Origin of the sequence: Thermomonas brevis (assembly GCF_014395425.1) — a bacterium.
GTDB classification, from domain to species: Bacteria; Pseudomonadota; Gammaproteobacteria; order Xanthomonadales; family Xanthomonadaceae; genus Thermomonas; species Thermomonas brevis.
In genome coordinates this window covers 2714743-2826448 of record NZ_CP060711.1, presented here as the reverse complement: position 1 = coordinate 2826448, position 111706 = coordinate 2714743, and the positions used below count along the sequence as shown (strand labels likewise).

The following is a 111706-nucleotide window of genomic DNA, read 5'->3' as shown; positions in this document are numbered from 1 at the left end:
GAGTTCCAGCATCACGTACTGGGTGACGTCGACCAGGAAGCTGACCGGGCGCACGCCGCTGCGGCGCAGGCGCTCGGCCATCCAGACCGGCGTCGCCACGTTCGCGTCCACACCCTCGATCACGCGGCAGGCATAGCGCGGCGCTTCCGCGCCTGCGCCCAGCTCCACCGGCAGGGTCGCCGCGCTGGCGACGGACACCGGCGCGGCGGACAGCGGTTCGACCTCGCAGCCGGTGGCGGCGGCCACGTCGAAGGCGATGCCGCGCACGCCGAAGCAGTCGGCGCGGTTCGGCGTCAGCTTCAGCTCGATGCTCGCATCCGGCAGGCCTAGATAGTCGGCCAGCGGCGCGCCCACCGGCGCATCGGCCTGCAGTTCCAACAGGCCGGACGCATCGGCGTCGAGGCCGAGCTCCTTCGCCGAGCACAGCATGCCGTTCGATTCGACGCCGCGCAGCTTGGCCGCCTTGATGGTGATCTCGCCGATCTTCGTGCCGATGGTCGCCAGCGGCGCGACCAGCCCCGGCCGTGCGTTCGGCGCGCCACAGACGATCTGCAGCATCGCGCCGTTGCCGGCATCGACCTGGCAGACCTGCAGGCGGTCGGCTTCGGGATGCTTCGCGCATTCGACGATGCGCGCGACGACCACGCCGTCGAGCCCGTCGCCCAATGGCGCCAGTTCCTCGACCTCCAGGCCGATCGCGGTCAGCGTGGCCGCCAGCTGTTCGCGGGTGGCGCCCGTCTTGACGTGCTGGCGGAGCCAGTTTTCGGAGAACTTCATCGCGGCACCTCAGGCGAACTGGCGCAGGAAGCGCACGTCGTTGTCGAAGAAACTGCGCAGGTCGTTGACGCCGTAGCGCAGCATGGCGAAGCGTTCCACGCCCAGGCCGAAGGCGAAGCCGGTGTACTTCTCCGGGTCGATGCCGACATTCTTCAGCACGTTCGGATGCACCATCCCGCAGCCCAGCACTTCCAGCCAGCGCGTGCCGCCATCGGCCTGCTGCCAGGCGATGTCCACTTCCGCCGAAGGCTCGGTGAACGGGAAATAGCTGGGGCGGAAGCGCATCTCGAAATCGCGCTCGAAGAACGCGCGCACGAATTCGGCCAGCGTGCCCTTGAGGTCGGCGAAGCTGGCGTGCTCGTCCACCAGCAGGCCCTCCACCTGGTGGAACATCGGCGTATGGGTCTGGTCGCTGTCGCTGCGGTACACCTTGCCGGCGGCGATCATGCGCAACGGCGGCCTGTTCTCGCCCATGTAGCGCACCTGCACGCCCGAGGTGTGGGTGCGCAGCAGGCGGGCCACGCCGCTGCCGTCGGGCGGGAAGTAGAACGTGTCGTGCATCGCCCGCGCCGGGTGGTGCGGCGGAAAGTTCAGCGCTTCGAAGTTGTGCCAGTCGTCCTCGATCTCCGGGCCATCGGCGAGCGCGTAGCCCAGCTTGCCGAAGATCTCGACGATGCGCTCCAGCGTGCGGCTGACCGGATGCACGCCGCCGCGCCCGGCGTTGCGGCCCGGCAGAGTGACGTCGATGGTCTCGCCGGCCAGGCGCGCGTCCAGCGCGGCATCGTCCAGCGCGGTCTTGCACGCGGACAGCGCTTCGGAGATCGCGTCGCGCGCGCGGTTGATCGCCTCGCCCGCCGCCTTGCGCTGGTCGCCGGGCAGCGCGCCGAGCGCCTTCAGCTGCGCGGTGATGCTGCCGCTCTTGCCGAGCAGAGCCACGCGCAGGGCTTCCAGCGCGTCGGGCGTGTTTGCTCCGGCGATGTCGGCCAGCGCCTGGGTGGACAAGGATTCGATGTCGCTCATCTGGTTTCCGATCCCCATAAACCAAACCCTATAAACAGACGTGGGGAAGGACTTGCGCCCTTCCCCACGTGATGGCGGCCGAGGCCGCCGCTACAACTGCTGTGGAGTGACGGCTTACGCCGCCAAAGCGCCCTTGGCCTTTTCGGTCAGGGCCGCAAAACCCGCCGCGTCGTGCACGGCGATGTCCGCCAGCACCTTGCGGTCCAGGGTGATGCCGGCCTTCAGCAGGCCGTTCATGAAGCGGCTGTAGCTCATGCCGTTGGCGCGCGCGGCAGCGTTGATGCGCGCGATCCACAGGGTGCGGAAATGGCGCTTCTTCTGCTTGCGACCGATGTACGCGTACTGCAGGGCCTTGGTGACGGCCTGCTTGGCGACGCGGAAGACCTTGCGGCGGGCGTTGTAGTAGCCCTTCGCCTGGGTCAGGATTTTCTTGTGACGGCGGCGCGCCGTAACACCACGCTTGACTCGTGCCATGTCTTATCTCCTCACAAATACGGAAGCATGCGGTCCAGACGGCCCGCGTCCTCGGCACGAACGTGGTTCGTCTGCCGCAGGTTGCGCTTCCGCTTGGTCGCCTTCTTGGTGAGGATGTGGCTCTTGTTGGCGTGGCCGCACTTGTACTTGCCGGAAGCGGTCTTCCGGAAGCGCTTGGCCGCCGCCCGATTGGTCTTGATCTTGGGCATTGGGGATCCTTGCGAAATCAACTGACTGGCCGAGGCGGCGGCTCCTGCCTTGCGGCTTCGCCACGCTTTCCATCCTGCCTTGCCGGTGGGTAAGCCCTTGATTCCGAAGGAATCCGGGCGGGTCCTGATGTTGCCATACAACAAACCCGGCGAACCGGGCCGGCAATTATGGCCGGCTGCCGTCGGGTTTGCAATCTTTGCCTTGCAAATCAGCGGGTTCATCCCCCGCGCATCCCGAGTGGCGACTGCCGGGCGTCCCGGTCAGTCGCTCCCCGATACTCGCTTGGTGACCGAGACGCCCGGCAGTCGCCTGCGGGGTCCGGCCGCGAACATCACTTCTTCTTCGGCGCGATCATCATCACCATCTGCCGCCCTTCCAGGCGCGGACGGGACTCGATGACGATGTCCTCGCCAAGATCCGCCTCGATCCGGGCCGCCATTTCGCGCCCCAGCTCCTGGTGGCTCATCTCGCGGCCACGGAAACGGATGTTGACCTTGATCTTGTCGCCCTCGACCAGGAATTCGCGCATCTTGCGCAGCTTGATCTGGTAGTCGCCCTCGTCCGTGACCGGACGGAACTTCACTTCCTTGATCTCGACCTGCTTGGTCTTCTTCTTGGCTTCGTTGGCCTTCTTCTGCAGTTCGAACTTGAACTTGCCGAAGTCCATGATCTTGCAGACCGGCGGATCCGCGTTGGGCTGGATCTCGACGAGGTCGAGCTCCTCGTCCTCGGCCATGCGCAGCGCCTCGTCGCGCGACAGGACGCCGATCATCTCGCCGTCGCTGCCGATGACGCGCACGCGCGGGACGCGAATCTCGTTGTTCCTGCGGTTCTGCTTGTTGTCGGGGGTACTGATTGTGGCTGTCTCCAAGGGTTGGCCCGGACGGGCCGGTTCGAACGCCGGTTCCGGAACCGGCGTTCGGGCTTCGCGAAGCGGTGGTGCCGTCAGCCGGCTCCTTCTTCGCGCAGGCGCGCGGCGAAGGCGTCAACGGACATGCTGCCAAGGTCTTCCCCACCCCGCGTGCGCACGGAGAGCTGGCCGTTTTCCTTCTCGCGGTCCCCGACCACCAGCAGGTACGGCACGCGCTGCAGCGTGTGCTCGCGGATTTTATAGCCGATTTTTTCGTTCCGCAAATCGGAAACAACCCGGAATCCTTGATTCGCAAGGGTTTTTCTGGCGGCCTCGACGGCGTCGGCCTGCGCATCGGTGATGTTCATCAAAACCGCCTGCACCGGAGCCAGCCAGGCCGGGAACTGGCCGGCATGGTGTTCGATCAGGATGCCGATGAAGCGCTCCATCGAGCCGACGATGGCCCTGTGCAGCATCACCGGATGCTTGCGCTGGCTGTTTTCATCGACGTATTCCGCGCCCAGCCGGCCCGGCATCATGAAATCGACCTGCATGGTGCCGAGCTGCCAGGTGCGGCCGATGGCATCCTTGAGGTGGTATTCGATCTTCGGCCCGTAGAACGCGCCCTCGCCCGGCAATTCCTGCCATTCCACGCCGGAAGCGCGCAAGGCGGAGCGCAGCGCGTCCTCGGCCTTGTCCCAGGTGGCGTCGTCGCCAAGGCGGGACTCGGGGCGCAGCGCGATCTTGATCTGGATGTCCTCGAAGCCGAAGTCCGCATACACCTTCAGCGCCTGTTCGTGAAAGGCACGCACCTCGGATTCGATCTGCGCTTCCGTACAGAACACGTGGCCGTCGTCCTGGGTGAAGCCGCGCACGCGCAGGATGCCGTGCAGCGCGCCGGACGGTTCGTTGCGGTGGCAGCTGCCGAACTCGCCGTAGCGGATCGGCAGGTCGCGGTAGCTGTGCAGGCCCTGGTTGAAGACCTGGATGTGGCCGGGGCAGTTCATCGGCTTCACCGCATACGTCCGCTTCTCGGACTCGGTGAAGAACATGTTGTCCTTGTAGTTGTCCCAGTGGCCGGACTTCTTCCACAGCTCGACATCGAGGATCTGTGGGCAGCGCACCTCGCCGTAGCCGGTGTTGCGATAGACCTTGCGCATGTACTGCTCAACCACCTGCCACAGCGACCAGCCCTTCGGGTGCCAGAACACCAGCCCCGGCGCTTCTTCCTGAAGGTGGAACAGGTCCTGCTGCTTGCCGATCTTGCGGTGGTCGCGCTTCTCGGCCTCCTCGATGCGCTGGATGTAGGCCTTGAGCTGCTTGTCGTCCGCCCACGCCGTACCGTAGATGCGCTGCAACTGCTCGTTCTTGGAGTCGCCGCGCCAGTACGCACCGGAGATGCGCGTGAGCCTGAACGCTTTGAGGAAGCGCGTGTTCGGCACGTGCGGGCCGCGGCACATGTCCACGTATTCCTGATGATGGTACAGGCCCATCGCCGTGACTTCGGGCCCCATGTCCTCGATCAGGCGCAGCTTGTACTCCTCGCCGCGGGCCTTGAACGTCTCGACCACTTCCGCACGCGGCGTCATCCGCTTGACCACGTCGTAGTCCTGCGCGATCAGTTCCTTCATGCGCTGCTCGATCGCCGCCAGGTCTTCCGGCGTGAACGGGCGCTCGTTGTAGATGTCGTAATAGAAGCCTTCGTCGATGACCGGGCCGATCACCATCTTGGCGTCCGGATAGAGCTGCTTCACCGCGTGGCCGACGAGGTGGGCGCAGGAGTGGCGGATGATCTCCACGCCTTCGGCGTCCTTGGGCGTGATGATGCGCAGCCTGGCGTCGTGGTCGATGACCTCGCACGCATCGACCAGCCGGCCATCCACCTCGCCGGCGACGGTGGCCTTGGCCAAGCCGGCGCCGATGGATTGGGCGACTTCAAGGACGGAAACGGGGGCGTCGAACTGGCGCTGGGAGCCGTCGGGAAGCGTGATCGAGATCATGGGCTGTGCTCTTTTGGAAAGTCCGGCCAGGGATGGCCGGGCTTTTGTTCAGGGACGGACAAACAAAACAAAAACGAAAAAAGACGCCGAAGCGCCTTTCGATTGTCCACACTGAAGGGAGAGCGAATGCGTCGGCAGGGATCAGCAGTGGGCGCCGGTAGTGTTCATGTCGCACGCTCGGCCGGCGTTGCCGCGGGCCACCTGTCTCCAATTCGTTTGCCACGCCTGAGTGAAGCGTGGTGGGCGGTACAGGGTTCGAACCTGTGACCCCTACCATGTCAAGGTAGTGCTCTACCGCTGAGCTAACCGCCCGAAGGGGCGCGAATTGTAGCTTGATAAATCCCGCGGCGACAAGCGGGCATCCCGCTTTTGCCTGGTCCCTCCCCGAAAAGCCGGATCGCCCGCCTCCGGGGCCGTTCCGGCATCGGGAACCGTCAGAGGCTGGCTTCGCGCAGCCTGCGGATCTGATCGCGCATCCGCGCCGCGTCCTCGAACTCCAGATCGCGGGCGTGCTGGTGCATTTTCTGCTCCAGCTCCTTGAGCTTCGCCGCCTGCTGCGACGGCGACAACCGCAGATATTCCTGCTCCGGCTCGGCCACGCGACGCGCCTTGCCGCGCCCCTTCAATTCGCCCGGCTCGGCGCGCGCGCCTTCCATCACGTCGCGCACGGCGCGCTGCACCGACTGCGGCGTGATGCCGTGTTCGGCGTTGTATTCCAGCTGCCGGTTGCGGCGGCGGTCGGTTTCGTCCAGCGCCGCCTGCATCGAACGGGTGATGCGATCCGCATACAGGATCGCCTTGCCGCGCAGGTTGCGGGCGGCGCGGCCGATGGTCTGGATCAGCGAGCCGGTGCTGCGCAGGAAGCCTTCCTTGTCGGCGTCGAGGATGGCGACCAGCGATACCTCCGGCATGTCCAGCCCCTCGCGCAGCAGGTTGATGCCGACCAGCACGTCGAACACGCCCAGCCGCAGGTCGCGGATGATCTCCACGCGCTCCACCGTGTCCACGTCGGAATGCAGGTAGCGCACCTTCACGCCGTGCTCGGACAGGTATTCGGTGAGGTTCTCGGCCATGCGCTTGGTCAGCGTCGTCACCAGCACGCGGTCGCCCAGCGCCACGCGCTCGTGGATTTCGCCCAGCAGGTCGTCCACCTGCGTGCCGACCGGGCGGATTTCCACCTGCGGATCGACCAGCCCGGTCGGGCGCACCACCAGCTCGACGATCTCGTCGCCGGCCTCGCGCAGTTCGTACGGCCCCGGCGTCGCGGACACATAGACGCTGCGCGGCACGCGCTCCTCCCATTCCTCGAAGCGCAGCGGCCGGTTGTCCAGCGCCGACGGCAGGCGGAAGCCGAACTCCACCAGCGTTTCCTTGCGCGAGCGGTCGCCCTTGTACATCGCGCCGATCTGCGGAATGGTCACGTGCGACTCGTCGATCACCAGCAGCGCATCGGCCGGCAGGTAGTCGAACAGGGTCGGCGGCGGCTCGCCGGGCGCGCGCCCGGTCAGGTGGCGCGAATAGTTTTCGATGCCGTTGCAGTAGCCCACCTCGGCCATCATTTCCAGATCGAACTGGGTGCGCTGCGACAAGCGCTGCACCTCGACCAGCTTGTTCGCCGCGTACAGCTGCTCCTGCCGCTCGCGCAGCTCGGCCTTGATCGTGTCCACCGCGCTCAGCGTGCGCTCGCGCGGGGTGGCGTAGTGGGTCTTGGGATAGACCACGTAGCGCGGCAGGCGGCGCAGGATTTCGCCGGTGAGCGGATCGAACATCGAGAGCTGCTCGATCTCGCCGTCGAACAGTTCGATGCGCAGCGCTTCCAGATCGGATTCGGCGGGGAACACATCGACGGTCTCGCCGCGCACGCGGAAAGTGCCGCGATCCAGCGCCATCTCGTTGCGCGAATACTGCAAGGTGGTCAGGTGGCGCAGCAGCTCGCGCTGGTCGATGCGCTCGCCGCGCGACAGGATCAGCCGCATCGCCAGATAGTCCTCCGGTGCGCCGAGGCCGTAGATCGCCGACACCGAGGCAACGACAATCGTGTCCCGCCGCGACAGCAGCGCCTTGGTCGCCGCCAAGCGCATCTGCTCGATGTGGTCGTTGATCGAGCTGTCTTTCTCGATATAGGTGTCGCTGGATGGGACGTAGGCTTCCGGCTGGTAGTAGTCGTAATAGCTGACGAAATACTCCACCGAGTTGTGCGGGAAGAACGCCTTGAACTCACCATACAACTGCGCCGCCAGCGTCTTGTTGGGCGCCATCACCAGCGTCGGCTTCTGCACCCGCTGGATCATGTTGGCGATGGTGTAGGTCTTGCCCGAACCGGTCACGCCCAGCAGCACCTGCTTCGCCAGCCCGCTGTCGAAGCCGGCGACCAGCTTCTCGATGGCCCGAGGCTGATCGCCTGCCGGCGAATACGGCGAGACCAGCTCGAAGCCGGCGGAGGCGGTGGTCAGGTCGAGATCGGACGGAACGGACTGGCTCATCGGGCGGCGCGCGGGAAGGCAACCATCGAGTTTACGCCGCTGCCGTGACCGGAATCGTCACGAAATCCGACCCGTCCCGAGGCGTTTTCCGATGCCCGCGCCAGCCAGTCGCCGATCCCGTTCCCGGCAGCCGCCGCGCAGCCTGTTCCCACGCCACGGGAGCTTCGCCATGCCGCACCGCCACGCCGGCTTCACTCTGATCGAACTGGCCGCCGCCACCGCCGTCATGGCGATCCTCGCCGGCCTTGCCCTGCCATCGATGGACGCCCTCGTCGAGCGCCAGCGCGCCTCCGCGGCCATTTCTTCGCTGACGGCACATATGCAGCTGGCGCGCCTGGCCGCGGTCACCCGCAACCGCCGGACGGTGCTGTGCCCGACGCCGGACGGCAATGCCTGCGAAGCCGGCACCGACTGGAGCCGGGGCTGGATGCTGTTCGTCGACGAAGACGGCAACCGCAGGCCCGACCGCGGCGACGACGTGCTGCGGGTGGAAACGGAGCCGACCAGCCGCCACCTGCGCATCGCCAGCAGCGCCGGCCGCCAGCAGTTGCGCTACCTGCCGGACGGCACCAGCGCCGGCGCCAACCTGACCCTGTCCATCTGCAACGCGCGCGGCGAACTGCTGGGCCGGGTGATCGTCAACAACGTCGGCCGCCCGCGCAGCGAACGCCCCGCGCAAGCGCTGCCGTGTCCGTCCTGAACGTCGGCGCAAACACTTTGCCCGCGCACGCTTGCCCAACCGCAACGACCCGCATACAATGCGCGACCTCGCCCGAATAGCTCAGCCGGTTAGAGCACTTGACTGTTAATCAGGGGGTCGTTGGTTCGAGTCCAACTTCGGGCGCCAGACAGCAAAAAACGAAGAAGCCCGCGAGCGCATCGCGGGCTTCTTCGTTTCCGGCGCCGGGATCTCCGGCGCAACGGAAGCGCAGGCTTTCTCGACCATTCCGCGCCCATGGCCGCCGCGCCGGGCCGATCCCGTACATCAAAACGGGATCGATGCCTCAGTGCGCCGGCTTATCACAAGCCCCATTCACGCCCATACTTGGGCCCACGGGATTCAATCCACGGCGCGATGCGAACGGAACTTGAAACCACCCTGCTGCATTGCCGCAACCTGCCTTCGCCGCCGGGGGTGGCGCTGCAGATCATCGCCCTGGCGCAGGACCCCAACGCCACCCTGGGCGCAGCCGCGCAGGTCATCGGCCTGGATCCGGCGCTGAGCGCGCGCCTGCTGCGGGTCGCCAATTCGCCGCTGTACGCCACCCGGCGCCGCACCGAGACGCTGGCGCAGGCCATGGCGATGCTCGGTCTCAACGCCACGCTCAGCCTGGCGCTGGGCTTTTCCCTCGTCCACGGCCTGCGCGGCCACAACGGCACCGCGGAGCTGCAGGAACGCATCTGGCGGCGCAGCGTGCTGGGCGCGATGGCGGCACGCCTGCTGGGCCAGCAGGCCAACCTGAAGCGCGCCGAGACCCTGATGCTGGCCGGCCTGTTGCAGGACATCGGCCGGCTGGCCCTGCTGCAGGCGATGCCGGAGGACTATTCCGCGCTGTGCGCCAAGGCGGACGGCAACGCCGCCCTGCTGGGGCTGGAACGCGAGGCCTTCGACGCCGACCACGCCGAAGTCGGCGCCTGGCTGGCGCGCCGCTGGCACCTGCCGGACTACCTGGTGGACACCATCGCGGGCAGCGAATCGGGCGCCGCCGAAGATGCCTTCCTGCGCTGCGTGCAGGCCTCCGGCCCGATCGCCGACCTGTGGCTGGCCGATGGCGACGAAAGCGGCGCCCTGCGCGAATCCGCGCTGGCCCGCATCGAGGCCTGCACCGGCAACGGGCTCGACGCGCTGGACGAAGTGCTGTCGCTGATGGCGGCCTCGCTGCCGGAAATCAGCGCCATCTTCGAAGTGCGGATCGAGCACCCCGCCCACCTGCAGGCCATTTCCGACGAGGCCAAGGAACTGCTGGTGCTGCGCAACCTGCGCCAGATCCAGGACGCCTCGCAGGCGCACCAGGACGTCAAAGTGACCGAGGAACGCATGCGCCAGCTGACCGAGCAGGCGCGGCGCGACCCGCTGACCGGCGTCTACAACCGCCTGCACATGGAAGAGGTGCTGGAGCGCGAATTCGCCGCCGCCACCATGCACCCGATGACGGTCGCGCTGATCGACCTGGACGACTTCAAGCAGATCAACGACCGCTACGGCCACCTGGTCGGCGACCAGGTCCTGCGCCAGTTCGCCCAGACCGTGCAGCGCGTCCTGCGCAGCACCGACTTCGTGGCCCGCTACGGCGGCGAGGAGTTCCTGCTGGTCCTCAACTACTCCAACGAAAGCGCCGCCGAGCAGGTCCTGCAGCGGTTGCTGAACGAAGTCTCCCGTACCCCGATGGCGGTGGTCGACGGCCACCCGGTGCACACCACGTTCTCCGCCGGCATCGCCACCCACAACAACGCGCCCGGCTGCCAGTTCGACAACGTCCGCGACCTGCTGCAGGCCGCCGACAACGTGCTTTACGGCGCCAAGCGCGACGGCCGCAACCGCGTCCGCCAGCACGGCACGCAGCCCGGCGAAGACGACTGAGCCGCCGCGTCCCGGGCGCTTTCCGCTAGAATCCGCGGGTTTCCATCGCCCGGAGTCTCCATGTCCAATCTCGCCTATCGCCGCGTCCTGCTGAAGCTGTCCGGCGAGGCGCTGATGGGGGACGAGGACTACGGCATCGACCCGAAGGTGCTGAACCGGCTGGCGCGCGAAGTGATCGAGGCGCGCGACGCCGGCGCGGAAGTCGCGCTGGTGATCGGCGGCGGCAACATCTTCCGCGGCGCCGGCTTGGCCGCCGGCGGCATGGACCGGGTCACCGGCGACCAGATGGGCATGCTGGCCACCGTCATCAACGCGCTGGCGATGCAGGACGCGCTGGAGAAGCTCGGCGCCAAGTGCCGGGTGATGAGCGCGATCAAGATCAACGACGTGTGCGAGGACTACATCCGCCGCCGCGCCGTGCGCCACCTGGAAAAAGGCCGGATCTGCATCTTCGCCGCCGGCGTCGGCAGCCCCTTCTTCACCACCGACTCCGGCGCCGCGCTGCGCGCCATCGAGGTCGGCGCCGACCTGCTGCTGAAGGCGACCAAGGTCGACGGCGTCTACGACAAGGACCCGAAGAAGCACGCCGACGCGGTCAAGCTGGACACCCTGACCTACGACGAAGTCATCGCCCGCAACCTGCAGGTGATGGACACCGCCGCGTTCGCTCTGTGCCGCGACGCCAGCCTGTCGCTGCGCGTGTTCGACATGGCCCAGCCCGGCGTGCTGCTGAAGATCCTGCGCGGCGAACCGATCGGCACGCTGGTCCGCGCCCGCGACTGAACCGCGCCCGGCGGCGCCCGCGCCGCTTATAATCGCGCGTTTGCAGATTCCTCCGGAGCGCCGCCGCCATGTTGAACGAGATCAAGAAAGACGCCCAGGCCCGCATGGCCAAGAGCATCGAGGCGCTGCGCCACAACCTGGTGAAGGTCCGCACCGGCCGCGCCAACGCCGGCCTGGTGGACAGCATCAAGGTGAACTACTACGGCTCCGACATGCCGCTGTCGCAGGTCGCCAGCGTGTCGGTGGCCGACGCCCGCTCCATCGTCATCACCCCGTGGGAAAAGCAGATGGTGGGCGCGGTGGAGAAGGCGATCCTGGCCTCGGACCTCGGCCTGACCCCGAACACCGCCGGCACCACCATCCGCCTCAACATCCCGGCGCTGACCGAGGAACGCCGCAAGGACCTGACCAAGGTCGTGCACGGCGAGGGCGAGGACGCCAAGGTGGCGATCCGCAACATCCGCCGCGACGCCAACCACCAGGTGAAGGAACTGCTGAAGGACAAGCAGATCACCGAGGACGACAGCGCGCGCACGGAAGGCGAGATCCAGAAGATCACCGACAGCGCCATCAAGGACGTGGACGACGTGGTGAAGGCGAAGGAAGCCGAACTGATGTCGGTCTGAGGGCGGCCGCCCTTGTCGGCCATGCCGCAACCGCCCTGCCCGCACTGCGACGCCGCGCCATGACCAGCGCCGCCGCGGTTCCGCGCCACCTCGCCATCATCATGGACGGCAACGGCCGCTGGGCGCAGCAGCGCCACCGGCCGCGCCTGATCGGCCACCGCGCCGGCGCGCGCGCGGTCAAGCGCTGCGTGGAGTTCTGCCTGGACCGCGGCATCGGCGCGCTGACCCTGTTCGCCTTTTCCAGCGAGAACTGGAACCGGCCCGCCGAGGAAGTGGGCGGGCTGATGAAGCTGTTCCTCGGTGCGCTGGAGCGCGAGGTGGACGAGCTTCACCGGCTGGGCGCGCGGTTGCGCTTCATCGGCGAGCGCGGCCGCTTCGACGCCGCCATCCTCGCCCGCATGCAGGCCGCCGAGGCGCTGACCGCCGGCAACGACCGCCTGCACCTGAACATCGCCGCCAGCTACGGCGGACGCCAAGAAATCGCCGCCGCCGCGCGCGCCCTCGCCGAGGACGTGGCCGCCGGTCGGCTGCGCCCGGACCAGATCGACGAGGCTGCGCTGGACGCGCGGATGGCGCTGGCCGACCTGCCGCCGCCCGACCTGTTCATCCGCACCGGCGGCGAGCTGCGGATCAGCAATTTCCTGCTCTGGCAGCTCGCCTACACCGAACTGTGGTTCACCGATGCGCTGTGGCCGGACGTCGACGCCGCGCTGCTGCAATCCGCGCTGGACGACTACGCCGGGCGCGAACGCCGCTTCGGCCTGACCAGCGCGCAGGTGAAGCGCCACGCCCCTGGAGGTACGACGTGACCAAGACCCGCATCCTGGCCGCCCTGGTCATGGCCCCGGCCGTCATCGCCGCCGTCCTGCTGCTGCCCACCGGCTGGCTGATGCTGCTGAGCGCGGTGGTGTTCCTGGCCGCGCTGTGGGAATGGCTGCGGCTGGCCGACGTCGAGGACGCCCTGTCCCGCACGATCCTGCTGGCCTGCAACCTGGCGCTGATGGTGGCGCTGGTGTGGGGTTCGCGCTCGCCGCACGCCGGCGCGCTGCCGCTGTTCCAGCTCGCAGTGGTGCTGGGCGTGGTCTGGTGGCTGCTGGCCCTGCTGTGGCTGCGCCATTACGACTTCGCCTCCCGCCACGACGGCAACGCGCGCGTGTTCAAGCTGGCCGCCGGCACCGCCGCGGTGGTGCCGGCCTGGTGCGCGCTGGCGGTGATCCACTCCAGCGAACCGCACGGCCACCGCTGGCTGCTGCTGGCGCTGCTGCTGGTGTGGGCGGCGGACAGCGGCGCGTATTTCGCCGGCCGCAAGTTCGGCGGCCGGTGGTTCGCGGGGCGCAAGCTGGCGCCCCGGATCAGCCCGAACAAAACGCTGGAAGGCCTGATCGGCGGCGTCGCGCTGGCGATGCTGGTGGCGGTCGTCGGCGCGCTGGTCATCGGCACGCCTGCGGCGCAGCTGCCGGCGGTCATCCTCGTCGCGATCTTCACCGTGCTGTTCTCGGTGGCCGGCGACCTGTTCGAAAGCCTGCTCAAGCGCCACGTCGGCATGAAGGACTCGGGGCATCTGATCCCCGGCCACGGCGGCGTGCTGGACCGCATCGACAGCGTACTGGCGGCGCTGCCGGTGTTCGCGCTGGGCAAGATCTGGCTGGGGTTCTGACGATGCAGCGAGTCGCGGTGCTGGGAGCCACGGGATCGATCGGCGCGTCCGCGCTGGACGTGATCGCGCGCCATCCGCAGACCATGCGCGCCAGCGTGCTGGCCGCCGGCAGCAAGGTGGACGCGCTGCTGGCGCTGTGCCGCACGCACCGGCCCGAGCACGCCGTCATCGCCGATGACGCCGGCTACGTCGCGCTGCGCGACGGCCTGCGCGACGCCGGCCTGCCCACGCAGGCGCACGCGGGCGGCGAGGCGATGGACGCGCTGGTGGCGGGCGACGCCTGCGACACCGTGGTCGCCGCGATCGTGGGCGCCGCCGGCCTGCCCTCCACGCTCGCCGCCGCGCGCGCCGGCAAGCGCCTGCTGCTGGCCAACAAGGAATCGCTGGTGCTGGCCGGCGAACTGCTGATGCGCGAGGCGCGCGCGCACGGCGCCGCCATCGTCCCCATCGACAGCGAGCACAACGCGATCTTCCAGTGCCTGGCCGACGGCAACCCGGCCGCGCGGATCACCCTGACCGCCTCCGGCGGCCCATTCCGCGGCTGGAGCCGAGAGGCGCTCGCCTCGGTCACCCCGGCGCAGGCGGTGGCGCATCCCAAGTGGTCGATGGGCCCGAAGATTTCCGTCGATTCCGCCAGCCTGATGAACAAGGGGCTGGAAGTGATCGAGGCGCACCATCTGTTCGGCGTGCCCGGCGAGCGCATCCGCGTGCTGGTGCACCCGCAGTCGCTGGTGCATTCGTTCGTCGATTTCGTCGACGGCAGCACGCTGGCGCAGCTCGGCCTGCCGGACATGCGCACCGCGCTGGCAGTCGGGCTGGGCTGGCCGCGCCGCATCGCCTCCGGCGTCGGCGCGCTGGATCTGCTGGCGCAGGGCGGCCGGCTGGAGTTCGAGGCGCCCGATCTGGACGCTTTCCCCTGCCTGGCGCTGGCGTTCGACGCGCTGGCCGCCGGCGGCACCTCGCCCGCCGCGCTCAACGCGGCCAACGAAGAGGCGGTTTCAGCCTTCCTTCAGGGCCGGATCGGTTTTCTGGACATCCCCGACACCGTCGCCGCCGTCCTGGACGCCATGCCGTCGCAGCCCGCCGATTCGATTGATGCGCTGCTGGCTGCCGACGCCCGCGCCCGCGAAGCCGCGCGCGCGCGCATCGAAGCCCTGCCCGCCCGCGGAGCCGCCGCATGAGCACGTTCTTCGGCTCGCTGTGGTGGCTGCTGGTGGCGCTGGGGGTGCTGGTCACCTTCCACGAGTTCGGCCATTTCTGGGTCGCCCGACGCTGCGGAGTGAAGGTGCTGCGCTTCTCGGTGGGCTTCGGCAAGCCGCTGTGGTCGCGGCTCGGCAAGGACGGCACCGAATACGTGGTCGCGGCCATCCCGCTGGGCGGCTACGTGCGCATGCTGGACGAGCGCGAGGGCGACGTGCCCGCCCACGAGCTGCATCGCGCCTTCAACCGCAAGCCGGTGCTGCAGCGGATGGCGGTCGTGGCCGCCGGCCCGCTGGCCAACCTGCTGCTGGCGTTCGGCCTGCTGTGGGCGATGCTGGTGATCGGCCGCCCCGACTACGCGCCGGTGGTCGGCAGCGCCGGCGGCCTCGCCGCGCAGGCCGGGCTGCATCCGGGCGACCGCATCCTGGCGGTGGGCGACCGCGAGACGCCGACCTGGAGCGAGCTGGGCATGGCGCTCTCCGTCGCCGCGCTGGATCGCCAGCCGGTGCCGCTGCAGGTCCGTCGCGAAGACGGCGGCACCGCCACCCGCACGCTGCCGCTGCAGAAGCTGCCGGCGCAGGCGGACGAACTGCGCCTGCTGGGCAACATCGGGCTGGTGCCGCGCCACCTGCTGCTGCCGGCGCTGGTCGGCAGCGTGCGCGAAGGCACCCCCGCCTGGGGCGTACTGGCCGAAGGCGACCGCATCACCGCGATCGACGCCCATCCGGTGGCGAGCTTCGAGGACATCGCCCCGCTGGTGGCCCGGCTGGGCGAGCGCGGCGGCCCGGGCATGGTCGAGGTGGAGCGCGACGGCGAGCGGCTGGCGCTGGAGCTGGCGCCGCAGCGCATCGCCGGCGACGACGGCAAGCCGCACTGGATCCTCGGCATCGCCAACGCGGCGCCCGGCGTCCCGCCGCACGACGCGGTGCTGCGGCTGGGTCCGCTGGCCGCCATTCCCGCCGCCGTGCGCGAAACCGGCTTCCAGGCCAAGCAGCTGGTCGACATGATCGGCCGCGCCTTCGCCGGCCGGGTGTCGGTGCAGAACACCGTCTCCGGCCCGCTCACCATCGCCCGTGCCGCCAACGACTTCGCCACCCGCGGCCCGGCCTGGTTCCTGAACTTCCTGGCCCTGCTGTCGGTCAGTCTGGCGTTGATCAACCTGCTGCCCATCCCCGTCTTGGACGGGGGTCATCTGCTGTATTACCTTATCGAGCTGGTCATCCGCCGCCCATTGGGCGAGCGGGCCATGGCCGTGGGCCAGTACGTCGGCCTCGCGCTGGTCGCGGGGCTGATGGGACTGGCCTTCTACAACGACATCCTGCACCTGGTGTCGTGACGCATCACAAGCGCCGCGACGACGCGCCCCGCGTCCCGGCATCGACCGCAACCGGACGCCCCGGACAGGGCTCGCCCGCACCCGCAACACCCACAGGATGTTCCGCATGACCCGACCCCTGCACCGCCGCCTGCTCACCCTTGCCCTGGCCTCGGCGCTTTCGCTGCCGGCCCTGGCGCAGACGGCATTCGCGCCCTTCACGGTCAGCGACATCCGCATCGACGGCCTCCAGCGCATCGGCGCCGGCACCGTGTTCACCTACCTGCCGGTGGAGCGCGGCGACACCCTGGATGCCGGCAAGGCGGCGGAGGCGATGCGCGCGCTGTACAAGACCGGCTTCTTCCAGGACGTGCGGCTGGACCGCCAGGACGGCATCCTGGTGATCACCGTCGTCGAACGCCCGGCGATCAACAAGCTGACCCTGTCCGGCAACAAGGACCTCAAGACCGAGGACCTGACCAAAGGCCTGAAGGACATCGGCCTGGCCGAAGGCGAGACCTACAATCCGCTCAACCTGGACCGCGTCACCCAGGAACTGACCCGCCAGTACAACAACCGCGGCAAGTACAGCGTGCAGATCACGCCGTCGGTGGAGCGGCTGGACCGCAACCGCGTCAACCTGACCATTACCGTGAAGGAAGGCAAGGCGGCCAAGATCCGCCACCTCAACCTGATCGGCAACGAGAAATACGCGGAAGAAGACATCACCAAGGGCTGGGAATCGCACACCAGCAACTGGCTGAGCTGGTACAAGCGCGACGACCAGTACTCGCGCGAGAAGCTCTCCGGCGACATCGAGAAGCTCAACTCCTGGTACCTCGACCGCGGCTTCGTCGATTTCAGCCTGGATTCCACCCAGGTGTCGATCAGCGGCGATCGCAAGGACATGTTCATCACCGCCGGCATGACCGAGGGCGAGGTGTACAACTTCGCCGACGTCACCGTCTCCGGCGACACCGTGCTGCCGAAGTCCGAGATCGAAACCATCGTCGGCTTCATCAGGCCCGGCAACGTGTTCTCGCGCGGCCTGCTGGAACTGGCGACCAACGCGATCACCGCGCGCCTGTCCAACATCGGCTACGCCTTCGCGCGGGTCAACCCGATCCCCAGCATCGACCGCGACAAGCGCACCGTCGGCGTGGACTTCCAAGTGCAACCGGGTCCGCGCGTGAACGTGCGCCGGATCGTGTTCAAGGGCAACACCCGCACCGCCGATCCGGTGCTGCGCCGCGAGATGCGCCAGTTCGAGGGCAGCTGGTACTCGCAGGCGGCGATCGACCGCGGCAAGGTGCGCCTGGACCGGCTGGGCTACTTCGAGACCGTCGAGGTGGAGAGCGAGCCGGTGGCCGGCGCCGACGATCAGGTCGACGTGGTCTATACGGTCAAGGAGACCACCTCCGGCAGCATCTCGGCCGGCGTCGGTTATTCGCAGCTGTCCGGCCTCAACCTGTCGCTGCAGCTGTCCGAGAACAACTTCCTCGGCACCGGCAACCGCGTCTCGACCGCGGTCACCCGCAGCGACTACCAGAAGCGCTACGACTTCTCGTTCGTGAATCCGTACTTCACCGACGGCGGCCTGTCGCTGGGCTACAACGTGTGGTGGCGCGAGTTCGACTACTCCAGCTTCAACGTCGCCCAGTATTCGACCAACAGCGGCGCCTTCCAGGTCTTCATGGGCATTCCGCTGAGCGAGAGCGACTCGATTTCGGTGATGCTCGGCGCCGACACCAACGAGATCCTCGCCTACGAAGGCTCCACCCCGACGCCGCTGGTGGATTACATCAAGGCGGTCGGCCAGCGCACCTTCCACACCTGGAAGGCGCAGGTGGGCTGGGGCCGCGATACCCGCAACAACTACTTCACCCCGGTGGTCGGCAGCACTCAGAACATTTCGGCGGAAATCGCCCTGCCGGGTTCGACGGTGGAATACTTCAAGCTGTCCTACGACGTGTCCAAGTACTGGCCGCTCAGCCAGGCGCTGGTGTTGAAGACCGCGCTGAACCTGGGTTACGGCGACTCCTACGGCAAGACGTTCACCCGCAACATCTGCTACACCGCGCCGACGCTGGTGGACACCAACAACGACGGCGTCGCCGACACCTCGGTCCCCGGACCGGCCGGCACCGATCCCTGCCTGACCACCTCGCCCGACTTCAAGAAGACGGTGACCGCCCAGGGCCTGCCGTTCTTCGAGAATTTCTACGCCGGCGGCATCTCCTCCAACGGCCGGGTCCGCGGCTTCACCGACAACACGCTCGGCCCGTCCTGGTCCTCCAGCTACGGCTACAAGCAGCCGCTGGGCGGTTCGATGCTGCTGGCCGGCTCGGTGGAGGCGATCTTCCCGAAGCTGTTCGACAGCCCGTCGGCGCGCGTCTCCGCGTTCCTGGACTTCGGCAACGTCTACGACGGCTACGACAACTTCAGCGCCAACGAGCTGCGCGCTTCGGCCGGCATCGCGCTGCTGTGGCGCTCGCCGATGGGGCCGTTGTCGATCAGCTACGCGCTGCCGCTCCGCCAGAAGGACGGCGACCAGGTCGAACGGTTGCAGTTCAACTTCGGCGGCCAGCTCTGACGTGAGCGGCGGCACGGGCATGCCGGCCTTCGCTGCATCCGAGCTTGCCGCACGCTTCGGGCTGGAACTGCGCGGCGAGGACCGCAAGGTTTCCGGCGTCGGCACGTTGGCCGACGCCGCGCCCGCGCAGCTGAGCTTCCTCGCCAATCCGCGCTACCGCGCCCAGCTCGCGCAGACGCGGGCCGGCGTGGTGGTGGTGCGCGAAGCGGATGCGGACGCGCGCGACGGCACCGCGCTGGTCGCGCGCGATCCCTACGTGGCGTTCGCGCGCATCTCCGCGCTGTTCGAGCGCAAACCGGCGCGTCCTGCCGGCATCCACCCGACCGCCGCCGTCGATCCCGAAGCGCACGTCGATCCCGCCGCCAGCGTCGGCCCGCACGTCTCCATCGGCGCGCGCAGCCGGATCCACGCCGGCGCCGTCGTCGGCCCCGGCTGCGTGATCGGCGAGGACTGCGAGGTCGGCGAGGATTGCGAGCTGCAGGCCCGCGTGACGCTGCTGACCCGGGTGCGCCTGGGCAAACGCGTGCGCATCCTGCCGGGCGCCGTGCTCGGCGGCGCCGGCTTCGGCCTGGCGATGGAATCCGGACGCTGGATCAACGTGCCGCAGCTGGGCGGCGTGGTGGTCGGCGACGACTGCGAGATCGGCGCCAACACCACCATCGACCGCGGCGCGCTGGAAGACACCGTGCTCGAAGAGGACGTGCGCCTCGACAACCAGATCCAGATCGGCCACAACGTCCGCATCGGCGCGCACACCGCGATGGCCGGCTGCTCGGCGGTGGCCGGCAGCGCGCGGATCGGCAGGCACTGCCTGATCGGCGGCGCGGCCGGCATCCTCGGCCATCTCGAAATCTGCGACCGCGTGGTGATCACCGCGATGTCGCTGGTGACGCACTCGATCCGCGAGCCGGGCGAGTATTCTTCCGGCACGCCGTTGATGGACAATCGCAGCTGGCGCAAGAGCGCCGCTCGCTTCAAGCAACTCGACCGCATCGCCCGGCGCAGCCCGGACGGCGGCAAGGACAACGAATGACTGATGCATCCGCACCCGTGAGCCTGCCCGTCACCAGCGCCGAGATCGAGCGCCTGCTGCCGCACCGCTATCCATTCCTGCTGGTCGACCGCGTGGTCGAGTTCGAGAAGGACAAGCGCGTGCTCGCCTACAAGAACGTCAGCTACAACGAGCCGTTCTTCACCGGCCATTTCCCTGGCCATCCGGTGATGCCGGGCGTGCTGGTGGTGGAAGCGCTGGCGCAGGCCGGCGGCCTGCTCACCCAGCTCTCGCGCGATCCGGGCGCGGGCGACGGCCAGACCTTCTACCTGGTCAAGGTGGACAACGCCAAGTTCAGCCGCATGGTGGTGCCCGGCGACCGGCTGGAGCTGGACGTGGAGCTGAGGCGCCGCATCCGCAACATGGCGCAGTACGTGGGCGTGGCCCGCGTCGACGGCGAGCAGGTCGCCTGCGCCGAGATCCTGTGCGCGGCGGCGACGAAGGACTGAGCGCGATGTCCGGGACCGCGATCCACCCCACCGCCGCCATCGATCCGCGCGCGCGCCTCGGCGCGGGCGTGCAGGTCGGCGCCTATGCGGTGATCGGCGCGGAGGTGGAGATCGGCGACAACACCCGAATCGGGCCGCACTGCACCATCGAGGGCCCGACCCGGATCGGCCGCGACAACGTCTTCCACGGCCACGCCGCGATCGGCGGCGAGCCGCAGGACAAGAAGTATCGCGGCGAGCGCGTGGAGCTGGAGATCGGCGACGGCAATTCAATCCGCGAGTTCGTCACCATCAACCGCGGCACCGGCGACGGCGGCGGCATCACCCGGCTGGGCCACCGCAACTGGATCCTCGCCTACAGCCACATCGCCCACGACTGCATCGTCGGCAACGACTGCGTGTTCTCCAACAACGCGACGCTGGCCGGGCACGTGACGGTGGGCAACCACGTCATCCTCAGCGGCTTTTCCGGCATCCACCAGTTCTGCCGGATCGGCGATTACGCGTTCATCGGCATGGGCGCGTTCGTCAACGGCGACGTGCCGCCGTACCTGATGGTGGCGCAGGAAAAATACGCGCGGCCGCGCGGCATCAACGCCGAAGGATTGAAGCGTCGCGGCTTCGACGCGGCGCGCGTCGCCGCGATCAAGCGCGCCTACCGCGCGCTGTACATGGGCGAGGCGAAGCTGGACGAGGCCAAGGTCGAACTGGCCGAGATCGCCGCGGACAGCGACGACGTGCGCGCCTTCCTCGACTTCATCGAAGCCGGCGAGCGGCCGCTGCTGCGGTGAAGTTGATCGGCCTTGTCGCGCCTGCGGCGGGGGCGGACTCCAAGTCGCTCCCCGATACTCGCTTGGTTGGAGTCCGCCCCCGCCGCAGGCGCGACCCGATTTCCATGCGAGAAGCAGCATGACTGTTCGCATTGCGCTTTGTGCCGGAGAAACCTCGGGCGACCAGCTCGGCGCCGGCCTGATTGAAGCCCTGCGCGCGCGCTTCCCCGATGCGCAGTTCGCCGGCATCGGCGGCGATGCGATGCGCACGGCCGGCATGGACACGTGGTTCGATGCCAGCGAGCTGGCGGTGATGGGCCTGACCGAAGTGCTGGCGCACCTGCCGCGCCTGCTGAAACTGCGCAAGACCTTCCGCCAGCGCGTGCTGGACTGGAAACCCGACGTGTTCATCGGCATCGACGCCCCCGACTTCAACCTCGGCGTCGAACGCTGGCTGAAGCAGCGCGGCGTGCGCACCGTGCACGACGTCAGCCCCTCGGTCTGGGCCTGGCGCGAGAACCGCGCGGCGAAGATCGGCGAGAGCGCCGACCGTGTGCTCTGCCTGTTCCCGATGGAGCCGCCGATCTACGCGAAACACGGTGTCGATGCCGCTTTCATCGGTCATCCGCTGGCCAATGCGATTCCGCTTCACCCCGACCGCGCCGCCGCCCGCGTGGCGCTGGACGAACCGGCCGATGCGCCGATCCTCGCCCTGCTCCCCGGCAGCCGGCTGGGCGAAATCCGGCGCATGCTGCCCGACTTCGCCGACGCCGCACGCCGCCTTGCAGATGACGTACCCGGCCTGCGCGTGCTGGTGCCGGCGGCGAACGCGCAGTGCCGCGCCGCCATCGATGAAATCCTCGGCGATGCGCCGGCGTTCCGCGTCGTCGACGGCCAGGCGCAGCGCATCATGATCGCCAGCGACGCGGTGCTGCTGGCCTCCGGCACCGCCGCGCTGGAGGCGATGCTGTGCAAGCGGCCGATGGTGGTGGGCCACCGCATCGCGCCGCTGACCTACCGCATCGTCAAGCTGTTCGGGCTGCTGAAGTCGCGGCACGTCAGCCTGCCCAATGTGCTGGCCGGGGAAACGCTGATTCCCGAGCTGCTGCAGGACGACTGCACGCCGGACAGGCTGCATGCCGCGCTGCTGCACTGGTTCCGCGATGCCGATGCGGTCGCCGCGCTGCAGCCGCGTTTCCTCGCAATCCACGAAATGCTGCGCCGCGATGCCTCGCAGCGCGCCGCCGACGCGGTGGCGGGACTGCTGCAACGCGCATGAACCTGCGCATCGCCGGCATCGACGAAGCCGGGCGCGGCCCATTGGCCGGGCCCGTGGTGGTGGCCGCGGTGGTGTTCGCGCCGGGCCGCACGCCGGTGAACGGGCTGGACGACTCCAAGGCGTTGACCGAGAAGAAGCGCGAGTTGCTCTACCCGCGCATCGTCGAGCGCGCGCTGGCGTGGAAGATCGTGTTCGTCGAAGCCGACGAGATCGACCGCCGCAACATCTTCCAGGCGACCATGCACGGCATGCGCGAGGCGCTGCTCGGCGTGGCCCACATGGCCGACTGCGCGCGCATCGACGGCAACCGGCTGCCGAAGGACCTGCCCTGCCCGGCCGAAGCCTGGGTGGGCGGCGACGCCCGCGACCGCGCCATCATGGCTGCCTCGATCCTCGCCAAAGTGGCGCGCGATGCCCGCATGCGCGAGCTGCACGCGCTGCACCCACACTACGGCTTCGACCGCCACAAGGGCTATCCCTGTCCGCAGCACCTGGACGCGCTGCGCCGCTTCGGCCCCTGCCCGCAGCACCGCCGCAGCTTCGCGCCGGTGCGCGACGCGCTGGGCGCGACGCCCGTGCAGGACGAACTGCCGGGATTGCCGCAGCCCGCCTGACCGGACGCGGATCGCGCGCCTGTCAAGCCTTGCCCGGTCCGCCCCCCGGCCCTACCCTGCGGGTTCAACACGCGACCACGCGATGCCCGCACGTTTCGTCCATCTGCACCTGCACACCGAGTTCTCGCTCGTGGATTCCACCATCCGCGTGCCCGAGAAGCCGGACTATGCGCGCCCGGAAAAGGCCGGCGACCGGCCCAACCTGCTCAGCCGCGCGGTGGAGCTGAACCTGCCGGCGCTGGCGGTGACCGACCGCAACAACCTGTTCGCGCTGGTCAAGTTCTACAAGGCGGCGGAAAGCGTCGGCATCAAGCCCATCGCCGGCAGCGACGTGATGATCGCCGATGGCGGCGACGCGCCGTCGATGCTGACCCTGCTGTGCCGCGATCACACCGGCTACCTCAGCCTGTCGCGCCTGCTCAGCCGCGCGTGGCTGGAAGGCCAGCGCGGCGACTGCGTCGCCATCGATCCGGAATGGCTGCGCGACGATCACGCCGGCCTGTTCGCCATCGCCGGCCGCGCCAGCCTGGCCGGACGCCTGGCGCTGGCCAACCGCCACGACCTCGCCGAAGCGCAGCTCGCCGAATGGCGGCGCGTGTTCGGCGACGACCTGCACCTGGAGCTGACCCGCACCGGCCGCGAGGGCGACGAAGCCTTCAACCGCTTCGCCTTGCACGCCTCCGGCAAGCTCGGCCTGCCGGTAGTCGCCAGCAACGACGTGCGCTTCCTCGACGCCGCCGGCTTCGACGCGCACGAGGCGCGCGTCTGCATCGCCTCCGGCCGCGTGCTGGACGACCCGCGCCGCCCGCGCGACTACAGCGCCGAGCAGTACCTGAAATCGACCGAGGACATGGCGGCGCTGTTCGCCGACGTGCCGGACGCGCTCGACAACACGGTCGCGCTGGCGCAGCGCTGCAACATCCAGCTCAAGCTCGGTACGTACTTCCTGCCGGCCTATCCGGTGCCGTCGGACGAGACGCTGGACAGCTGGATCCGCAGCGAGTCCCGCGCCGGCCTGGAAGCGCGTCTGCAAAAAAATCCGCTCGCTCCCGGCAAGACCCGCGAGGACTACGACGCGCGGCTGGAGTTCGAGCTGGACACCATCTGCAAGATGGGCTTCCCCGGCTACTTCCTGATCGTGGCCGACTTCATCCAGTGGGGGAAGAACCAGGGCATCCCCATCGGCCCCGGCCGCGGCTCCGGCGCCGGCTCGCTGGTGGCGTGGGCGCTGCAGATCACCGATCTCGACCCGCTGCCGTACAACCTGCTGTTCGAGCGCTTCCTGAACCCGGAACGCGTGTCGATGCCCGACTTCGACATCGACTTCTGCATGGACCGGCGCGACGAGGTGATCGACTACGTCGCGCGCAAGTACGGCCGCGACCGCGTCAGCCAGATCATCACCTACGGCACGATGGCGGCGAAGGCGGTGCTGCGCGATACCGGGCGCGTGCTCGGCTTCGGCTATGGCATGGTGGACGGCATCGCCAAGCTGATCCCGAACATCCTCGGCATTTCGCTGAAGGACGCGATGGGCCAGGGCAAGGGCGGGATGGACGGCGAGATGGCCTCGCCCGACCTGATCCAGCGCTACAACAGCGAGGACGACGTCCGCGACCTGATCGACCTCGCCCTGCAGCTGGAAGACCTCACCCGCAACGCCGGCAAGCACGCCGGCGGCGTGGTGATCTCGCCCTCGCCGCTGTCCGATTTCTGCCCGCTGTTCGCCGAACACGACCACGGCACGCTGGGCAAGAACCCGGTCACCCAGTTCGACAAGGACGACGTGGAAGCCGTCGGCCTGGTGAAGTTCGACTTCCTCGGTCTGCGCACCCTGACCATCATCGACTGGGCGGTGAAGGCGATCAACGCGCGACGTGCGACGGAGGGCAAGGACGCGCTCGACATCGCCGCGATCCCGCTGGACGACGCCAGCGTCTACCGCGACGTGTTCGCCAACGGCAATACCGGCTCGGTGTTCCAGTTCGAATCCTCCGGCATGCGGCGCGCGCTGAAGGACGCGAAACCCGACCGCTTCGAGGACCTGATCGCGCTGAACGCGCTGTACCGCCCCGGCCCGATGGAAATGATTCCGTCGTTCGTGGCGCGCAAGCACGGCACCGAGGAGTTCGAATACCCCGATCCGCGCACCCGGGCCATGCTCCAGGAGACCTACGGCATCATGGTCTACCAGGAGCAGGTCATGCAGATGGCGCAGATCGTCGGCGGCTACTCGCTGGGCGGCGCCGACCTGCTGCGCCGCGCAATGGGCAAGAAGGTGCCGGCCGAAATGGCCAAGCACCGCGAGATCTTCCGCGAAGGCGCGGCCAAGGGCGGCGTGGACGGCCCCAAGGCCGACGAAATCTTCGACTTGATGGAGAAGTTCGCCGGCTACGGCTTCAACAAGTCGCACGCGGCCGCTTACTCGCTGGTCGCCTACCAGACCGCGTGGCTGAAGAAGCACTACCCGGCCGAGTTCATGGCGGCCACGCTGTCCTCGGACATGGACAAGACCGAGAAGGTGGTGGGCTTCCTCGATGAAGCGCGCGGCCTCGGGCTGACCGTGCTGCCGCCGGACGCGAACGCCTCCACCTACATGTTCGAGGCGACCGCGCCGGACACCATCCGCTACGGCCTCGGCGCGGTGAAGGGCGTGGGTCAGGGCGTGTGCGAGGCCATCGTGGCGGCGCGACGTCCAAGGATGGACGAGTGCCGCGGGAGGCAGGATGCCGGGAGCGGCCGCGCGGAAGGCGGCGCGTTCCGCGACCTGCTCGACTTCTGCCAGCGCGTCTCCGCCGCCGGCCTCAACAAGCGCACCATGGAAGCGCTGATCCATTCCGGTGCGATGGACGCGCTGGCGGTCAACCGCGCCTCGCTGATGCTGCAGCTGCCGGAGGCGCTGAAGGCCACCGACCAGATGGCGAAGAACCGCGAGGCCGGCATGTTCGACATGTTCGGCGGCGGCAGCACCGACATCCGCATCGAACTGCCGGAAACCACCGAGTGGCCGCTGGCGCAGTTGCTGCAGGGCGAGCACGACACGCTGGGGCACTACCTTAGCGGGCATCCGATGGACCCGTACCGCGACGACGTGCAGAAGCTGGTCGGCCACGACCTGTCCGCGCTGGACGCGATCTGGGAAAGCGGCTCGCGCAACAACCGCCCGCAGGAAGGCCGCAGCTGGCGGCCGATGGTGCAGACGGTGGTGGCCGGACAGGTGATCGGCATGCGCAAGCGCGGCGATTCGCAGGCGTTCGTGCAGTTGGAGGACGGGCGCGGGCGGATCGAATGCGGCTTCTTCAACGAGCAGTGGACGGAGTTCGCCCAACTGCTCACCCGCGACCGCATCCTGGTGGTCGAGGGCGGCCTGCGCGAGGACGAGTTCAACGGCGGCTTCTCGCTGCGCGCCAGCCGCTGCTGGGATTTCGCGCAGATCTGCGGCCAGCAGGCGCAGCGGATCTCGATCCGCATCGATCTGCGCGAGCCGGGCGCGCTGCAGCAGTTCGAGCAAGTGCTGAAGGCCCACGCCGGCCCCACCCCCGTGCTGCTGGAGGCCGCCACCGCCGCCGGGATCGGCCGGCTGACCCTGAACGGCGGCCGCGGTCTGCGCGTGGACGCCGCCCTGCCCGGCCTGCTGCGCAGCCTGCCGGGCGTCAGCACGGTCAGCGTGCAGCTGGCCCGGCCGTGGGCGACATCGCACTGAGCCGCCACCGTCCGGTTCGGTACGGTGGCCCGGCTGGGCTAAACTTGCCCGGATGAATCCGAACTACCTCGATTTCGAGCAGCCCATCGCCGACCTGGAAACCAAGATCCAGGAACTGCGGCAGGCCAGCAGCGGCCCGGCGGTCAACATCGACGCCGAAGTGCACGCCCTGCAGGAGAAGCTGCGCAAGCGCACCGCGACCATCTTCCGCGACCTCACCCCGTGGCAGGTCTCGCAGCTCTCGCGCCACCCCTCGCGCCCGTACACGCTGGACTACCTGCGGGTGATCTGCGACGAGTTCCAGGAGCTGGCCGGCGACCGCGCCTTCGCCGACGACAACGCCATCGTCGGCGGCCTGGCCCGCATCGACGGCCGCCCGGTGATGGTGATCGGCCACGAGAAGGGCCGCGACACCAAGGCCAAGATCAAGCGCAACTTCGGCATGCCGAAACCGGAGGGCTACCGCAAGGCGCTGCGGCTGATGAAGCTGGCCGAACGCTTCGGCCTGCCGATTCTGACCTTCATCGACACTGCCGGCGCCTGGCCGGGCATCGACGCCGAGGAACGCGGCCAGTCCGAGGCCATCGCCCGCAACCTGCTGGAAATGGCCGAGCTGCGCGTGCCGATCGTGTGCACGGTGATCGGCGAAGGCGGCAGCGGCGGCGCGTTGGCGATCGGCGTGGGCGACCGCACGATCATGCTGGAATACAGCACCTACTCTGTCATCACCCCCGAAGGCTGCGCCTCGATCCTGTGGCGCGACGCCGGCAAGGCCAAGGACGCCGCCGAGCAGCTGGGCATGACCGCCAAGCGCCTGCAATCGCTGGGCCTGGTCGACAAGGTGGTGCGCGAACCCACCGGCGGCGCGCACCGCAACCCGGTGCAGATGGCGAAGCGCCTGAAGGCGGTGCTGCTGAACGAGCTGGATGCGCTGCAAAGCGAGCCGGTCGAAACGCTGCTGGAAAACCGCTACCGCCGCCTGCGCGGCTATGGCGCCTACGACATCGCCTCCTGACCCCTTGGAGCCGGGCTTGCCCGGCTGCGTGCATCCGCCATCGGCGAAGCAAGCGCCGCCCTACACTGGCGGCATGCGCCTGCCCGAACCGCCGCGGCTATCTCCAATCCTGCTGGGTTTCAGCGGCGGGCTGGACTCCACCGTCCTGCTGCATCTGCTGGCGGCGGACGAACGCATCCGCCACGCCGGCCTGCGCGCGCTCCACGTCCATCATGGCCTGCATGCCGATGCCGACGGCTGGGCGGCGCATTGCCGGCGCGTCTGCGATGCGCTGGGCGTATCGATGGCCGTCGTCCACGTCGACGTCCAACGCGCGTCCGGCCTCGGCATCGAAGGCGCGGCACGCGCGGCGCGGCACGCCGCCTTTGCAGATGCCTTGGGCGATGGCGAAATCCTCGCCCTCGCCCATCATCGCGACGACCAAGCCGAAACCTTCCTGCTGCGCGCGCTGCGCGGCTCCGGCGCGGACGGGCTGGCGGCGATGCGTCCGTGGCGGCGCCATGCGTCCGGCTGGCTGTGGCGGCCGCTGCTCGATATTCCCCATTCGGCGCTTTGCGGATACGCGAAGACGCACTGCCTGCAATGGATCGACGATCCGAGCAACGCCGGCACCGACTTCGACCGCAACTTCCTGCGCAACGCCGTCATGCCGCTGCTGCGCGAACGCTGGCCGCACGCCGCCGACGGCTTCGCCCGCAGCGCGGCGCTGTGCGCGCAGGCGAGCGATCTGCTGGAAGCCGAAGACGCGCAGGCATTGACCGCCGCACGTCGCGATCCGCACACGCTGGACGCCGACGCGTTGCGGGCACTGCCGTCGCCGCGCCGCGCGCGCGTGCTGCGCCGCTGGATCGCGGCGCTGGAGCTGCCGCCGCTGCCGGGCAACGGCATTGCCCGCATCGAAGGCGAACTGCTCGCCGCGCCGCACGACGCCAACCCGCGCTTCGACTGGCGCGGCGCACACGTGCAGCGCTGGCGAAACCTGCTGCATGGGGGCGCAATCCGTGCCCCGCTGTCTACCGACTGGTCGGCTCCTTGGGACGGCAGCACGCCGCTCGCGCTCCCCACCGGCGACACCCTGCGCCTGCTCGGCGCGCAGCGCTTCGACGCGCCGCTGCGCGTGCACGCGCGCCAGGGCGGCGAGCGCATCACCCTGCCGGGCCGCACGCATTCGCACGCGCTCAAACACGTCCTGCAAGACGCCGACATCCGGCCCTGGCGACGCGAACGCCTGCCGCTGCTGTCGGACGAAGCCGGCGAACTGCTGGCGGCCGGCGACGCCATCCTGTCCGCGCGCCTGTCCGCTTGGCTGGCCGCGAACGGCGCGCGGCTGGAATGGACGACGCTGGCGTAAACTCGCGGCATGGCACGCAAACCGCAAACACCCGACGCCTCGCCCGTCGCCGACTTCGAGCAGTCGATGCAGGCGCTGGAGGATCTGGTCGGCAGGATGGAAACCGGCGAGATGACGCTGGAGGAATCGCTGGCCGCCTACGAGCGCGGCGTCGGCCTGTACCGCCGCTGCCAGGGCGCGCTGGAGCAGGCCGAGCTGCGCGTACGCCTGCTCAGCGATCCGGCCCGGCCCGAGGACGCCCGCGATTTCGACAGCGGCGACGATGGCTGCGCCTGATTTTTCGTCCTGGCGCGCGCGCGCCGACGCCGCGCTGGAACGCGCCCTGCCCGATCCCGCCACTTCGCCGCAGCGTCTGCACGCGGCGATGCGCCACGGTGTACTGAACGGCGGCAAGCGCATGCGCCCGCTGCTGGTCTACGCCACCGGCGCCGCGCTCGGCGCGCCGGACGCGGAACTGGACGCCGCCGCTGCCGCGGTCGAATTGGTTCACTGTTACTCGCTGGTGCACGACGACCTGCCGGCGATGGACGACGACGACCTGCGCCGCGGCCAGCCCACCGTGCACGTCGCCTTCGACGAAGCCACCGCCATCCTCGCCGGCGACGCCTTGCAGACGCTGGCCTTCGAAACGCTGGCCGCCGCGCCGCAGCCGCCGGAACGGCGCGTCGCCATGCTCGCCGAACTGGCGCGCGCCTCGGGCGTGGCGGGCATGTGCGGCGGACAGGCGCTGGACATCGACGCCACCGGCCGCGTCATCGCCCCGGAGCAGCTCGAACGCCTGCACGCGCTCAAGACCGGCGCGCTGCTGCGCTGCGCGGTGCGGCTGGGCGCGTTGGCCGGCAACGCCACGCCCGAGCAATCGACGCAGTTGGATCGCTATGCGGACGCACTCGGCCTCGCCTTCCAGATCCGCGACGACCTGCTCGACATCGAGGGCGACGCCGCCACCCTCGGCAAGACCGCCGGCAAGGACGCGGCGCAGGACAAGGCGACGTTCCCCGCGCTGATCGGCATCGACGCCAGCCGCGCGCGGCTGGAGACGCTGGCGGCGACGATGCGGCAGGCGCTGGACGCGCTGGACGCCGACACCGGCGCGCTGGCCGCGCTGGCGCGACAGGTGGTCGAGCGCACGCACTGAACCGCAGGCAGAAAAAGGCCGGGAATCCCCGGCCTTTTCCAACTCTTTCGCCGCGCTTACTTCAACAGGCGGAGCGTGAACGGATAGCGGTAGGACTCGCCGTTCCACGCCTTGAACGTCGCGACGATGCTGCACACCAGCCAGCTCACCGCCACGACCGCCGCCATCACCGCCAGCACCAGCCCGGCGGGCAGGGTGACGATGGCGCCGATGCCGAGCGTCAGGATCGTCGCGCCCACCAGCACCGCGCCAACGATCGCCAGCGCACAGGCCATCAGGAACATGGACAGGTTGAAGTTGAACGCTTCGCGCGCGTGTTCGGCTACGAAACCGGAATCGTCCTTCTTCGCCAGGTAGATCGCCCCGGCCGCCAGCATGCCGGCGATGCCCGCGCTCCAACTGGTCAGGAACGCCAGCAGCAGGGCTCCGCCATGGGCGCTGGCCGCCCACAGGCGGTCGTTCTGGCTCGAGGTCAGGGTCTGCATCTGCACGGTGTCCATCGTCGTCTCCCACCGGAACCGATCCGGCATGGTTCGATGATGGGGACGCCACCGGGCGACGCAATCCGGTTTGCGACGGAAACCAGCCTCACGCGATGAATGCCGTCGCGACGCGCGCGAATCGGACGGCCGCCGAAACGAGCGAGCCCGGGACAGGCCCGGGCTCGCGGTGAAGCATGCTGCGATGGCGGCTTACTTGACCAGGCGGATCGTCAGCGGATAGCGGTAAGCCACGCCCTCGTTGGCCTTGATCGCCGCCATGATCACCAGCACCAGCGCGGTGATGCCGACGACCAGCGCCACCGGCACCGTCAGCAGCGCACCGATCCCGATGGTGAGCACGGTGAAGATCACCAGCAGCAGGAAGATCGCCGACACGGTGATGTTGAAGTTCAGCGCTTCCTTGGCCTGGTCGGCCACGAACGGCATCTCGTCCTTCTTCATCAGCCAGATCACCAGCGGGCCGAGGAAGAAGCCCCAGCCGCCGAACGCCGAGGTCAGCAGGCCGCCGAGCAGCGCCGACAGGTGGGCGAACATCGCCCACTGCCGCTCGTCCTTCGACGGCGTCCCGGCCGGCGGAGGCGGCGGTGGCGGTGTCGCGGCGTCCGTTTCGAATTGGTCCATTTCGTTCATCCCCGATTGGCAAAGACGGCATCGATTGCCGCGTCGCCGAGGATAACGCGAACCGATGGCGGAAACGGCCGTCCGGCGATCGGCTCAGCCGCCGCCGGCCACCGTCATCCGCCCGACCAGGATCGAGCCGGTGCGCACGTGCGAGCGCGGATCGACATCGTCGCCCACCGCCTCGATGCCGGCGAACATCGTCTTCAGGTTGCCGGCGATGGTGATGCCGTCGACCGGGTAGGCCAGTTCGCCGTTCTCCACCCAGAAGCCGGCCGCGCCGCGCGAGTAGTCGCCGGTGATCGCGTTCACGCCCTGCCCCATCAGCTCCGTCACTAGCAGGCCGCGGCCCATGCCGCGCAGCATCGCCGCCAGATCGCCGGCGTTCGCCTTCACCTGCAGGTTGTGCACGCCGCCGGCGTTCGCGGTGGTGGCGAGGCCCAGCTTGCGCGCCGAATAGCTGCCGAGCACGTAGCGCTGGACGATGCCGCCGTCGACCAGCATCGACCTGCGGGTCGCCACGCCCTCGGCGTCGAACGCCGCCGAACGGAACCCGCGCGGCAGGAACGGGTTTTCCTCGATGGCGAACCACTCCGGGAACACCCGCGTACCCTGGCTGTCCAGCAGGAAGCTGGCGCGCCGGTACAGCGCGCCGCCGGACACCGCGCCGATGAAGCTGCCGATCAGCGAACGCGCCATTTCCGCGCAGAACAGTACCGGCACCTCGCCGGTCGGCAGCTGGCGCGGATCGAGCCGGTCCAGCGTGCGCCGCGCGGCCTTGCGGCCGATGGCGTCCGGCGCTTCCAGGTCGGACTGCGCCAGCGCCACGCTGAACCAGCCGTCGCGCTGCATCGCATCGCCCTCGCCAGCGATCAGCGCGCAGCCGGTGCTGTAGGACGTGGCCCGTTCCGCGCCAAGGAAGCCGTGCGAATTGGCGTACACGCTGAGCGAGGCGTTGGCGTTCATCGACGCGCCGTCGGAATTGCCGATGCGCGCGTCCACGCCGCGCCCGGCGGCCTCGCAGGCCAGAGCGATGTCGACGGCGCGATCGGCGTCGAACGGCGCCGGATGCCAGCTGTCGAACTCGCGCAGCGCGCTCGCCATCAGGTCGGCGTCGGCCAGCCCGGAGGCCGGATCCTCCTCGGTATGGCGGGCGATCGCGCAGGCCTGCTCGATGGTGGCGGCCAGGCTCTCGTCGCGCAGGTCGGCGGTGCTGGCGCTGCCCTTGCGCTTGCCGAAGTAGACGGTGATGGCGACGCCGCGGTCGCGGGTGGCCTCCACCGTCTCCACCTCGCCCATGCGCACGTTGACCGACAGGCCCGCGTCCTCGTTGCAGGTCACCTCGCACTGATCGGCGCCGGCCGCGCGGGCGCGGTCGAGCAGCCGCTCGGCGACGGCGGACAGGCGCTCCAGCCGCGGCAGGCTGTCGTCGGCGGGAAGGTCGGAATGGGTGGCGGGGACGTTCAATGGCTTATCCTGTGGCAATGCGAGGACGTGACGAAGAAACCGGCGAGTTTTTCAGCCCCAGCCGCAGCGAGCAGCGCCGCGCGGCGCTGGACGTACTGGAACTGGGACAGCAACTGGTGGCGCTGAGCGCCGCGCAGCTGGCGAAGCTGCCGGTGCCCGAGGACCTGCTGCCGCACATCCGCGAGACCCAGCGCATCACCTCGCACATCGCCCACAAGCGGCAGCTGGCGTTCCTGGCCAAGCAGATGCGCAAGCTGGACGACGACGCGCTGGACGCGATCCGCGACGCCATGAGCAAGGACGGCGAGGCCGCGCGCCGCGAAACCGCCGCGCTGCACCGCGCCGAAGCCCTGCGCGACGCGCTGCTGGGCGACGACGGCGACGCCGCGCTGACCGAATTGCTGGCCACGCATCCGCAGGCCGACCGGCAGAAGCTGCGCCAGCTGGTGCGCAATGCGCGCGAGGAGCGGGCGAAGAACAAGCCGCCGCGGGCGTTCCGGGAGTTGTTCCGGGAGCTGCGGGAGTTGCTGGTGGGTGGCAGTGAAGCCGGCGACGAGACGCTTGAAGGCGACGACGAAGCCTGAAGCCGTCCTTCCCGCGAAATCATTTCTCTTGTGACGCGTGTTCTTGCTCGTCATTCCCGCGAAAGCGGGAATCCAGGGACTTTGTTTTCCATGGCAACACGGAAGCAAGAGCAATGTCCTTGGATTCCCGCTTTCGCGGGAATGACGAGCAAATGAGCATGCGTCCGTCGACAGAGGCTCGCTTTCGCGGGAATGACGAGCCGGTGCGCTCACGCCTTCGTCCCGCCCACGGTGATTTCCGAAATCAGCAGGCTGGGCTGACCCACGCCCACCGGCACGCTCTGCCCGTCCTTGCCGCAGATGCCGACGCCGTCGTCCAGCGCCAGGTCGTGGCCGATCATCGCCACCTTCTGCATGGTCTCCGGACCGTTGCCGATCAGGGTCGCGCCCTTCACCGGCGCGGTGATTTTGCCGTCCTCGATCAAATACGCCTCGGTCGCCGAGAACACGTACTTGCCGCTGGTGATGTCCACCTGCCCGCCGCCGAAGTTGACCGCGTACAGGCCGCGCTTGACCGAACGGATCATCTCCTCCGGGTCGTGCGTGCCTGCGCGCATGTAGGTGTTGGTCATGCGCGGCATGACGAGATGCGCGAACGATTCGCGGCGACCGTTGCCGGTCGGGGCCATGCCCATCAGCCGCGCGTTGAGCGTGTCCTGCATGTAGCCGACCAGGATGCCGTCCTCGATCAGCGTGGTGCACGCCGTCTGCGTACCCTCGTCGTCGATGTTGAGCGAACCGCGGCGGCCGTCCAGCGTGCCGTCGTCGACGATGGTGACGCCGGGCGCGGCCACGCGCTGGCCGATGCGGCCGGCGTAGGTCGAGGTGCCCTTGCGGTTGAAGTCGCCTTCCAGCCCGTGGCCCACCGCTTCGTGCAGCAGCACGCCCGGCCAGCCGTGGCCGAGCACCACCGGCATCGCGCCGGCCGGTGCGTCGACCGCTTCCAGGTTCACCAGCGCCTGCCGCAGCGCCTCGCGGGCGAACTTCTCCGGCTTGCCGTCGGCCAGCAGTTCCTCGTAGGAATAGCGCCCGCCGAAGCCGGCGAAGCCCGATTCGCGCCGGCCGTTCTGCTCCACGATCACCTGCACGTTCATCCGCACCAGCGGGCGCACGTCGCCGGCCAGCACGCCGTCGCTGCGCGCCACCAGCACGGTGTCCACGCCGCCGGAGAGGCTCACCATCACCTGCTGCACGCGCGGATCGAGCGCGCGCACCAGTCCGTCCACGCGGCGCAGCGCGTCCACTTTGGCGGCGTTGTCGAGCGCGTCGATGGGATCGAGCGCGGGATACAGCGCGCGTCCGCCGCTGCGCTGCAACGCGTGCGCGCCGTGCGCGCGGCCGTCGCGGGCGATCGCGCGCGCCGACTGTGCGGCGGCGAGCAGCGCCGGCGCGTCCAGTTCGTCGGAATAGGCGAAGCCGGTCTTCTCGCCGGAGATCGCGCGCACGCCCACGCCCTGCTCGATGCTGTGCGAGCCGTCCTTGACGATGCCGTCCTCCATGCTCCAGCCCTCGCGGCGGGCGTGCTGGAAGTACAGGTCGCCGAAGTCGATGCCAGGCCCCAGCAGCGCGCCGAACGCGCGCTCCAGCGCGGAGGCGTCGAGCCCGGTGGGCAGCAGCAGGCGGGATTCGGCGATGGCGAGATGGGGCATGGGGTTGTCCTGGGATTGCATGTCTTGTCGTCCCGGGCGCAGCGGCGAACCTGCCGTCGAAGCAAATGAAGCAGGTTCGTCGCTGCGCCCGGAACAACGGTATTTGGATTGAAGAATGTCGTGGCGATCCGCGCGAAATCAATCGCCCTGCCCGCGGTCCGCGCCGAGCTGCGCCGACGTGCTGCGGGTAATGGCCTCGACCTTGGGCGAGGCCCACGGCCCGGTGACGCGGTAGGACTTGGCGCCGATGCCGCGCATCGGCTTGTCCAGCACCGCGTTCGCCACCGCGCCCACCGCCGCGCCCACCGGCCCGCCGGCCAGCGCGCCCACCGCGGTCAGGATGCCGCCGGATTTCGGCAGCACGTCCACGGTCTGGTCGAAACGCTGGTTGCGCAGGTCGGTGCTGCCGCGCACGTGGATTTCGGCGGCGGGGCCGCGCACGCTCAGGTTGTCGGTGCGCAGCTGGCCCTGCGCCAGGTGCGCGTTGCCCTGGATGCGGTCGAAGGCGAAGCCCTTGCTGAAGATGTCGCTGAAATCCAGCGTCAGCCGCCGGCGCAGCTGGGCCACGCCGAGCAGGCCCAGCACGCGGCCCGCGCCCGGCTCGATCTCCAGCAGATGGCCGTCGTGCGCGTCCACCAGCAGGCGCGCGTCCACCGTCGCCGTATCGAAATCGCCGGGGCCGCCGCGCCAGTTCGCTTCGACGCCGAACTTGCCCTTGCCGCCACCCACCTGGCCGCCGAAGCCGAAACCGTCCAGCAGCGCGCCGATATCGTCGCTGTTCGCGTCCAGCTTCAGCTGGCTGCGCGCGTTCGCGCCGCGACCCAGCCAGCTGCCGCTGGCGGCGAGGCGCTGCTTGCCGCCGGCGGTGGTGAACTCGTCCATGCGCATGCCGCCGGCCACCGGCGTGCTGCGGAAGCGCGCGCGGCCCATCGCCGTCGCGCCGATGCGCAGGTCGTCCACGTCGAACAGCAACGGCGGGATCGCGGCAGGGTCGAAGCCGGGCGCGGTAGGCGTCGGCGCCGTTGCGGGCCCGGCAACCTGCGCCGCCGTCCGCGGCGGCAGCGCCCAGTGCAGGCGTTCGAAGCGGCCGGCCACGGTCGCGCCGTCCTGCTCCGGCACCAGCAGCGCGCCGGCGATGCCTTCGCCCTGCACCTGCACCGCGGTGCCGCGCGGCGCGGGCGCCACCACCAGCCGCGCCGGGCCGACATCGGAGCCGAGCAGATGCAGCTGCCCGGCGTCGATCTCGATCCGCCGCAGCGGCATGTCGGCGTCGCCGTGCCCGCCAGTCCCCAGACCGATCCAGTCCAGCGCGTCCAGCCGTTCCACGCGTCCGCCCACGGCCAAGCCTGAGGCCGGCGGCGCACCGGCCGGGCCGCCGCCCAGCTGCACGCGCAGGCCGGTCTTGCCGTTGGCGCTGCGGCTGCGCAGCGACAGCAGATCGCCCAGCGCCACCTCCACCTCGCCGCTTTCCAGCGGCAGGCGGATGCCGATGTCCGCCGCCAGCGCCTGCGCGGCCGGCTTGCGCAGCGGCGCCGGCAGTTCGATGGCGGTGCCCACCAGGTTCGAGCGCAGCCGCAATCGGCTGGGCGGCGCGTTTTGCGCCACGCCGCGCGGCACCGCCAGCTCGGTCGTCCAGCTGGAGCTGCCGCGCAGGTAGGGTTTCAGCCAGCCGAGGTTGCCGGCCTTGTCGAGCAGGCCGTCGATGTCGGCCTGGGTCTGCAGCTGCGCCTCGAACGCCTGCGCCGGATCGCGCACGTGCGGCCCGGCCCGCAGCGACAGCAGGCCGGGCGCGCCCTCGTGGCGTACCTGCAGCTCGCTGGCGTCGAAGCCGCCGCGGTCGAAGCGCGCCTGCCCGCGCACCTGCTCGAACGCCAGCTTCCAGCGCTGCTCGGCCAGGCGCACGCCGGCCAGGGTGACGCTGCCGTCGATGGTCGGCGGCACCGGATGGTCGTGGTGCAGCGGCAGCTTCATGCGGAACGTCGCCTGCGCCGGCCCGGCCGCGCGCAGGTTGTCCATCGTCTCGCCGTACTCCTTGTGCAGCGGGCTGGCCCGCAGCATCGACAGGAAGTCCTTCGCGTCGCCGCCGGCCGCGGCGTCCACCAGCAGCTCGGCCTGGCCGAAGCGCGCGATGCCGGCCTTCAGCGCGGTCACCTGCACGCCGCCGAGGTTGGCGCCGCCGCTGACGGTGAAGCCGTCGGCCACGAAGCTGACATCGGCGTTCATGCGCTGCGCCGCCGGCCAGTCCGGCTGGAACTTCACCGTGCCGTCGGCGATGTGCGCGTCGGCGCGGAACAGGCCGGCGCCGGCCATGCCCGGCTCGTTGCGGAACGGCCAGTCGTCGAGATCGCCGGCGACCACCGCGTGCACGTTGCGCAGCGTGCCGCCCTGCAGCGCCGCGTCCAGCCAGTCGACGGTCGCCTTCGACATCAGGTGGTGGATCCAGAACCCGTGCGCCATCGAGATCGGCACGTCGCCGATGTCGGCGGCGATGTCCAGGTGCGGGCGGCTGCCGTCGTGCTGGAAGCCGATGCCGCCGCGCGCCTGCATCTGCAATTGGCCGCCGTCGATGTCCAGCCCCGGCGTGCGCACCGTCCAGCCGTCGCCGTCGCGCCAGAGCACGGCTTCGCCGTCGAGCTTGAAGTCGTGGACCACGCCGAAGCCGGCGGGCCAGTCGAACGCCACCTGCGCATCGCGGTCGAAGCGCAGGCGCAGGCCGTCGCGGTCGGCCAGCAGCCAGCCGCCGACGCCGCGCAGGCCCGGCGCATGGCCCACCGGATCGAAGCGGAAGCCGCTGATCCGCGCGCTGGCGCGCAGCCGGCCGCCGGGCACGCCGGCCACGTCCACGTCCTCCAGCAGCGCGCCCGGCGCGGTGGTCTGCAGCCAGTGCCGCAAGCCGGGCGAGAGCGCGTCGCTCAGCGCCACCAGTTGCAGCAGCGGCGCGGCCTCCAGCCGATGCGCGCGCAGGCCGTAGCGGCGCTCGCCACCGGCCAGCGCCAGTCCGTCCAGCGTCTGCAGCTGCGCGGCGCTGCCGATGCGCAGGCGCGGCACGCGCAGCTGCCAGTCCTGCACGCTGCCCGCCCAGCTGGCGTCCAGCGCCAGTTCGCCCAGCTCGCGAACGGGCGCGGGCTCGCCGGCCTGCGCCGCGCCGCGCAGGCGCACGTCGCGCAGGTCGGCATCGGCGCGGATCCCGACGATGCGGTGTCCGCGCAGCTGCATCCACGTCCGCAGTTGCCCCTGCCCGGACAGCAGCGACACGCCGGTGACATCGAACGCGCCGGCCAGTTCGCCCAGGTCGGCGCGGCGGCTGCCGGCGTAGACGCGGCCGTCGCCGCTGGCACGGTCGAGTTCGCCGGCCACGTCGAACGGCAGCCCCGTGGCCCGCAGCCAGGCGCGCGCGCCGGCGCGCATGCGCGCGCCGTCCACGCGCAGGCGCAGGTCGATGCGCGGCAAGTGCAGGTCGATGCCCAGCTCCGGCGAGAGCACGTGCAGCCGCGCCTGGGTCAGCTGCAGTTCGCCCAGGTGCGACAGCGCATCCAGCGGATCGCCGCCGCCCTGCTGCTGGCCGGGCAGGCCGCGCACCTGCCATTGGCCGTTGGCGCCGCGCTGCAGGGTCAGGTCCAGCCCGCGCAGGCGCAGCTCGGTGAACGAACGGCCCGGCAGCAGGCCGGCGTACTGCGCCACCAGCACTTCGGCGTCGCCGATCCGCAGCGGGTTGGCGGGATCGCCGATGCGCAGGTTGTCCAGCCGCAGCAGCGGGCCGCGCCGCGTCCATTCGGTGGTGACGTGGTCGAACGCGACTGGCCGGCCGGCGCGCTCGCCCAGCCACGCGGCGATGCGGTCGGGGTGGCGCTCGGCCAGCGGCAGCAGCTGGCTGCCGATGCCGTTGCCCAGCGCCAGCACCACCAGCAACGCCGCCAACGCGTACCACGCCCCGCGGCGCAGCAGGCGCAGGCGGTGGCGCCAGGGCATGGTCATGCGGTTTCCTCCCTCCCTTGCGCGTAGCGCAGGGGAGGGTTGGGGAGGGGTCGCTCTCGACGAGGAAGAGCACCCCACCCTCGCCCTCCCATACGCGCTACGCGCGCAAGGGAGGGGATGAAAAACTCAGAGCAGCACCACATCGAACTGCTCCTGCAAATACTGCGCGTCCGCCTGGAAGCGGATGCTCTTGCCGATGAACTCCTCCAGCTCGGCCACCGCGTTCGATTCCTCGTCGGTGATCCGCGCCACCACTTTCGGCGAAGCGATCACCAGCAGCCGCGCCGCGTCGAACTGGCGCACCGCGCGCACGATCTCGCGGAAGATCTCGTAGGTCACGGTCTCCGGCGTCTTCAGCATGCCGCGCCCGCCGCACTCGTGGCAGGGCTCGCACAGCTGGCGCTCCAGCGACTCCACCGTGCGCTTGCGGGTCATCTCCACCAGCCCCAGCGGCGAGAAGTCGTACACCGTGGTCTTGGCGTGGTCCTTCGCCAGCGACTTCTCCAGCGTGCGCAGCACCTGCCGCCGGTGTTCGGCGTCGTGCATGTCGATGAAGTCGATGATGATGATCCCCCCGAGGTTGCGCAGCCGCAGCTGGCGCGCCACCGCCTGCGCCGCTTCCAGATTCGTCCGGTAAACGGTTTCCTCGAGGTTGCGTTGACCGAGGAAGCTGCCGGTGTTCACGTCGACCGTGGTCATCGCTTCGGTCTGGTCGATCACCAGGTAGCCGCCGGACTTCAGCGGCACTTCCTTGTCGAGCGCGCGCTGGATCTCGTCCTCCACGCCGTACATGTCGAACACCGGGCGCGCGCCGGTGTAGTGCTCCACCTTGTCGGCCAGCGCCGGCATGTAGCGGGCGGCGAACTCGCGCAGGCGCTCGCAGGTCTCGCGCGAATCCACCTTCACCTTCTCCACGTCGCGGCGGATCAGGTCGCGCACCGCGCGCAGCGGCAGGCTCAGGTCCTCGTAGACGCGGCTGCCCACCTTGGCGCCGGCGGCGTTGCGTTCGATCAGCTCCCAGACCCGGCGCAGGTAGGCGATGTCCTCGGCCAGCGCCTCGGCCGGCTGGCCCTCGGCATTGGTGCGCACGATGTAGCCGTGTTCGCCGCCGCTGGCGGTCAGCTCGGCCATCAGCGCCTTCAGGCGCGCGCGCTCGGCCTCGTCCTCGATGCGCGCGGAAATGCCGACCACCTTCGAGCGCGGCAGCAGCACCAGGTAGCGCGAGGGAATGCTGATCTGGGTGGTCAGCCGCGCGCCCTTGCTGCCGATCGGGTCCTTCACCACCTGCACCACGACCTCGGCGCCGTCGCGCAGCAGCTCGCCGATCGGCACCTGCATCTGCGGCGAGGCGACCGACGCCGCGGCGTCCTCGCCCTCCACCGCGTCCACCGGCGCGGCGCGGAAGATGTCGTTGGCGTGCAGGAAGGCGGCGCGCTCCAGGCCGATGTCGACGAACGCGGCCTGCATGCCCGGCATCACCCGCTGCACCTTGCCCTTGTAGATGTTGCCGACCACGCCGCGCTGGCTGCCGCGCTCGATGTGCAGCTCCTGCAGCATGCCGTTCTCGACCACCGCGACGCGGGTTTCGCGCGGGGTCACGTTGACCAGAAGCTCCTCGCTCATGGCAGCAGTCCGAATGCGCGCAGCAGGCCGGCGGTCTCGCGCAGCGGCAGGCCCATCACGCCGGAGTAGCTGCCGTCCAGCCGCTCGACGTGCGCCTCGAAGCGGCCCTGGATGGCGTAGGCGCCGGCCTTGCCCTGCCAGTCGCCGCTGTCCAGGTAGCGCTGGATGTCGGCATCGGACAGCGGCTCCACCGTCACGTTGGTCAGCGACGCCGCCTGCGCCTCGCGCCCGGCCGAGACCAGCGACACGGCGGTCAGCACCTCGTGGGTGCGTCCGGACAGCGCGCGCAGCATCGCCGCCGCGTCGATCGCGTCGGCCGGCTTGCCGAACACGCGGCCGTCGAGGATCACTTCCGTATCCGAACCCAGCACCACGGCGCCGGGGACGGCGACCACCTCCAGCAGGCCCGCGCCAGCCTTCTCGCGCGCCACCCGGCGTACGTAGTCGGAAGCGGCTTCGGTGGCCCCCTGCTGTTCGGGAACGTCGAGATCGAGGAGGCCGAACTCCAGCCCGAGGCGGGCCAGCAGTTCGGCGCGGCGGGGCGAACGCGAGGCAAGATGCAGCATCCGGGCAGTCTAACCCGTGGCTGACTGCGCGCCGCACCGGCGCAGGCGCGCAACCCCGTTGCGGCTCACCGGGCGTTCACTCCCCGCATGCACATTCTTCCCGCCGTCCTCCACAGGAGTCCATCATGACGATGCTGCGCCCGCTGATCCTCGCCCTCGCCCTTGCCGCCGCCCTGCCCATGACCGCCAACGCCCAGACGCCCCCTCCCGCCCCGATGGTCGCCCCGCCCCAGGGCACGCTTCTGTCCGTGTCCGCCACCGGCGAGGCCAGCCGCACCCCGGACATCGCCACGATCTCCACCGGCGTGGTCACCCAGGCCGCCGACGCCAACGCGGCCATGCGCGACAACGCCAACCAGATGGACAAGGTGATGGCGGCGCTGCGCGCGGCCGGCATCGCCGAGCGCGACGTCCAGACCAGCGGGATCAACCTCAACCCGCAGTACAAGTACGCGGACAACGTGCCGCCGGTCATCGTCGGCTACCAGGCCAGCAACACGGTCAACGTGAAGGTCCGCGACCTGTCCAAGCTGGGCAAGGTGCTGGACACGCTGGTCGCGCAGGGCGCCAACCAGATCAACGGCCCCAGCTTCGGCCTGGACAAACCGGAGGCCGCCTTCGAGGAAGCGCGCCTGGCCGCGGTGAAGAAGGCGCAGGCGCAGGCGCAGACCTACGCGAACGCACTGGGCCTGCAGGTCAGGCGCATCGTCAGCATCAGCGAAGGCGGCGCCAGCCTGCCGCGTCCGCCGATGCCGGTAATGCGGATGATGGCGGCGGATGCCGGCTACGCCAAGGAAACCTCGGTGGCGCCGGGCGAAAGTTCGGTGTCGGTGAGCGTGGAGATGGTGTTCGAGTTGGGGCGCTGACGAACGATCCCCCGCATCGCCCACACGACGCCCGCCTTGCGCGGGCGTCGTCGTTTCCGGCCGTCTGAACGCAGGCCAACGCGCGTGCATCGCCCCTGTTGCCGATGCCGCGACGGCGGGCGCAGCGTAGGGGCGTGCGTCGGTCGGGCCGCAACCCCGTGTCGTTCAACCCCACTTCCTTCGCCCGCCCGTTGCATGACTCGTGGTTCCCGCTTCCTCACCGGAAAGGAGATTCGCCATGATTCACGCATCCGTTCCCGCCCCGGCCCATCCACAGGTCTCCCGGCTCCGCCCGGACCCGGCGCGCATCTTCACCCTGAGCGGCACCTTCGCCCTCAACCTGCTGGTGTTCGGCCTGCTGATGGTGCCGATCGCGATCCCGCCGCCGGCCGTGCTCACGCCGCAGAAGCCGAACATGACGATCCGCGACATCGTCAAGCGGCCGGAGCCGGTGATCGTCGACATCGCGCCGATCCCGCATCCGCGCCCGGCCACGCCGGCGGCAACCCACGAACGTCGCAGCGTCGCGCCGCCGACCCACGACACCGCCGCATCCACCATCGTCAGCGACACCGGCAACCAGCCCGTCGCGGACACCGGCAGCGTCGCCGACGACACGCTCCCGCCCGGCCCGGACATCGGCCCCGGCAGCGGACCGGCACCAATGCAGTTGGCTTATCGCGCCGCGCCTGCGCCCGCGTATCCGCGCGTCGCGCTGCAGCGGCAGTGGAGCGGCACCGTGCTGCTGCAAGTGCTGGTCGACGTCGACGGCCACCCACTGGACGTGACCATCGCGCGCAGCAGCGGCCATCGCGAGCTGGACGAGGCCGCGCGCCAGCAGGTGCTCAAGCGTTGGAGCTTCCAGCCGGCGACCCGCGACGGCGCGCCGGTGCAGGCCATCGGGCTGGTGCCGGTGGAGTTCAACCTGCGCCGCTGAGCATCGCCCGCGGGCCATGTCGCAACCGCCATCCGGACGCACTAGGATGGCGCTGCGTCATCCCGTCAACTTGTGGAGGCAGCATGTTCAACGGAATCTTCGGCTACATCATCGGCGGCCTGGTCATCGGCGTGCTGGCCCGGATCATCAAGCCCGGCGCGGACCCGATGGGCTGGATCATGACCATCGTGCTCGGCATCGTCGGCGCGGTGGTGGGCGGCTACCTCTCCGGCCTGCTCGGCATCACCAGCACGCTGCTGATGTGGGCGGTCGCCATCGGCGCGGCCATCGTGCTGCTTTTCATCTACGAGGCGGCGCGCAAGAAGAAGGTCTGATTCGCCCTCCATTCGCGCTCCGGAACGCCCCGCCCATGCGGGGCGTTCCCATCTTGGGCGCTCCCCCATGGCCGTGCGGCATGCGCTAACCTCGCTCGGGACAAGCCTCGAGGCCGAAGCATGGGCGACATCACGCAGTTGCTGGAGCGCGCGCGCGGTGGCGAACGCGATGCCTGGGAACAGGCCATCGCCTCCCTTTACGAAGAACTTCTGCGGATGGCGCGGCGGGCACGCGCCCATGGCGGGGCGATGACGCTCAATCCCACCGCGCTGGTCAACGAATGCTACCTGCGGGTGGCGCGGCGGCAGGCCGACGGCATCCACAACCGCGAACACTTCCTGGCGGTGGCCGGACGCGCGATGCGGCAGATCCTGGTCAACTACGCGCGCGACCAGGTCGCGGCCAAGCGCGGTGGCGATGCGCGGCGGGTGACGCTGGACGAGGAGCGCCTCGGCACGGAGCGCGAAGCGGACGACCTGCTGGCGCTGGATGCCGCATTGGTGCGGCTTGCTTCCGAAGATGCGCGAATGGCGCGCGTCGTGGACTGCCGGGTGTTCGGCGGACTGACCGAGCAGGAAACCGCAGCGGCGCTGGAACTGCCGCTGCGCAGCGTGCAGCGGCTCTGGCGCGACGCGCGCGAGCGCCTGCGCGTGCTGTTGCCGGACTGAACATGCGCCGGGCCGACCGCCTGCTGGAGCCGGGAGCCGTGCTTGGCGGCGCACTGGTCGGCGCGCTGCTGCGCGAACGCCTGGCGCTGGACGAACTCTCGCCGGGTGGCCGGCTGGGCGCATTCCGCATCGTTCGCGAGCTCGGCCGCGGCGGCATGGGCATCGTCTATCTCGCAACGCGCTCCGACGGCGCGTTCGATCAGCAGGTGGCGATCAAGTGGCTGCCGGTCGGGGAATCCGCCGCCAACGCCGCCGGGCAGTTCAAGCGGGAACGGCAGATCCTGGCCGGGCTGCGCCACTCCCACATCGCCCGCCTGCTCGATGGCGGCAGCAGCGATGGCCACCTGTGGTTCGCGATGGAGCACGTGGACGGCGCGCCCGTCGACCGCTACGCCGCCGACGCCGGGCTGGGTTGGCGCGAACGCGTGCGCCTGCTGCTGCCGGTGATCGATGCCGTGCAGTTCGCCCATGCGCGGCTGCTGGTGCACCGCGACATCAAGCCCGACAACGTGCTGGTGGACGCCGACGGTCGCGCCATGCTGGTGGACTTCGGCGTCGCTGCGCTGCTGGGCGAAGTGGACGCACGCGCCGCCTATACCGAAGGTTTCGTCAGCCCCGAGCAGCGGCTGGGCGCGCCACCCGACATCAGCGCCGACGTGTGGCAGCTCGGACGGCTGCTGCAGGCGACGCTGGCGGCCGGCACGCCCGCGCAGCCGGCCCCGGACATTCCCGCCGATCTGAAGGCGATCATCGCCTGCGCCACCACCGCCGAACCGGCCGGTCGCTATCCCACCGCCGCCGCGCTGCAATCCGACCTGCAGCGCCTGCTGGCGCATCGCCCGGTGAGCGTGCGCCGCCCCGGCGCCTGGGGCCGGCTGCGCCTGCTGGCGCGCGCGCATCCGCTGGGTCTGGTCAGCAGCGTGCTGGCGCTGGCGCTGTTCGCCGCCACCATCACCGGCTTCATGCTGCGCCTCGCCCACCAGCGCGACGTGGCCGAGCACGCGCGCGCCACCGCCGAGGCGATCAACGCCTTCATCGAGGAAGACCTGCTGCCCGGCGCCGATCCGCTGCAGGCCGGCTCGCGCGACACCAGCATGGCCGAGTTGGCCGAACGCGCGCTGGCGCGGGCGGAAGCGCGCCTGGGCGCCGCGCCGCACGTGGCCGCGCAGGTGGAGCTGAGCCTGGGCCGCACGCTGGCGAACCTGGGCGACTTCAAGAGCGCCGAACGCGCTTTCGCCCTCGCCATCGGCCATCTCGCCAAGCTGTACGGGCCGGGCGACAGGCGCACGCTGGACGCGCGCCTGCAGCGCGAGCGGCAGATGCTGGATCGCGCGCGCCTGACCACCGCCGAACCGCGATTGAACAAGCTGCGCGCGGACGTGCTGGATCACTTGGGGCCGGCGTCTCCGCTGCTGCCGGAAGTCGACAACCAGCTCGCGCACGCGGCGCTGGTGCGCGACGACTTCGCCGCCTGTGCCGCACGCTACCGCGCGCTGCTGCCGCATACCGCCAATGCCGACGCCGTGCTGCGCGCCGATACCTACATGGGATTGAGCATGTGCGAGGCCCGCCTGGGCCATCCGGAAGAAGCGCTTGCCCACGCCGACCGTTCGGTGGCGCTGGCTTCGCAGGCGTTGGGCGCGCAGCATCCCTACGCGCTGGAAAGCAAACTGGCGCAGGAAACCGCGCTGGTCGGCATGGGACGTTACGACGAAGCCGCCGACGTACTGCAGCAGCTGACCACCGCCTTCGAGCAGCGCTACGGCCCCGCGCACCAGATGACGCTGCTGGCGATGCACGACCTCGGCCTGGCGCTCACCTGCGCCGGCAAGGCCGACCAGGGCGTCGCCTGGATGCAGCACGCCGCGGAAGGACGCGCGCGCATCCTGGGGACGAAGCATCCCTGGTATGCGATGAGCGAGAGCGTGCTCGGCATGGCGCACATCCGCCTGCGCCAGTATCCGCAGGCCGGCGCCGCGCTGGCGCGTGCCCGTGCGGCGCTGGGAGATCGCGCGGAGGAGACGCCGTACGTGCAGGCGGCCCTGCTGGAAAACGAAGCCGACCTGGCGCTGGCGCAAGGCCGCGCGCGGGCGGCGCTGGCGCGCTACGACGAGGCGCTGGCGGTCGGCGCGCACCTGTACCCCGCCGGCCACCAGCGGCTGACGGTGTTGCGGCTGGGTCGCGGGCTGGCGCTGCTCGGTGCGGGCGATGCCGACGCCGGGCAGCCGTTGCTGCGCGACGCGCTGGAACGCATCGGCACGCGGCCGGATTGCCGCGGCCCCCAGATCGCGCAGGCGCGCCGCCTGCTCGCGAGCACGCCATGAACGCGCGGGGCCGGGCATCCCGGCCCCGTTCCACCATCTACTGCTGCATCCGCAGCGTATGCGTCCAGCTGTGGTCGTAGGCTGAGTACACCGTCCAGCTGTAGCTCGACCAGGTGTAGCCCTCGCCTGGCCACGGGTTCATGTAGCCGATCATCTGCGTGCCATTGAGGTCGTGGTAGCCGTAGCCGACCATGATGTGGCCGCCGCCGCCGTACCAGCCGAAGCGGATCACGAACGGACGGTTGGCGTTGACATCGGAAACGACCGCGCTCCATGACGATGCGGAGGCATACGCCTGGTTGCGCACGCCGTTGGACGCCAGGATGTCCTGCACGCTGCCATAAGTGCCGTACAGGCTGTTCGGTTGGTTGGCGTACGAGTTCCAGTTGAACGACGCACTGGCGCAGGCATCGTTGCGGCCGAACGCCCAGTTGACGATGCCGCACTGGGTGGGCTTCTTGCCGTACCAGCGCAGCACGTCGACCGACGACGCCGCCCAGCACCACTGGCTGTGTTCCTGCGTCACCTGCTCGATATCGAGATATTTGTAGCCACTGCCGGCAATGGCGGCGAAGGACAGGCCCGCCAGCAGCGATGCGGCGGCAAGGCGATGGATCATGTTCATCGTGGGATCTCCCTGGCGTCCGGATCAGTACATGACATTGAGGTTGCGCGTGGCGGCCTGGCGCAGGCCCGGCATCAGCTCGGCCGCATCCAGCAACCCTGCATCCGGACGCATGCGCAGCCCCAGGCTTTCGCGGGCCGCGCTCAACGGCGCATAGCGGGCCGGCGCGGCGCCTTGGCTGACCTCGATGAAATCGGCGGTGGCCTGCGGCACGCGCAGATAGCGCAGGCGCACGTTCCGCTGGTTGCCATAGCGTGCGACCAGTGCCTGCACGTCGCGGCTTATTCCGGCGCCGCCGATCGACACCAGCCGCCACTCCTTGCCGGCGTACTCCATGGTCAGCAGCCCCACCGGCTTGCCCAGCACCATCACCGCATATCGCCACTGCCCGGTTTCCTGCGCCGCACGCGCCAGCGGCGTGCCCGCACGCAGACTGTCCGGCTGCACATCGTGCACCGCGAAACCCCAGCCGATCCGGGCCTGCTTGAGCGCGGCCGGAGCCGCCACGTCCAGCGGAAACCCGGGCGGCAATGCCTGCCCGACGTCGACGGTGGCAATGAAGTTACGCAGCGCCTGTGCGGCAGCGGCCTGTGCCGGCGCGGCGGCGGCCTGTCCGGGCATGACGAACCCCGGCCCGGCGCCCACCATGCTCGACTGCGCGTAAACCGAACCACTGGCCAATACCGTCGCCAGCAGGATGTATCGCAAGTGCTTCATGCGTGCCAATCCCCATGTGATGAATGGTGTCCGGCCACCGCGGCCGGCCCTGTGGGTTTCCCCATCCATTCAAAACACGGAAACGACCGGCTTCCCGCCAGGGCCGGGCAGATTCAGGTGCCCGCGGCGAACACCCGATAACGCGCCGGACGCAGATGCACCGTCTCGCCCGCCGCCAGCGGCAGCGCATCGGAATCGAACGCCTCCAGCTCCAGCGCCTGCCCGCCGGCATCGAGTTCGGCGGTGATGCGTCCGCCCAGCCGCTGCACGCCGCGCACGGTCGCCGGCAGCGCGCCCGCGCCGGGTTCGGCGACGGCAAGATCGTGCGGGCGCAGGTACAGCCGCGCGGGTCCGTCGGCCACGCCGGCGGCATCCAGCTCCAGCCCGTCCATGCGGAAGCGCCCGCCCGTCACCTGCCCGTGCAGCACGTTGGCGCGGCCGATGAACTCGAACACGTAGGGCGAGGCCGGCTCACGGTAGATCTCGTCCGGCGTGCCCACCTGCTCCACCCTGCCCGCACGCATCACCACCACCCGGTCGGCCAGTTCCAGCGCTTCCTCCTGATCGTGGGTGACGAACAGCGTGGTCTGTCCGGTCTGCTCGTGCAGCTTGCGCAGCCAGCGGCGCAGCTCCACACGCACCTTGGCGTCCAGCGCGCCGAACGGCTCGTCCAGCAGCAGCACCGCCGGGTCGATAGCGAGCGCGCGCGCCAGCGCGATGCGCTGCTTCTGCCCGCCGGATAACTGATCGGGATAGCGCCCGCCGTGCTCCGGCAATTGCACCAGTTGCAGCAGCTCCTGCACGCGCCGCGCGATCGTCGCCTTGTCGGGCCGCCGTTTTCTCGGCCGACTGCGCAGACCGAAGGCGATGTTCTCCGCCACCGTCATGTGCCGGAACAGCGCGTAATGCTGGAACACGAAGCCGACGTTGCGCTCGCGCAGGCTAAGCCGGGTCGCGTCGACATCGCCGAACAGCACCCGCCCGGCATCGGCATGCAGCAATCCGGCGATCACCCGCAGCAGCGTGGTCTTGCCGGAGCCCGACGGTCCCAGCAGCGCCACCAGCTCGCCGGAGCGGATGTCGAGGTCCACGCCGTCCAGCGCGGCCACGCCCGGATACTGCTTGCGCAGGGAGGAAATCGTCAGTTGCATCGTCAATGGCGCCTGTGCGAATGCGCGAGCGCATCGCCGTGGCGCGCCTCGAGCCAGAACTTCAATACCAGCGTGACCAGCGACAGGCCGGCCAGCAGCGAGGCCACCGCGAACGCGGCGGTGGCGTCGAATTCGTTGTAGAGGATCTCGATGTGCAGCGGCAGCGTGTTGGTCATGCCGCGGATGTGCCCGGACACCACCGACACCGCGCCGAACTCGCCCATCGCCCGCGCGCCGCACAGCAGCACGCCGTACAGCAGGCCCCACTTGATGTTGGGCAAGGTCACGCGGCGGAACATCGTCCACGCGCCCGCGCCCAGCGAGCGCGCCGCCAGTTCCTCGTCCGCGCCCTGCTGCTGCATCAGCGGCACCAGCTCGCGCACCACGAACGGGAAGGTCACGAACAGCGTGGCCAGCACGATGCCGGGGCGGGCGAACAGGATCTTGATGTCGTGCGCCTGCAGCAGCGCATGGAACCAGCCGTCGCTGCCGAACAGCAGCACCAGGCACAGGCCGGCGACCACCGGCGACACCGCGAACGGCAGATCGATCAGCGCCAGCAGGACGCGCTTGCCGCGGAAGGTGAAGCGCGTCAGCGCCCATGCGGCCAGCAGGCCGAAGCCCGCGTTGACCGGGATGACGATCGCGGCGGTGAGCAGGGTCAGCTTCAGCGCGCTGCGTGCGTCCGGCGTCGCCAGCGCCTGCCACCAGACCTTGAAGCCGCTGCCGAACGCCGCGCCCAGCACCATGGCCAATGGCAGCAGCACCAGCAGCCCCATCGCGGCGACGGCGGCGAGGATCAGCAGCAGACGCAGCCAGGCCGGCTCGCGCAGCGGATCGTGGAAGGACGCCTTCGCCGGCTCAGCCATCGCGGCCTCCGCGACCGAACAGCAGCGGGATCAGGTTGATCGCCAGCAGGCACAGGAACGAAGCGACCAGCAGCAGCGCGGCGATGGCGACCGCGCCGTCGTAGTCGTATTCCTCCAGCCGGATGGTGATGAGCAGCGGCGCGATCTCGGTCCTGTACGGGAGGTTGCCGGCGATGAAGATCACCGAGCCGTATTCGCCCAGCCCGCGCGCGAACGCAAGCGAGAAGCCGGTCAGCCACGCCGGCAGCAGCTCCGGCACCACCACCCGCCGCAGCGCGGTGAAGCGGTTGGCGCCGAGCGAGGCGGCGGCCTCCTCCGGCTCGCGGCTCAGCGTCTCCAGCACCGGCTGCAGGCTGCGCACCACGAACGGCAGGCCGATGAACACCAGCGCCAGCACGATGCCGGGCGTCGCGTAGGCGACCTTGATGCCGTAGGCCGCCAGCAGCTGGCCGACCCAGCCGGTCGGCGCGTAGATCGCGGTCAGCGCGATGCCGGCCACCGCCGTCGGCAATGCGAACGGCAGGTCCACTACCGCGTCCAGCAGGCGGCGGCCGGGAAAGCGATAGCGCACGATCACCCATGCCACCAGCGCGCCCACCAGCGCCGCCAGCAGCGCGGCGGCGAACGCGGCGCCGAAGCTGAGCGTCAGCGCCGCCTGCACGCGTTCGTCGCGGATCGCGCGGAGCCAGCCGTGCGCGCCCAGCCCGGCCGCGCGCACCGCCAGCGCCGCCAGCGGCAGCAGCACCACCACGCCCAGCCAGGCCATGCCCAGCCCGAGGCTCAGGCCGAAGCCCGGCAGGGGATTGCGGGCGCGCGCGCGCCGCAGCTTCAGGGCGATGGCACTCATCGGCGTGGCGATCCCGCGGTCCGCTTACGGCTTGTAGATGCGGTCGAAGAAGCCGCCGTCGGCGAAGTGCTCGGCCTGCGCCTTCTTCCAGCCGCCGAACGCATCGTCGATGGTCACCTGCCGCACCTGCGGGAACTGTGCCAGCAGCGCCGCGGGCACGCCATCCGGCTGCGACGGGCGGTAGAAGTTGCGCGCGGCGATCAGCTGCCCCTGCGGCGAATACAGGTAGCGCAGGTAGGCTTCCGCCAGCTTGCGGGTGCCGTGCCGGTCCACGTTCTTGTCCACCCATGCCACCGGCGGCTCGGCCTTGATGCTGATCGATGGCGCGACGACCTCGAACTTGTCGCGCACCTTCGGATCGTTGAGGGTCAGCAGCGCCTCGTTCTCCCACGCCACCAGCACGTCGCCGATGCCGCGCTCGACGAAGGTGGTGGTCGCGCCGCGCGCGCCTGTGTCCAGCACCGGCACGTTCTTGAACAGCCGGGTCATGTAGTCCAGCACCTTGCCGCCGTCGCGGTATTCGCGCGCCGCCCACGTCCACGCCGCCAGGTAGTTCCAGCGCGCGCCGCCCGAGGTCTTGGGATTGGGCGTGATCACGCCGACGCCCGGCTTCGCCAGGTCGCCCCAGTCCTTGATGCCCTTCGGGTTGCCTTTGCGGACCAGGAACACGATGGTCGAGGTGTAGGGCGAACTGTTGTGCGGCAGGCGCGACTGCCAGTTGGCGGGCAGCAGCTTGCCCTTGTCCGCCAGCGCGTCGATGTCCGCTGCCAGCGCCAGGGTGACGACGTCGGCTTCCAGCCCGTCGATGACCGCGCGCGCCTGCTTGCCGGAGCCGCCGTGCGAGGCGCGCAAGGTCACGGTTTCGCCGGTCTGCTGCTTCCATTCGGCGGCGAAGGACTTGTTGAAATCGGCGTACAGCTCGCGGGTCGGGTCGTAGGAGACGTTGAGCAGTTCCTTGTCCTTCGCCGAGGCGACGGACGGCACCGAGAGCGCGGCCAGCAGGCCGAGCAGGAAAGAGCCGAGCGTCGTGCGATTGATGATGTTCATGCGTGCATTCTCACTGTTCGATGGGGTCGCTTCGATAGCGATCGTTCAGGGGTCGATAACCGATGATTCAGAAGGACAGTTGCGCGCGGGTGAAAAACACCCGTTCATCCGGACGGTCGCCGCCCGCGGCCGCGCCGCCGTCGAAGACCGTGCCGGCGTAGTTCGCCACCAGCTTGAGGCTGCGGGTGAGATACCAGTTGAGGGCGACACCCCAGCTGCGCGCGGCGCGCGCCGCCGTCGACGGGCTGGCGAACAGCGGGAACGCGTCCTCGTCGATGGCCAGCCGGCCGTAGCGGGCGGTCAGCTCTAGCGCGCCCCAGCCGTCCTGGCCGATGGCGAACGGCGACGAGGGCTGCTGCACGCCGCGGAAACCGGCGTCCTCGCCGGTCAACACCCAGCCCGCGGCGATCTGCCAGGCGCGGTTTTCCAGGGTGGCGCGCGTACCCGCGCCGACGCCGCTGGCGACGCGCACGTCCTGCGCGCTGCCGATCCATTCGCCCAGCAGCCCGAACGGCCCGCGATACCAGTAGCCCTGCACGGTCTTGCGCAGGCGCTGGCCGTCGGCGGCCACGTTGCCGCCGTAGCCGAAGAACTGCTCCTGGCCCGGCGTGCGGTAGCGCGGCAGGAAGTTGTTGCCGCCGCCGTAGGTGTCGCCGACGCTGGCGGCGACGCCCAGCCCCAGCGTGCCGAGGTCGCCGCCGGCGTTGCGGAACGGCTCCCAGAACAGCCGGCCGACGTATTCGAACTCGCCGTCGGGATTGGCGGTGACCGCATCGCGCCCGTCGACCGCGCCGTTGAACGCGCCGATGCCGTAGTTGAGCGCGCCGCCCAGCACGTCGCCCTGCAACTGCACGCCGATGTCGCGGCCCGGCGCCAGTTCGGACGGCAGGCCCAGCTCCACCTGCGCGGTGGCCGCGCTGGATTGCAGGCGCTCCAGCCCCAGCGGCGGCTTGGCCTTGCCGATGCGCACGGTGGCGCGCGGATCGAAGCGCAGGTCGATATAGGCATCGTTGAGGGTGGCGCTGTCGCCGGCGAACTGCGGATTGATGCGGAACGCCACCAGCTTGCCCCAGCTGCCTTCGAGGGTCGGCTCGACCCGGCGCAGCAGGAAGCCGTCGTTCTGCGACACGCTGCCGCTGAAGAAGCGGCCGTCGGCCTGCACCAGCGCGCGCAGCTTCAACTCGACCGCGCCGTCGGCGGACTTGATCGACACGCCCTTCTCGCTGGCGGCGAGCACCGGCGCGGACGCGGCCCTGGCTTCGGCCGCCTCGTCCTGCAGTTCGAGCTTGCGTTCGATGATGCGCAGGCGCTGGTCGAGGCTGACGGCCTCGCCGGCGTCCGTTTCGCCTGGCGCGATGCCGAGGCGCTGCTCCAGCGCGGTGATGCGCGCCCGCAAATCGTTGTCGGTGGGCTCGCCCGCATGCGCCAACGGCATGGCGAACGCGAGAGCAAGGGCAAGCGCGGTCAATCGACGGCGCGGAAGCCGGGACGCACCCGGCAGACGTTCGGACAGCATGGCTTCGGTTCCTGTTTTGGAGAGAGAAGACATGCCTCCGGCTGTCCGGTCGGCACGGAAAGGACGATGCGCTCAGCGCGCGTCGTGGTGGGTTTGGTCGAAACGGACTTTCTCGCTGCGGGTGATCTGGACGATGCGGGACTGGTGGACGACGATTTCCACCGTCCCGTAGGCGGTGTCGCGGATGGCGCGCAGGACTTCCGCTTCCGGCGAGGCCGGCGTGAACTCGGTCGGTTGCTGCTTCATGACGGGACTCCTGTTAATGACGCATCCATGCTTCGTGACTTGCGCGTTCGGTAAGGGTTGCAAGGCTGCGCCGATCCAGCACGCCGCACAGCGCCTCCCGCGTTTCCCACATCAGCGCGCGCACCGCGCAGTTGTCCGGGTCGGCGCAGTCCGCGCACGGCTCGTAGGCGGTCATGCTGGCGCAGCGCACGGGCGCCAGCGGGCCGTCGATGGCGCGGATCAGGTCGCCGACCATGACGTCCTCCGACGGCTTCGCCAGCGCATGGCCGCCCTGCGCGCCGCGCCGGCTCTCGACGAATCCGGCGCGGCGCAGGTCGACCAGGATCGCCTCCAGGAACTTCGCCGGGATGTTGGCGCGGTCGGCGATCACGTGCGCCTGCAGGCGCTCCCCTGCGGGCAGCGCGGCCAGGGCGCACATCGCGCGGAGTCCGTATTTGGCCTTGTTCGTCAACATTTCCTATCTTTTTTATAGGAACAGAATCCGGGCTGTCAACGCGTCTTGCGGCGATGCCCCCATGCCGCGCCGGCATATGCCGTATCGGCCCATATGCGCGCGGCGCATGTGTGCATGGCCCGCTTTCCTTTCCGTTCGCGCGGGGCGGCGCCTAGCCTGCATCGGCACTCCTTTGCACGCATCGCCATGTCGACCGCCGCCGCGCCCCAGATCGCCCCCTGAACGCCGACCAGCACGGCCTGCTGGCGCGCTTCGCCGCCGATGCCGACAACACGGCGCTGCTCTGGGCCTCCGGCTACCTGGCCGGGCTGGCGCAGGCGCTGACGCCCACCCCGCTCGCCGCCGCCACCGCGCCGGCCGCCGCCGTGCAGCCGGCCACGATCCTCTACGGCAGCCAGACCGGCAACGCCAAGCGCGCCGCCGAGGCGCTGCACGCCAGCCTGCAGGCGGCCGGCCTGCCGGCGCGGCTGGTGCGCGCCGACGCCTACGCCACCCGCGAGCTGGCCGGCGAGAAGCTGCTCTACCTCGTCGTCAGCACCCAGGGCGAAGGCGATCCGCCGGACGACGCCATCGGCTTCGCCGAATTCCTGCACGGCAAGCGCGCGCCCAAGCTGGCGCAGCTCAAGTACGCGGTGCTGGGCCTCGGCGATTCCAGCTACGCCGACTTCTGCGGCATCGCCCGCAAGCTCGACGCGCGGCTGGCCGAACTCGGCGCGGCCCGCGTGCAGGCGCTGGGCGAGGCCGACCTCGACATCGACACCGTCGCCGCGCCATGGCGCGAGCAGGCGCTGGGCCACGCCCGCGAACTGCTCAAGCCCGCGCCGACCGCGCACCTCGCCACCGTCACCCCGCTGCGTCCGCACGCCGCGCCGGCGTGGTCGCACGAGAAGCCTTTCGCCGCCGAACTGCTGGCCAACCAGGGCATCACCGGCCGCGAGTTCAAGGGCACGGGCTTCCGCCAGTACGGCGCGATCGACAAGGACGTGCGCCACATCGAGCTGTCGCTGGAAGGCAGCGGGCTGGCCTACGAGCCGGGCGACGCGCTGGGCATCCGCCACCGCAACCCGGATACGCTGGTCGATGCGGTACTGGAGGCGACGAAGCTGGACGGCGGCATCGCCGTCGAACACGAGGGTGCGTCGCTGCCGCTGTCGCGCTGGCTGGCGGACAAGCGCGAGCTGACCCGGCTGTCGCGTCCGCTGCTGGCGACGCTGGCCGAGCGCGCCAATGCGAGCGAGCTGGCGCAGTTGCTGGAACCCGGCAATCCGGCACTGGCCGCGCTGCTGAACGACCACCAGCTGATCGACGCGCTGCGCCGCTGGCCCGCCGCGTGGGACGCGCAGGCGCTGGTGGCCGCGCTGCGTCCGCAGGCGCAGCGGCTGTATTCCATCGCCTCCAGCCGCAAGCGCGTCGGCGAGGAAGCGCACCTGACCGTGGACGTGCTGCGCTACCGCGCGCACGGCTTCGACCACCTCGGCGCGGCCAGCGGCTTCCTCGCCGCGCTGGAAGAAGGCGCGCAGGTGCCTGTCTACATCGAACCGAACGAACGCTTCCGCGTCCCCCTTGATGCCGGCCGCGACATCATCATGGTCGGCCCCGGCACCGGCGTCGCGCCGTTCCGCGGCTTCGTGCAGGAGCGCGCCGAAACCGGCGCTTCGGGCCGCAACTGGCTGTTCTTCGGCGCGCAGCACTTCAACACCGGCTTCCTCTACCAGACCGAGTGGCAGGACGCCTTGCAGAAGGGCGAGCTGCACCGCCTCGACCTCGCGTTCTCGCGCGACCAGGTTGAAAGTCCGCACACGGATGTGCGGGCCCTTGCGAGGGATCCGCACAGGAAAATCTACGTGCAGCAGCGCCTGCGCGAGCGCGGGCGCGAGGTCTACGACTGGCTGCAAAGCGGCGCGCATTTCTACGTCTGCGGCGCGATCGGCATGGGCAAGGACGTGCATGCCACGCTGCTGGACATCGTGCGCGAGCACGGCGGCGGCGATGCCGACGCGGCGGCGGAATACCTGTCGAACCTACAGCGGGAGGGGCGCTATGCGCGCGATGTCTATTAAGCCCTCCCCTTCAAGGGGAGGGTTTGGGTGGGGATGGTGTTGTCCGTGCCCGGCTCCCGCATCACAAAAACACCATCCCCATCCCGGCCTTCCCCTTGAAGGGGAAGGAGAAAAGCAAACGCCATGAGCCACCCCTCCGTCGAAAAAATCAAACTGGAAAGCCGCCGCCTGCGCGGCACGCTGGTCGAAGGCCTGCTGGACGCCACCACCGGCTCGCTGAACTTCGAGGACCAGCGCACCATCAAGTTCCACGGCAGCTACCAGCAGGACGACCGCGACCTGCGCGACGAGCGCCGCCGCCAGAAGCTGGAACCCGCGCACCAGTTCATGATCCGCATCCGCGCGCCGGGCGGCGTGTTCACGCCGCAGCAGTGGCTGGGGCTGGACGCCATCGCCACCACCTGGGCGAACCATTCGCTGCGCGTCACCACCCGCCAGACCTTCCAGATCCACGGCGTCGTCAAGCGCGACCTGAAGGCGACCATGCAGGCGATCAACGCCGCCGCGATGGACACCGTCTCCGCCTGCGGCGACGTCAACCGCAACGTGCTCGGCGCCAGCAACCCGTTGCAGTCCGCGCTGCACGCGCAGGTGCACGACTGGGCGCAGCGGCTGTCGCTGCACTTCAAGCCGGCCACCCGCGCCTATTACGAAATCTGGCTGGACGAGGAGAAGGTCGCCGAAAGCGGCGTCGAGCACGAGCCGATCTACGGCGACGCCTACCTGCCGCGCAAGTTCAAGATCGCGGTGGCGGTGCCGCCGTACAACGACGTGGACGTGTTCGCCAACGACCTCGGCCTGATCGCCATCGTCGATGAAGCCGGCCAACTCGCCGGCTTCAATGTCGCTATCGGCGGCAGCATGGGCGCCAGCCACGGGATCAAGGAGCACTATCCGCGCGTCGGCAACGTGATCGGCTTCGTGCCGCCGGAGCAGGTGTTCGCGATCGCCGAAGCCGCCGTCACCGTGCAGCGCGACCTGGGCGATCGCGAGGACCGCAAGCACGCGCGCTTCAAGTACACCATCGACGACCACGGCTCGGAAAAAATCGTGGCGATGATGGAGGAGCGCGCCGGCTTCAAGCTGCGGCCCGCGCGCCCGTACCGCTTCGAGCACAACGGCGACCGCTTCGGCTGGGTCGAGAGCGACGACGGCCTGTGGCACCTCACCCTGTCGCTGCCCAGCGGGCGCATCGCCGACACGCCCGGCCGCCCACTGCTGACCGGCCTGCGTGAAATCGCGAAGGTGCATCGCGGCGAGTTCCGCATGACCTGCAACCAGAACGTCATCGTCGCCGGCGTGCCGGCGGACGAGCGCGCGCGCATCGACGCGCTGGTCGCGCAGCACGCGCTGGACCTGGAAAACCGCGCGCCCACCGCCATCGCCCGCAGCGCGGTGTCCTGTGTGGCGCTGCCGACCTGCGCGCTGGCGATGGCCGAGGCCGAGCGCTACCTGCCGGGTTTCCTCAACGTGCTGGAACCGCTGCTCGACAAACACGGCCTGCGCGAAGCGCCGATCCTGCTGCGCGTCTCCGGCTGCCCCAACGGCTGCTCGCGGCCGTACCTGGCGGAGATCGCGCTGGTCGGCCGCGCGCCCGGCCGCTACAACCTGTTCGTCGGCGGCGACCACCGCGGCATGCGCATGAACACGCTGATCCGCGACAACGTCACCGAGCCGCAGATCCTCGAAGCGCTCGATCCGCTGCTGGCGCGGTACGCCGCCGAGCGCGAACCGGATGAACGCTTCGGCGATTTCCTGCATCGCGCCGGCCTGGTCGAACTGCCGCCCTACCCCACCCACGTCCGCGTCGATCCGGCCGAAGCCGCCTGATCGCGCACCGTTCACGGAAGACGCCATGAGCACCCTCGATCCCGCCACCGTATCGCCCGAGGCGCTGGCCGATCTCAACCGCCTGCTGGGCAGCCTGGACGCGCGCAAGCGCGTCGAGTGGGCGTTGCAGCACATCCCCGGCGCGCACGCGCTGTCCACCAGCTTCGGCGTGCAGTCGGCCGTCACCCTGCACCTGCTGACGCAGGCCCGGCCGGACATCCCGGTGATCCTGATCGACACCGGCTATCTGTTTCCGGAAACCTACCGCTACGCCGACCAGCTGGTCGAACAGCTCGGCCTGAACCTGCAGGTGTACCGCCCCGGCATCGGCATCGCCTGGATGGAAGCGCGCTTCGGCAAGCTGTGGGAGGCCGGCAACGACGGCCTGCGCCGCTACAACCAGCTGCGCAAGGTGGAACCGATGCAGCGCGCGCTGCGCGAGCTGGACGTGCAGTGCTGGCACGCCGGCCTGCGCCGCGGGCAGGCGAACAGCCGCCGCGACATCGCCTATCTGGAAATCAAGGAAGGGCGCTTCAAGTTCCATCCCATCGCCGACTGGACCGACATCGACGTCGGCGCCTACATGCTGCTGCACGACCTGCCGGAACACCCGCTGGCGCGGCAGGGCTACGTCTCGGTCGGTGACGTGCACACCACCCAGCCGCTGAAGCCCGGCATGGACGTGGCGCAGACGCGCTTCTTCGGACTGCGCCGCGAGTGCGGGCTGCACTTCGACGAACCGGCCAGCTCCGCCGCATAGAAGAGTGGCGCAAGAATGTACGTCATGAAAAAGGCGCTCCGACGTGAGCGCCTTTTTCGCTTGCGATGGCGGCGAATGCAGCCGTTTACGCAGCCGCCTGCCAGCGCGGCGGCACCGGCCATTCCGCGGCGAGATTGCCTTCCAGAATGCGGCGCAGGTCGCGCGCATCGACCTGCGGCGCCAGCCCGTGCAGCAGCTCCAGCGCGTATTCGCGCAACACGCGTCCGCGCGGCACCACCGCCCAGGTGATGCATTCGGGCAGTTCCGGCGGCGCCGGGATCACCCGCAGGTCGTCGCCTTCGAGCTCGCCCACCGCCATCTCGGCCAGCAGGCCGGCGCCCAGGCCGGTGCGCACGTAGGCCACGATCAGGTTGGCGTCGCGCGCGGTCATCGCGATCTGCGGCTTCACGCCGGCCACCGCGAAGGCGCGCTGCAGCGAGGACTCCGGCAGGATCGAGGACTCGTAGGAAATCAGCTGGTGCCGCGCCAGTTCGACCAGGCTCGGCGCGCGGTTCAGCGCGGCCAGCGGATGCGCCTTCGGCACCAGCAGCACGCGCTGCCAGCGGAACAGCGGCACCGCCACGCCGCTGGTGGCCGGCGCGCTGCCGGCGGTGCTGATCAGGCCGAAGTCGGCCTCGTCCAGCTTGTCCAGCACCTCGGCGTCGCCGGAAGCGAACAGGTCCACGCTGACCTGCGGATAGCGGCGGGTGATATCGGCGATCACCTTCGGCAGCACGTAGCGCGCCTGCGTGTGGGTGGTCGCCAGCAGCAGGCGGCCGCGGTGTTCGCCGCGCTCGTTGGCGGCGTAGCTGCGGATGTTGGCGGCTTCGGACAGGATCTTGCGCGCGTGCTCGATCACCTTCACGCCGGCCGGCGCCACGCCTTCCAGGCTGCGGCCCTTGCGCAGGAACAGCTGGAAGCCCAGCTCGTCCTCCAGCTGCTTGAGCTGCTTGGACAGGCCCGGCTGGGTGGCGTGCACGCGCTCGGCCGCCTGGGTGATGTTGAAGCCGGAATCGGCGATGGCGACGAGGTAGCGGAGCTGGGTCAGGGTCATGGCGGCGGCCTTTATATCGCTATATCTGCATATAGCGATGAAGTATATCGGACTCTGTGGGCATATCCAGACAATGCTTATGCCTCTGGAGAATAAGCTGAAACCGGCCCGCCATTTCCCCCCGCCGATGGGCGGGCCTAGCGTGGCGGCATGCAAGCCTCGCCCGCCCCGTCGCTGTTCCCCCTGTTCCTCGACCTGCGCGGCCGCCGCGTACTGGTAGTCGGCGGCGGCGCCGTGGCCACCCGCAAGGTCGGCGCGCTGCTGGAGGCGGCCGCCGAGGTCGCCGTCGTCGCGCCCGCGCTGGATGCGGAGCTGGCGGCGCTGGTGCGCAGGAAACGCATCGCCCATCTCGGCGCGGCGTTCGATCCGGCGCAGCTCGACGACGCCTGGCTGGTGATCGCCGCCACCGACGATCCCGCCGCGAACCGCGCGGTGGCCGACGCCGCCAACGCGCGCCGGCTCTGGGTCAACGTGGTGGACGACGCGGAACTGGCAAGCGCCCAGCTTCCGGCGCGCGTGCAGCGCGGCCCGTTGCAGATCGCGATCTCGAGCGGCGGCGCGGCGCCGATGCTCGCGCGCCATCTGCGCGAACAGCTGGAAACGCAGCTCGATGAATCGCTCGGCGCGCTGGCGCAGCTCTTCATCGACCTGCGCGGCCGCATCCGCGACCGCCTGCCCGACCTGTCCGCGCGCCGCGCCTTCTTCCGGCGCGTGCTGACCGGCCCGGCGCAGGCGCTGCTGCGCCGAGGCGACGCCAACGCCGCGCGGCACAGCGTGGAAGCGGAACTGCTCGCGACGCCGCCCCCGCGCCGCGGCAGCGTGGCGCTGGTCGGCGCCGGTCCCGGCGATCCGGGCCTGCTGACCCTGCGCGCGCTGCGCGCGCTCAACGAGGCCGACGTGATCCTGCACGACCGCCTCGTTAGCGACGACGTGCTGGCGCTGGCCCGCCGCGACGCCGAGCGCATCGAAGTCGGCAAGCGCGTCGGCGGCAACCACGACGCCACCCAGCAGCGCATCCACGCGCTGATGATCGAACTCGCCGGCGCCGGCAAGCGCGTGGTGCGGCTGAAGGGCGGCGATCCGTTCGTGTTCGGGCGCGGCGGCGAGGAGCTGGAAGCATTGCGCGAACGCGGCATCGATTACGAAGTGGTGCCCGGCATCACCGCAGCAGTCGCCTGCGCCGCCCACGCCGGCATTCCGCTGACCCATCGCGACCATGCGCAGTCGCTGCGCCTGCTCACCGCGCAGGCGCGCAGCGGCGATGCCGAACATGACTGGGCCGCGCTGGCGCAGCCGGGGCAGACGCTGGCGTTCTACATGGGCGTGTCCGGATTGGAACGCCTGCGCGACAACCTGGTCGGCCACGGCCTCGCCGCGTCCACGCCGTTCGCGCTGGTCGAGAACGGCAGCCGCCCGCAGCAGCGTGTGGTCGCCGGCACGCTGGCGGAACTGCCGGAGCTGGCGCGCATCCACGCGGTGCAGGCGCCGGCGCTGCTGGTGGTCGGCGAGGTCGCCGCCTTCGCCACCCGCCTGCACTGGTTCGGCGACGCGCCGCTAACCAACGCCGACGCAGGATGTCGTGGCCTTGCCCGCGCCGCCTGATTCGCCTTCAAGAACATCTTTTCCGGAACAAGGACACACGCCGCCATGGCCCTCTACGACAGCATCCTCGACACCGTCGGCAACACCCCGATCATCAAGCTCCAGCGCCTCGCGCCGAAGCACGCCACCGTCTACGTGAAGGCGGAATCGTTCAATCCCGGCGGCTCGGTCAAGGACCGGCTGGCGCTGGGCATCGTGCTCGACGCCGAACGCCGCGGCCTGCTCAAGCCCGGCGACACCATCGTCGAAGCGACGTCCGGCAACACCGGCATCGCGCTGGCGATGGTCGCCGCCGCGCGCGGCTACAAGTTCGTGGCGGTGATGACCGAAACCTTCTCGATCGAACGCCGCAAGGCCATGCGCGCCTACGGCGCCAAGGTCATCCTGACGCCCGCCGCCGCGCGCGGCACCGGCATGGTGGAGAAGGCGAAGGAACTGGCGGCCAAGCACGGCTGGTTCCTGGCCAGCCAGTTCGCCAACCCGGCCAACCCGGCCTACCACCGCAGCACCACCGCCGCGGAAATCCTGCGCGACTTCGCCGGCAAGCGGCTCGACTACTTCGTCAGCGGCTGGGGCAGCGGCGGCACCGTGACCGGCGTGGGCGAAGTGCTGAAGGTCGCGCGCCCGGACGTGCGCATCGTCGCCACCGAGCCGGCCGGCGCGGCCCTGCTCAAGGGCGACGAATGGAAGCCGCACAAGATCCAGGGCTGGACGCCGGACTTCGTGCCCGAGGTGCTGAATCGCGCAGCCTACGATGAACTGCGCAACGTCGCCGACGAGGACGCCATCGCCACCTCGCGCCGGCTGGCCGCCGAGGAAGGCATCTTCGTCGGCATTTCCGCCGGCGCCACCACCGCCACCGCGCTGAAGCTGGCGGAAACCGCGCTGGAAGGCAGCGTGCTGCTGGCGATGCTGCCGGACACGGGCGAGCGCTATTTCTCCTCGCCGCTGTTCGCCGACATCAACGAGGGCAGCGACGACGAGTGGCTGGCGAGCTTGGGATAAGCGGCGACCAAACCGCACGGCCGGGCGCTTTCGCCGTTCCCGCGAAAGCGGCCCGTTTCCGGCGATCGGATGTCTGCCCGATCAGATTGCCACCCTGCATAGCTCGATGCTGCGGATCGCAGTCGCGGCGGCGCGCGCAAACGGCGCCCTGCGCCGATCACGCCCGCCGCGGAGGCCAGCGGTCGTACTTGGGCAACCGGGGATCCATCGCATCCCATGCCGCCGCCTGCGACACGAACACATCGGCTTTCGGCTGATAGAGGCCCGGGTCGTCCAGCGTTCCCGCGCGAATCGACAGCAGGCTTCCCACCATGTCGGCGTCGCCGACGATCTGCGCGCCGCAGCCGCCGCAGAACCCGCGCGCGATGGTGTGCCCGCTCCCGCCCCGCATCGCGTGATAGGTCAGGTTGCCGCTCACCTTTACTGCCGCGCGCGCGAAGAACATGATCGGCGCGTAGGCGCAACCGGTGCTCTTCCGGCAGTCATCGCAATGGCAATTGAACTGGAACACCGGTTCGCCGGTGGCGACATAGGACACCTGGCCGCACAGGCAGCGTCCTTCGTATGCGGGATGGGCGGTCGGGCTGGTAGTGTCCATGGCTCTTCTCTTCCAGATTGGGCGCGCGATCACTTCGGAATCCATCGAGCCCGCATCGGGCTCAACGGAACCGGGAATTCATTTGCGCCGAAGCGCATCCAGCACGCCATCCACCGCGTCGATGACGGCCTGCGGCGCATCGACCTGGATGTTGTGCCGGGTCATCGGCACCACGCGCTGTTCGCCGCGCGACGACATCGCCGCGGTGAGCCGATGCGCCGTCACCCACGACAGCCAGCCGGTCTCGCCGAACGACGGCGTCATGTCCCACAGGCTGTGCGTGAGCACGACGAGCGGCCTGTCCCCGAACGGATGCTTTCCGGCGAACAACCTGGCGTAGCGCGCATCGGCCGCCGGGTCGGCCGCGAACATGCTGCGGGCGAATTCCTCCGCCTGCGCCGCCTGGTATGCGGCAAGCGGCTGCAACCTGCGGCGCTCGGCGTTGATCCTGGCCCCGAGCTGCGGGCGCACCGGATCCGTGCACCGCGTGTAGGCCTCCTCGTCCAGCGGCCCCCGGCTTGCCTCTGCGGCACACTTGCGGAAGTGATCGATGCCGGCCCGGATGCCCTCGGCGTCATCCGCCCTCGCCTCGCCCGCCAGCTTGGCGCCGAAGCGCGGAGCCAGCAGCGGGCCGACGCGATCCCAGAGTCGTTCCTCGGACGGGTCCACCAGCACGAGGCCCGCCACCTGATCCGGATGCGTCGCCGCGTAGACCTTCATGTAGAAGCCGCCGAGCGAATGGCCGACCAGCACGAGCGGCCCCCGGATGCCGGCGCGCTCCAGCAGCGCGTGCAGGTCCCTGACCGCGTTTTCTGCTGTCGCAGGATGCGGCGACGGATCGCTGTAGCCCATGCCCGGACGGTCGTAGCTGCAGGCGCGCGTCCGCGTGGCGATGGCCGGCTGAATCAGGGCCCAGGTGTTCGACCAATCGCTGAGGCCGGATTCGAAGACCACCGTCGGACTCCCCGCGCCTTCGCAGTGGAGATTGATCCTGCGGCCCGGCTCGACTTCGATCCGGTCGTGGGGCCGGACGTAGGCCTCCTGCACCTGCTCGATCGGGATAACGGCAGGCGTCGCCGCCCATGCGGGCATCGCGGCAAGAACGCCGGAAAGCAGAAACCATCTTGAGCGCACGGCTCGATCCTCGTGGGTGAAAGAGACAGCGGCAACGCCCCGTTCGACGCGGCATCAGTACGGCGTGCCGTCCTTGCGGGTGAATCGCCAGTTGCCGGCGGTGCCGACGGCAACGAGGTCGTCGTCCGGATAGACAACCGAATCCCCGGGCGTGCGGTCGCCGATTTCGAGATAGACCGCATCGCGGTTGCTCTCATTTAAGAGCTGATGGGCGTCGCCGGAGCCGGCCTTGAAGCCGGCGCACATGCCCGGCTTCAATGGCGTACGGCCGCGGTCGGTAACAAGGGTCGGCTCGCCTTCCAGCACGTAGACGAACTCGTCCTGCCGCGCATGCGCGTGCCGCAGCGCGGACACCGCGCCCGGTGCCAGGCGGGTCAGGTTGATGCCGAAGTTCGCCAGCCCGAACAGTGCGCCCAGCGGCCGCTTCATGCGTCCGGCCATGCGTTCCGCGAACAGGGGCGGATAGACGGACGGCAGGTCGCGGACGGGCGCGCGGGCGGCGTCCACGGCCACCGGAAGTTCCGGCTCGCTCATATGATCGATTCGGGCACAAACGGCGATTCGCCATGCAGGCGATCCCGCAGGAAGCGGATGACCTCGTCGCGCGCCCGGCAGGTCGGCTCGCCTTCGGCGTCGATCAGGTGCGCGGTCAGGACGCTGTGCGGAACGCGCACGACGTCGCGGAAGAACGGCGGCGGGTTCGGATTGGCGGCACTGTCGGGCAGCGTGCGTCCGTCGAACCGCTCGCCCAGCGCGGCCCGGTACGCGGCGAACCGCGCGGCCCGGCAATGCACGTCGCCTTCGAACCGGTAGGCCAGCACCTTGAGGTCGTCGCGCTCCAGCCGCGCGCGCACCTGCGCGATCTCGTCCTGCCCCATGTCGATGTCCTCCGGCGCCTCCAGCGGCAGCGACGGCTGCGCCACCACCGGCGCGACGACCGCCGGCTCCAGCACCATCGACAGCGCGAAGTTGCCGGTGAAGCACATGCCGACCGCCCCGACGCCGGGGCCGCCGCATTCGGCCAGCGCCTGCCGCGCCAATGCACGCAGCCAGCGGGTGATCGGCCGGTCGCCACGGCCGGACAGCGCCTGGAACTCCATGCTCACGCAGGTCTTGCGGAACACGTCGATGGCCTCGGCCGCGCTGGCGACGGCGCCGTCGCGGCCGAACAGCGACGGCAGGTACACGCTGAAGCCCGCGTCGCGCACCCAGCGCGCGAACCGCGCCACTTCCGGTGAGATGCCGGGCATCTCCGGCATGACGATGACGGCGGGGCCGTGGCCGGTCACGTGGACGCGCCGGATAATGCCGTCAAATGCGAGCTCGCGCGGCTGGAAGTCCGCGAGCGCGTCGCCTCCCGCGCCTGCTCCTGCGGGTTCCCGCATCGGAATCGAAACGTCGTCCGCCGCCATCGCTGCCCCTCGCCCGAATGGATTCGCCGTCGCTAACTGCATGGCACGATGGCCATTTGAGCCGGTGTATCGCATTTCCGTCGAGTGTATGTAATGACTCTTTTCAGGCTAAAACGGACATACGATTTTGGCGCCGGATTGGCGTAAGGTGGCGCATCGCCACGCATGGCCCGCACTGCATGCGAACGAGAGGAGAAGCGATGCAGGATTTCGAGATCCTGGTGCTGGACGGCACCAATCCCAGCGGCGTCGCCATGACCCGCGACATCCTCGAAGCGGCGCGGCTGTACGCGGCGCGGACGGGACACGCGCTGCCGACGTGGTCCTTCCACTCGCCGGCCGGCGGCACGGTTCGGCTGCAAGGCGGGCTGTCGATCGAGACTCGGCGCCTGCCGGATCGCAGGACGTCGCAGGGCGCGGTGGTCGTGGTGCCCGGCCTCTGGGTCGAAAGCGCGCAGGGCATCCGCGACCGCATCGCGCGCGAGGACGCCCGGCGCGCGATCGCCTACCTGCGCCGGCGCGGCAAGACCGGCGCCACGGTCGCGGCCTCCTGCTCCGCCGCCTTCCTGCTGCATGCGGCGGGCCTGCTCGACGGACGCCGCGCCACCACCACCTGGTGGCTGGCTCCCGAGCTTGCGCGGCTGGCGCCGCACACCCAGCTCGAGGGCAACCGCATCCTCTGCGTGGACGGCTCCGTGGTCACCGCCGGCGCCGCGTTCGCGCAGTCGGACGTGATGCTGTATCTGCTGCGCCAGCGGTTCGGCGCCGCGCTGACCGAAGGCGTGTCGCGTGTGCTCCTGCTGCACGAGCGATCCGAGTCGGCGCAGTTCGTCGTGCCGGCGATGCTGGCCAGCGGCGATGCGCTGGTCTCGAAACTGACCAGGCGCGTCGAAGCCGCGCTGCCGGACATTCCGTCCGTGGCCGAACTGGCGAAAGAGCTGCACGTCTCCGAGCGCACCCTGGGCCGCCGCGTCCGCCACGCCACCGGCATGGGAACGAACGCGATGATCCAGAGCATCCGCGTGCATCGCGCCCGCGCGCTGCTGCGCACCAGCAGGATGAGCATCGAGCAGGTCGCGCTGTCGGTCGGCTATCGCGACGCCACCGCGCTGCGCCGGTTGATGCAGAAGGCGGTCGGCACCACGCCGGGCCAGGTGCGCGCGACGACATCGGTCGCCGAGCAAACCGGACGCCGCGTCCGGACGTCCCTGCGGAAGGCGGGTTGAGCCATGGCGCCCGTCCTGATCGTCACCGGCGGCTCGCGCGGCATCGGCGCCGCCACCGCCCGGCTCGGCGCGGAGCGCGGCTACGCGGTCTGCGTGAACTACCTGACCGCCGCACGCGAGGCCGATGCGCTGGTGGCCGGAATCGCGCGCGCCGGCGGCCGCGCGATGGCGGTGCGCGCCGACGTGTCGGTGGAAGCCGACGTGCTCGCCCTGTTCGACGCGGCCGACCGGATGGGCCGGCTCGCGGGGCTGGTGAACAATGCCGGCGTGCTCGAACGGCAAGGCACGCTGCTCGACATGGACGCCGCCCGCCTCTCGCGGATCATGGCGACGAACGTCGTGGGTCCGATGCTCTGCGCGCGCGAGGCGGTGCGGCGCATGTCCACGCGCCTGGGCGGCCACGGCGGCGCCATCGTCAACGTCTCGTCCGTTGCCGCGCGGACAGGCTCGCCCGGCGAATACGTCGACTACGCCGCCAGCAAGGGCGCGCTGGACACGTTCACGCGCGGGCTCGCCGCCGAAGTCGCGCGCGACGCCGTACGCGTCAACGCGGTACGCCCCGGCTTCATCCACACCGGCATCCACGCCCGCGGCGGCGAGCCGGGCCGCATCGATCGCCTGGCGCCGTCGATCCCGCTTGGCCGCGGCGGCACGCCGGAGGAAGTCGCGCGCGCGATCCTGTGGCTGCTCTCGCCGGAAGCCTCGTACTCGACCGGCGCGATCGTGGACGTGGCGGGCGGGCGCTGAACGCAGGCGGATTCAACTCGCCTGCGGTCGGGCGGCGCCGATCGGCAGGCGGGCGACGCGCAGCATCCGTTCCGACTGGAAGATCGCCGGATCGCGCAGGTAGTCGATGAACATGTCGGTGGCGTCGTCGCCCCAGAACAATTGGCCATCGCAGGCAATGGTCGGAACACCGAAGACCTGGTGCTCCAGTGCGCGCGCGAAGTTGTCACGAAGCGCGCGTTGCACGTCCTCGTCCGCCAACGCGGACGCGGCGCCGGACAGGCCGAGCCGCCGCGCCAGCGCCTCGATCCCGTCCGCATCCTCGACCGCGTTGCCCTCCTCCCAGATGTGGCGGAACACCGTATCGATCGCCTCCACCGTCGTGCCCGCCGCCACGCACAGCCGCAGCGCGGGCAGCGGATTGAACGGATGCGCGGGCGGGAACCGCAGCGGAATGCCATCGCGTTCGGCGCGCCAGACCACCTGCCGGTAGGTGAAGATACGCTTGGCCGGGATCTCCGCCGGCCCCTTGTGGCCGAGCTGGTTCAGCAGGCCGGCGAACAGCACCGGCCGGTGAATCAGTCCCGCGAGCGGAAGCCGCTGCAACCTCCGCCATTGCAGGTAGGCGAAGGGCGAAACGAAATCGAAATACCAGGTCGCGGGTGCGTCCATCGGCATCCTCCACCGCGAAGGGGTCACAGCAGGACGAGCAGGCAGGACGCGCCGGTGACGACGGCGAGCGCGCGGCCGACGCGGCGGGCGGTCTCCGGGTTCTGGAACGCCGCCCGGAACGCGCTGCCGAACACGGCCCACAGCGTGATCGATGGCAGGCCCAGCACGAAGAACAGCGCCACCAGCCTCCACACCGACGGCCAATAGGCGGCGCCCGCCAGCGTGTAGGCGCCGACGGCGCTCAGGCACATCATCCATGCCTTCGGATTCAGCACCTGGAACGCCGCCGCCTTGAAGAAGCCGATCGGTCTGTCCATCGCCGCGGAGCCGGTCGAACTCGAACGCCAAAGCCCGTGCGCCAGGTACAGCAGATAGGCGGCACCGACCAGCTTCAACGCCCATTGCACCTCGGCATGGCGCTGGAACACGACGCCCAGCCCGGCGGCGACGGCGAGCAGCAGGCACTGGAAGCCGGCCTGCACGCCCAGCAGCAACGGCAGCGTCCGCCGAAAGCCGAACGCCAGGCCCGAGGACGCCAGCATCAGGTTGTTGGGCCCGGGGGTGATCGACGAGACCAGGGCGAAGGCGGCGCTGGCCGCCAGCAATCGAACGTCCACGTGTTGGCTCGCATGCGCCGGACGGCGGCGCGGATGCGTCATTGAGCCAATCGCGCCGACGACAGGCCAGCGTCGGCGATGACGCGTTTCGGGACGAAACGGACATGGAATGGCACGCCGGATCGTCCGGCCCGCAACGGAGCGAGTCGCTCGCGCCGCGACGCTCCGCAGCCGCAAGCCTGCCTGGCCGATTCCGCATGGAAGATGTCGGTCCAGGCGCTCGCCTGTTCCGCTGCGCGGCGCTGCAATAGCCGCCACGCCCGGAGGTTCACCATGGCTATCGGATTCCTTGGCATCGGCACCATGGGCCTGCCCATGGCGAACCGCCTGTTGTCGGCCGGCGTGCCCTTGCGCATCTGGAACCGCACCGCCGGTCGCTGCGCGCCGCTTGTCGCCCGCGGTGCCATCGAGGCGCCGAGCGTGGATGCGCTGTTCGAGGCATGCGAGGTCGTGATGGTGATGCTGCTGAACCAGGAAGCCGTGGATGCCGCTCTCGGGCGAGGCCTTCCCGCCTTCGGCCGGCGCGCCCGCGATCGCACGGTGGTGATGCTCGGCACGACGTCCGCCGGCTATTCGGCAGGGCTCGCGGCGGACATCCATCGCCAGGGCGGCCGTTACGTGGAAGCGCCGGTGTCGGGTTCGCGCGGCCCCGCCGAGGAAGGCGCGCTGATCGGCATGCTGGCGGGAGATTCGCCGGTCGTCGACGCGGTCGAACCGCTGCTGCGTCCGTTCTGCCGCCAGATGGTGCGCTGCGGATCGGTGCCGTCGGCGCTGCGCCTGAAGCTGGCCGTGAACCACTACCTGATCGTGCTGGTGGCCGCGCTTGCCGAGGCGACCAAAGCGGCCGCCGCGAGCGGCGTGGATCTTGGCGTCTTCCGCGAAGTGCTCGATGCCGGACCGATGTCGAGCGCGGTATCCCGGGCCAAGCTCCACAAGCTGGCGACCGGCGATTTCGCTCCGCAGGCCGCGATCGGGGACGTGGCGAAGATCGCGCAACTGGTGCAGCGGCAGGCCCATGACGCGGGGGCCGATGCCTCGCTGATCGACGCGACGACGCAGCTATTCGCCGCCGCCCGCGCGCGCGGCCTGTCCGGCCTCGACATGGTGGCGGTGCTCGAGGACGGCGCGATGGAACGCGTGTCGCCCGAAACTCTATGAAGGGCGCGCGCGGCGTATCGGATCAAGCTCGGAGCATGGGACTCAGGTCCGCCCGTACACGTCCTCGTAGCGGACGATGTCGTCCTCGCCCAGGTAGTCGCCGGACTGCACCTCGATCAGTTCCAGCATCTGCGCGCCGGGGTTCTCCAGTCGGTGCTTCGCGCCGATGGGGATGTAGGCGCTCTGGTTGGCGAACAGCTCGAACACGTCGTTGTCGCGGGTCACGCGGGCGACGCCGCTGACCACGATCCAGTGTTCGGCGCGGCGCGCGTGCGATTGCAGCGACAGCCGCGCGCCGGGCTTCACCTTGATCCGCTTGACCTGAAAGCGCTCGCCCATGTCCACCGAGTCGTAGCTGCCCCATGGGCGGTGCACTTCCCGGTGCAGCACGGCCTGCGAACGCTGCCCGGCCTTGAGTCGCGCCACCACGTCCTTGACCTGCTGCACGCGATCCTTGCGCGCCACCAGCACGGCGTCGTCGGTTTCCACCACCACCAGATCGTCCACGCCGACCAGCGCCACCAGCCGCCGCGCATAGGCATAGCTGTTGCGGCTGTCGATGGCGATCACGTCGCCGTGGTGCGCGTTGCCGTCGGCGTCCTGCTCGCTCACCTCCCACAGCGCCGACCACGAACCGACGTCGTTCCAGCCGATTGACACCGGCAGCACGCCGGCCGCGCCGGTCTTTTCCATCACCGCGTAGTCGATGGAATCGGACGGGCAGGCGGCGAACGCGGCCTTGTCGAGGCGGATGAAATCGCCGTCGCGCGCCGCCGCGTCGAAGGCGGTGCGCACCGCCGCCACGATGTCCGGGCGGAAGCGTTGCAGTTCTTCGAGGTAGCGTGAGGCGCGCAGCAGGAACATACCGCTGTTCCAGTAGTGGCCGCCGGCGTCGAGATACGCCTGCGCGGTGACAGCGTCGGGCTTCTCGACGAAGCGCAGCACGCCGCGCACGCCTTCGCCCGCTTCCGCTTGGCCCGCTTCCGCCTGGATATAGCCGAAGCCGGTTTCCGGCGCGTCCGGCACGATCCCGAAGGTCACCAGCGTGCCCGCTTCCGCCGCCGGCATGGCCGCGCGCACGGCGGCGCGGAACGCTTCTCCATCGCGCACGACGTGGTCGGAAGGCAGCACCAGCAGCAGCGGATCGTCGCCGTCGGCCATCGCCTGCATCGCCGCGGCGGCGATGGCGGGCGCGGTGTTGCGGCCGACGGGTTCGAGCACGATGGCCGGTGTCGGCGCACCGATCTGGCGTAGCTGTTCGGCGACCAGGAAACGGTGGTCTTCGCCCGCCACCACGATCGGCGCGGCGTCGGCTAGGTCGGCCACGCGCCGCCAGGTCGCCTGCAACATCGTGTCCTCGCCGGCCAGCGGCAGGAACTGCTTGGGATAGGCCTCGCGCGACAGCGGCCACAGGCGCGTGCCGGAACCGCCGGACAACAGGACAGGCTGCAATTTCGCCACGGAGGCCTCGCCACGACTCGCTGAAAGCAAGGCCGCAGTTTACCCTTTGCGCATGAGCGAACCCGCACTCCACGACCCGCGCGCCGCGCAACGCTTGGCTTGGGCGCGCGACGCGCTGGGCGACAGCGGCGCCGCGCTGGAACGCGCCTCCACCGACGCCGGCTTCCGCAGCTACTGGCGCAGCGTCGGCGCGGGGCCTTCGCGGATCGTGATGGATTCGCCGCCGGACAAGGAGGACGTGCGGCCGTGGCTGCGCGTGCGCGACCTGCTCGACGCCGGCGGCGTGCGCGTGCCGCGGGTGCTGGCGCGCGACGTCGACGCCGGTTTCCTGCTGCTGGAAGACTTCGGCGGCCCGACCGTGGCGCAGGTGATCGACGACGCGAATGCCGATGCGCATATGGACGCCGCCATCGCGCAGCTGGTGCGGCTGCAATCGCTGGCGCTGCCGGCGGACTTCCCCGCGTTCGGCGAAGCGCTGCTGCAGCGCGACGCCGGGCTGTTCGAGGAATGGTTCCTGCGCCGCCATCTCGGTCTCGAACTGGACTGCGGCGACGTCGAGCGCCTGCAACTCGCGCAGCGCCGGCTGATGGACACCATGCTGGCGCAGCCGCGCGTGCCGACGCACCGCGACTACATGCCGCGCAACCTGATGCCTGTCGAAGGCGGTCCGGCGGTGCTGGACTTCCAGGACCTGGTGCTGGGCCCGATCGCCTACGATCCGGTGAGCCTGCTGCGCGACGCCTTCCTGAGCTGGCCGGAAGCGCGCGTCGATGGTTGGCTGCGCCGCTACCACGCGCGCGCCGCCGACGCGGGGCTGCCGGTTCCGGCGCTCGACCTGTTCCTGCGCGACACCGATTGGTGCGGCGTGCAGCGGCACCTGAAGATCCTCGGCATCTTCGCCCGCCTGCACCATCGCGATGGCAAGCCGCGCTACCTCACCGACGCGCCGCGCTTTCTCGCCTACCTCGACGCGGTGGTGCCGAAGTACCGCGAGCTCGATCCGTTGCGCGAGCTGCTGGAACGCACGGTCAAGCCCGCGTTCGCGCGGGTGGCCGCATGAAGGCCCTCATCTTCGCCGCCGGCCTCGGCGAGCGCATGCGTCCGTTGACCGATGCCACGCCCAAACCGCTGCTGCACGTCGGCGGCAAGCCGCTGATCGAGTGGCATCTGGAGAAGCTGGCCGCGCTCGACATCCGCGAGGTCGTCGTCAACACCTCGTGGCTGGCGCAGCAGTTCCCGGCGGCATTGGGCGACGGTTCGCGCTGGAACCTGCGCATCGCCTACGCATACGAGGGCGACACGCCGCTGGAAACCGGCGGCGGCATGCTCGCCGCGCTGCCGCTGCTGGGCAATGCTCCCTTCCTGCTGGTCAATGGCGACGTGTGGACGGACTACGACTTCGCCCGCCTGCCGCGCGAGCCGCGCGGGCTGGCGCACCTGGTCATGGTGGATCGGCCGCCGCAGGCGACGCACGGGGATTTCGCACTGGATGCGGACGGCTGCGTGCGCGCCGACGGCGAGCACAAGCTCACCTACGCCGGCATCGGCGTGTACCGCCCGCAGTTGCTGGACGGCTGGCGCGACGTGATTCCCGAACCGGCCATCGCCAACGGCAAGCCGAAGTTCCCGCTCGCCCCGATCCTGCGCGCGCACATGGCCGAAGGCGGCATCGGCGGCGAACACCATCGCAGCCGGTGGACGGACGTGGGCACGCCGGAGCGGCTGGCGCGGCTCGACGCCGAACTGCGGCCGAATTCCAGCTCGCCGTAGTCGCGCCGTACCGGGCGGAGCGCGCCTAAGCCTGATCGGCTTCCAGCACCTGCCGCAAAAACGGCACGGTCAAGCGCCGCTGCGCCGCCAGCGAGGCACGGTCCAGCCGCTCGAAGATGGCGGTCAGGCTGCCGAGGTCGCGGCTGGCGCGGCGCAGCAGCCACTCCAGCGCGGCATCGTCGAAGTCCAGCCCGCGTGCGGCGGCGCGCTGGCGCAGCAGCTCCGCGCGACCGGCATCGCCCAGCACCGGCAGCGCCCAGCGCGCGCATTGCGCCAGCCGCGAGCGCAGGTCCGGCAGGACCAGCCCCAGCGCGTCCGGCGCGTCGGCCGCCGCGTACAGCAGGCCGCGGCCGGCGTCGCGCAGGCGGTTGTGCAGATCGAACAGCGCGATTTCGTCCTCGCGGCTGCCGGCGATCGCGTCCACGTCGTCGAGCGCCAGCAGGTCGGCGGCGTCCAGCCCGTCCGCCGCGTCGCGCACGCGCCCGCGCAGGCCGCGCAGCGCCAGGTAGGCCGCGCGCAGGCCGGCGTCTTCCGCTTCCGCGCAGGTCGCCAGCAGCAGATGGGTCTTGCCGGTGGCGTGCGCGCCGTGCAGGTAGACGCCTCCGGTCGAGGCGCCGGCGGCCAGCGCGCGCAGCGCGTCCGGCAGGCCCGCGGGCGCATCGACGTAGCGCGACAGGCGCTGGTCCGGCGGCGCGCGCAGCGCCAGCGGAAGCTGCGGAACCAGATCGCTCATGGCCTCAGTCCGGCGTGCCGTCTTCGTCCGCCGCCGGGAGCTGCGCGTCCAGCAGGATGCCGGGGGTGTCGCCCGCGTACAGGCGGCTGTGCCGGTAGCGCTCCTGCGCGTAGCGCAGCAGCACGTTGACCACCGCCGCCACCGGCAGCGCCAGCAGCATGCCGAGGAAGCCGAACAGCGTGCCGCCGGCCATCACCGCGAAGATCACCGCCATCGGATGCAGGCCGATCTTGTCGCCGACCAGCTTCGGCGTCAGCCAGTAGCTCTCGATGATCTGGCCGACCGTGAACACCACCGCCACGCCGGCCAGGTGCTGCCAGTCGCCGAACTGCACCAGCGCGGCGATGCCGCCGAAGATCACGATCGACGCCGGCCCCAGGTAGGGCACGAAGGTCAGCAGGCCGGCGACCAGCCCGATCAGGATGCCGAGGTTCAGGCCAACCGCCCACAGGCCGATGGCGTACAGCACGCCGAGGATCAGCATCACCGTGAGCTGGCCGCGCAGGAAGCCGCCCAGCACCTCGTTGGATTCCAGCGCCAGCCGGCGCACGGTGTCGAAGTGGTCGCGCGGCACCAGCGCGCCGACCCGCTCGACGATTAGGTCCCAGTCGCGCAGGAAGAAGAAGGTCAGCACCGGCAGCAGCACGATGTTGGCCAGCCAGCCCATCAGCGCGAAGCCGGAGCGCGAGACGTAGCCCAGCACCGCGGCGGCGACCCCGCCGGCGCTCTGCCAGTGCTCGCGGATCAGCTGGAACAGGCGCTCGGGATCGAGCCACGACAGGATCTGCAGGCCGGTGCGGTGTTCGACCCACGGCAATGCGGTCTGCACCAGCCAGTCGCGGTAGCGCGGCAGCGATTCGACCAGGGTGACGATCTGCTGCTCCAGCAGCGGCACCAGCAGCACGGCGATGATCGCCAGCAGCAGCGTCATCACGCTGAACACCAGGATCACCGCGGTGTTGCGGCTGAACCGGCGCGCCTCCAGCCGGTCCACCATCGGGTCGCCCAGCCAGCCCAGCAGCGCGGCGAACACGAACGGGCTGAGGATCGGCGCCAGCAGCCAGACCACCCACAGCACGCCCAGGCCCAGCGCGGTCCACTGCACGCGCCGATAGAACGTGGCGATGGTGGCGAGGTCCTCGTCGCGATGCATGCTCAGGCTCCGCCCAAACGGAACGTGGCCGGCGCGCCGCCCGTCTCGCCGTCCGTGCCGGCCACCGGCGACAGCACGCCGCCGCGGCCCACGTAGCGGGCGAAATTGGCGATGCCGGAGGCCAGCTCCAGGTCCAGCTCCAGCGCGTCCGGCGTGGCGCTGGCGGGCGCGACGCGGCGGACGATGGAGATGCCGTCCAGGTAGCCGGCCAGACGCAGGTAGTCGTCGGCGCCGTGGATGCCGAGGATGCGCACTCGGTACAGCCCGGGCGGGCCGGCGTCGCCGGTCCTGGCGTAGCGCTTGAACAGCGCGTCGGCCGCGCCTTCCGCGCCGCCGGCCATCGCCCGGCGCGCGTCGGCGCTGCTGTTCTGCCAGTTCGCCAGCACCTTGCCGTTGTCCACGAAGGTCCAGTCCGCGCGCCAGCCGCCGGCGCTGCGCTGCAATTTGCCGATCAGCTGCATCGGCGGGCTGTAGCGCTTCGACAGCGAGGCGATGGCGGCGGTGTCGCCGCGCCAGATCGCGCCCACCGCCGCCTGCTCGGCCGCGCTGCCCGCCGGCAGCCCCAGCGCGTAGCCGCGCGACTTGGCCGCGTCCAGCACCGAGCGCGCCGCGTTCACCTGCCCCAGCCCGACCAGGCGCGGCCCGCTGCCATCGTCGATGGCGAGCCACAGCACCGGCTTCGGGCGCGGCTGCGGCCAGCTCGGCAGGCCGAACATCGACACCAGGTCGTCCACGTCGTCCTGCTTGAAGCGCACCACCAGCATGGTCTGGAAGCTGGGCGCACCGGTGGCCGAGACGCCCTCGTCCTGCCGGTAGTCGTAGCCGTCCACGTATTCGTCGGCGCGGGCCAGCTCCTCGCGCATGCCGTCGCGCTGGGCCGCCGTGCGGTCGCCGGTGACGTTGCCCAGTACCTGCGCCAGCGCCCGCGCGAACGCCTTGTCGCGCTCGCCGTCGGTCTGGTTGCGCACCGTCACCTCGGCTTCGTAGGCGCCGCGCGCGGCGGCGCGGTCGCCCTCGGTGCGCTGCGCCAGCGCCGTGGCCACGGGCAGCAGGCACAGCGCCGCCCACAGCAGGCCCATCCACCAGCACGTCGTCCGTTGCGGCCTTGCTTGCATCGCGATTCCTCGCCGGACAACCCGGCCTTGCCCCGAAATGGTGCCGCAGGCGGGCGGGCGCGTCCATGTCCGGGGCGCGCGGCTGTTAAAATTGCGCTTCACACGCCCGCACGAGTCCGCCGTGACGCCATCCTCGCCTTCCTCCCCCGGCCTGACCTACCGAGACGCGGGCGTCGACATCGACGCCGGCAACGAGGTCGTCGAACGCATCAAGCCGCTGGTCCGCCGCACGATGCGCCCCGAGGTGCTGGGCGGCGTCGGCCTGTTCGGTGGCCTGTTCGACCTCGCCGGCCGCTACAAGGAGCCGGTGCTGGTGTCCGGCACCGACGGCGTGGGCACGAAGCTCATCCTCGCCAAGCAGCTGAACCGCCACGACACCATCGGCCAGGACCTGGTGGCGATGTGCGTGAACGACGTGCTGGTGCAGGGCGCCGAGCCGCTGTTCTTCCTCGACTATTTCGCTACCGGCAAGCTCGACGTCGAAACCACTGTGCAGGTCGTCGCCGGCATCGCGAAAGGCTGCGAAATCGCCGGCTGCGCGCTGATCGGCGGCGAAACCGCCGAGATGCCGGACATGTACCCGCCGGGCGAATACGACCTGGCCGGCTTCACCGTCGGCGCGGTGGAGAAGTCGAAGCTGGTCGACTCCAGCAAGGTGCGCGCGGGCGACGTGCTGATCGGCATCGCCTCCAGCGGCCCGCATTCCAACGGCTATTCGCTGGTCCGCAGGATCCTCGAACGCGCCGGCAACCCACTCGACCTCGACCTCGGTGGCGTGAAGCTGGCCAACGCGCTGATGGAGCCGACCCGCATCTACGTCAAGCCGGTGCTGGAGCTGCTGGCAAAGCACGACATCCACGCGATGGCCCACGTCACCGGCGGCGCGCTGGTGGAGAAGATCATCCGCGTGGTGCCCAACGGCTATGGACTGGAGATCGACACCTCGTCCTGGCCGCTGCCGGCGGTGTTCGACTGGCTGCGGCGCGAGGGCAACGTGGCCCGCGAGGAAATGTGGCGCACCTTCAACTGCGGCGTCGGCTTCGTGCTGATGGTGTCGCCCGGCGATGCCTCCGCCGCCGAGGCCGACCTCGACCGCCTCGGCCTCGCCCACTGGCAGATCGGCCAGGTCGTGGCCCACGCGGGCGACGGCGAACGCCTGCGCATTTCCTGACCGCCCGCATGACCGCCCGCCTCGCCATCCTCGCCTCCGGGCGCGGCAGCAACCTGCAGGCCATCCTCGACGCCATCGCCGCCGGCGCGCTGGATGCACGGGTGGTCGGCGTGTTCTCCGACAGGCCCGACGCGCAGGCGTTGCAGCGCGTGCCGGAAGCGCTGCGCTGGTCGCGCACGCCGAAATCCTGCGGCGGCCGCGCCGCTTTCGACGCGACGCTGGCGGACGCGGTGGACGCGGTGGAACCGGACTGGGTGGTCTGCGTGGGCTACATGCGCATCCTCGGCGAAGACTTCGTGCGGCGCTTCCACGGCCGCCTGCTCAACATCCATCCCTCGCTGCTGCCGTTGTACAAGGGCCTGCACACCCACCAGCGCGCGCTCGAGGCCGGCGACGCCGAGCACGGCGCCAGCGTGCATTTCGTGACCGCGGAGCTGGACGCCGGCGCGGTGATCGCCCAGGCGCGCGTGCCGGTGCGGGCGGGCGACGACGCCGACGCGCTGGCCGCGCGCGTGCTGTCGGTCGAGCACCCGCTGCTGCTGCAGGTGCTGCGGCTGGCCGCGGCCGGCCGGCTTGCTGAACGGAACGGCCAGGCGACCCTGGATGGTCATCCCTTGTTTACGCCGCTCCCGCTAGAGTCGGCCCCAACCTGACCGTGCGCTTGCGCCGGCGATACAGACAGACGGTTGCCCCATGAACACGCTTCTTCGCCCCGCCCTCCTCCTCCCGCTGCTGCTGGCCGCCGCTCCGTCGTGGGCGGCGGTGAAGCCGTTCGTGGCCGATTACACGGCCAGCTGGAAAAGCGTGCAGGCCAACGCGCAGATCAGCCTGAGCCAAGCCGGCGGCAACCGCTGGAACTACGCGCTGACCGTCGAGAATCCGCTGGGCAGCACGCGCCAGAGCACCGTGTTCGAAGAGCGCGGCGGCACCTTCCGCCCGCTGTCCGGCAGCGACGTCACCCAGATCGTGTTCAAGAAGGGCTCGCAGAAGAATGCCGTCTACGACTGGGCGCAGCGCGAGGCGCGCTGGAGCGGCGACGTGAAGCCCGACCGCGCCGGCCCGGTCAAGCTGCAGGACGGCGACCTCGACGGCATGCTGCTCAATCTCGCCTTGGTCCGCGACGTGGCCGCCGGCAAGCCGCTGAACTACCGGCTGGTGGACAACGGCACCGCACGCGCGCAGAGCTACCAGAACCTCGGCAAGGAAACCATCACCGTGCAGGGGCAGTCGCGCACCGCCACCAAGGTGGCGCGCAACACCGACGACAAGCAGGTGATCGTGTGGATCGTCGAGGGCCTGCCCACGCCGGCGCGCATCCTGCAGCGCAAGAACGGCAGCGACGAGCTGGATCTGACGCTGAAGTCGCTGCGCTGAGGGCGCTGCGCTCCGAGCTGCAAACGCCGACCGGCAGCGGCACATCGCTGCCGCAGCCGCTTGATTGAACGCCGCGCCTATCCAGCGGTCTGCCGCCAGCCTTCCAGGAATCCCTCCACCATGCCGCCGAGCGCACCGGCGAGCAGGAGCAGGATCGCTGCGGCAAGCAACAGGTTGCGGTCGTTCCTGCGGTAGCCGATGACGAGCACCGCAACGCCGGCTACGAGCAGCGCGAGTTCAACGAAGTCCCCAAGCGACCCGGCCAGTGCAGCGCCCCGGTCGCGATCATTTCTTCGGCAGGTACGCCGTCGGATCGACCGGCTTGCCGTTGTAGCGGATCTCGAAGTGCAGCATGTCGCGCGATGCGCCGCTGCGGCCCATTTCCGCGATCTGCTGCCCGGCCTTGACCAGCGCGCCCTCGTTCACCAGCCGCGCGCGGTTGTGGCCATAGGCCGACAGCCACTGCTCGTTGTGCTTGACGATGACGAGCTCGCCGTAGCCGACCAGCCCGGAACCGGAATACACCACCACGCCGTCGGCGGCCGCGCGCACCGGCTGGCCGGACTTGCCGGCGATGTCGATGCCCTGCCGGGTCGGATCGCCGGACGCGAACGTACTGGCCACGGCGCCGTCCGCGGGCCAGCGCCAGCCCAGGTTGCTGGCGGTCGCCGTCGGCGCGGAGGGCGTTGCAACCGGAGCCGATGTGGAGGGCCGCGGCGTCGATGCGGGCGGCGCCTTGGTGCCGGCGGACGACGCGACGGTCGCCTCGCGCCCGTCGCGCGGATACAGCCGCAGGCGCTGCCCCGGATGGATCGTGTACGGCGGCGGGATGTCGTTCCACAGCGCCAGATCGAGCGCGGTGATGCCGTTCTCGGTGGCGATGCGGTAGACCGTCTGGCCCTTCTGCACCACCGCGGTGGCGCCGTACTTCGGCTGCGAAATGCGCACCGGCGGCAGCGCCGTGCTCGACGCATTCACGCGGCCGCCCTTGTGCGGATATTCGCGCACCACCCGGCTGCGGCCGCAGCCGGCGAGCAGCCCGATGGCGATGGCGATGACGACGACCCGGCGCATGCACATGCCGCCCATCATGCCGCATGCCCGCGCAACAGCAGCCAACCGGCCAGCGCCGCCACCAGCAGCATCGCCGCCCAGCCCAGGTGTTCGATCCAGCGGTGCAGCGCGCGTTCGGCGCGCTCGCCGCCCAGCCGGATCACCAGCGCCAGCAGGTAGACGCGCTTGCCGCGTCCGACCAGCATCGCCGCCAGGAACGGCAGCATCGGCACGCCGACCACGCCGCTGGCCCAGGTGAAGATCTTCAGCGGGATCGGCGTGAACCCGGCCAGCACCAGCAGCCAGAACGCCTTCCACGGCGAATGCGCGACGATCTCGCGCAGCTGCGCCACCTCGGCGTCGATCCGGCCCAGCCAGCCCAGCGCGGCCAGCATCGGCTTGACCGCCTCGTAGGCGTAATGGCCCAGCAGGTAGCCGACCACCGCGCCCAGCAGCGAGAACAGCAAGCTGATGCTGGCGAAGCGGAACGCGCGCTTCGGCTGCGCCAGGCACATCGGCGCCAGCATCACTTCCGGCATCACCGGGAACACGATGGCCTCGGCGAAGCTCAGGCCGCCCAGCAGCGCCGGCGCCTTCGGATGCCGCGACCACGCCAGCGCGCGCTGGTAGAGCGGGCCGAACAGTTTCATCGGTCGGTCAACCCCGACAGCAGCGGCACGAACACCACCGCGCCCAGGTCTTCCTGCGCGACGCCGCCGTCGGCGTCCTTGCGCAGGCACAGCAGCGACTGCCCGCCGGCCGCGCCCACCGGCGCCACCAGCACGCCGCCGGGCGCGAGTTGGGCGACCAGCGCGTCCACCAGCGCGGAGCCGGCGGCGGTGACGATGATCGCGTCGAACGGCGCTTCCTCCGGCCAGCCGATACGGCCGTCGTCGTGCTTGCTGCGCACGTGCAGGCCCAGGCTGCGGAAGCGCTTGCGCGCGGTGCGCAGCAGGTCGCCGATGCGCTCGACGGTGAACACTTCCAGCCCCAGCGCGGCCAGCACCGCCGCCTGGTAGCCGGAACCAGTGCCGACTTCCAGCACCTTCTTCGGCGACGCGGCGAGCAGGGCCTCGGTCATCTTCGCCACCACGTACGGCTGCGAGATGGTCTGGCCGTGGCCGATCGGCAGCGCGTTGTTCTCGTAGGCGCGCGAGGCCAGCGCCTCGTCGACGAACTGGTGGCGCGGCACGGTGCGGATCGCGTTGAGCACGCGCTCGTCGGTGATCCCGCCCTTGCGCAGGTCGTCGATCAGCCGGTCGCGCACGCGCTGCCCGGTCAGTCCCATGCCCACGTCGGCCGGTTGCAGGCGCAGGCGCGCGATCACGGCTGCGCCTCCAGCGACGCGGCCAGCCCGCCGACCCAGCCGGCCACCTGCTCCAGCGCCTGGTAGCGGGTGAGGTCGACGTGGATCGGGGTGATCGCGATGTTGCTGCTGCGCACCGCGTGGAAATCGGTGCCGGGGCCGGCGTCCTGCTCGTCGCCGGCAGCGCCGATCCACCACCACTGCCGGCCGCGCGGATCTTCCTGCGGCATGCACGGCTCGGCGCGATGGCGATGGCCCAGGCGGCTGGTCTCGAAGCCGCGGATCTCGTCCCACGGCAGGTCCGGCACGTTGACGTTGAGGATGGTGGACGCCGGCAGCGGATCGCGGCGCAAGCGCTCGACGATCTCCACCGCCGCGCGCGCGGCGCTCTCGTAGTGGCGGCCCTTGTGGCCTTCCGTCACCAGCGACATCGCCACCGCCGGCAGGCCCAGGAAGCGGCCTTCCATCGCCGCCGCCACGGTGCCGGAATAGATCACGTCGTCGCCGAGGTTGGCGGTGTTGTTGATGCCGGAGACCACGATGTCCGGTTCCAGCCCCAGCGCCTCCAGCATGCCGGTGACCGCCACGTGCACGCAGTCGGTGGGCGTGCCGTAGACCTTCCAGGTGCGCTCGTCGAGCTGCACCACCCGGATCGGCGCGTCCAGCGTCAGCGAATTGCTGGCGCCGCTGCGGTCGCGGTCGGGCGCCACCATCACCACTTCGTGGCCGGCCTCGCGCAGCCCCTGGGCCAGCGCGTGGATGCCGGGGGCGTCGACGCCGTCGTCGTTGCTGACCAGGACCCGCATCACGGCATCGGAACATTCTGCATGCAGCCATGATACCGGATGCCGCCGGCGCTTCGCGGTAACCTGCGCCAATGCGCAAGGCTCCGCCCGACATTCCACCCGAGCAGGACAACCGCGACGACGCCACCCTGTTCCGCGCCGCCATTGGCGCCGACGCCGGCAAGGTGCGCGCGCTGCCGCAGGCCCCGCCGCCGCCCGCAGCGCCCAAGCCGAAACCGTCCGCGAAGATGGCCCGCCGCGACGAGGACGCCGCGCGCGAGGAATTCCGCCACATGCTGGTGTCCGCGCTGGAAGCGGGCGACGCATTGAGCTACCGACGCGACGAAATCACCCCTTGCGTGCTGAAGAAACTCGCGCGCGGCGAATACGCGGCGCAGGAGGAACTCGACCTGCACGGCCTGCCCGCGCAGGCCGCCGAGGCGCTGCTGCGCGAGTTCCTGCGCGACTGCCGCCAGCATGGGCTGGGCTGCGTGCGGATCGTGCACGGCAAGGGCCGCAATTCCGAGGAGCGGCTGCCGGTGCTGAAGAACCTGGTGGATCGACTGCTGCGCCAGCGTGCGGACGTGCTGGCGTTCCATTCGCCCCCCGCCTCGCAGGGCGGCACCGGGGCGGTGCTGGTGCTGCTCAAGCGCGAATGAATCAGGATGGCATCCGCCACCAAGTGTGGTAGCCGCGGTTACGCAACCGCGCGCCGGGCGGAGAGCCGCGCAGGATCAACCATGCGCCAAGCAGGTCGCCGCAAGCGAACAGGGTGTTCCATAGCGAGGTCAGCGCAGGCAGCGGATGGAACTTCCCGGCGATCGCGCATATCCCCAACGGCAGGATGCTGAGCACGACAAACGGCCCCAGCAGCATCACCAGATACCGGGCGCGGCTCATTTCGCCGAAATACAACGCATAGAGAATGGCGTGCTTGCTGCTGCCGCCAAGCACACTCTGCGACGAACGCCCCTGACCGGGATGGAGCAACAAGTGGATGCCCTCGTGCACCACCACTAACGGCAGCACCACCAGCAGGCCCGTCAATGCACCAATCGCGCCGAAATCTCTGGCAGAGGCGTGCAGCAGCCACAGCCATGCAAGCGCGAACAACGGCAGGGTCAATGCCATCGGCACCAATGCATAAAGCTGCAGCTTCTCGGGCGCCGGCTCCTGCAAAGCTGTCCATCCGCCCTCGAGGGCCGGTTCGAAATCGGGGTTATCGGGTATGCCGTTCTCCCGATGCCACCTCATTGCATGTCCACGATGTCGCCCAGCTCGCGCAGCACCGTCGTCGCATAGCACCCCGGCGGCAGCGCGAAGCGCAGCTCCAGCGCGCCGTCCTCGCGCCACGTCCAAGCCAGCTCCGCCGGCCGCAGGCGCAGCGCGCGGCGTTCCTGCTTCAGGCCCGCGCGCTCCAGCCCGACACGCAAGCGGCCGGCGGTATCGCCCTGCATGGCCGCAAGTTCGACTTCGCGCGCCGCACCGGCGCTGCGCAATTCGCCCTCGCCCCACAGCGAGCCGGTGGGATGGATGTCGAACGCTTCCAGCCGCGCCTGCAATTCCGGCGTCATCGCTTCGGGCCCGAACACGCTGCGGCTGCCATCCAGCATCCACACCTCGCCGTCGAGCGCGGCGTCCCAGCTGCCGGCCTCGACGCGCGCGGCCAGCACCCGGTTGAACAACTCCGAGCGCGCGGCGGACAGCAGCATCGTGCGTTCCTCGCGCTTCACCCGGCGGCCGGCGAACATCGCCACCGCCTGCTGCACGTTGTTGCCGCCGCGGCCGAAGCGCTGCTCGCCGAAATAGTTGGGAACGCCGCGCCACGCGATTGCGGACAGCCGCGCCTCGACAGCCTCGCGCTCGCCCGATACTTCGCGCAGCGCCAGCACGAAGCGGTTGCCGGCCAGCGCACCGCGCGGCAGCTTGCGGGAATGCCAGGCATGCGCCAGCACGCGCAGCTCGTCCGACTGCAAGGCGTCGATATCGGGCGCGATCTTCTTCGGCAACCAGACGCTGAAACGCTGGCGGGTGACGGCGTGACGATCCTTCAAGCCGGCATAGCCGATCGCCGATTCGTCCACCCCGGCCCACTGCGCGATGGTCTTCGCGGCGAACGCGGTATTCATGCCGCGCTTCTCGACCGTCAGCAGCAGGTGTTCGCCCGCGCCACTGGGCTCGAAGCCCGGAAGTTCCTCGACGAAGAAATCTTCCGCCTGCGTGCGGATGCGCGCAGCCAGCACCGGCTCGCCGTGGGCGCGCGGCAATTCCATCACGCCCGCACCAACAGACACACGGCCTGCGCCGCAATGCCCTCGCCGCGCCCGGTGAAGCCCAGCTTCTCGCTGGTGGTCGCCTTCACGCTCACCGCATCCATGTCGATGCCGAGATCGGCTGCGATCAACTCGCGCATCGCCTGCGCGTGCGGGCCGACCTTGGGCCGCTCGCAAACCACGGTGACGTCGCAATTGCCCACCCGCCAGCCACGCTCGCGGATCAGCGCGTCGCAATGGCGCACGAAGGCGCGGCTGTCCGCCCCCTTCCAGCGCGCATCGGACGGTGGGAAATGGATGCCGATGTCCCCTAGCGTCAGCGCGCCTAGGATGGCATCGCACAGCGCGTGCAGCGCCACGTCGCCGTCGGAATGCGCCAGCACGCCGCGTTCGTGCGCAATGCGCACGCCGCCCAGCATCACGTGATCGCCGTCGCCGAAGGCATGTACGTCGAAGCCTTGGCCGATGCGGATGTTCATTTCGACTCCATTGTCGTCATTCGAACGAAGCGGAGAATCTGTTGTCGATGAAAAAGTGGTCTTTACGCTGCGCTCAGGACGACAGTCTCGATTGCAGCAGGAACTCCACCAGCGCCAGATCCGCCGGCGTGGTGACTTTCAGATTGTCCTCGCGGCCTTCGACCAGCGCGGGATGCAGGCCCAGCCGCTCGACCGCCATCGCCTCGTCGGTGACGGCGGCGCCCGTGGCCCGTGCCGCTTCCAGCGCGCGCAGCAAGAGGCCGCGGCGGAAGGCCTGCGGGGTCAGCGCGCGCCACAGGCCGCCGCGCGGTTCGGTAACGGCGATGTGCACTTCGGCATCGGCGCGCTTGAGCGTGTCGCGCACCGGCGCGGCGAGGATGGCGCCGTCTGCGCAGATCATTGCGGCGTCGATCAGCCTGTCGATGTCGTCCCCGCGCAGGTTGGGACGCGCGGCATCGTGCACCAGCAGAAGTTCGTCGTCGGCCACGCCGTCCGGCAGCGCGCGCAGCGCGGCCAGCACCGAATCGGCGCGCTCACCGCCGCCGATGCAGGCGATCACCGGCTTGCCGTGCAGCGACGTCCAGCCGGGCCAGCGCGGATCGCCTTCCGCCAGCGCGACGACCGCGCCGTCGATGCGCGGATGCGCCAGCAGCGCGTCCAGCGCGTGTTCGATCAGCGGCTTGCCGGCCGCATGCAGGTATTGCTTGGGCACCTCGCCGCCGAAGCGGCGCCCGCTGCCGGCGGCGGGCACCAGCGCCCAGCTCATGGCGTCGTGCCGTCGTCGTCCGCGGGCGACGGTGTTGGCTCAATCGGCGCAGGCGCGACGGGCGCGGCGGGCGCCTGCGCGCCGTCGATCACCCGGTAGAACGTCTCGCCCGGCTTGACCATGCCCAGCTCGCTGCGCGCGCGCTCCTCCACCGCCTCGCCGCCGGCCTTGAGATCGGCGACTTCCGCCGCCAGCGCGTCGTTGCGCGCCTGCAGCTTGCGGTTCTCGGCCTCCTGCGCGGCCACCTGCACCCGCAAGGCGTCCACTTCGCGCTGGCCGCCGTTGCCGTACCAGAGCTTGTACTGCAGCGCCGCCAGCAGCAGCGCGAGCGCCAGCAGCAGTACGCCGACGGACTTCACCCGCGTTCGCCCCGATCAGCGCTTGAGCGAGACGAAGGCGTCGCGGCCGGCGTAGCGCGCGGCACTGCCCAGCTGCTGTTCGATGCGCAGCAGTTGGTTGTACTTGGCCACGCGGTCGCTGCGGCACAGCGAACCGGTCTTGATCTGGGTCGCGGTGGTCGCCACCGCGATGTCGGCGATGGTGGTGTCCTCGGTCTCGCCGGAGCGGTGCGAGACGATCGCCGCGTACTTCGCGGCATCGGCCATCGCGATGGCTTCCAGCGTCTCGCTCAGGGTGCCGATCTGGTTGACTTTGATCAGGATGGCATTGGCGACGCCGCGGGCGATGCCGTCCTTGAAGATGCGCGGGTTGGTGACGAACAGGTCGTCGCCGACCAGCTGCACCTTCTCGCCCAGGCGGTCGGTCAGCAGCTTCCAGCCGTCCCAGTCGTCCTCGGCCATGCCGTCCTCGATGGTGATGATCGGGTACTGCGCGCTCCAGTTGGCGAGGAAGTCCACGAACTGCTCGGAGGTCAGGCGCTTGCCTTCGCCGGTGAGGTTGTACTTGCCGTTCTCGAAGAACTCGGTGGATGCGACGTCGAGGCCCAGCAGCACGTCCTCGCCGGCCTTGTAGCCGGCCTTGCCGATGGCTTCGAGGATGGTTTCCAGCGCCTCTTCATTGCTGCGCAGGTCGGGGGCGAAGCCGCCCTCGTCGCCGACGGCGGTGGACAGGCCGCGCGCCTTCAGCACCGACTTCAATGCGTGGAAGATCTCGGTGCCGCTGCGCAGCGCCTCGGAGAACGAGTCGAAGCCGACCGGCAGCACCATGAATTCCTGCAGGTCCACGTTGTTGTCGGCGTGCGCGCCGCCGTTGATGATGTTCATCATCGGCACCGGCAACGTCGGGGTCGCGCCGGTCATGCCGGCGAGGTACTGCCACAGCGCCTGCTTGCGCGATGCCGCCACCGCATGCGCGGCGGCCAGCGACACGCCCAGCAGCGCGTTCGCGCCCAGCCGGCCCTTGTTCTCGGTGCCGTCGAGGTCGATCAGGCGCTTGTCCAGGCCCGCCTGGTCGGCGGCGGCGAAGCCCTTCAGCGCATCGGCGATCACGCCGTTGACGTTGCCCACGGCCCGCGAAACGCCCTTGCCGAGATAGCGGGTCTTGTCGCCGTCGCGCAGTTCCACCGCCTCCTTGCTGCCGGTGGACGCGCCGGACGGCACGGCGGCGCGGCCGATGCTGCCGTCGGACAGGACGACGTCGGCTTCAAGCGTGGGATTGCCGCGGCTGTCGAGGATCTCGCGGGCGTGGACGGAAGTGATCGTGGTCATCGTGAGGTCGTCGTGGGAGTCGGGTCGGGGGAAATCAGACGGAGTTTTCCAGAAAACCGCCGCGCTTGGCGATGGCGTCCAGCTCCAGCATCGTGGACAGCAGCGCTTCCATCTTGCCGAGCGGCCACGCATTGGGGCCGTCGGACAGCGCCTTGCTCGGGTCGGGATGGGTTTCCATGAACACGCCGGCCACGCCGACCGCCACCGCCGCGCGCGCCAGCACCGGCACGAACTCGCGCTGGCCGCCCGAGCTGCTGCCCTGCCCGCCCGGCAATTGCACCGAGTGGGTGGCGTCGAACACAACCGGGCAGCCGGTGTCGCGCATCACCGACAGGCTGCGCATGTCGCTGACCAGGTTGTTGTAGCCGAACGAGGCGCCGCGCTCGCAGACCATGATCTGCGTATTGCCGGTGGACTTCGCCTTCTCGACCACGGGCTTCATGTCCCACGGCGACAGGAACTGGCCCTTCTTGATGTTGACCGGCTTGCCGGCCTCGCAGACCTTGCGGATGAAGTCGGTCTGGCGCACGAGGAAAGCCGGCGTCTGCAGCACGTCCACCACCGAGGCCACTTCGTCCATCGGCGTGTATTCGTGCACGTCGGTCAGCACCGGCACGCCGATCTGGCGCTTGACCTCGGCCAGCACGCGCAGGCCCTCTTCCATGCCGGGGCCGCGGAAGCTGTTGATGGACGTGCGGTTGGCCTTGTCGAAGCTGGACTTGAAGATGAAGTTGATCCCGAGCCTGCCGGTGATTTCCTTCAGCTGCCCGGCCACGTCGAGCTGCAGCTGCTCGCTTTCGACCACGCAGGGGCCGGCGATCAGGAACAGCGGTTGGTCCAGGCCGACGTCGAAGCCGCAAAGATTCATGAGTGCGCTCACTTCTGCTTGGCCGCCCGGCGGTCGCGGGCGGCGCGGATGAAGCCGACGAACAGCGGATGCCCGCTGCGCGGCGTCGAAAGGAACTCGGGGTGCGCCTGGCAGGCCAGGAACCACGGATGCGCGTCCTGCGGCAGTTCCACCATCTCCACCAGCAGGTCGTCCATCGACTTGGCGGAAATCACAAGCCCGGCGTCTTCCAGCTGGGTGCGGTAGCGGTTGTTGAACTCGTAGCGGTGGCGATGGCGCTCGCCCACCACGTCCTTGCCGTACAGCCGGTGCGCCAGCGTGCCCGGCTTGACGCGCTGCTCCTGCAGGCCGAGGCGCATGGTGCCGCCGAGGTCGGAGTCTTCGCTGCGGCGCTCGACTTCGCCGCTCTGGGTGCGCCACTCGGTGATCAGGCCGATCACCGGATGCGCGGCGTTGCGGTCGTTCTCGGTGCTGTTGGCGCCGGCCAGCCCGGCCTCGTGGCGGGCCACGTCGACCACCGCCGCCTGCATGCCGTAGCAGATCCCGAAGTACGGCAGCCCGGTGGCGCGCGCGTACTGCGAGGTCAGCACCTTGCCCTCGAAGCCGCGGTCGCCGAAGCCGCCCGGCACCAGCACGCCGTCCACGTCGGCCAGCAGCGCGGCCGCGCCCTCGGTCTCCACGTCGCCGGCTTCCAGCCACTTCAGGTTGACCCGCGTGCGCTGGCGGATGCCGCCGTGCTTGAGCGCCTCGCCCACCGACTTGTAGGCGTCCTTGTGGTCGACGTACTTGCCGACCACCGCGATCGTCACCTCGTCGTCCGGATGCTCGGCGGCGTCGACCACCGCGTCCCATTCCGACAGGTCGGCTTCATGCGCCTTGCCCTGCAGGCGCAGCTGCTCCACCACGATCTGGTCCAGCTGCTGCGCGTGCAGCCAGCGCGGGATCTTGTGGATGTTGTCCAGGTCGATGGCGGAGATCACCGCCTTCTCCGGCACGTTGGTGAACAGCGCGATCTTGCGGCGCTCGCCGTCCGGCAGCGGCTTCTCGCTGCGGCACATCAGCACGTCCGGCTGGATGCCGATGCCGCGCAGCTCCTTCACCGAGTGCTGGGTGGGCTTGGTCTTGAGCTCGCCGGCGGCGGCGATGTACGGCACCAGCGTCAGGTGCATGAACATCGCGTGGTCGGCGCCGCGCTCGATGCGCAACTGGCGGATCGCTTCGAGGAACGGCAGCGATTCGATGTCGCCGACGGTGCCGCCGATCTCCACGATGCCGACGTCGAAGCCGGCCGTGGCGGCGTCGATGCAGTGCTTGATCTGGTCGGTGACGTGCGGGATCACCTGCACGGTGCCGCCGAGGTAGTCGCCGCGGCGCTCCTTGCGGATCACCGCCTCGTAGATCTTGCCGGTGGTGATGGAGTTGCGGCCGGACAGACGGGTGTTGACGAAGCGCTCGTAGTGGCCGAGGTCGAGGTCGGTCTCGGCGCCGTCGTCGGTGACGTAGACCTCGCCGTGCTGGAACGGGCTCATCGTGCCCGGATCGACGTTGAGGTAGGGGTCCAGCTTCATCATCGTGACCTTCAGGCCACGGGCTTCGAGAATGGCCGCGAGCGACGCGGCGGCGATGCCCTTGCCAAGCGAGGACACCACGCCCCCGGTCACGAACAGAAGGGGCGTATGGGAGACGGGGGAAGTCATGTCGGCAGCGCGGCGCTGGAAACCCGCATTCTAGCGGCAAGACCCGGCTTCGTGCACGGCCGCGGCCGCGCCGCTCGCGCGGAAGCCCTTGATCCGGAAAGGAAAAGACGGTTTTTTTCAGAAACCTTCCGCGGCGCATGCATCCAGCCGATGCCGGAACTGCCGCACCAGCGCGCCGCTGCTGCGCCAGTAGGCTTTCGCCAATTCCGAGGGGCCATCGCGGCCTTCGCCCCGCATCAGCACCTTCGCCGAGGCGTGAAATTCGCGCGCGCCGGTGGCCCGCACGGCGCCGGCGATGTTGTCGACGGTGAGCCCCGCCCCCGCCATCATCGCCAGCCGGCCATCGGCGCGGGCGATGTCGGCGGCAATGGCGGATGCGCCACTCAGCGCGTCGTCCGCGCCGCCGGAGGTGAGGATGCGCTCGCAGCCCAACGCGACCACGTCCTCCAGCGCACCGACGCGGTCGGCCACGCAGTCGAAGGCGCGATGGAAGGTGATGCCCATCGTGCCAGCCGCCTCGGCCAGCACGCGGCAGCCGGCCATGTCGACGTTGCCCTCGGCGTCCAGCGCGCCGATCACCACGCCGTCGCAGCCCAGCCGCGCGCACAGTTCGACGTCGCGGCGCATGACCTCCCATTCGTCCGGCGAATACACGAAGTCGCCGCCGCGCGGACGGATCAGCACGTACAGCGGGATGCGCAGGCGTTCGCGCGCCAATGCCAGGGTGCCGAAGGACGGCGTCGCGCCGCCCTCGCCGAGGTTCTCGCACAGCTCCACCCGGTCGGCCCCGCCGGCCTGCGCGGCCAGCGCCGATTCCAGCGAGTTGGCGGCGATCTCCAGCAGCGGCCGCGGCGACGACATGCTCACGTCTGCGTGGTGGCGTAGACCGACGGCGACGCCAGCAGCGCGTCCTGTTTTTCCGCGTCGCAGACCGCATAGACGAAGCCGCGATGCAGCGCGAACGCGCCGACCTCGCCGTGCCTGTTCATCGCCAGGAAGCAGACCTGCACCTGCTTGCTGGCCTCGGGCCGCTTCTTCACCACCCGCTCGATGGCGATGCGGCAGGCATCGGCGGGCGAATGGCCCTGTCTCATCAGTTCGACGACGAGGAAGCTGGCGGCGTTGCGCAGCATTTCCTCGCCCACGCCGGAGGCGGTCGCCCCGCCCACCTCGTCATCGACGTACAGGCCGGCGCCGACGATCGGGCTGTCGCCGACCCGCCCGCGCAGCTTGAACGCCATGCCGCTGGTGGTGCAGGCGCCGGCCATGCGGCCGTCGCGACCGATGGCGAGCATGCCGATGGTGTCGTGGTTCTCGCTGTTGCCGGGCATGCGGCGGCGCTCGACGTTGATTTCCGGCTTGTACTCCGCGGTCTTCAGCCACTCGCGCCACGCCTGTTCCGCTTCCGGCGTGCGCAGGTTGCGGGGCTGGAAGCCTTCGGCGACCGCGAACTGTTTCGCGCCCTCGCCGACCAGCAGCACGTGCGGGGTCTTTTCCATCACCCGCCGCGCGACGCTGATGGGATGGTCGATGTCCTCCAGCGCCGCCACCGCGCCGCAGCCGCCATCGCCGCGCATGATGCTGGCGTCGAGCGTGACGTAGCCGTCGCGGTCCGGATAGCCGCAGCGCCCCACAGTGTGGTTGCACTGCCCGGTCTCGGCCCAGCGTGCGCCCGCCTCCACCGCGTCCAGCGCGCTACCGCCCTGGCCCAGCACCTCCCACGCGGCGCGGTTGGCCGGCACGCCGAAGTCCCAGGTCGACACGACCTTGGCCCCGGGCGATGCAGGCGCGGCGTTCGTCTTCGGCAGCGCCGCCGCACCGGCGGCGATCAATGTGGATTGCAGGAAACGGCGGCGGGACGGCATCGGAAGCTCCTTCGCGGAATTCCAGTTCGCGGGATCAGGACGCGAAACGCGCGGCATGCCAGGCGGCCGCGCCGATCAGGCCCAGTTGGCCGTGCTCGATGGTGAACACCGGCACCTCGCGCAGGGTGTCGGACAGCACGCCCTTGTCGAGGAAGCGCTGCATGAAGCCGCCCTGCCGCAGGTAGCGGTCGAGGTGCCCGGTCAGGCCGCCGGCGAGGCAGACCGAGCGCGCGCGGAACGTGATCGCGAGATCGCCGGCGAAGCTGCCCAGCCAGCGGCAGAACAGCGCGGTGCATTCGGCCGCGAGCAGGTCGCGGCCTTCGTCGGCGGCATCGACCAGATCGGCCGGCGCGTGCCAGCGCGGATTGACGCCGCGCAGTTCGCACAGCGCCTGGTACAGGTTCATCAGGCCCGGGCCGGAGAACACGCGCTCGCTGTCGACGTGACCGAAGCGCGCTTGCAGCAGCCGCACCACGTCGAGTTCCAGTGGCGTGTTGGCCGCCAGCGCCGCGTGCCCGGCCTCGCTGGGTTGCACGCCGGCGTGCCCGCCCTGGTCGATCACCAGCGCCGCGCCCAGCCCGGTGCCCGGCCCCAGCAGCAGCGCCGGCAGCGACAGGCCGCCGCCGTCGCCCGCGCCCAACACCTGCAGCTCCGCCAGCGGGATCTGCGGCAGCGCCCAGGCCAGCGCCTCGAAATCGTTGATCAGGTGCAGGTGTTCGATGCCGGCTTCGGCCCGCGTGTCCGCCAGCGACACCTTCCACGGCAGGTTGCTGTTGAGCAGGTGGTCGCCCTGCAGCACACCGGCGATCGCCACCACGCAGGTGGCGGGAAACGGCCCGGCGGCCTCGGCGTCGAGTTCCTCGCGGAAGCGGCGCAGGATCGCCGCCAGCCCCGGGAACTCCGCGCAGGCGTAGCGGCGGTGGAAGCCCACCGCGATCGCGCCGTCGCGCGTCTCCACCACGCCGAGCCTGGCGTAGGTGCCGCCGACATCGGCGGCCAGCAACCGGTTTCCAGCCGCATGCGCTTCGCCGCGGCCCACGACATCCACCACTGACACCCCCTCGAACATCCTTCCGGCGACGCCGGCGCGTCCCTGTCGCGCCATTGTACGGGCAGCGGCGACGGCGCCGCGTCGCGTGCAAAACCGCCCGCGAAGCCACACACTGGCGGCCTCATGCAGTCCCGCGAAACCCGATCGAGCGAATGAACACCCGCTACAACGCAGCCGACATCGAAGTCCTCTCCGGCCTGGACCCGGTCAAGCGCCGGCCCGGCATGTACACCGACACCGCGCGCCCCAACCACCTGGCGCAGGAAGTCATCGACAACGCGGTGGACGAGGCGCTGGCCGGCCACGCGCGCGGCATCGAGGTGACCCTGCACGCCGACGGCAGCTGCGAGGTCGCCGACGACGGCCGCGGCATGCCGGTGGACATCCATCCCGAGGAGAAGATCCCCGGCGTCGAGCTGATCCTCACCCGCCTGCACGCCGGCGGCAAGTTCAGCAACAAGAACTACACCTTCAGCGGCGGCCTGCACGGCGTGGGCGTGAGCGTGGTCAACGCGCTGTCGAAGAAGGTCGACGTGTTCATCAAGCGCGAAGGCAGCGAGTACCACATGGCCTTCGCCGACGGCGACCGCGCTTCCGCGCTGAGCGTCGTGGGCAGCGTCGGCAAGAAGAACACCGGCACCCGGTTGCGCTTCTGGCCCGATCCCAAGTATTTCGACACGCCGAAGTTCAACCTGCGCGCGCTCAAGCATCTGCTGCGCGCCAAGGCGGTGCTCTGCCCCGGCCTGACCGTCAGCCTGTACGACGAGGCCAGCGGCGAGCGCATCCAGTGGCACTACGAGGATGGCCTGCGCGACTACCTGAAGGGCGAACTGGCCGAACGCGAGCTGCTGCCGCCCGAGCTGTTCGTCGGCGCGTTGAAGAAGGACACCGAAACCGTCGACTGGGCGGTGGCCTGGGTGCCCGACGGCGAGCTGGTGCAGGAAAGCTACGTCAACCTGATTCCCACCGCCCAGCACGGCACCCACGTCAACGGCCTGCGCAGCGGCTTCACCGACGCGCTGCGCGAATTCTGCGACTTCCGCAACCTGCTGCCGCGCGGCGTCAAGCTGGCGCCAGAGGATGTATGGGACCGCGTCGCCTTCGTGCTGTCGCTGAAGATGACCGACCCGCAGTTCAGCGGCCAGACCAAGGAACGCCTGAGCTCGCGGCAGGCCGCCGGCTTCGTCGAAGGCGCCGCGCACGACGCGTTCTCGCTGTGGCTGAACGCCAACACCGAATTCGGCGAGAAGATCGCCCAGCTCGCCATCGAGCGCGCCTCGGCGCGACTCAAGACCGAGAAGCAGATCGTCCGCAAGAAGGTGACGCAGGGCCCTGCTCTGCCCGGCAAGCTGGCTGACTGCATTTCGCAGGACCTGTCGCGCACGGAGCTTTTCCTGGTCGAGGGCGACTCCGCCGGCGGCAGCGCCAAGCAGGCGCGCGACAAGGACTTCCAGGCGATCCTGCCGCTGCGCGGCAAGATCCTGAACACCTGGGAAGTCGCCTCGGGCCAGGTGCTGGCCTCGCAGGAAGTGCACGACCTGGCGGTCGCCATTGGCTGCGATCCGGGCAAGGACGAGATCGACGGCCTGCGCTACGGCAAAGTCGTCATCCTTGCCGACGCCGACTCCGACGGGCTGCACATCGCCACCCTGCTGTCCGCGCTGTTCCTGCGCCACTTTCCCGCGCTGGTGCGCGCCGGCCACGTGTTCGTGGCGATGCCGCCGCTGTTCCGCGTGGACGTGGGCAAGCAGGTGTTCTACGCGCTGGACGAGGAAGAAAAGCGCCTGCTGCTGGAAAAGATCCAGCGCGAGAAGCTCAAGGGTCAGGTCAACGTCACCCGCTTCAAGGGCCTCGGCGAAATGAACCCGCAGCAATTGCGCGAATCCACCATGCATGTGGATACCCGTCGGCTGGTGCAACTCACCGTCGACGACGACACCGCGACGCGCGCCCTGATGGACATGCTGCTGGCGAAAAAGCGCGCCGGCGACCGCAAGAGCTGGCTGGAGCAGAAGGGGGATCTGGCGACGCTGGAGGTGTGAGCGGCGCCGCGGCTACAGCAGGCCCCTGATCGCGGCGATCAGGGTTTGCATCCGATCCGGGAAGGCAAGATTCAGCAGCCGCCAGACGAAGTACGCCGCCAGTGCGACCAGCGCCAGCCCCCACAGCTGCCGCAACAGTCCTCGATGCCGTCTGCGCGATTGCAGCATGGCGTTTCCTCCACCGCTGGCGTTCGCCGCCGGGAACCCCCAATGTAGCGCGATCGTCGGCGCAGCCGCGCTCAGGCGAACCGCGCCGGATCGAACGGCGCAGGCTCCACGCACGGCGTCCGCCCCGCGATCAGATCGGCCAGCAGCTGGCCGGTGCTGGCGCTCATGCTCACGCCCATCATGCCGTGGCCGACCGCCATCCACAGGTGTGCGTGGCCGGGGGCGCGGCCGATCAGCGGGATGTCGTCGCGGCTCATCGGCCGCCAGCCGCACCACTTCTCGCGCACCTGCGGGCCGACCGGCTGGTGCAGGAACTGCGCCGCGCCGCGCTCCAGCGCGCCGAGGCGGCGCTCGTTGAGGCTGTCATCAAAGCCGGTGAACTCCATCGTGCTGCCCAGCCGGTAGCCGCTGGGCCAGGCGGTGACGCAGACCGAGGGTTCGTACAGGATGACCGGCCGCTTCGGCGTCAGTTCCGGCGAGCTGTAGGTGATCGAATAGCCCTTGCCGGGCTGGATCGACTTGCGCAGCCACGGCAGGCCCACCGCTTCGGCGATGCGCGGCGCCCAGGCGCCGGTGGCGAGCACCACGTCGTTCGCGCGCAGCACGCCCTGCCCGGTGGTGGCGACGACGCCCTGCGCGCCGGAGTCGAGCGACTGCAACGCGCAGTGCTCGATGATGCGGCCGCCGCGTTCGCGCACTACCCGCGCCAGTTCGGCGACGTAGCGGTCGGGACGCAGCGCGGCGTCGCCGCGGAAGCAGATCGCCCCGGCCAGGCCCGGCTTGAACGCCGGGTCGCGCGCCTCGTAGGCGGGGCCCTCGACGATCTCGACGTCGACGCCCATGTCGCGCAGCAGCGGCACGTCGCCCAGCTCGCGATCCATGTCGCGGCGGGTCTTGAACACGTAGTCCTCGCCGGTCTCGGCGAATTCGCAGTCCAGCCCGTAGCGTTCCACCCATTGCTGGATGCGCTGGCGCGAATCGGACAGCAGCTTGTACTTGGCGCGGGCGCTGGCCTCGAAGTCGCGCGCATTGCAGCGCAGGGCGAAGCCCAGCATCCAGCGCAGCACGTCCGGATCGAGCGTCGGCTTGATGTACAGCGGCGCGTCCGGGGTGAACATCCAGCGCGCGGCGCGCACCAGCGTGCTCGGCCCGGCCAGCGGCGGCGCGTGGCTGGGCGTGAGCGTGCCGCAGTTGCCGTGCGAGGCGCCGCCGCCGACCCGACCGGCGTCGATCACGGTGACCTCGCGGCCATCGTCGAGCAGCGCCAGCGCGGTGGCGAGGCCGGACACGCCGGCTCCGACCACGAGGCAATCGGTGCGGGTTTCGAGGATCGCTTCGCTCATGGCTCGCTCGCTGTACGGATACCCGTCATTATCGGGCACCGGCGCCTGCGCATGCCACAGGATCAGCCGGCCGCGCCTCGCATCGCCGGGCGTCGTCCATAGGTCGCCCAGCGCCACAGCCATTCCAGCGGCCCGAAGCGGAACCGCGCCAGCCACCAGCGGCTCAACGCCACCTGCAAGGCGAATACCGCCAGCACGTACAGCACCTGCTGCGCACGCGGCATTCCCCAATGACCCAGCCCGTAGCCGTAGAAGAAGAGCGTGCCGAGCACGGACTGGCCGATGTAGTTGGTCAACGCCATGCGTCCGGCCGGCGCCAGCCAGCCCAGCCCGCGCCGCCCGCCGGGATGCCGCAGCGCCAGCACGATCACCCCGATGTAGCCCAATGCCATCGGCAGGTTGCCGAGCAGTTGCAGGCCCATTGCGAGCTGCCATTGACGGTCGTTCTGCAACGGCGCGTAGCGGGTGGCGACCAGGCTGCTCGAGACCACCAATGCCGCGCCGATCGGCAGTGCGATCCAGGCCAGCCGCCGGAACAACGCCAGATGCCGCTCCGGATGCACCATCGCGCCCGATTGCACCAGCCACATGCCGAGCAGGAACAGGCCCAGCACCAGCACCATGAAACCGGCCTGCTCGACTTGCTCGTGCATGAACTGGCCTGCGCGGAACGCCACGGCCTCGGCATAGGTACCGGCCGACATGACCTGCGCTTCCCTGTCCGTATTGCGCTGGTGCTCGGCCAAACGCAGTTCCATCGCCTGTGCCCGTTCGGAGGTCGGCGCCTGGCCCGATTGCGGAATCGTCATCGCCACAGCGGAGGCGATGACCAGCAACAGGGCCGGCAGCAGGTAAAGCGCCAGTCCGGCGCGCAGCGTGCGCGCGTCCGTCTGTCCGCGCCTGCGCAGGTAGAAGCCGACCAAGCCGGCCAGCGCCAGCAGGGCCACGAAGCCGCCCAACGGCGGCAGCTTCAATAGCAACGCGGCAGCGCCGATCGCGACGGCGACCGCAACGCCCTGCCAAGGACGACCGAACAGAACCAGCATCAACAGCACGGCGCAGGTCGCGTAGCTGAGCAGGATATCGCCCGCCCACAGCAGGATGCCGTGGATCAGGCCGAAGCAGGCCAGCGCCAGTGCGCGGCGCAGATAGGCGGGCACGAACGCGCGGTCCGATTGCCTGGCGCGCAGCAGCATCACGGCGAAGCCCATCCCGAACAGGATCGAGAAGATCGTCCAGAACTTGCCGCGGACGAAGGTATGGATGATCCAGCTGGCCCACAGATCCGCGCCGGACAGGCCCCCCGGCACCCCGGCGCCGACGTCGGACAACGGCCGGCTGAAGAATTCCACGTTCATCAGCGCGATGCCGAGCAGGGCAAACCCGCGCAGCACGTCCATCGCCTGGATCCGCTCGCGAACCGTGACCGGCCCGAAACTCGCCGTCGTCGCCTGCCCGTCCATGCGTCCTCCCGCGCCTCGTCCGGCCTTATTTGCCCATTCTCCGCGCGCGGCCACGCGGGCCGGAAGTCACCCTGCCCTCCGCATGCGCCGCAACGAAACGGGCCCGCGATGCGGGCCCGTGGCTGAAGCGATCCCGCTGGCGGGGATCAATGCTGGTGACCGCCCTCGCCGTGCACGTGGCCGTGCGCGAGTTCTTCCTCGCTGGCTTCGCGCACGTCGACGATCTCGATGTCGAACTCCAGATCCTTGCCGGCCATCGGGTGGTTCAGGTCGACGTCGACCACGCTCATGCCCACCTTCTCGATGGTGACCGCGCGCGGGCCGAAGTTGGTGTTCAGCACCACCTGCATGCCGGGCGCCAGCTTCTGGTCGCCGAAGTGCTTCTTGGGGATGCGTTGGGTCAGGCCGTCGCGGCGCTCGCCGTAGGCGTCGGCGGCGGTGACGGCGGACTTGAAGCTGTCGCCGGCTTCGTGGCCTTCCATCGCCTTCTCCAGGCCGGGGATGATCTGGCCGCGCCCGAACAGGATCGCCAGCGGCTCGCCGACGGCCTTCGAGCTCTCCAGCTGTTCCTTGCCCGCCTCGGCCACGGCGTAGTGGAAACGGACGACTCGGTCTTTTTCGATCTTCATGTTGTTCCTGCCAATCGGTTGGGCGCTTGCCGCCGCATGCGGTTGCGGCAACACTGCGCGGGATGGAACCAGCCGACTGCAACCAGCGACCGGGCGCGCATTATCGACGCTGCGCCCTGCTCGCGCCATTGCTGGCCGCCGCGCTGGCGGGCTGCGGGGCGGCGAAGCGGTCCGCAAGGCGCCGCCGCGGGCTATCGCGCAGCGCGACTGGCCGGTGATCGCCCCGGCCGACCCGGCCAAGGCCAACGCGGTGCTGATGCGCGCCATCAGCCTGGTCGGCACGCCCTACCGCTACGGCGGCAATACGCCGGAAGGCGGCTTCGATTGCAGCGGGCTGGTCGGCTACGTGTACCGGGACATGCTCGACCTGCGCCTGCCGCGCACCACCCGCGACCTGGCGGCGATGCAGGGACCGCGCATCGCGCCGTCGCAACTGACCAGCGGCGACCTGGTGTTCTTCGGCAGCGACGGCGGCGTCAGCCACGTCGGCATCTACGTCGGCGAAGGCCGCTTCGTGCACGCGCCCAGCACCGGCGGCACGGTGCGGCTGGACCGGCTGGACGGCAGCTGGTGGCGAGACCATTACAGCGGGGCGCGGCGGCTGCTGTTCTGAGGCGGCCTTGATGCAAGCCCGCGTCGCCGTTCAGGAAAATCGAGGCGGATTCACGAAAATGAACGCGGCCGGCGTCACATTTTCGGCAATCCGCACACATCCGGCTAACGTTTTTTGAACCCTTCGGCCGGCCAAGGCGGGCATAGTCGCGCCTTCCGTTTTGCATCGTGATGACCGCGTGACGACAGCGACCCTGCCCCACGGCCATTCCGCACTGCGCAGCCGCCGCAGCCTGCGGCCCATCCTCGCCATCGCCCTGGCCGTCGCCGGCCTGCCGGCGCTGGCCGCGAATCCGGCGCCGGCCAAGGCCGAATCCGCCCCGATCACGCTGGCTGCCGCCACCGCCGCGCCCGCGCCGGCCGCCAGCCTCGCGCTGCCGGCTCCGGCCGCCATCGCCACGCCCGATACCGCGCCGCTGGCCGCCCAGCTCGAAATCCTGCAGAAAGCTAAGGACGCGCCCGCCACGCCGTCGCTGGTCAAGACCGTCCTGCAGCGCGCGTTCGCCCTGCTGGGCACGCCCTACCGCTGGGGCGGCAACTCGCCGGATCGGGGCTTCGATTGCAGCGGCCTGGTCGGCTACGTGTTCCGCACCATCGGCATCGACCTGCCGCGCGTTTCCCGCGCGATGGCCGACGAAGGCACCAAGGTCGCCGACCGCGACGCGCTGGCCGAGGGCGATCTGGTGTTCTTCGGCAAGCGCGGCCGCATCGACCACGTGGGCATCTACATCGGCGACGGCAAGTTCCTGCACGCGCCGCGCACCGGCCGCGACGTCACCGTCTCCAGCCTGACCAGCGGCTACTGGTCGCAGAAGTACCTGGAAGCGCGCCGCCTCGCCACCGGCAGCTGAGCGCCGCGACGAACGTATCGCTATGCAATGACGCCGCCCTCGGGCGGCGTCATTGTTTTGGGGCGCCGGCGGCCTGCCGGTAGCGCGCCACGGTCTGCTCCACGTCCTTGCCCAGGGCCATCACCCGCATGGCGTATTCGGCCAGCTGGCGGTCCTCGTCGTCCTGCGGCACCCACGGCGGCACCGGCACCGGCGCGCCTTCCGGCGCGTCCATGGCCACGAACACGATCACGCAGTGGGTGCACAGCCGCGCATCGGCCTCATCGCCGCGCGGGTCGCGGGCGCGCACGTCCACGGCGAAGTGCATCGAGGTGGTGCCGGTATGGATCAGCGTGGCGTCCACGCTGACCAGGTCGCCGATCCGGACCGGAGCGACGAAGCGGATGCCGCCCACCGCCACGGTCACGCTGTAATGGCCGCTCCAGCCGACCGCGGCGGCGTAGCCGGCCTGGTCGATCCACTTCATGACCTGCCCACCGTGCGCCTTGCCGCCGAAGTTCACGTCCGACGGCTCGGCGAGGAAGCGCATGGTCAGCTGGCGCTGGCGTCCGCTCATGCGGGCTCCGGTGGCCGCGTCGCGCGCGGCCGATCAGGGATCAGAACGGAATGTCGTCGTCGAACGGCACGTCGTCGAAGTTCGCCGGCTTGGCCGGAGCCTGCGCGGGTTCGCGACGCTGGGCCGGGGCGCTGCGCTGCGGACGGTCGCCGCCGTAGCCGCCGCCACCGCCGCCACCGCGCGACTGGTAGCCGCCACCGCCGCCCTCGCCGCCGCCGCGCTGGCCGTCGCCGCCGCCGAGCATCTGCATCTCGTTGGCCACGATGTCGGTGGTGTAGCGCTCCTGGCCGTCCTGGCCGGTGAACTTGTCGTAGCGGATTTCGCCCTCGACATAGACCTGGCGGCCCTTCTTCAGGTACTCGCCGGCGATCTCGGCCAGCTTGCCGAAGAACACCACCCGGTGCCACTGGGTGCTCTCCTGCTGGTTGCCGTCGCGGTCCTTGCGCACGCTGGTGGTGGCCAGGCTGATGCGCGTGACCGCCATGCCGCCCTGGGTGTACTTCACCTCGGGATCGTTGCCCAGGTTGCCGACCAGGATCACTTTGTTTACGCCACGCGCCATGGTGCTGCCTCTTATCTGTCTCTCGCCCGACCTGGACGATGGCATCCGATTATAGCGGCCGGCAGCCGGCGAACGCCGCGCCCGGGGATCGGAAAAACACCCTACCGCTTATACTTCCGCATCCTCCGCAGATCCCGCCCATGACCGCATCCGCCCTCGCGCACGCCGCGCCCGACCTCAAGGCGATCCAGGCCCTGGCCGCGCCCGACATGGCCGCGATGGACGCGCTGATCCGCCGGCGGCTGGCCTCGGACGTGGTGCTGATCAACCAGATCGCCGAGTACATCATCGGCGCCGGCGGCAAGCGGCTGCGGCCGATGCTGCTGCTGCTGACGGCCGGCGCGCTGAGCGACGCGCAAGGCAAGGGCGGCAGCGGCGACGCGCACCAGCTGGCGGCGGTGGTGGAGTTCATCCACACCTCCACCCTGCTGCACGACGACGTGGTCGACGAATCCGACCTGCGCCGCGGCCGCAAGACCGCGAACGCGGTGTGGGGCAACGCGGCGTCGGTGCTGGTCGGCGACTTCCTGTATTCGCGCAGCTTCCAGCTGATGGTCGAGCTGGAGCGGATGGACGTGCAGCAAATCCTCGCCGACACCACCAACATGATCGCCGAGGGCGAGGTGCTGCAGCTGCTGCACGTGCGCAACCCGGACACCGACGAGGCGGCCTACCTGCGCGTCATCGAGCGCAAGACCGCGATCCTGTTCGCTGCCGCTACCCAGCTGGGCGCGCTGCTGGCCGGCGCGGACGCCGCGACCCAGCAGGCGCTGCACGACTATGGCCTGAACCTCGGCTACGCCTTCCAGATCGCCGACGACGTGCTGGACTACGCCTCCGACGCCGTCACCCTCGGCAAGAACCTCGGCGACGACCTCGCCGAAGGCAAGGCCACGCTGCCGCTGATCCACGCGATGGCGCACAGCGACGCCGCCACCCGCGCGGAGCTGCGGCGGATCGTCGAACACGGCGACATCGACGGCATGCCGGCGGTGCTGGCCGCGATCGAACGCTGCGGCAGCCTGGCCTACAGCCGCCAGCGCGCGACGGAATACGCGCAGGCCGCCGAAGACGCGCTGATCGGCCTGGCTGACAACGGCCACCTCGCCGCGCTGCGCGGGCTGGCCCGGTACTCGGTCAGCCGCGACCACTGAGCGCGGGCATCACTCGCGCCCGGCGAACCGCTCGGCGAAGAAGGCGTGCATCATCGCGTAGGCGCGCTTCGCCGCGCGCGGGTCGTACTTGCAGCCGGGCTTGTTGGCGGTTTCCAGCGCGAAGCAGTGCACGGCGCCGCTGAAGTTGACGAACTGCCAGTCCGCGCCGGCCTTGTCCATCTCCTCCTCGAACGGCACGATGGCCGCCTTCTGGCCCTCGTCGTCCGCGCCGTTGAGCACCAGCAGCGGGGTCTTCACCGAGCCGGGCGCCGCCGGCGATTCGGTATGCAGGCCGCCGTGGAAGGTGGCGATGCCGGCCAGCGCCGCGCCGCTGCGCGCCAGCTCCAGCACCGACGAACCGCCGAAGCAGAACCCGAACGCGCCGATGCGCGCGGCGTCCAGCGGCGCCTTGCCAGCCTGCGCCCTGAACGCGTCCAGCGCCGCCTGCATGCGCGCGCGCATCAGATCCGGCTTCGGATACAGCCCCTGCACCTGCGCCAGCGCCTGCTTGTCGTCGGCGGGACGCACGCCCTTGCCGTACATGTCCACCACGAACACCACGTAGTCGCGGCCGGCCTGCTGCTTCGCCTTGTCCAGCGCGGCGGGGGTGACGCCGTACCAGTCCGGCACCATCAGCAGGCCGGGGCGCTTGGCCATGGAGGCGTCGTCGTAGACAACGTAGCCGCTGAAGCGCTGCTGGCCCTGCGTCCATTCGACCGGTTTCGCCTGCATGGCGGCGAAGGCGGGAGCGGCGGTGAGCAGCAGTCCGAAAGCGAGCAGAAGACGGCGCATGGGGATGGCTCCAGTGGCGATCCGCCTACGCTACCGGAGTTGGGTTTAGTTGGCGTGAACCTATCCCCTGTCATTCCCGCGAAGGCGGGCCGCTTTTCACGAACGCATGTTCGTGTATCCAGTTCTTGATCTGTCCCAAGAAAGCAAAATCTGGATTCCCGCCTTCGCGGGAATGACGGGCAAACGCTTATGCGATCCCCATGCCCTTGATTCCGGAAATCGCATCCGGATCGAAGCCGGCCAGTTCGGCGAAGTGGCGGCCGCGCGCCACGTAATTGCGGTACGGGCCGAAGCTGGGCGCGCCGGGCGAGAGCAGCACCACGCCGCCGTCCGGCAACGCGGCGCGGGCCTTGGCCATCGCCTCGGCCAGGTCGCCGGCGGCTTCCAGCGCAAAGCCGACCTGCGCCGCGACGGGTTCCAGCAGCGCATGGATGCGCGGGCCATTCTGACCCATTGTCACGACCGCCTTCGGCGCGCGCGTGCGCATCGCTTCGGCGAATTCGTCCCACGGCAGGCCGCGGTCGTGGCCGCCGACCAGCACCGCCACCGGACGATCCGCGTACAGGTCGAGCGCCGCCAGCGTCGCCATAGGCGTGGTGCTGATGGAATCGTTGACGTAGAGAATGCCGTCGCGCTTGCCCAGCGGTTGCAGGCGGTTCGGCAAGGGCTGGAAGCTGGCGGCGTGCGGAGCGAGCGCCGCCGCGTCGAGACCGAATGCTTCCAGCGCGGTCAGCACCGCGCACAGGTTGCTGCGGTTGTGGCGGCCCGGCAGCGGCAGCGTCGCTGTGTCCATCACGAAGGCATCGCCGCGATGCAGCGCGTCGCCGCGCAGGTGCCAGCCGCGCTCGTCGCCGTACCAATGGATGTCGCTGTCCGGCAGCTTCAACGCCGCCAACAACGGATCGGCGGCGTTGAGGACGGCGATGCGCGGCTTCGCCTCCGTCACCAGCGCCAACTTGTCGGCGATGTAGCGCTGCTCGCCGCCGTGCCAGTCCAGGTGCTCGGGATGCAGGTTGGTGACAATGGCGATGCGCGGGCGCGCGCCGGACGCGGCGACGTCGCGGGTCTGGTAGCTGGACAGTTCGATCGCCCACGCATCGGCATCGTCGTCCAGCAGCTCCAGCAGCGGCACGCCGATGTTGCCGGCCAGCGCGGTGCGCAGCCCCGCCGCGCGCAGCAGGTGCGCCAGCAGCGAGGAGGTGGTGCTCTTGCCCTTGGTGCCGGTGACGCAGAGCGCGTTGGCGACTTCGCCGTCGGCATCGGCGCGCTCGGCGAACCACAGCGCGGTGCCGCCGAGGAAGCGGGTGCCGCGCTGCGCGGCGAACTCGGCTTCCGGCTTGTACGGGCTGATGCCGGGCGACTTGATGACGGCCTCGAACTGCGCCAGCCGCTCGCCGCTGGTCTCGCGTTCGATCGACAGCAGCGCATCGCCGAGGCCGGCCGCATCGATGGCTTCGGCAGCATTGCAGAACAGCGTCAACGGCTGCGCGGGCAGCCGCGCGCGCAGGGCCGTATAGGCGGCGCGACCTTCATGGCCCCAGCCCCACAGCGCCACGCGGCGGCCGGACAGATCGGCGATGCGCAGCCGCTCAGGCAGCGAAGCGGACACGCAGGCGCTCCCACAGCGCGGCGGGAATGCGGTGTTCGTTGTCCAGGGCCAGCAGCGGTTCGATGGCGAGTTCGCCCGCGTCCAACTGCGGTTCGATCTGCCTGGCGAAGCGCCGCACCACCGCGTCCTCGCGCCATTCCGGGCGCTGCGCCAGCGTCGCCATCGCCGCGCGCGATTCGCGGCCTTCGCCCACGCATTCGAACGGTTTGTGATCCTGATATTCCAGCAGCGCGTCGAAACCGGGAACCTGCGCCGGATCGTCCAGCAGATTGCGGCCGACGATGCCGACCAGCCGCAGCTTCGGCACGAACGGGGCCAGCGCGAGAAACACGAAATGGCACTTCGGGCAGACGCCGCACCAGCGGCTGGTGGGGCGCTCGCCGAGGATGTGGAAATTGCGGTTGCAGCTGGAGAAGTGGGCGTCGTAGCGGTCGGTTCTGGCGAATTGCCGCGCCACCGCGAGTTCGCTGAGCGGGCGCAGCAGCGAGTAGTAATGCAGGTCGGAGGCGACGTGCGTCTGCAGGTAGTCGCCGAACGCGGACTCGAACGCCCAGCCCTTCGACCACTGGTGATTCACTTCGCCCGTACCGGGAATCAGCGAGCCGTAGCTGGCCGAACGCTCGTTGGAGAACACCACCTGATCCACGCCCAGCAGCACGGCGGTGAAAGCCATGATCGCGGAGTTCACCGCCGTCACCGGGATGTGGCCATTCCACGCGCCTTGCCGGTTGAAGTCGAACAGCTGCGGCGCGAGCTGGCGGCCGATGTTGAGGGTCGGCAGGCCGGTGTGCGCGGCGCAGGCGGCGATCAATTGCGAGCCGCCGATCCACGTGACGGTTTGTTCGATGCCTTCGGCGCGCAGCGCCTCGATGCTGACCAGCGAATCCTTGCCGCCGCCGATGGCGACGAGGGCGTGCGGACGCAGGCCGAGCGCGGATGCGGCCGGCCCAGCGGAAGCACCCGCCGGGAAATGGATCTTCCCGCGCAGGTCGAGCCCGTTGCGATAGGCGAACTCGCCGAGTCCGTTGCGGTACACGCTTTCCAGCAGCGCGGCGGTGTCGGCGTCGATAGCGTAGCCGTCGATGCGGATTTCGTCCGGCACCGCCGCCTTGTAGTAGCTCACGCCGGCGATCAGGTGCAGCAGGCGCAGCGCGCGCTCCGCGGCGGCGGCACGGGCTTCGTCCGGGGCGAACGGCGCGCCCGGCACGGTGACGGTTTCGATCAGCTCGGGGCCGTCGTCGAAGGCGTACACCAGTTGCGCGATGCCGGTCTGTGCGTCGAAAGCGCAGCGCACGAAGCGGAAGGCGCGAATGGTGTCGCGGTTGAAGATCCAGTCGGTCATGTGTCGTTCGATGGGTGCGACGGCTCAATCCGCGTCCGGCAGCACGTCTTCCGCCGGCAGCGTGCGCAGATTGTAGGCGCTGGACATGCTGAAACCGTAGGCGCCGGCGTCGGCGATCAGCATCGCGTCGTCCGGTTCGGTGGCGGCGGGCAGTTTGACCCGATGGCCGAATACGTCGCTGGACTCGCAGATCGGCCCCACCACGTCGAAATCGCGCACGTCGCCATCGTCCAGCCGCGACAGGTTGTGGATGTCGTGCCAGGCGTCGTACAGCGCGGGGCGGATCAGTGCGTTCATGCCGGCGTCCAGCCCGACCCGCAGCACGCCGTCCTTCTCCACCACCTGGGTCGCCCGCGCCAGCAGCACGCCGGCTTCGGCGACGAGGAAGCGGCCCGGCTCGATGGCGAGCTTGAACGCCGGATGCACGGCCTTGATCGCCGCCAGCCCGGCCGCCCAGGCGTCGAGGTCGAACGGCTCGTCGTCGTCGCTGTAGGGGATCGGCAGGCCGCCGCCGATGTCCAGCACTTCCACGCTGCCGATGCGGCGGGCGAAGCCGGCCAGTTCGTCCACCACTTCCTGCCAGTGGCCGATGGTCTCGATGCCGCTGCCGAGATGCGCATGCAGGCCGGTGATGCGCACGTCCAGCGCGCGCGCGGCCTGCGCGAACTCCTCCACCCGCTGCGCGGACAGGCCGAACTTGGCCTCCTTGCCGCCCGTGTTGACCTTCTCGTGGTGGCCGTCGCCGTGGCCGAGGTCGATGCGCAGCCACAGCGCGCGGCCGCGGAACACCTCCGGCCAGCGGCGCAGCAGCTCCACGTTGTCCACGGTGACGGTGACGCCGCGCGCCAGCGCCGCTTCGTATTCGCCGATGGGCGCGAAGCTGGGCGTGAACAGCACGCGCTGCGGGTCGATGTCGGGCAGCGCCGCGAACGCGCGCTCCAGCTCGCCCAGCGAGACGCACTCCAGCCCGAAGCCTTCCTCCGCCAACGCGCGCAGGATGGCCGGATGCGAATTGGCCTTGATCGCGTAATAGCGGCGATCCACCGCCTCGATCGCCTTGAGCTGGCGGGCGCGTTCGCGCACCGTCGGCAGGTGATAGGCGTAGCGCGGTGTGCCGGCCTGCGCCAGCTGCAGCAACGCCTCGCGCTGTGCCGGCGCGTGCCACCACGGCGTCGGGCGCTGGCGCAGCGCGCCTTCGATCTCGCGCCAGCGCGGGCCGAACACGGCCTCCTCGTATACCGGCATCGCGCCGGAATCGATCAGCGCGGCGTGCAGCTTCGGCAGCATGCCGTCGGCGGCGGCTTCGTCGACCACGAAGGTCAGGTTGAGGTCGTTGGACGACTGCGAGATCAGGTGCACGTTCTCGCGGCCGAACATCGCCCACACGTCCTGCAGCTTGTGCAGCAGCGAGCGCATGCCGCGCCCGACCAGGGTGATCGCGGCGCAGGGCACGATCACCTTGACCCGGCAGATCGCCGACAGGTCGGCCGACAGCGCGGCCAGCACGTCGGTGTTGACGAGGTTCTCGGACGGGTCGAGCGAGACGGTGACGTTGGTTTCCGCCGAGCCGATCAGGTCGACCGACAGCCCGTGCTTCTTGAACAGCGCGAACACGTCGGCGAGGAAGCCGACCTGCTGCCACATACCGATGCCTTCCATCGACACCAGCACGATGCCGTTGCGGCGGCTGATCGCCTTCACGCCCGGCACCGGCTCGGCGGCATCGTCGATGCTGGTGCCGGGCAGATGCGGGCGCTCGGTGTCGAGGATCGCCATCGGCACGCCGCTGTTGCGGCAGGGCCGCAGCGAGCGCGGGTGCAGCACCTTGGCGCCGGTGGTGGCGATTTCCTGCGCCTCGTAATAGTCGAGGCGGGTGAGCAGGCGCGCGTCCGGCACTTCGCGCGGATTGGCGCTGAACATGCCGGGCACGTCGGTCCAGATTTCCACCCGCTGCGCGCCGAGCAGCGCGCCGAAATACGCGGCGGAGGTGTCGGAGCCGCCGCGCCCGAGGATCGCGGTGCCGCCGTCCTGATGGCGCGAGATGAAGCCCTGCGTGATCAGCAGACGCGTGGGCTGCGAGGCGAAATGCACGCGCCAGTCGGCGCTGCCCTGCCAGCGGCAGTTCACCGACAAGCGCTGCGACCACGCACTCTGGTTGGGCTGCGGCGGCAGCGCGTCGAGCCAATCGCGCGCGTCCATCCAGCCGATGTCCAGCCCCTGCGCATGCAGGTAAGCGGCGCCGATGGTGGACGAGAGCAGCTCGCCCTGCCCCAGCACCTCGGCCTGCCAGTCCAGCGTGCGGGTGGCGGCGCGCGGATCGGTCAGCAGCGCATGCAGTGCGGCCAGCCGCTCGCCCAATACCGCGTCGGCGTCGAGCTCGAGTTCGGCGAGAAAGTCGCGGTGCCGCGTCTCCAGCCTCGCCACCCGCTCCGCCGCATCGGCGGCGCCGTCGGCGATCGCGGTCAGCTCGTTGGTGACGCCGGACAATGCCGACACCACCACCAGCACGCGCGCGTCGTTGTCCTTCGCGCGCTGCGCGGCCAGCCGGCCGATGTTGTCCCAGCGCCCGCGTTTCGACACCGACGTGCCACCGAACTTGAGCACCAGCCAGCGGTTGTCGGACACGGGGGACGTCGTGGACATGGAATCTGAACGAATGAGGGAATGGAATGTCGCGGAGGCCGCGGCGTCAGGCATTCTAGCGGCCCCTCACGCCCGGATGACGCATCGCAACATGGCACGTCGTTATATGCAACTGGACGTTTTCGCCTCCCGCCCCGGCGACGGCAATCCGCTGGCCGTGGTGCTGGACGCGCAGGGACTGGACGATGCCGCGATGCAGGCCATCGCGCGCTGGACGCGGCTGCCGGAAACCACCTTCGTGTTCCCGCCGACCGCACCCGGGGCAACCCACGCCATCCGCATCTTCAGCCCGCGCCGCGAAGTCCCGTTCGCCGGCCATCCCAGCGTCGGCACCGCCTATGCGCTGCTGGACGCGGGGCTGGTGACGCCGCGCGATGGACTGCTGGTGCAGCAAGGCATCGCCGGCAACCTGCCGCTGCGCGTGCACGGCGAAGGCGCGGCGCGCACGGTGGCGGTGCGCACGCCGCGCGCCCGCGTGCAGGAGATCGCCTCGCCCGACGACGCACGCCTGACCGCCGCATTGTCCGGGCTGGAACTGGGCGCGCTGCCGCCGGTGCTGATGGACGGCGGCCGCCGCTGGTGGCTGGTGGAACTGGCGAGCGAAGCGCATCTGCGCAGCGTCGAGCCGAACTGGGACGCCATCGCCCAGCTTGCCGAAGCCAGCGACAGCATGGGCCTGTTCGTCTATGCGCGCAGCCTTGATCCGGTCTATTACTACGCCGTGCGCGCTTTCGTCGGCGCGCCGGCGCGCTTCGAGGACGCCGCCTCCGGCGCGGCCAACGCCACGCTGGCCGCGTGGCTGGCCGAACGCGACGCCCTGCCCGGCCAGGACGGCTTCTACCGCGTCAGCCAGGGCCGCGAAGTGGGCCACGACGCCATCATCGAACTCACCGTCGATGCCGACGGCGAAGTCTGGTCGGGCGGCCGCGCGGCGCGCGTGGTGAGCGGCGAGCTGGAGTGGCCGGACGCCTGACCTCCGGCCCGATCGCCAGCCATCTGCCGGATCGCACCTCAAGGCGCGATCCGGCACCTACTGAACGCGCGACGCCCCGCTGCGCGTCCTGCGGATTGAAGGACGACGCGGAATTGCGGTGCCGGTGTGAGATTTCCCGCGCTGGCCCGAATCATGGAATCGAGCGGTGCGAAACCGCGCCGGGGATTCCATGGATACCATTGCCAGCATGACCACGCACGACGCCCGCGACGCCTTCGGCGCGCTGCTGCAAAGGCACTCGGGCATCGTGTTCAAGATCGCGGGCAGCTACGCACGCGGCAGCGAAGATCGCGCCGACCTGGCGCAGGAGATCGCCGCGCAGCTCTGGCACGCCTGGCCGAAGTACGACCCGGCGCGCAGCTTCAGCACCTGGATGTACCGGATCGCGCTGAACGTGGCGATCGGCCACTTGCGCAGCCAGGACCTGCGGCGCAGGCACGACGCCGTGCCGCTGGACGAATCCCTGCACGACGTCGCCGACGGCAACGCCGCCGATCCGGAGAGCGAACAGCGGCTGCGCCTGCTGCAAGGCTTCATCGCGCGCCAGCCGCCGCTGGATCGCGCCCTGCTCCTGCTCTACCTGGAGGACCGGCCGCAGCGCGAGATCGCCGAGATCCTCGGCATCACCGAAAGCAACGTCTCCACCAAGATCGGACGCCTGAAACAGCGCATCCGCGACGCCTTCTGAACGACATGACCCCGCACATCGCGATGGAACCCACCATGGAACTCGACGACTTCAAATCCGCCTGGCAGGCGCTGGACGCAAGACTTGAGCGCCACGACCGGCTGCAACTGGAACTCCTGCGCGAACGCCGCATGGACCAGGCCCGCCGCAACCTGCGCCCGCTGCACATCGGCCTGCTGTTCCAGGCGCTGCTCGGGCTCGGGCTGGTGGTGCTGGGCGTGGCCTGCTGGAAGCGCAATCTCGACGTTCCGGGCCTGCTCGCCAGCGGCATCGTCCTGCACGCGTTCGGCGTCCTCAACATCGCCTTCGCCGGCATCCTCACCGGGCTGGCCGCCGGCATGGACCTGGCCGGGCCGGTGCTGGCCATCCAGAAGCGCCTGCGCCTGCTGCTGCGCGTGCAGACGCTGAACTCCAACCTGTGCGGCGCACCGTGGTGGATCATGTGGGTGGTGGTGGTGATCGGCTTCGCCGGGTTGGCGCCGACGCCGCACGCCGGAGCGACGCCGGCGTGGATCTGGGTCAACCTCGGCATCGGCCTGGCCGGCACGTTGGCGACGTGGGCGTGGTCGGCTCGCGCGGCGCGCAAGCCCGGCAGCCTGCATGCCCGCATCGACGACGGCACCGGCGGCATCCGCCGCAACCTGCAGCTGCTCGACGACCTGGAACGCTTCGAACGCGACTGATCGCCACGCCGCCGCATTCGCCATGAAAAGAAGCCGGCCGCGGAAATGCGGCCGGCTTCGTTCGTCATGCGCGCAGCGATGGGCGCGCCGGTCCGGGTTTCACTTCGTCGCGACCGGCGCCAGCCGCAGATCCTGGAAGTCGAAGCTGAAATCGGTCAGCGGCGACACCGGTTCCATCCGCACCTCGCGGATCGCGCCGTCGGCATCCAGCGAGAAGTTGACGAAGGCGTCGGCGTTCAGGCCGCGGTCGCGCCAGCGCACGATGAAGCTGTCGTGCTGCCAGTGCTCGATGTCGCCCAGCAGCTCGGCGGTCTTGCCGAACTGCATCTCCAGTCCCTTCGCGCCCTGGCGGATGACGACGTCGCCGTACCACGGGTCACGGTAGGTGCCGGCGTACTTCGCCAGCGGCAGCGAGGGTTTGCTGTTGGCGTCGCGCGCGGCGACGTGCTTCTTCCAGTCCTCGTCGGCGTTGCCCTGCGACTTCTCGAACGCGATGCCGTAGCCCTTCAGCCAGTCGTGGCCGCTGTTGCCCAGCATCATGTCCAGCGCCTCGTAGGTGATCGCGTTGAAGGCGACGCCGACTTCGGCGCTGGTCAGCACCACCACGCCGATCTTCTCATTGGGCAGCAGGGTCAGGCGCGACACCTGCCCCGGCCAGCCGCCGGTGTGCCAGACCAGCCGGCGGCCGGTGTAGTCGGACACCTGCCAGCCCTGCGCGTAGCCCATCGCGTTCGGCGTCGCCGCGGCCAGCTCCGGGATGGACGGCTTGCCCACCGGGATCGGCGTCAGCACCGTCCACATCTCGCGCTGGCGCTGCTCCGAGAACAGGCGCTTGCCGCCGCTGCCGGGAATCTCGCCGCCGGCCAGCTGCGCGTTCATCCACTTGGTCAGGTCGTGCACGCTGGAATACATGCCGCCCGCGCCGGACACGTTGCGCCAGGTGGTGACGCCGACCGGGCGCAGGTCCTTGAAGTCGAACTTGGCGTTGCCCACCGCCACGTTGTCGGAGGACTTGAGGTCGTCGGCGTTGAAGCGCGTCTCGGTCATGCCCAGCGGCTGCCAGATGCGGGTCTGCAGGAACTGCCGGTAGGACATGCCCGACACCTGCTCGATCACCAGGCTCGCCACCCCGAACAGGATGTTGTCGTAGGCGTACTGCTCGCGGAAGCCGCCGGTCAGCGGCACGTCCTTGAGGCGTTCGGCGACTTCGCGCGACGAATAGGTGGTGGTCGGCCAGTACAGCAGGTCGCCCGCGCCCAGGCTCAAGCCCGAGCGGTGCGCCAGCAGGTCGCGGATGCGCATCTCGCGGGTCACGTAGGCGTCGCTCATGCGGAACCACGGCAGGTGGTCGATGACGCGGTCGGTGGTCTTCAGCTTGCCGTCGTCCTGCAGCATGTTGAGCGAGGCGGCGGTGAACGCCTTGGTGTTGGAGGCGATGGCGAACATGGTGTGCTCGTCCACCCTGGCCGGCTTGCCCAGCTCGCGCACGCCGTAGCCGCGCTCCATCACCACCTGCCCGTCCTTGACGATGGCCACCGCCACGCCGGGCACGTCGAAGCGCTTCTGCACATCGGCGACGAAGGCGTCGAAGCGCGCCAGCCGCGCCGCGTCCGGTAGCTGCATGGACA

Annotated in this window: 106 protein-coding genes, 2 tRNA genes and 1 pseudogene (1 of these 109 cut by a window edge); 47 read left to right on the top strand and 62 right to left on the bottom strand. The window is 70.0% G+C overall.

What is annotated here, in order from left to right; all coding sequences use genetic code 11:
• The 8 genes from pheT to uvrB all read right to left on the bottom strand — a co-directional run.
• Positions 1-777: the start of a phenylalanine--tRNA ligase subunit beta gene (gene pheT, locus H9L17_RS13140; protein WP_187569875.1), read on the bottom strand. The gene continues 1608 nt to the left of window position 1, outside the view; 777 of the gene's 2385 nt are visible here — the first part of the coding sequence; it begins with the start codon at positions 775-777; the stop codon falls past the left edge of the window.
• 9 nt (positions 778-786) lie between these two features.
• Positions 787-1797 carry a phenylalanine--tRNA ligase subunit alpha gene (gene pheS, locus H9L17_RS13135; RefSeq protein WP_187569874.1) on the bottom strand — a complete coding sequence of 337 codons (1011 nt, stop codon included), beginning with the start codon at positions 1795-1797 and terminating at the stop codon, positions 787-789.
• Positions 1798-1911: 114 nt separating this feature from the next.
• Entirely contained in the window at positions 1912-2271 is a 360-nt protein-coding gene (gene rplT / locus H9L17_RS13130; RefSeq protein ID WP_187569873.1) for a 50S ribosomal protein L20, read from the bottom strand.
• A gap of 11 nt (positions 2272-2282) precedes the next feature.
• Positions 2283-2480 (bottom strand): 50S ribosomal protein L35, encoded by a 198-nt coding sequence (rpmI, locus tag H9L17_RS13125; RefSeq protein ID WP_027083463.1) that lies wholly within the window; start codon positions 2478-2480, stop codon positions 2283-2285.
• 332 nt (positions 2481-2812) lie between these two features.
• Positions 2813-3337 carry a translation initiation factor IF-3 gene (gene infC / locus H9L17_RS13120; RefSeq protein WP_246455230.1) on the bottom strand — a complete coding sequence of 175 codons (525 nt, stop codon included), beginning with the start codon at positions 3335-3337 and terminating at the stop codon, positions 2813-2815.
• Positions 3338-3426: 89 nt separating this feature from the next.
• Entirely contained in the window at positions 3427-5331 is a 1905-nt protein-coding gene (gene thrS / locus H9L17_RS13115) for a threonine--tRNA ligase (RefSeq protein WP_187569871.1), read from the bottom strand.
• Between the two features lie 237 nt (positions 5332-5568).
• Positions 5569-5643: transfer RNA gene (locus H9L17_RS13110), tRNA-Val, on the bottom strand.
• Between the two features lie 122 nt (positions 5644-5765).
• Complete coding sequence (gene uvrB, locus H9L17_RS13105; protein WP_187569870.1) at positions 5766-7814, bottom strand: excinuclease ABC subunit UvrB; 2049 nt, start codon at positions 7812-7814, stop codon at positions 5766-5768.
• A gap of 169 nt (positions 7815-7983) precedes the next feature.
• On the opposite strand from uvrB, the gene H9L17_RS13100 reads away from it, so the two are divergent.
• The 20 genes and pseudogenes from H9L17_RS13100 to ispA all read left to right on the top strand — a co-directional run bounded on the left by H9L17_RS13100 (position 7984) and on the right by ispA (position 29939).
• Positions 7984-8514 (top strand): GspH/FimT family pseudopilin, encoded by a 531-nt coding sequence (locus H9L17_RS13100; protein ID WP_187571969.1) that lies wholly within the window; start codon positions 7984-7986, stop codon positions 8512-8514.
• Between the two features lie 70 nt (positions 8515-8584).
• Positions 8585-8661: transfer RNA gene (locus H9L17_RS13095), tRNA-Asn, on the top strand.
• Positions 8662-8889: 228 nt separating this feature from the next.
• The gene (locus H9L17_RS13090; protein WP_187569869.1) at positions 8890-10395 is read left to right on the top strand and encodes a GGDEF domain-containing protein; all 1506 of its coding nucleotides are present in this window, start codon (positions 8890-8892) and stop codon (positions 10393-10395) included.
• 60 nt (positions 10396-10455) lie between these two features.
• The gene (pyrH, locus tag H9L17_RS13085) at positions 10456-11178 is read left to right on the top strand and encodes a UMP kinase (protein ID WP_187569868.1); all 723 of its coding nucleotides are present in this window, start codon (positions 10456-10458) and stop codon (positions 11176-11178) included.
• Positions 11179-11246: 68 nt separating this feature from the next.
• The gene (frr, locus tag H9L17_RS13080; protein ID WP_187569867.1) at positions 11247-11804 is read left to right on the top strand and encodes a ribosome recycling factor; all 558 of its coding nucleotides are present in this window, start codon (positions 11247-11249) and stop codon (positions 11802-11804) included.
• Positions 11805-11863: 59 nt separating this feature from the next.
• Entirely contained in the window at positions 11864-12613 is a 750-nt protein-coding gene (gene uppS / locus H9L17_RS13075; RefSeq protein WP_187569866.1) for a polyprenyl diphosphate synthase, read from the top strand.
• Positions 12610-13461 (top strand): phosphatidate cytidylyltransferase, encoded by an 852-nt coding sequence (locus H9L17_RS13070; protein ID WP_187569865.1) that lies wholly within the window; start codon positions 12610-12612, stop codon positions 13459-13461. Before uppS ends, H9L17_RS13070 begins: the two co-directional genes overlap by 4 nt.
• Before the next feature lie 2 nt (positions 13462-13463).
• A complete protein-coding gene (gene dxr, locus H9L17_RS13065; RefSeq protein ID WP_425507349.1) occupies positions 13464-14642 on the top strand; it encodes a 1-deoxy-D-xylulose-5-phosphate reductoisomerase in 1179 nt (392 codons plus the stop codon).
• A complete protein-coding gene (gene rseP / locus H9L17_RS13060) occupies positions 14639-15997 on the top strand; it encodes an RIP metalloprotease RseP (RefSeq protein WP_187569864.1) in 1359 nt (452 codons plus the stop codon). Before dxr ends, rseP begins: the two co-directional genes overlap by 4 nt.
• 106 nt (positions 15998-16103) lie before the next feature.
• Positions 16104-18569, top strand: a complete 2466-nt coding sequence (gene bamA, locus H9L17_RS13055) for an outer membrane protein assembly factor BamA (protein ID WP_187569863.1) — start codon at positions 16104-16106, stop codon at positions 18567-18569.
• Positions 18570-18588: 19 nt separating this feature from the next.
• Positions 18589-19602 carry a UDP-3-O-(3-hydroxymyristoyl)glucosamine N-acyltransferase gene (lpxD, locus tag H9L17_RS13050; RefSeq protein ID WP_187571967.1) on the top strand — a complete coding sequence of 338 codons (1014 nt, stop codon included), beginning with the start codon at positions 18589-18591 and terminating at the stop codon, positions 19600-19602.
• Positions 19599-20069 (top strand): 3-hydroxyacyl-ACP dehydratase FabZ, encoded by a 471-nt coding sequence (gene fabZ, locus H9L17_RS13045; protein WP_187569862.1) that lies wholly within the window; start codon positions 19599-19601, stop codon positions 20067-20069. The genes lpxD and fabZ overlap by 4 nt, the downstream gene beginning before the upstream one ends.
• A 5-nt stretch (positions 20070-20074) precedes the next feature.
• Positions 20075-20860, top strand: coding sequence for an acyl-ACP--UDP-N-acetylglucosamine O-acyltransferase (gene lpxA, locus H9L17_RS13040; protein WP_187569861.1), 786 nt, complete (start codon positions 20075-20077; stop codon positions 20858-20860).
• Between the two features lie 58 nt (positions 20861-20918).
• Positions 20919-22118 (top strand): annotated as a pseudogene (gene lpxB, locus H9L17_RS13035) (lipid-A-disaccharide synthase); the annotation flags it as partial.
• Positions 22115-22732, top strand: a complete 618-nt coding sequence (locus H9L17_RS13030) for a ribonuclease HII (protein WP_187569859.1) — start codon at positions 22115-22117, stop codon at positions 22730-22732. The pseudogene lpxB and the gene H9L17_RS13030, both read left to right, overlap by 4 nt.
• A gap of 82 nt (positions 22733-22814) precedes the next feature.
• Entirely contained in the window at positions 22815-26435 is a 3621-nt protein-coding gene (dnaE, locus tag H9L17_RS13025) for a DNA polymerase III subunit alpha (RefSeq protein ID WP_187569858.1), read from the top strand.
• 52 nt (positions 26436-26487) lie between these two features.
• Complete coding sequence (locus tag H9L17_RS13020; protein WP_187569857.1) at positions 26488-27450, top strand: acetyl-CoA carboxylase carboxyltransferase subunit alpha; 963 nt, start codon at positions 26488-26490, stop codon at positions 27448-27450.
• A gap of 73 nt (positions 27451-27523) precedes the next feature.
• Positions 27524-28801, top strand: a complete 1278-nt coding sequence (gene tilS, locus H9L17_RS13015; RefSeq protein ID WP_187569856.1) for a tRNA lysidine(34) synthetase TilS — start codon at positions 27524-27526, stop codon at positions 28799-28801.
• 9 nt (positions 28802-28810) lie between these two features.
• Complete coding sequence (locus H9L17_RS13010) at positions 28811-29077, top strand: exodeoxyribonuclease VII small subunit (protein ID WP_187569855.1); 267 nt, start codon at positions 28811-28813, stop codon at positions 29075-29077.
• Positions 29064-29939, top strand: coding sequence for a (2E,6E)-farnesyl diphosphate synthase (ispA, locus tag H9L17_RS13005; protein ID WP_187569854.1), 876 nt, complete (start codon positions 29064-29066; stop codon positions 29937-29939). Before H9L17_RS13010 ends, ispA begins: the two co-directional genes overlap by 14 nt.
• 56 nt (positions 29940-29995) lie before the next feature.
• Here the strand turns inward: ispA and H9L17_RS13000 are convergent, their stop codons facing one another.
• The 3 genes from H9L17_RS13000 to pmbA all read right to left on the bottom strand — a co-directional run bounded on the left by H9L17_RS13000 (position 29996) and on the right by pmbA (position 32527).
• Positions 29996-30439, bottom strand: a complete 444-nt coding sequence (locus tag H9L17_RS13000; RefSeq protein WP_187569853.1) for a DUF4870 domain-containing protein — start codon at positions 30437-30439, stop codon at positions 29996-29998.
• A 192-nt stretch (positions 30440-30631) separates the two neighbouring features.
• The gene (locus H9L17_RS12995) at positions 30632-31063 is read right to left on the bottom strand and encodes a DUF4870 domain-containing protein (protein WP_187569852.1); all 432 of its coding nucleotides are present in this window, start codon (positions 31061-31063) and stop codon (positions 30632-30634) included.
• Between the two features lie 93 nt (positions 31064-31156).
• The gene (gene pmbA, locus H9L17_RS12990; protein WP_187569851.1) at positions 31157-32527 is read right to left on the bottom strand and encodes a metalloprotease PmbA; all 1371 of its coding nucleotides are present in this window, start codon (positions 32525-32527) and stop codon (positions 31157-31159) included.
• Positions 32528-32544: 17 nt separating this feature from the next.
• Here pmbA and yjgA point away from each other — a divergent pair, with 17 nt between their 5' ends.
• Complete coding sequence (gene yjgA / locus H9L17_RS12985) at positions 32545-33111, top strand: ribosome biogenesis factor YjgA (RefSeq protein WP_187569850.1); 567 nt, start codon at positions 32545-32547, stop codon at positions 33109-33111.
• A 209-nt stretch (positions 33112-33320) separates the two neighbouring features.
• Here the strand turns inward: yjgA and tldD are convergent, their stop codons facing one another.
• The 4 genes from tldD to H9L17_RS12965 form a co-directional block, all read right to left on the bottom strand.
• Positions 33321-34760: a metalloprotease TldD gene (tldD, locus tag H9L17_RS12980; protein ID WP_187569849.1), complete on the bottom strand. Its 1440-nt coding sequence runs from the start codon at positions 34758-34760 to the stop codon at positions 33321-33323.
• Positions 34761-34898: 138 nt separating this feature from the next.
• Entirely contained in the window at positions 34899-38735 is a 3837-nt protein-coding gene (locus H9L17_RS12975) for a YhdP family protein (RefSeq protein ID WP_187569848.1), read from the bottom strand.
• Positions 38736-38861: 126 nt separating this feature from the next.
• Entirely contained in the window at positions 38862-40358 is a 1497-nt protein-coding gene (gene rng, locus H9L17_RS12970; protein ID WP_187569847.1) for a ribonuclease G, read from the bottom strand.
• Complete coding sequence (locus H9L17_RS12965; RefSeq protein WP_187569846.1) at positions 40355-40924, bottom strand: Maf family protein; 570 nt, start codon at positions 40922-40924, stop codon at positions 40355-40357. The genes rng and H9L17_RS12965 overlap by 4 nt, the downstream gene beginning before the upstream one ends.
• A gap of 125 nt (positions 40925-41049) precedes the next feature.
• On the opposite strand from H9L17_RS12965, the gene H9L17_RS12960 reads away from it, so the two are divergent.
• The 5 genes from H9L17_RS12960 to H9L17_RS12940 all read left to right on the top strand — a co-directional run bounded on the left by H9L17_RS12960 (position 41050) and on the right by H9L17_RS12940 (position 46055).
• Positions 41050-41790 (top strand): SIMPL domain-containing protein, encoded by a 741-nt coding sequence (locus H9L17_RS12960; RefSeq protein ID WP_425507346.1) that lies wholly within the window; start codon positions 41050-41052, stop codon positions 41788-41790.
• Between the two features lie 238 nt (positions 41791-42028).
• Positions 42029-42727 carry an energy transducer TonB gene (locus tag H9L17_RS12955; RefSeq protein WP_187569845.1) on the top strand — a complete coding sequence of 233 codons (699 nt, stop codon included), beginning with the start codon at positions 42029-42031 and terminating at the stop codon, positions 42725-42727.
• A gap of 83 nt (positions 42728-42810) precedes the next feature.
• Complete coding sequence (locus tag H9L17_RS12950; RefSeq protein ID WP_187569844.1) at positions 42811-43062, top strand: GlsB/YeaQ/YmgE family stress response membrane protein; 252 nt, start codon at positions 42811-42813, stop codon at positions 43060-43062.
• A 120-nt stretch (positions 43063-43182) separates the two neighbouring features.
• Positions 43183-43731 carry an ECF-type sigma factor gene (locus H9L17_RS12945; RefSeq protein ID WP_187569843.1) on the top strand — a complete coding sequence of 183 codons (549 nt, stop codon included), beginning with the start codon at positions 43183-43185 and terminating at the stop codon, positions 43729-43731.
• A gap of 2 nt (positions 43732-43733) precedes the next feature.
• Positions 43734-46055, top strand: coding sequence for a serine/threonine-protein kinase (locus tag H9L17_RS12940; RefSeq protein ID WP_187569842.1), 2322 nt, complete (start codon positions 43734-43736; stop codon positions 46053-46055).
• 37 nt (positions 46056-46092) lie between these two features.
• Here H9L17_RS12940 and H9L17_RS12935 read toward each other — a convergent pair whose 3' ends face one another.
• From H9L17_RS12935 to H9L17_RS12895, 9 genes are all read right to left on the bottom strand, one after another.
• Positions 46093-46680 (bottom strand): C39 family peptidase, encoded by a 588-nt coding sequence (locus H9L17_RS12935; protein WP_187569841.1) that lies wholly within the window; start codon positions 46678-46680, stop codon positions 46093-46095.
• A gap of 24 nt (positions 46681-46704) precedes the next feature.
• On the bottom strand, positions 46705-47388 hold the full coding sequence (locus H9L17_RS12930; RefSeq protein WP_187569840.1) for a hypothetical protein: 684 nt from the start codon (positions 47386-47388) through the stop codon (positions 46705-46707).
• Between the two features lie 122 nt (positions 47389-47510).
• Positions 47511-48548, bottom strand: a complete 1038-nt coding sequence (locus H9L17_RS12925; protein WP_187569839.1) for a sulfate/molybdate ABC transporter ATP-binding protein — start codon at positions 48546-48548, stop codon at positions 47511-47513.
• Positions 48549-48550: 2 nt separating this feature from the next.
• A complete protein-coding gene (gene cysW / locus H9L17_RS12920; protein ID WP_187569838.1) occupies positions 48551-49417 on the bottom strand; it encodes a sulfate ABC transporter permease subunit CysW in 867 nt (288 codons plus the stop codon).
• A complete protein-coding gene (gene cysT, locus H9L17_RS12915; RefSeq protein ID WP_187569837.1) occupies positions 49410-50264 on the bottom strand; it encodes a sulfate ABC transporter permease subunit CysT in 855 nt (284 codons plus the stop codon). The genes cysW and cysT overlap by 8 nt, the downstream gene beginning before the upstream one ends.
• Before the next feature lie 24 nt (positions 50265-50288).
• Positions 50289-51311 carry a sulfate ABC transporter substrate-binding protein gene (locus H9L17_RS12910; RefSeq protein WP_223158055.1) on the bottom strand — a complete coding sequence of 341 codons (1023 nt, stop codon included), beginning with the start codon at positions 51309-51311 and terminating at the stop codon, positions 50289-50291.
• A gap of 67 nt (positions 51312-51378) precedes the next feature.
• Entirely contained in the window at positions 51379-52827 is a 1449-nt protein-coding gene (locus H9L17_RS12905; RefSeq protein WP_187569836.1) for an OprO/OprP family phosphate-selective porin, read from the bottom strand.
• A gap of 72 nt (positions 52828-52899) precedes the next feature.
• Positions 52900-53073, bottom strand: coding sequence for a YezD family protein (locus H9L17_RS12900; RefSeq protein WP_187569835.1), 174 nt, complete (start codon positions 53071-53073; stop codon positions 52900-52902).
• Positions 53074-53086: 13 nt separating this feature from the next.
• Positions 53087-53527, bottom strand: a complete 441-nt coding sequence (locus H9L17_RS12895) for an RrF2 family transcriptional regulator (RefSeq protein WP_187569834.1) — start codon at positions 53525-53527, stop codon at positions 53087-53089.
• A gap of 218 nt (positions 53528-53745) precedes the next feature.
• On the opposite strand from H9L17_RS12895, the gene H9L17_RS12890 reads away from it, so the two are divergent.
• The 3 genes from H9L17_RS12890 to H9L17_RS12880 all read left to right on the top strand — a co-directional run bounded on the left by H9L17_RS12890 (position 53746) and on the right by H9L17_RS12880 (position 58177).
• Entirely contained in the window at positions 53746-55587 is a 1842-nt protein-coding gene (locus H9L17_RS12890; protein WP_187571964.1) for an assimilatory sulfite reductase (NADPH) flavoprotein subunit, read from the top strand.
• A gap of 123 nt (positions 55588-55710) precedes the next feature.
• Positions 55711-57417, top strand: coding sequence for an assimilatory sulfite reductase (NADPH) hemoprotein subunit (gene cysI, locus H9L17_RS12885; protein ID WP_187569833.1), 1707 nt, complete (start codon positions 55711-55713; stop codon positions 57415-57417).
• 25 nt (positions 57418-57442) lie between these two features.
• Positions 57443-58177 carry a phosphoadenylyl-sulfate reductase gene (locus H9L17_RS12880; protein WP_187569832.1) on the top strand — a complete coding sequence of 245 codons (735 nt, stop codon included), beginning with the start codon at positions 57443-57445 and terminating at the stop codon, positions 58175-58177.
• Positions 58178-58262: 85 nt separating this feature from the next.
• On the opposite strand, the gene H9L17_RS12875 is transcribed toward H9L17_RS12880, so the two are convergent.
• Positions 58263-59231, bottom strand: a complete 969-nt coding sequence (locus H9L17_RS12875; protein WP_187569831.1) for a LysR substrate-binding domain-containing protein — start codon at positions 59229-59231, stop codon at positions 58263-58265.
• Positions 59232-59381: 150 nt separating this feature from the next.
• On the opposite strand from H9L17_RS12875, the gene cysG reads away from it, so the two are divergent.
• Both cysG and cysK read left to right on the top strand, forming a co-directional pair.
• Positions 59382-60833 carry a siroheme synthase CysG gene (gene cysG / locus H9L17_RS12870; protein WP_187569830.1) on the top strand — a complete coding sequence of 484 codons (1452 nt, stop codon included), beginning with the start codon at positions 59382-59384 and terminating at the stop codon, positions 60831-60833.
• A gap of 45 nt (positions 60834-60878) precedes the next feature.
• Complete coding sequence (gene cysK / locus H9L17_RS12865) at positions 60879-61838, top strand: cysteine synthase A (RefSeq protein ID WP_187569829.1); 960 nt, start codon at positions 60879-60881, stop codon at positions 61836-61838.
• A 157-nt stretch (positions 61839-61995) separates the two neighbouring features.
• Here the strand turns inward: cysK and H9L17_RS12860 are convergent, their stop codons facing one another.
• The 4 genes from H9L17_RS12860 to H9L17_RS12845 all read right to left on the bottom strand — a co-directional run bounded on the left by H9L17_RS12860 (position 61996) and on the right by H9L17_RS12845 (position 64859).
• Complete coding sequence (locus tag H9L17_RS12860) at positions 61996-62436, bottom strand: GFA family protein (protein WP_187569828.1); 441 nt, start codon at positions 62434-62436, stop codon at positions 61996-61998.
• A gap of 78 nt (positions 62437-62514) precedes the next feature.
• On the bottom strand, positions 62515-63570 hold the full coding sequence (locus H9L17_RS12855) for an alpha/beta fold hydrolase (protein ID WP_187569827.1): 1056 nt from the start codon (positions 63568-63570) through the stop codon (positions 62515-62517).
• 54 nt (positions 63571-63624) lie between these two features.
• Positions 63625-64104, bottom strand: coding sequence for a cupin domain-containing protein (locus H9L17_RS12850; protein WP_187569826.1), 480 nt, complete (start codon positions 64102-64104; stop codon positions 63625-63627).
• On the bottom strand, positions 64101-64859 hold the full coding sequence (locus tag H9L17_RS12845; protein ID WP_223158053.1) for a dienelactone hydrolase family protein: 759 nt from the start codon (positions 64857-64859) through the stop codon (positions 64101-64103). The genes H9L17_RS12850 and H9L17_RS12845 overlap by 4 nt, the downstream gene beginning before the upstream one ends.
• A 323-nt stretch (positions 64860-65182) precedes the next feature.
• On the opposite strand from H9L17_RS12845, the gene H9L17_RS12840 reads away from it, so the two are divergent.
• A complete protein-coding gene (locus tag H9L17_RS12840; RefSeq protein ID WP_187569824.1) occupies positions 65183-66208 on the top strand; it encodes a GlxA family transcriptional regulator in 1026 nt (341 codons plus the stop codon).
• Between the two features lie 3 nt (positions 66209-66211).
• The gene (locus H9L17_RS12835; protein ID WP_187569823.1) at positions 66212-66955 is read left to right on the top strand and encodes an SDR family oxidoreductase; all 744 of its coding nucleotides are present in this window, start codon (positions 66212-66214) and stop codon (positions 66953-66955) included.
• A gap of 12 nt (positions 66956-66967) precedes the next feature.
• Here the strand turns inward: H9L17_RS12835 and H9L17_RS12830 are convergent, their stop codons facing one another.
• Positions 66968-67606 (bottom strand): 2-hydroxychromene-2-carboxylate isomerase, encoded by a 639-nt coding sequence (locus H9L17_RS12830; RefSeq protein WP_187569822.1) that lies wholly within the window; start codon positions 67604-67606, stop codon positions 66968-66970.
• A 23-nt stretch (positions 67607-67629) separates the two neighbouring features.
• A complete protein-coding gene (locus tag H9L17_RS12825) occupies positions 67630-68223 on the bottom strand; it encodes a LysE family translocator (protein WP_187569821.1) in 594 nt (197 codons plus the stop codon).
• A gap of 273 nt (positions 68224-68496) precedes the next feature.
• Here H9L17_RS12825 and H9L17_RS12820 point away from each other — a divergent pair, with 273 nt between their 5' ends.
• Entirely contained in the window at positions 68497-69381 is an 885-nt protein-coding gene (locus H9L17_RS12820; RefSeq protein ID WP_187569820.1) for an NAD(P)-dependent oxidoreductase, read from the top strand.
• A gap of 42 nt (positions 69382-69423) precedes the next feature.
• Here the strand turns inward: H9L17_RS12820 and H9L17_RS12815 are convergent, their stop codons facing one another.
• Positions 69424-70842, bottom strand: coding sequence for a mannose-1-phosphate guanylyltransferase/mannose-6-phosphate isomerase (locus tag H9L17_RS12815; RefSeq protein WP_187569819.1), 1419 nt, complete (start codon positions 70840-70842; stop codon positions 69424-69426).
• Positions 70843-70894: 52 nt separating this feature from the next.
• Here H9L17_RS12815 and H9L17_RS12810 point away from each other — a divergent pair, with 52 nt between their 5' ends.
• On the top strand, positions 70895-71902 hold the full coding sequence (locus tag H9L17_RS12810) for an aminoglycoside phosphotransferase family protein (protein WP_187569818.1): 1008 nt from the start codon (positions 70895-70897) through the stop codon (positions 71900-71902).
• Positions 71899-72612 carry an N-acetylmuramate alpha-1-phosphate uridylyltransferase MurU gene (murU, locus tag H9L17_RS12805; RefSeq protein ID WP_187569817.1) on the top strand — a complete coding sequence of 238 codons (714 nt, stop codon included), beginning with the start codon at positions 71899-71901 and terminating at the stop codon, positions 72610-72612. The genes H9L17_RS12810 and murU overlap by 4 nt, the downstream gene beginning before the upstream one ends.
• 25 nt (positions 72613-72637) lie before the next feature.
• Here murU and hda read toward each other — a convergent pair whose 3' ends face one another.
• The 3 genes from hda to H9L17_RS12790 are packed head-to-tail and all read right to left on the bottom strand — an operon-like array spanning position 72638 to position 75613.
• Positions 72638-73345: a DnaA regulatory inactivator Hda gene (gene hda, locus H9L17_RS12800; RefSeq protein WP_187569816.1), complete on the bottom strand. Its 708-nt coding sequence runs from the start codon at positions 73343-73345 to the stop codon at positions 72638-72640.
• 4 nt (positions 73346-73349) lie between these two features.
• Positions 73350-74498 carry an AI-2E family transporter gene (locus H9L17_RS12795; RefSeq protein ID WP_187569815.1) on the bottom strand — a complete coding sequence of 383 codons (1149 nt, stop codon included), beginning with the start codon at positions 74496-74498 and terminating at the stop codon, positions 73350-73352.
• Positions 74499-74500: 2 nt separating this feature from the next.
• Positions 74501-75613 (bottom strand): DUF2066 domain-containing protein, encoded by a 1113-nt coding sequence (locus H9L17_RS12790; protein ID WP_187569814.1) that lies wholly within the window; start codon positions 75611-75613, stop codon positions 74501-74503.
• A gap of 37 nt (positions 75614-75650) precedes the next feature.
• On the opposite strand from H9L17_RS12790, the gene purM reads away from it, so the two are divergent.
• The 3 genes from purM to H9L17_RS12775 are packed head-to-tail and all read left to right on the top strand — an operon-like array spanning position 75651 to position 78158.
• Entirely contained in the window at positions 75651-76784 is a 1134-nt protein-coding gene (purM, locus tag H9L17_RS12785; protein ID WP_187569813.1) for a phosphoribosylformylglycinamidine cyclo-ligase, read from the top strand.
• Between the two features lie 8 nt (positions 76785-76792).
• A complete protein-coding gene (gene purN / locus H9L17_RS12780) occupies positions 76793-77437 on the top strand; it encodes a phosphoribosylglycinamide formyltransferase (protein WP_187569812.1) in 645 nt (214 codons plus the stop codon).
• Positions 77438-77477: 40 nt separating this feature from the next.
• Positions 77478-78158 carry a DUF3108 domain-containing protein gene (locus H9L17_RS12775; RefSeq protein WP_187569811.1) on the top strand — a complete coding sequence of 227 codons (681 nt, stop codon included), beginning with the start codon at positions 77478-77480 and terminating at the stop codon, positions 78156-78158.
• Between the two features lie 77 nt (positions 78159-78235).
• On the opposite strand, the gene H9L17_RS16155 is transcribed toward H9L17_RS12775, so the two are convergent.
• From H9L17_RS16155 to surE, 5 genes are all read right to left on the bottom strand, one after another.
• Positions 78236-78367: a hypothetical protein gene (locus H9L17_RS16155; protein WP_281401890.1), complete on the bottom strand. Its 132-nt coding sequence runs from the start codon at positions 78365-78367 to the stop codon at positions 78236-78238.
• Between the two features lie 76 nt (positions 78368-78443).
• Complete coding sequence (locus H9L17_RS12765; protein WP_425507344.1) at positions 78444-79238, bottom strand: peptidoglycan DD-metalloendopeptidase family protein; 795 nt, start codon at positions 79236-79238, stop codon at positions 78444-78446.
• A gap of 8 nt (positions 79239-79246) precedes the next feature.
• Positions 79247-79861, bottom strand: a complete 615-nt coding sequence (locus H9L17_RS12760; protein WP_187569809.1) for a YqaA family protein — start codon at positions 79859-79861, stop codon at positions 79247-79249.
• A complete protein-coding gene (locus H9L17_RS12755) occupies positions 79858-80538 on the bottom strand; it encodes a protein-L-isoaspartate(D-aspartate) O-methyltransferase (protein WP_187569808.1) in 681 nt (226 codons plus the stop codon). Before H9L17_RS12755 ends, H9L17_RS12760 begins: the two co-directional genes overlap by 4 nt.
• Complete coding sequence (gene surE / locus H9L17_RS12750) at positions 80535-81323, bottom strand: 5'/3'-nucleotidase SurE (RefSeq protein ID WP_187569807.1); 789 nt, start codon at positions 81321-81323, stop codon at positions 80535-80537. The genes H9L17_RS12755 and surE overlap by 4 nt, the downstream gene beginning before the upstream one ends.
• A 71-nt stretch (positions 81324-81394) precedes the next feature.
• Between surE and H9L17_RS12745 the strand changes: the two genes are divergently transcribed.
• The gene (locus H9L17_RS12745) at positions 81395-81961 is read left to right on the top strand and encodes a Smr/MutS family protein (protein WP_187569806.1); all 567 of its coding nucleotides are present in this window, start codon (positions 81395-81397) and stop codon (positions 81959-81961) included.
• A 1-nt stretch (position 81962) separates the two neighbouring features.
• Here the strand turns inward: H9L17_RS12745 and H9L17_RS12740 are convergent, their stop codons facing one another.
• From H9L17_RS12740 to H9L17_RS12690, 11 genes are all read right to left on the bottom strand, one after another.
• A complete protein-coding gene (locus H9L17_RS12740; protein ID WP_187569805.1) occupies positions 81963-82556 on the bottom strand; it encodes a DUF3267 domain-containing protein in 594 nt (197 codons plus the stop codon).
• Positions 82553-83578, bottom strand: coding sequence for a tRNA pseudouridine(13) synthase TruD (gene truD / locus H9L17_RS12735; protein WP_187569804.1), 1026 nt, complete (start codon positions 83576-83578; stop codon positions 82553-82555). Before truD ends, H9L17_RS12740 begins: the two co-directional genes overlap by 4 nt.
• On the bottom strand, positions 83575-84054 hold the full coding sequence (gene ispF, locus H9L17_RS12730) for a 2-C-methyl-D-erythritol 2,4-cyclodiphosphate synthase (RefSeq protein ID WP_187569803.1): 480 nt from the start codon (positions 84052-84054) through the stop codon (positions 83575-83577). The genes truD and ispF overlap by 4 nt, the downstream gene beginning before the upstream one ends.
• Before the next feature lie 73 nt (positions 84055-84127).
• The gene (gene ispD / locus H9L17_RS12725) at positions 84128-84820 is read right to left on the bottom strand and encodes a 2-C-methyl-D-erythritol 4-phosphate cytidylyltransferase (protein WP_187569802.1); all 693 of its coding nucleotides are present in this window, start codon (positions 84818-84820) and stop codon (positions 84128-84130) included.
• Positions 84817-85179, bottom strand: a complete 363-nt coding sequence (gene ftsB / locus H9L17_RS12720) for a cell division protein FtsB (RefSeq protein WP_187569801.1) — start codon at positions 85177-85179, stop codon at positions 84817-84819. Before ftsB ends, ispD begins: the two co-directional genes overlap by 4 nt.
• A 15-nt stretch (positions 85180-85194) precedes the next feature.
• Positions 85195-86487 (bottom strand): phosphopyruvate hydratase, encoded by a 1293-nt coding sequence (eno, locus tag H9L17_RS12715; protein ID WP_187569800.1) that lies wholly within the window; start codon positions 86485-86487, stop codon positions 85195-85197.
• A 34-nt stretch (positions 86488-86521) separates the two neighbouring features.
• Complete coding sequence (kdsA, locus tag H9L17_RS12710) at positions 86522-87355, bottom strand: 3-deoxy-8-phosphooctulonate synthase (RefSeq protein ID WP_187571962.1); 834 nt, start codon at positions 87353-87355, stop codon at positions 86522-86524.
• A gap of 8 nt (positions 87356-87363) precedes the next feature.
• A complete protein-coding gene (gene pyrG / locus H9L17_RS12705; RefSeq protein ID WP_187569799.1) occupies positions 87364-89031 on the bottom strand; it encodes a CTP synthase in 1668 nt (555 codons plus the stop codon).
• A 117-nt stretch (positions 89032-89148) separates the two neighbouring features.
• Positions 89149-89892 carry a copper homeostasis protein CutC gene (locus tag H9L17_RS12700; RefSeq protein WP_187569798.1) on the bottom strand — a complete coding sequence of 248 codons (744 nt, stop codon included), beginning with the start codon at positions 89890-89892 and terminating at the stop codon, positions 89149-89151.
• 2 nt (positions 89893-89894) lie between these two features.
• Positions 89895-90896 carry a glycosylasparaginase gene (locus H9L17_RS12695; protein ID WP_187569797.1) on the bottom strand — a complete coding sequence of 334 codons (1002 nt, stop codon included), beginning with the start codon at positions 90894-90896 and terminating at the stop codon, positions 89895-89897.
• A gap of 34 nt (positions 90897-90930) precedes the next feature.
• Positions 90931-91944 (bottom strand): glucokinase, encoded by a 1014-nt coding sequence (locus H9L17_RS12690; RefSeq protein ID WP_246455092.1) that lies wholly within the window; start codon positions 91942-91944, stop codon positions 90931-90933.
• A gap of 155 nt (positions 91945-92099) precedes the next feature.
• Between H9L17_RS12690 and parE the strand changes: the two genes are divergently transcribed.
• Positions 92100-93989, top strand: a complete 1890-nt coding sequence (gene parE, locus H9L17_RS12685; RefSeq protein WP_187569795.1) for a DNA topoisomerase IV subunit B — start codon at positions 92100-92102, stop codon at positions 93987-93989.
• A gap of 12 nt (positions 93990-94001) precedes the next feature.
• On the opposite strand, the gene H9L17_RS12680 is transcribed toward parE, so the two are convergent.
• From H9L17_RS12680 to H9L17_RS12665, 4 genes are all read right to left on the bottom strand, one after another.
• Positions 94002-94157: a hypothetical protein gene (locus tag H9L17_RS12680; protein WP_187569794.1), complete on the bottom strand. Its 156-nt coding sequence runs from the start codon at positions 94155-94157 to the stop codon at positions 94002-94004.
• Positions 94158-94228: 71 nt separating this feature from the next.
• Entirely contained in the window at positions 94229-95500 is a 1272-nt protein-coding gene (locus tag H9L17_RS12675; protein WP_187569793.1) for an NAD(P)/FAD-dependent oxidoreductase, read from the bottom strand.
• Positions 95501-95562: 62 nt separating this feature from the next.
• Positions 95563-96963 carry a DUF418 domain-containing protein gene (locus H9L17_RS12670; protein WP_187569792.1) on the bottom strand — a complete coding sequence of 467 codons (1401 nt, stop codon included), beginning with the start codon at positions 96961-96963 and terminating at the stop codon, positions 95563-95565.
• A gap of 146 nt (positions 96964-97109) precedes the next feature.
• Positions 97110-97592 carry an FKBP-type peptidyl-prolyl cis-trans isomerase gene (locus tag H9L17_RS12665; protein ID WP_187569791.1) on the bottom strand — a complete coding sequence of 161 codons (483 nt, stop codon included), beginning with the start codon at positions 97590-97592 and terminating at the stop codon, positions 97110-97112.
• 109 nt (positions 97593-97701) lie between these two features.
• On the opposite strand from H9L17_RS12665, the gene H9L17_RS12660 reads away from it, so the two are divergent.
• Both H9L17_RS12660 and H9L17_RS12655 read left to right on the top strand, forming a co-directional pair.
• Entirely contained in the window at positions 97702-98205 is a 504-nt protein-coding gene (locus H9L17_RS12660; protein WP_425507426.1) for a C40 family peptidase, read from the top strand.
• A 160-nt stretch (positions 98206-98365) separates the two neighbouring features.
• Positions 98366-99055, top strand: a complete 690-nt coding sequence (locus H9L17_RS12655; protein WP_425507342.1) for a C40 family peptidase — start codon at positions 98366-98368, stop codon at positions 99053-99055.
• Between the two features lie 49 nt (positions 99056-99104).
• Here H9L17_RS12655 and H9L17_RS12650 read toward each other — a convergent pair whose 3' ends face one another.
• Together H9L17_RS12650 and ssb are read right to left on the bottom strand one after the other, a co-directional pair.
• On the bottom strand, positions 99105-99611 hold the full coding sequence (locus H9L17_RS12650) for an acyl-CoA thioesterase (protein ID WP_187569788.1): 507 nt from the start codon (positions 99609-99611) through the stop codon (positions 99105-99107).
• A 40-nt stretch (positions 99612-99651) separates the two neighbouring features.
• The gene (gene ssb, locus H9L17_RS12645) at positions 99652-100173 is read right to left on the bottom strand and encodes a single-stranded DNA-binding protein (protein WP_187569787.1); all 522 of its coding nucleotides are present in this window, start codon (positions 100171-100173) and stop codon (positions 99652-99654) included.
• Positions 100174-100313: 140 nt separating this feature from the next.
• Between ssb and H9L17_RS12640 the strand changes: the two genes are divergently transcribed.
• Entirely contained in the window at positions 100314-101327 is a 1014-nt protein-coding gene (locus H9L17_RS12640; protein WP_187569786.1) for a polyprenyl synthetase family protein, read from the top strand.
• 9 nt (positions 101328-101336) lie between these two features.
• On the opposite strand, the gene H9L17_RS12635 is transcribed toward H9L17_RS12640, so the two are convergent.
• The 4 genes from H9L17_RS12635 to H9L17_RS12620 form a co-directional block, all read right to left on the bottom strand.
• The gene (locus tag H9L17_RS12635; RefSeq protein WP_187569785.1) at positions 101337-102119 is read right to left on the bottom strand and encodes a dienelactone hydrolase family protein; all 783 of its coding nucleotides are present in this window, start codon (positions 102117-102119) and stop codon (positions 101337-101339) included.
• A 187-nt stretch (positions 102120-102306) separates the two neighbouring features.
• Positions 102307-103704, bottom strand: coding sequence for a UDP-N-acetylmuramoyl-L-alanine--D-glutamate ligase (gene murD / locus H9L17_RS12630; protein WP_187571961.1), 1398 nt, complete (start codon positions 103702-103704; stop codon positions 102307-102309).
• A gap of 4 nt (positions 103705-103708) precedes the next feature.
• The gene (gene murL, locus H9L17_RS12625) at positions 103709-105070 is read right to left on the bottom strand and encodes a UDP-N-acetyl-alpha-D-muramoyl-L-alanyl-L-glutamate epimerase (protein WP_187569784.1); all 1362 of its coding nucleotides are present in this window, start codon (positions 105068-105070) and stop codon (positions 103709-103711) included.
• 24 nt (positions 105071-105094) lie between these two features.
• Positions 105095-107713, bottom strand: a complete 2619-nt coding sequence (locus H9L17_RS12620; RefSeq protein WP_187569783.1) for a bifunctional aspartate kinase/diaminopimelate decarboxylase — start codon at positions 107711-107713, stop codon at positions 105095-105097.
• Positions 107714-107804: 91 nt separating this feature from the next.
• Between H9L17_RS12620 and H9L17_RS12615 the strand changes: the two genes are divergently transcribed.
• From H9L17_RS12615 to H9L17_RS12605, 3 genes are all read left to right on the top strand, one after another.
• A complete protein-coding gene (locus H9L17_RS12615) occupies positions 107805-108686 on the top strand; it encodes a PhzF family phenazine biosynthesis protein (protein WP_187569782.1) in 882 nt (293 codons plus the stop codon).
• 208 nt (positions 108687-108894) lie between these two features.
• A complete protein-coding gene (locus H9L17_RS12610; RefSeq protein WP_246455091.1) occupies positions 108895-109395 on the top strand; it encodes a sigma-70 family RNA polymerase sigma factor in 501 nt (166 codons plus the stop codon).
• A 5-nt stretch (positions 109396-109400) separates the two neighbouring features.
• Positions 109401-110078: a hypothetical protein gene (locus tag H9L17_RS12605; protein ID WP_187569780.1), complete on the top strand. Its 678-nt coding sequence runs from the start codon at positions 109401-109403 to the stop codon at positions 110076-110078.
• Between the two features lie 99 nt (positions 110079-110177).
• On the opposite strand, the gene H9L17_RS12600 is transcribed toward H9L17_RS12605, so the two are convergent.
• Positions 110178-111701 (bottom strand): serine hydrolase, encoded by a 1524-nt coding sequence (locus tag H9L17_RS12600; protein ID WP_187571960.1) that lies wholly within the window; start codon positions 111699-111701, stop codon positions 110178-110180.
• Positions 111702-111706: the final 5 nt, after the last annotated feature.

What these genes read in the sequence shown, in the direction of transcription:
- pheS (WP_187569874.1), bottom strand. Translation starts at nt 1,797, where the DNA reads ATGAGCGACATCGAATCCTTGTCCACCCAGGCGCTGGCCGACATCGCC.
- rplT (WP_187569873.1), bottom strand. Translation starts at nt 2,271, where the DNA reads ATGGCACGAGTCAAGCGTGGTGTTACGGCGCGCCGCCGTCACAAGAAA.
- rpmI (WP_027083463.1), bottom strand. Translation starts at nt 2,480, where the DNA reads ATGCCCAAGATCAAGACCAATCGGGCGGCGGCCAAGCGCTTCCGGAAG.
- thrS (WP_187569871.1), bottom strand. Translation starts at nt 5,331, where the DNA reads ATGATCTCGATCACGCTTCCCGACGGCTCCCAGCGCCAGTTCGACGCC.
- uvrB (WP_187569870.1), bottom strand. Translation starts at nt 7,814, where the DNA reads ATGAGCCAGTCCGTTCCGTCCGATCTCGACCTGACCACCGCCTCCGCC.
- H9L17_RS13100 (WP_187571969.1), top strand. Translation starts at nt 7,984, where the DNA reads ATGCCGCACCGCCACGCCGGCTTCACTCTGATCGAACTGGCCGCCGCC.
- H9L17_RS13090 (WP_187569869.1), top strand. Translation starts at nt 8,890, where the DNA reads ATGCGAACGGAACTTGAAACCACCCTGCTGCATTGCCGCAACCTGCCT.
- pyrH (WP_187569868.1), top strand. Translation starts at nt 10,456, where the DNA reads ATGTCCAATCTCGCCTATCGCCGCGTCCTGCTGAAGCTGTCCGGCGAG.
- frr (WP_187569867.1), top strand. Translation starts at nt 11,247, where the DNA reads ATGTTGAACGAGATCAAGAAAGACGCCCAGGCCCGCATGGCCAAGAGC.
- uppS (WP_187569866.1), top strand. Translation starts at nt 11,864, where the DNA reads ATGACCAGCGCCGCCGCGGTTCCGCGCCACCTCGCCATCATCATGGAC.
- dxr (WP_425507349.1), top strand. Translation starts at nt 13,464, where the DNA reads ATGCAGCGAGTCGCGGTGCTGGGAGCCACGGGATCGATCGGCGCGTCC.
- rseP (WP_187569864.1), top strand. Translation starts at nt 14,639, where the DNA reads ATGAGCACGTTCTTCGGCTCGCTGTGGTGGCTGCTGGTGGCGCTGGGG.
- bamA (WP_187569863.1), top strand. Translation starts at nt 16,104, where the DNA reads ATGACCCGACCCCTGCACCGCCGCCTGCTCACCCTTGCCCTGGCCTCG.
- lpxD (WP_187571967.1), top strand. Translation starts at nt 18,589, where the DNA reads ATGCCGGCCTTCGCTGCATCCGAGCTTGCCGCACGCTTCGGGCTGGAA.
- fabZ (WP_187569862.1), top strand. Translation starts at nt 19,599, where the DNA reads ATGACTGATGCATCCGCACCCGTGAGCCTGCCCGTCACCAGCGCCGAG.
- lpxA (WP_187569861.1), top strand. Translation starts at nt 20,075, where the DNA reads ATGTCCGGGACCGCGATCCACCCCACCGCCGCCATCGATCCGCGCGCG.
- H9L17_RS13030 (WP_187569859.1), top strand. Translation starts at nt 22,115, where the DNA reads ATGAACCTGCGCATCGCCGGCATCGACGAAGCCGGGCGCGGCCCATTG.
- dnaE (WP_187569858.1), top strand. Translation starts at nt 22,815, where the DNA reads ATGCCCGCACGTTTCGTCCATCTGCACCTGCACACCGAGTTCTCGCTC.
- H9L17_RS13020 (WP_187569857.1), top strand. Translation starts at nt 26,488, where the DNA reads ATGAATCCGAACTACCTCGATTTCGAGCAGCCCATCGCCGACCTGGAA.
- tilS (WP_187569856.1), top strand. Translation starts at nt 27,524, where the DNA reads ATGCGCCTGCCCGAACCGCCGCGGCTATCTCCAATCCTGCTGGGTTTC.
- H9L17_RS13010 (WP_187569855.1), top strand. Translation starts at nt 28,811, where the DNA reads ATGGCACGCAAACCGCAAACACCCGACGCCTCGCCCGTCGCCGACTTC.
- ispA (WP_187569854.1), top strand. Translation starts at nt 29,064, where the DNA reads ATGGCTGCGCCTGATTTTTCGTCCTGGCGCGCGCGCGCCGACGCCGCG.
- H9L17_RS13000 (WP_187569853.1), bottom strand. Translation starts at nt 30,439, where the DNA reads ATGGACACCGTGCAGATGCAGACCCTGACCTCGAGCCAGAACGACCGC.
- H9L17_RS12995 (WP_187569852.1), bottom strand. Translation starts at nt 31,063, where the DNA reads ATGGACCAATTCGAAACGGACGCCGCGACACCGCCACCGCCGCCTCCG.
- yjgA (WP_187569850.1), top strand. Translation starts at nt 32,545, where the DNA reads ATGCGAGGACGTGACGAAGAAACCGGCGAGTTTTTCAGCCCCAGCCGC.
- tldD (WP_187569849.1), bottom strand. Translation starts at nt 34,760, where the DNA reads ATGCCCCATCTCGCCATCGCCGAATCCCGCCTGCTGCTGCCCACCGGG.
- H9L17_RS12975 (WP_187569848.1), bottom strand. Translation starts at nt 38,735, where the DNA reads ATGACCATGCCCTGGCGCCACCGCCTGCGCCTGCTGCGCCGCGGGGCG.
- rng (WP_187569847.1), bottom strand. Translation starts at nt 40,358, where the DNA reads ATGAGCGAGGAGCTTCTGGTCAACGTGACCCCGCGCGAAACCCGCGTC.
- H9L17_RS12965 (WP_187569846.1), bottom strand. Translation starts at nt 40,924, where the DNA reads ATGCTGCATCTTGCCTCGCGTTCGCCCCGCCGCGCCGAACTGCTGGCC.
- H9L17_RS12960 (WP_425507346.1), top strand. Translation starts at nt 41,050, where the DNA reads ATGACGATGCTGCGCCCGCTGATCCTCGCCCTCGCCCTTGCCGCCGCC.
- H9L17_RS12955 (WP_187569845.1), top strand. Translation starts at nt 42,029, where the DNA reads ATGATTCACGCATCCGTTCCCGCCCCGGCCCATCCACAGGTCTCCCGG.
- H9L17_RS12950 (WP_187569844.1), top strand. Translation starts at nt 42,811, where the DNA reads ATGTTCAACGGAATCTTCGGCTACATCATCGGCGGCCTGGTCATCGGC.
- H9L17_RS12945 (WP_187569843.1), top strand. Translation starts at nt 43,183, where the DNA reads ATGGGCGACATCACGCAGTTGCTGGAGCGCGCGCGCGGTGGCGAACGC.
- H9L17_RS12940 (WP_187569842.1), top strand. Translation starts at nt 43,734, where the DNA reads ATGCGCCGGGCCGACCGCCTGCTGGAGCCGGGAGCCGTGCTTGGCGGC.
- H9L17_RS12935 (WP_187569841.1), bottom strand. Translation starts at nt 46,680, where the DNA reads ATGAACATGATCCATCGCCTTGCCGCCGCATCGCTGCTGGCGGGCCTG.
- H9L17_RS12925 (WP_187569839.1), bottom strand. Translation starts at nt 48,548, where the DNA reads ATGCAACTGACGATTTCCTCCCTGCGCAAGCAGTATCCGGGCGTGGCC.
- cysW (WP_187569838.1), bottom strand. Translation starts at nt 49,417, where the DNA reads ATGGCTGAGCCGGCGAAGGCGTCCTTCCACGATCCGCTGCGCGAGCCG.
- cysT (WP_187569837.1), bottom strand. Translation starts at nt 50,264, where the DNA reads ATGAGTGCCATCGCCCTGAAGCTGCGGCGCGCGCGCGCCCGCAATCCC.
- H9L17_RS12910 (WP_223158055.1), bottom strand. Translation starts at nt 51,311, where the DNA reads ATGAACATCATCAATCGCACGACGCTCGGCTCTTTCCTGCTCGGCCTG.
- H9L17_RS12905 (WP_187569836.1), bottom strand. Translation starts at nt 52,827, where the DNA reads ATGCTGTCCGAACGTCTGCCGGGTGCGTCCCGGCTTCCGCGCCGTCGA.
- H9L17_RS12900 (WP_187569835.1), bottom strand. Translation starts at nt 53,073, where the DNA reads ATGAAGCAGCAACCGACCGAGTTCACGCCGGCCTCGCCGGAAGCGGAA.
- H9L17_RS12895 (WP_187569834.1), bottom strand. Translation starts at nt 53,527, where the DNA reads ATGTTGACGAACAAGGCCAAATACGGACTCCGCGCGATGTGCGCCCTG.
- cysI (WP_187569833.1), top strand. Translation starts at nt 55,711, where the DNA reads ATGAGCCACCCCTCCGTCGAAAAAATCAAACTGGAAAGCCGCCGCCTG.
- H9L17_RS12880 (WP_187569832.1), top strand. Translation starts at nt 57,443, where the DNA reads ATGAGCACCCTCGATCCCGCCACCGTATCGCCCGAGGCGCTGGCCGAT.
- H9L17_RS12875 (WP_187569831.1), bottom strand. Translation starts at nt 59,231, where the DNA reads ATGACCCTGACCCAGCTCCGCTACCTCGTCGCCATCGCCGATTCCGGC.
- cysG (WP_187569830.1), top strand. Translation starts at nt 59,382, where the DNA reads ATGCAAGCCTCGCCCGCCCCGTCGCTGTTCCCCCTGTTCCTCGACCTG.
- cysK (WP_187569829.1), top strand. Translation starts at nt 60,879, where the DNA reads ATGGCCCTCTACGACAGCATCCTCGACACCGTCGGCAACACCCCGATC.
- H9L17_RS12860 (WP_187569828.1), bottom strand. Translation starts at nt 62,436, where the DNA reads ATGGACACTACCAGCCCGACCGCCCATCCCGCATACGAAGGACGCTGC.
- H9L17_RS12850 (WP_187569826.1), bottom strand. Translation starts at nt 64,104, where the DNA reads ATGAGCGAGCCGGAACTTCCGGTGGCCGTGGACGCCGCCCGCGCGCCC.
- H9L17_RS12840 (WP_187569824.1), top strand. Translation starts at nt 65,183, where the DNA reads ATGCAGGATTTCGAGATCCTGGTGCTGGACGGCACCAATCCCAGCGGC.
- H9L17_RS12835 (WP_187569823.1), top strand. Translation starts at nt 66,212, where the DNA reads ATGGCGCCCGTCCTGATCGTCACCGGCGGCTCGCGCGGCATCGGCGCC.
- H9L17_RS12830 (WP_187569822.1), bottom strand. Translation starts at nt 67,606, where the DNA reads ATGGACGCACCCGCGACCTGGTATTTCGATTTCGTTTCGCCCTTCGCC.
- H9L17_RS12820 (WP_187569820.1), top strand. Translation starts at nt 68,497, where the DNA reads ATGGCTATCGGATTCCTTGGCATCGGCACCATGGGCCTGCCCATGGCG.
- H9L17_RS12810 (WP_187569818.1), top strand. Translation starts at nt 70,895, where the DNA reads ATGAGCGAACCCGCACTCCACGACCCGCGCGCCGCGCAACGCTTGGCT.
- murU (WP_187569817.1), top strand. Translation starts at nt 71,899, where the DNA reads ATGAAGGCCCTCATCTTCGCCGCCGGCCTCGGCGAGCGCATGCGTCCG.
- hda (WP_187569816.1), bottom strand. Translation starts at nt 73,345, where the DNA reads ATGAGCGATCTGGTTCCGCAGCTTCCGCTGGCGCTGCGCGCGCCGCCG.
- H9L17_RS12795 (WP_187569815.1), bottom strand. Translation starts at nt 74,498, where the DNA reads ATGCATCGCGACGAGGACCTCGCCACCATCGCCACGTTCTATCGGCGC.
- H9L17_RS12790 (WP_187569814.1), bottom strand. Translation starts at nt 75,613, where the DNA reads ATGCAAGCAAGGCCGCAACGGACGACGTGCTGGTGGATGGGCCTGCTG.
- purM (WP_187569813.1), top strand. Translation starts at nt 75,651, where the DNA reads ATGGTGCCGCAGGCGGGCGGGCGCGTCCATGTCCGGGGCGCGCGGCTG.
- purN (WP_187569812.1), top strand. Translation starts at nt 76,793, where the DNA reads ATGACCGCCCGCCTCGCCATCCTCGCCTCCGGGCGCGGCAGCAACCTG.
- H9L17_RS12775 (WP_187569811.1), top strand. Translation starts at nt 77,478, where the DNA reads ATGAACACGCTTCTTCGCCCCGCCCTCCTCCTCCCGCTGCTGCTGGCC.
- H9L17_RS12765 (WP_425507344.1), bottom strand. Translation starts at nt 79,238, where the DNA reads ATGTGCATGCGCCGGGTCGTCGTCATCGCCATCGCCATCGGGCTGCTC.
- H9L17_RS12760 (WP_187569809.1), bottom strand. Translation starts at nt 79,861, where the DNA reads ATGAAACTGTTCGGCCCGCTCTACCAGCGCGCGCTGGCGTGGTCGCGG.
- surE (WP_187569807.1), bottom strand. Translation starts at nt 81,323, where the DNA reads ATGCGGGTCCTGGTCAGCAACGACGACGGCGTCGACGCCCCCGGCATC.
- H9L17_RS12745 (WP_187569806.1), top strand. Translation starts at nt 81,395, where the DNA reads ATGCGCAAGGCTCCGCCCGACATTCCACCCGAGCAGGACAACCGCGAC.
- H9L17_RS12740 (WP_187569805.1), bottom strand. Translation starts at nt 82,556, where the DNA reads ATGAGGTGGCATCGGGAGAACGGCATACCCGATAACCCCGATTTCGAA.
- ispF (WP_187569803.1), bottom strand. Translation starts at nt 84,054, where the DNA reads ATGAACATCCGCATCGGCCAAGGCTTCGACGTACATGCCTTCGGCGAC.
- ispD (WP_187569802.1), bottom strand. Translation starts at nt 84,820, where the DNA reads ATGAGCTGGGCGCTGGTGCCCGCCGCCGGCAGCGGGCGCCGCTTCGGC.
- eno (WP_187569800.1), bottom strand. Translation starts at nt 86,487, where the DNA reads ATGACCACGATCACTTCCGTCCACGCCCGCGAGATCCTCGACAGCCGC.
- kdsA (WP_187571962.1), bottom strand. Translation starts at nt 87,355, where the DNA reads ATGAATCTTTGCGGCTTCGACGTCGGCCTGGACCAACCGCTGTTCCTG.
- pyrG (WP_187569799.1), bottom strand. Translation starts at nt 89,031, where the DNA reads ATGACTTCCCCCGTCTCCCATACGCCCCTTCTGTTCGTGACCGGGGGC.
- H9L17_RS12700 (WP_187569798.1), bottom strand. Translation starts at nt 89,892, where the DNA reads ATGTCGTCGCCGCGGCCGCTGCTGGAGATCGCCGCCAACTCGCTGGAA.
- H9L17_RS12695 (WP_187569797.1), bottom strand. Translation starts at nt 90,896, where the DNA reads ATGCCGTCCCGCCGCCGTTTCCTGCAATCCACATTGATCGCCGCCGGT.
- parE (WP_187569795.1), top strand. Translation starts at nt 92,100, where the DNA reads ATGAACACCCGCTACAACGCAGCCGACATCGAAGTCCTCTCCGGCCTG.
- H9L17_RS12680 (WP_187569794.1), bottom strand. Translation starts at nt 94,157, where the DNA reads ATGCTGCAATCGCGCAGACGGCATCGAGGACTGTTGCGGCAGCTGTGG.
- H9L17_RS12675 (WP_187569793.1), bottom strand. Translation starts at nt 95,500, where the DNA reads ATGAGCGAAGCGATCCTCGAAACCCGCACCGATTGCCTCGTGGTCGGA.
- H9L17_RS12670 (WP_187569792.1), bottom strand. Translation starts at nt 96,963, where the DNA reads ATGGACGGGCAGGCGACGACGGCGAGTTTCGGGCCGGTCACGGTTCGC.
- H9L17_RS12665 (WP_187569791.1), bottom strand. Translation starts at nt 97,592, where the DNA reads ATGAAGATCGAAAAAGACCGAGTCGTCCGTTTCCACTACGCCGTGGCC.
- H9L17_RS12650 (WP_187569788.1), bottom strand. Translation starts at nt 99,611, where the DNA reads ATGAGCGGACGCCAGCGCCAGCTGACCATGCGCTTCCTCGCCGAGCCG.
- ssb (WP_187569787.1), bottom strand. Translation starts at nt 100,173, where the DNA reads ATGGCGCGTGGCGTAAACAAAGTGATCCTGGTCGGCAACCTGGGCAAC.
- H9L17_RS12640 (WP_187569786.1), top strand. Translation starts at nt 100,314, where the DNA reads ATGACCGCATCCGCCCTCGCGCACGCCGCGCCCGACCTCAAGGCGATC.
- H9L17_RS12635 (WP_187569785.1), bottom strand. Translation starts at nt 102,119, where the DNA reads ATGCGCCGTCTTCTGCTCGCTTTCGGACTGCTGCTCACCGCCGCTCCC.
- murL (WP_187569784.1), bottom strand. Translation starts at nt 105,070, where the DNA reads ATGACCGACTGGATCTTCAACCGCGACACCATTCGCGCCTTCCGCTTC.
- H9L17_RS12620 (WP_187569783.1), bottom strand. Translation starts at nt 107,713, where the DNA reads ATGTCCACGACGTCCCCCGTGTCCGACAACCGCTGGCTGGTGCTCAAG.
- H9L17_RS12615 (WP_187569782.1), top strand. Translation starts at nt 107,805, where the DNA reads ATGGCACGTCGTTATATGCAACTGGACGTTTTCGCCTCCCGCCCCGGC.
- H9L17_RS12610 (WP_246455091.1), top strand. Translation starts at nt 108,895, where the DNA reads ATGACCACGCACGACGCCCGCGACGCCTTCGGCGCGCTGCTGCAAAGG.
- H9L17_RS12605 (WP_187569780.1), top strand. Translation starts at nt 109,401, where the DNA reads ATGACCCCGCACATCGCGATGGAACCCACCATGGAACTCGACGACTTC.
- H9L17_RS12600 (WP_187571960.1), bottom strand. Translation starts at nt 111,701, where the DNA reads ATGCAGCTACCGGACGCGGCGCGGCTGGCGCGCTTCGACGCCTTCGTC.